General features: G+C 56.7%; 96 protein-coding genes and 1 rRNA gene (1 of these 97 only partly in view). 39 read left to right on the forward strand and 58 right to left on the reverse strand.

The window, feature by feature from the left end:
* The 18 genes from nifV to nifH form a co-directional block, all read right to left on the reverse strand.
* Nucleotides 1-762 carry the 5' portion of a homocitrate synthase gene (gene nifV / locus FDK21_RS15715; RefSeq protein WP_138149702.1) on the reverse strand. 381 nt of this gene lie to the left of the window's left edge, so the window shows 762 of its 1,143 coding nt (coding positions 1-762); the start codon lies at nt 760-762; its stop codon lies off the left edge, out of view.
* Nucleotides 763-777: 15 nt separating this feature from the next.
* Nucleotides 778-1,986, reverse strand: a complete 1,209-nt coding sequence (nifS, locus tag FDK21_RS15720) for a cysteine desulfurase NifS (RefSeq protein ID WP_138149704.1) — start codon at nt 1,984-1,986, stop codon at nt 778-780.
* Nucleotides 1,987-1,997: 11 nt separating this feature from the next.
* Nucleotides 1,998-2,315, reverse strand: a complete 318-nt coding sequence (locus tag FDK21_RS15725) for a NifU family protein (protein ID WP_210238809.1) — start codon at nt 2,313-2,315, stop codon at nt 1,998-2,000.
* Nucleotides 2,316-2,355: 40 nt separating this feature from the next.
* The gene (locus tag FDK21_RS15730) at nt 2,356-2,679 is read right to left on the reverse strand and encodes an iron-sulfur cluster assembly accessory protein (RefSeq protein ID WP_138149708.1); all 324 of its coding nucleotides are present in this window, start codon (nt 2,677-2,679) and stop codon (nt 2,356-2,358) included.
* A 239-nt stretch (nt 2,680-2,918) separates the two neighbouring features.
* The gene (fdxB, locus tag FDK21_RS15735) at nt 2,919-3,257 is read right to left on the reverse strand and encodes a ferredoxin III, nif-specific (RefSeq protein ID WP_138149710.1); all 339 of its coding nucleotides are present in this window, start codon (nt 3,255-3,257) and stop codon (nt 2,919-2,921) included.
* Nucleotide 3,258: 1 nt separating this feature from the next.
* Complete coding sequence (locus tag FDK21_RS15740; protein ID WP_138149712.1) at nt 3,259-3,480, reverse strand: CCE_0567 family metalloprotein; 222 nt, start codon at nt 3,478-3,480, stop codon at nt 3,259-3,261.
* A gap of 12 nt (nt 3,481-3,492) precedes the next feature.
* Nucleotides 3,493-3,975: a NifX-associated nitrogen fixation protein gene (locus FDK21_RS15745; RefSeq protein WP_246657599.1), complete on the reverse strand. Its 483-nt coding sequence runs from the start codon at nt 3,973-3,975 to the stop codon at nt 3,493-3,495.
* A 2-nt stretch (nt 3,976-3,977) separates the two neighbouring features.
* Nucleotides 3,978-4,466 carry a NifB/NifX family molybdenum-iron cluster-binding protein gene (locus tag FDK21_RS15750; protein ID WP_198663024.1) on the reverse strand — a complete coding sequence of 163 codons (489 nt, stop codon included), beginning with the start codon at nt 4,464-4,466 and terminating at the stop codon, nt 3,978-3,980.
* A 5-nt stretch (nt 4,467-4,471) separates the two neighbouring features.
* Nucleotides 4,472-5,851 carry a nitrogenase iron-molybdenum cofactor biosynthesis protein NifN gene (gene nifN / locus FDK21_RS15755; protein WP_138149714.1) on the reverse strand — a complete coding sequence of 460 codons (1,380 nt, stop codon included), beginning with the start codon at nt 5,849-5,851 and terminating at the stop codon, nt 4,472-4,474.
* A 4-nt stretch (nt 5,852-5,855) separates the two neighbouring features.
* Nucleotides 5,856-7,259 carry a nitrogenase iron-molybdenum cofactor biosynthesis protein NifE gene (nifE, locus tag FDK21_RS15760; protein ID WP_138149716.1) on the reverse strand — a complete coding sequence of 468 codons (1,404 nt, stop codon included), beginning with the start codon at nt 7,257-7,259 and terminating at the stop codon, nt 5,856-5,858.
* Nucleotides 7,260-7,392: 133 nt separating this feature from the next.
* Entirely contained in the window at nt 7,393-8,343 is a 951-nt protein-coding gene (locus FDK21_RS15765; RefSeq protein ID WP_138149718.1) for a hypothetical protein, read from the reverse strand.
* Nucleotides 8,340-8,627 carry a DUF6129 family protein gene (locus FDK21_RS15770; RefSeq protein WP_114011040.1) on the reverse strand — a complete coding sequence of 96 codons (288 nt, stop codon included), beginning with the start codon at nt 8,625-8,627 and terminating at the stop codon, nt 8,340-8,342. The genes FDK21_RS15765 and FDK21_RS15770 overlap by 4 nt, the downstream gene beginning before the upstream one ends.
* The gene (locus FDK21_RS15775; RefSeq protein WP_114011142.1) at nt 8,624-9,322 is read right to left on the reverse strand and encodes a dinitrogenase iron-molybdenum cofactor biosynthesis protein; all 699 of its coding nucleotides are present in this window, start codon (nt 9,320-9,322) and stop codon (nt 8,624-8,626) included. Before FDK21_RS15775 ends, FDK21_RS15770 begins: the two co-directional genes overlap by 4 nt.
* Nucleotides 9,323-9,422: 100 nt before the next feature.
* Nucleotides 9,423-9,653 carry a 4Fe-4S binding protein gene (locus FDK21_RS15780; protein ID WP_342635057.1) on the reverse strand — a complete coding sequence of 77 codons (231 nt, stop codon included), beginning with the start codon at nt 9,651-9,653 and terminating at the stop codon, nt 9,423-9,425.
* On the reverse strand, nt 9,650-9,862 hold the full coding sequence (nifT, locus tag FDK21_RS15785; RefSeq protein ID WP_114011042.1) for a putative nitrogen fixation protein NifT: 213 nt from the start codon (nt 9,860-9,862) through the stop codon (nt 9,650-9,652). Before nifT ends, FDK21_RS15780 begins: the two co-directional genes overlap by 4 nt.
* An 80-nt stretch (nt 9,863-9,942) precedes the next feature.
* Entirely contained in the window at nt 9,943-11,514 is a 1,572-nt protein-coding gene (gene nifK, locus FDK21_RS15790; protein WP_138149720.1) for a nitrogenase molybdenum-iron protein subunit beta, read from the reverse strand.
* Between the two features lie 95 nt (nt 11,515-11,609).
* Nucleotides 11,610-13,082: a nitrogenase molybdenum-iron protein alpha chain gene (gene nifD / locus FDK21_RS15795; RefSeq protein WP_138149722.1), complete on the reverse strand. Its 1,473-nt coding sequence runs from the start codon at nt 13,080-13,082 to the stop codon at nt 11,610-11,612.
* Between the two features lie 88 nt (nt 13,083-13,170).
* Nucleotides 13,171-14,055: a nitrogenase iron protein gene (gene nifH / locus FDK21_RS15800; protein ID WP_138149724.1), complete on the reverse strand. Its 885-nt coding sequence runs from the start codon at nt 14,053-14,055 to the stop codon at nt 13,171-13,173.
* Nucleotides 14,056-14,480: 425 nt separating this feature from the next.
* Between nifH and FDK21_RS15805 the strand changes: the two genes are divergently transcribed.
* Together FDK21_RS15805 and FDK21_RS15810 are read left to right on the forward strand one after the other, a co-directional pair.
* Nucleotides 14,481-15,332, forward strand: coding sequence for an SIR2 family protein (locus tag FDK21_RS15805; RefSeq protein WP_138149726.1), 852 nt, complete (start codon nt 14,481-14,483; stop codon nt 15,330-15,332).
* 146 nt (nt 15,333-15,478) lie between these two features.
* Nucleotides 15,479-15,823 (forward strand): zinc ribbon domain-containing protein YjdM, encoded by a 345-nt coding sequence (locus FDK21_RS15810; protein ID WP_114011047.1) that lies wholly within the window; start codon nt 15,479-15,481, stop codon nt 15,821-15,823.
* 79 nt (nt 15,824-15,902) lie between these two features.
* Here FDK21_RS15810 and FDK21_RS15815 read toward each other — a convergent pair whose 3' ends face one another.
* The 8 genes from FDK21_RS15815 to FDK21_RS15850 all read right to left on the reverse strand — a co-directional run bounded on the left by FDK21_RS15815 (nt 15,903) and on the right by FDK21_RS15850 (nt 23,146).
* Complete coding sequence (locus FDK21_RS15815; RefSeq protein ID WP_138149728.1) at nt 15,903-16,496, reverse strand: nitrogen fixation protein NifQ; 594 nt, start codon at nt 16,494-16,496, stop codon at nt 15,903-15,905.
* The gene (locus FDK21_RS15820) at nt 16,496-16,855 is read right to left on the reverse strand and encodes a 2Fe-2S iron-sulfur cluster binding domain-containing protein (protein ID WP_114011049.1); all 360 of its coding nucleotides are present in this window, start codon (nt 16,853-16,855) and stop codon (nt 16,496-16,498) included. The genes FDK21_RS15815 and FDK21_RS15820 overlap by 1 nt, the downstream gene beginning before the upstream one ends.
* Nucleotides 16,856-16,883: 28 nt before the next feature.
* Complete coding sequence (locus FDK21_RS15825; RefSeq protein ID WP_138149730.1) at nt 16,884-17,174, reverse strand: 2Fe-2S iron-sulfur cluster-binding protein; 291 nt, start codon at nt 17,172-17,174, stop codon at nt 16,884-16,886.
* Nucleotides 17,175-17,278: 104 nt separating this feature from the next.
* A complete protein-coding gene (locus FDK21_RS15830; RefSeq protein ID WP_138149732.1) occupies nt 17,279-18,538 on the reverse strand; it encodes an FprA family A-type flavoprotein in 1,260 nt (419 codons plus the stop codon).
* Between the two features lie 11 nt (nt 18,539-18,549).
* Nucleotides 18,550-18,825, reverse strand: coding sequence for a 4Fe-4S binding protein (locus FDK21_RS15835; RefSeq protein ID WP_138149734.1), 276 nt, complete (start codon nt 18,823-18,825; stop codon nt 18,550-18,552).
* A 23-nt stretch (nt 18,826-18,848) separates the two neighbouring features.
* On the reverse strand, nt 18,849-20,405 hold the full coding sequence (gene nifB / locus FDK21_RS15840; protein ID WP_138149736.1) for a nitrogenase cofactor biosynthesis protein NifB: 1,557 nt from the start codon (nt 20,403-20,405) through the stop codon (nt 18,849-18,851).
* A gap of 198 nt (nt 20,406-20,603) precedes the next feature.
* Entirely contained in the window at nt 20,604-22,244 is a 1,641-nt protein-coding gene (gene nifA / locus FDK21_RS15845; protein WP_138149738.1) for a nif-specific transcriptional activator NifA, read from the reverse strand.
* Between the two features lie 23 nt (nt 22,245-22,267).
* Entirely contained in the window at nt 22,268-23,146 is an 879-nt protein-coding gene (locus tag FDK21_RS15850; protein ID WP_138149740.1) for an ATP-binding protein, read from the reverse strand.
* Nucleotides 23,147-23,445: 299 nt separating this feature from the next.
* Here FDK21_RS15850 and rsxA point away from each other — a divergent pair, with 299 nt between their 5' ends.
* Genes rsxA through FDK21_RS15885 form a run of 7 tightly spaced genes read left to right on the forward strand, consistent with a single transcriptional unit; the run spans nt 23,446 to nt 28,895 of the window.
* Nucleotides 23,446-24,027, forward strand: coding sequence for an electron transport complex subunit RsxA (rsxA, locus tag FDK21_RS15855; RefSeq protein ID WP_114011055.1), 582 nt, complete (start codon nt 23,446-23,448; stop codon nt 24,025-24,027).
* A 25-nt stretch (nt 24,028-24,052) separates the two neighbouring features.
* Entirely contained in the window at nt 24,053-24,589 is a 537-nt protein-coding gene (locus tag FDK21_RS15860; RefSeq protein WP_138149742.1) for an RnfABCDGE type electron transport complex subunit B, read from the forward strand.
* A gap of 12 nt (nt 24,590-24,601) precedes the next feature.
* On the forward strand, nt 24,602-26,128 hold the full coding sequence (gene rsxC / locus FDK21_RS15865) for an electron transport complex subunit RsxC (protein WP_138149744.1): 1,527 nt from the start codon (nt 24,602-24,604) through the stop codon (nt 26,126-26,128).
* Nucleotides 26,129-26,130: 2 nt separating this feature from the next.
* Complete coding sequence (locus FDK21_RS15870; RefSeq protein WP_138149746.1) at nt 26,131-27,219, forward strand: RnfABCDGE type electron transport complex subunit D; 1,089 nt, start codon at nt 26,131-26,133, stop codon at nt 27,217-27,219.
* Entirely contained in the window at nt 27,216-27,929 is a 714-nt protein-coding gene (gene rsxG, locus FDK21_RS15875) for an electron transport complex subunit RsxG (RefSeq protein WP_138149748.1), read from the forward strand. The genes FDK21_RS15870 and rsxG overlap by 4 nt, the downstream gene beginning before the upstream one ends.
* A gap of 6 nt (nt 27,930-27,935) precedes the next feature.
* A complete protein-coding gene (locus FDK21_RS15880) occupies nt 27,936-28,625 on the forward strand; it encodes an electron transport complex subunit E (protein WP_138149750.1) in 690 nt (229 codons plus the stop codon).
* Nucleotides 28,626-28,634: 9 nt separating this feature from the next.
* Nucleotides 28,635-28,895: an RnfH family protein gene (locus tag FDK21_RS15885; RefSeq protein ID WP_138149752.1), complete on the forward strand. Its 261-nt coding sequence runs from the start codon at nt 28,635-28,637 to the stop codon at nt 28,893-28,895.
* A 9-nt stretch (nt 28,896-28,904) separates the two neighbouring features.
* Here FDK21_RS15885 and FDK21_RS15890 read toward each other — a convergent pair whose 3' ends face one another.
* From FDK21_RS15890 to FDK21_RS15915, 6 genes are all read right to left on the reverse strand, one after another.
* The gene (locus tag FDK21_RS15890) at nt 28,905-30,662 is read right to left on the reverse strand and encodes a flavodoxin domain-containing protein (RefSeq protein WP_138149754.1); all 1,758 of its coding nucleotides are present in this window, start codon (nt 30,660-30,662) and stop codon (nt 28,905-28,907) included.
* Nucleotides 30,663-30,672: 10 nt separating this feature from the next.
* Complete coding sequence (locus tag FDK21_RS15895) at nt 30,673-32,424, reverse strand: NirA family protein (RefSeq protein WP_138149756.1); 1,752 nt, start codon at nt 32,422-32,424, stop codon at nt 30,673-30,675.
* A gap of 105 nt (nt 32,425-32,529) precedes the next feature.
* Complete coding sequence (cynS, locus tag FDK21_RS15900; protein ID WP_138149758.1) at nt 32,530-32,973, reverse strand: cyanase; 444 nt, start codon at nt 32,971-32,973, stop codon at nt 32,530-32,532.
* Between the two features lie 29 nt (nt 32,974-33,002).
* Nucleotides 33,003-34,829 (reverse strand): bifunctional protein-serine/threonine kinase/phosphatase, encoded by a 1,827-nt coding sequence (locus tag FDK21_RS15905; protein ID WP_138149760.1) that lies wholly within the window; start codon nt 34,827-34,829, stop codon nt 33,003-33,005.
* 23 nt (nt 34,830-34,852) lie between these two features.
* Nucleotides 34,853-35,689: a formate/nitrite transporter family protein gene (locus tag FDK21_RS15910; protein ID WP_138149762.1), complete on the reverse strand. Its 837-nt coding sequence runs from the start codon at nt 35,687-35,689 to the stop codon at nt 34,853-34,855.
* 491 nt (nt 35,690-36,180) lie between these two features.
* Nucleotides 36,181-36,882, reverse strand: coding sequence for a winged helix-turn-helix domain-containing protein (locus FDK21_RS15915; RefSeq protein ID WP_138149764.1), 702 nt, complete (start codon nt 36,880-36,882; stop codon nt 36,181-36,183).
* 73 nt (nt 36,883-36,955) lie between these two features.
* Between FDK21_RS15915 and FDK21_RS15920 the strand changes: the two genes are divergently transcribed.
* From FDK21_RS15920 to FDK21_RS15935, 4 genes are all read left to right on the forward strand, one after another.
* Nucleotides 36,956-37,285, forward strand: a complete 330-nt coding sequence (locus FDK21_RS15920) for an NIPSNAP family protein (protein ID WP_138149766.1) — start codon at nt 36,956-36,958, stop codon at nt 37,283-37,285.
* Nucleotides 37,282-37,635: an antibiotic biosynthesis monooxygenase gene (locus tag FDK21_RS15925; RefSeq protein WP_138149768.1), complete on the forward strand. Its 354-nt coding sequence runs from the start codon at nt 37,282-37,284 to the stop codon at nt 37,633-37,635. Before FDK21_RS15920 ends, FDK21_RS15925 begins: the two co-directional genes overlap by 4 nt.
* 443 nt (nt 37,636-38,078) lie before the next feature.
* Nucleotides 38,079-39,956, forward strand: coding sequence for a PAS domain-containing sensor histidine kinase (locus tag FDK21_RS15930; protein WP_138149770.1), 1,878 nt, complete (start codon nt 38,079-38,081; stop codon nt 39,954-39,956).
* Nucleotides 39,925-40,314, forward strand: a complete 390-nt coding sequence (locus FDK21_RS15935) for a response regulator (protein WP_138149772.1) — start codon at nt 39,925-39,927, stop codon at nt 40,312-40,314. Before FDK21_RS15930 ends, FDK21_RS15935 begins: the two co-directional genes overlap by 32 nt.
* Nucleotides 40,315-40,376: 62 nt before the next feature.
* Here the strand turns inward: FDK21_RS15935 and FDK21_RS15940 are convergent, their stop codons facing one another.
* From FDK21_RS15940 to FDK21_RS15960, 5 genes are all read right to left on the reverse strand, one after another.
* Nucleotides 40,377-41,288: a hypothetical protein gene (locus FDK21_RS15940; protein ID WP_138149774.1), complete on the reverse strand. Its 912-nt coding sequence runs from the start codon at nt 41,286-41,288 to the stop codon at nt 40,377-40,379.
* An 18-nt stretch (nt 41,289-41,306) separates the two neighbouring features.
* Nucleotides 41,307-42,419, reverse strand: a complete 1,113-nt coding sequence (locus FDK21_RS15945) for an ABC transporter ATP-binding protein (protein WP_138149776.1) — start codon at nt 42,417-42,419, stop codon at nt 41,307-41,309.
* Nucleotides 42,420-42,423: 4 nt separating this feature from the next.
* Entirely contained in the window at nt 42,424-43,305 is an 882-nt protein-coding gene (locus FDK21_RS15950) for a carbohydrate ABC transporter permease (protein WP_114011073.1), read from the reverse strand.
* A complete protein-coding gene (locus FDK21_RS15955; RefSeq protein WP_114011074.1) occupies nt 43,302-44,177 on the reverse strand; it encodes a sugar ABC transporter permease in 876 nt (291 codons plus the stop codon). The genes FDK21_RS15950 and FDK21_RS15955 overlap by 4 nt, the downstream gene beginning before the upstream one ends.
* 112 nt (nt 44,178-44,289) lie before the next feature.
* Nucleotides 44,290-45,543, reverse strand: coding sequence for an ABC transporter substrate-binding protein (locus tag FDK21_RS15960; protein WP_171022124.1), 1,254 nt, complete (start codon nt 45,541-45,543; stop codon nt 44,290-44,292).
* A gap of 181 nt (nt 45,544-45,724) precedes the next feature.
* Between FDK21_RS15960 and FDK21_RS15965 the strand changes: the two genes are divergently transcribed.
* Nucleotides 45,725-46,759, forward strand: a complete 1,035-nt coding sequence (locus FDK21_RS15965) for a LacI family transcriptional regulator (protein WP_246657597.1) — start codon at nt 45,725-45,727, stop codon at nt 46,757-46,759.
* 95 nt (nt 46,760-46,854) lie between these two features.
* On the opposite strand, the gene FDK21_RS15970 is transcribed toward FDK21_RS15965, so the two are convergent.
* The gene (locus tag FDK21_RS15970) at nt 46,855-48,489 is read right to left on the reverse strand and encodes a ribulokinase (protein ID WP_114011076.1); all 1,635 of its coding nucleotides are present in this window, start codon (nt 48,487-48,489) and stop codon (nt 46,855-46,857) included.
* A 162-nt stretch (nt 48,490-48,651) separates the two neighbouring features.
* Here FDK21_RS15970 and araC point away from each other — a divergent pair, with 162 nt between their 5' ends.
* On the forward strand, nt 48,652-49,665 hold the full coding sequence (gene araC / locus FDK21_RS15975; RefSeq protein WP_114011077.1) for an arabinose operon transcriptional regulator AraC: 1,014 nt from the start codon (nt 48,652-48,654) through the stop codon (nt 49,663-49,665).
* 156 nt (nt 49,666-49,821) lie between these two features.
* Here araC and araA read toward each other — a convergent pair whose 3' ends face one another.
* The 13 genes from araA to FDK21_RS16040 all read right to left on the reverse strand — a co-directional run bounded on the left by araA (nt 49,822) and on the right by FDK21_RS16040 (nt 67,845).
* On the reverse strand, nt 49,822-51,330 hold the full coding sequence (gene araA, locus FDK21_RS15980) for an L-arabinose isomerase (protein WP_138149780.1): 1,509 nt from the start codon (nt 51,328-51,330) through the stop codon (nt 49,822-49,824).
* An 85-nt stretch (nt 51,331-51,415) separates the two neighbouring features.
* On the reverse strand, nt 51,416-52,105 hold the full coding sequence (locus FDK21_RS15985; protein WP_138149782.1) for an L-ribulose-5-phosphate 4-epimerase: 690 nt from the start codon (nt 52,103-52,105) through the stop codon (nt 51,416-51,418).
* Nucleotides 52,106-52,479: 374 nt separating this feature from the next.
* Nucleotides 52,480-53,712, reverse strand: coding sequence for a multiple monosaccharide ABC transporter permease (mmsB, locus tag FDK21_RS15990; RefSeq protein ID WP_245418531.1), 1,233 nt, complete (start codon nt 53,710-53,712; stop codon nt 52,480-52,482).
* Nucleotides 53,709-55,235 (reverse strand): multiple monosaccharide ABC transporter ATP-binding protein, encoded by a 1,527-nt coding sequence (mmsA, locus tag FDK21_RS15995; protein ID WP_114011081.1) that lies wholly within the window; start codon nt 55,233-55,235, stop codon nt 53,709-53,711. Before mmsA ends, mmsB begins: the two co-directional genes overlap by 4 nt.
* A 97-nt stretch (nt 55,236-55,332) precedes the next feature.
* Nucleotides 55,333-56,370, reverse strand: coding sequence for a multiple monosaccharide ABC transporter substrate-binding protein (gene chvE / locus FDK21_RS16000; RefSeq protein WP_198663035.1), 1,038 nt, complete (start codon nt 56,368-56,370; stop codon nt 55,333-55,335).
* Nucleotides 56,371-56,918: 548 nt separating this feature from the next.
* Complete coding sequence (locus FDK21_RS16005; RefSeq protein WP_114011083.1) at nt 56,919-57,650, reverse strand: FadR/GntR family transcriptional regulator; 732 nt, start codon at nt 57,648-57,650, stop codon at nt 56,919-56,921.
* Nucleotides 57,651-57,652: 2 nt separating this feature from the next.
* Complete coding sequence (gene yjfF, locus FDK21_RS16010; RefSeq protein ID WP_114011084.1) at nt 57,653-58,639, reverse strand: galactofuranose ABC transporter, permease protein YjfF; 987 nt, start codon at nt 58,637-58,639, stop codon at nt 57,653-57,655.
* Nucleotides 58,636-59,682 carry an ABC transporter permease gene (locus FDK21_RS16015; RefSeq protein WP_114011085.1) on the reverse strand — a complete coding sequence of 349 codons (1,047 nt, stop codon included), beginning with the start codon at nt 59,680-59,682 and terminating at the stop codon, nt 58,636-58,638. The genes yjfF and FDK21_RS16015 overlap by 4 nt, the downstream gene beginning before the upstream one ends.
* Complete coding sequence (locus FDK21_RS16020; RefSeq protein ID WP_114011086.1) at nt 59,679-61,187, reverse strand: sugar ABC transporter ATP-binding protein; 1,509 nt, start codon at nt 61,185-61,187, stop codon at nt 59,679-59,681. Before FDK21_RS16020 ends, FDK21_RS16015 begins: the two co-directional genes overlap by 4 nt.
* Before the next feature lie 81 nt (nt 61,188-61,268).
* Entirely contained in the window at nt 61,269-62,222 is a 954-nt protein-coding gene (ytfQ, locus tag FDK21_RS16025; protein WP_114011087.1) for a galactofuranose ABC transporter, galactofuranose-binding protein YtfQ, read from the reverse strand.
* A gap of 370 nt (nt 62,223-62,592) precedes the next feature.
* Nucleotides 62,593-65,151 (reverse strand): nickel ABC transporter ATP-binding protein NikE, encoded by a 2,559-nt coding sequence (gene nikE / locus FDK21_RS16030; protein ID WP_138149784.1) that lies wholly within the window; start codon nt 65,149-65,151, stop codon nt 62,593-62,595.
* Between the two features lie 6 nt (nt 65,152-65,157).
* Nucleotides 65,158-66,129 (reverse strand): ABC transporter permease, encoded by a 972-nt coding sequence (locus FDK21_RS16035; protein ID WP_138149786.1) that lies wholly within the window; start codon nt 66,127-66,129, stop codon nt 65,158-65,160.
* Nucleotides 66,130-66,159: 30 nt separating this feature from the next.
* On the reverse strand, nt 66,160-67,845 hold the full coding sequence (locus tag FDK21_RS16040) for an ABC transporter substrate-binding protein (RefSeq protein ID WP_171022120.1): 1,686 nt from the start codon (nt 67,843-67,845) through the stop codon (nt 66,160-66,162).
* A gap of 343 nt (nt 67,846-68,188) precedes the next feature.
* On the opposite strand from FDK21_RS16040, the gene FDK21_RS16045 reads away from it, so the two are divergent.
* From FDK21_RS16045 to FDK21_RS16070, 6 genes are all read left to right on the forward strand, one after another.
* Complete coding sequence (locus FDK21_RS16045; protein WP_114011091.1) at nt 68,189-68,803, forward strand: AAA family ATPase; 615 nt, start codon at nt 68,189-68,191, stop codon at nt 68,801-68,803.
* A gap of 551 nt (nt 68,804-69,354) precedes the next feature.
* Nucleotides 69,355-70,824 carry a circularly permuted type 2 ATP-grasp protein gene (locus FDK21_RS16050; protein WP_246657598.1) on the forward strand — a complete coding sequence of 490 codons (1,470 nt, stop codon included), beginning with the start codon at nt 69,355-69,357 and terminating at the stop codon, nt 70,822-70,824.
* A complete protein-coding gene (locus tag FDK21_RS16055) occupies nt 70,821-71,825 on the forward strand; it encodes an alpha-E domain-containing protein (protein WP_171022121.1) in 1,005 nt (334 codons plus the stop codon). The genes FDK21_RS16050 and FDK21_RS16055 overlap by 4 nt, the downstream gene beginning before the upstream one ends.
* Nucleotides 71,826-71,895: 70 nt before the next feature.
* Nucleotides 71,896-75,273 (forward strand): transglutaminase family protein, encoded by a 3,378-nt coding sequence (locus tag FDK21_RS16060; RefSeq protein WP_138149792.1) that lies wholly within the window; start codon nt 71,896-71,898, stop codon nt 75,271-75,273.
* A 360-nt stretch (nt 75,274-75,633) separates the two neighbouring features.
* A complete protein-coding gene (locus FDK21_RS16065) occupies nt 75,634-78,258 on the forward strand; it encodes a circularly permuted type 2 ATP-grasp protein (RefSeq protein ID WP_171022122.1) in 2,625 nt (874 codons plus the stop codon).
* A 24-nt stretch (nt 78,259-78,282) separates the two neighbouring features.
* A complete protein-coding gene (locus FDK21_RS16070) occupies nt 78,283-79,428 on the forward strand; it encodes a transglutaminase family protein (RefSeq protein ID WP_114011095.1) in 1,146 nt (381 codons plus the stop codon).
* Between the two features lie 85 nt (nt 79,429-79,513).
* On the opposite strand, the gene FDK21_RS16075 is transcribed toward FDK21_RS16070, so the two are convergent.
* Nucleotides 79,514-80,146 carry a TetR family transcriptional regulator C-terminal domain-containing protein gene (locus FDK21_RS16075; RefSeq protein WP_138149796.1) on the reverse strand — a complete coding sequence of 211 codons (633 nt, stop codon included), beginning with the start codon at nt 80,144-80,146 and terminating at the stop codon, nt 79,514-79,516.
* Nucleotides 80,147-80,431: 285 nt separating this feature from the next.
* Between FDK21_RS16075 and FDK21_RS16080 the strand changes: the two genes are divergently transcribed.
* From FDK21_RS16080 to FDK21_RS16165, 18 genes are all read left to right on the forward strand, one after another.
* A complete protein-coding gene (locus FDK21_RS16080; RefSeq protein ID WP_138149798.1) occupies nt 80,432-81,739 on the forward strand; it encodes an aspartate aminotransferase family protein in 1,308 nt (435 codons plus the stop codon).
* Nucleotides 81,740-81,742: 3 nt separating this feature from the next.
* On the forward strand, nt 81,743-83,233 hold the full coding sequence (locus FDK21_RS16085) for a CoA-acylating methylmalonate-semialdehyde dehydrogenase (RefSeq protein WP_138149800.1): 1,491 nt from the start codon (nt 81,743-81,745) through the stop codon (nt 83,231-83,233).
* A 156-nt stretch (nt 83,234-83,389) separates the two neighbouring features.
* Nucleotides 83,390-84,631 (forward strand): Zn-dependent hydrolase, encoded by a 1,242-nt coding sequence (locus tag FDK21_RS16090; protein ID WP_138149802.1) that lies wholly within the window; start codon nt 83,390-83,392, stop codon nt 84,629-84,631.
* An 82-nt stretch (nt 84,632-84,713) separates the two neighbouring features.
* Entirely contained in the window at nt 84,714-86,171 is a 1,458-nt protein-coding gene (gene hydA / locus FDK21_RS16095) for a dihydropyrimidinase (RefSeq protein ID WP_138149804.1), read from the forward strand.
* A gap of 102 nt (nt 86,172-86,273) precedes the next feature.
* Complete coding sequence (locus tag FDK21_RS16100) at nt 86,274-87,071, forward strand: ABC transporter ATP-binding protein (RefSeq protein ID WP_114011147.1); 798 nt, start codon at nt 86,274-86,276, stop codon at nt 87,069-87,071.
* Nucleotides 87,068-87,931 carry an ABC transporter permease gene (locus tag FDK21_RS16105; protein ID WP_114011101.1) on the forward strand — a complete coding sequence of 288 codons (864 nt, stop codon included), beginning with the start codon at nt 87,068-87,070 and terminating at the stop codon, nt 87,929-87,931. Before FDK21_RS16100 ends, FDK21_RS16105 begins: the two co-directional genes overlap by 4 nt.
* A complete protein-coding gene (locus FDK21_RS16110; RefSeq protein WP_138149806.1) occupies nt 87,928-88,773 on the forward strand; it encodes an ABC transporter permease in 846 nt (281 codons plus the stop codon). Before FDK21_RS16105 ends, FDK21_RS16110 begins: the two co-directional genes overlap by 4 nt.
* A 73-nt stretch (nt 88,774-88,846) precedes the next feature.
* Nucleotides 88,847-89,845, forward strand: coding sequence for an ABC transporter substrate-binding protein (locus FDK21_RS16115; RefSeq protein ID WP_138149808.1), 999 nt, complete (start codon nt 88,847-88,849; stop codon nt 89,843-89,845).
* Nucleotides 89,846-90,075: 230 nt separating this feature from the next.
* Nucleotides 90,076-91,317, forward strand: a complete 1,242-nt coding sequence (gene cofG, locus FDK21_RS16120) for a 7,8-didemethyl-8-hydroxy-5-deazariboflavin synthase CofG (protein ID WP_210238811.1) — start codon at nt 90,076-90,078, stop codon at nt 91,315-91,317.
* The gene (gene cofH, locus FDK21_RS16125) at nt 91,314-92,561 is read left to right on the forward strand and encodes a 5-amino-6-(D-ribitylamino)uracil--L-tyrosine 4-hydroxyphenyl transferase CofH (protein ID WP_138149810.1); all 1,248 of its coding nucleotides are present in this window, start codon (nt 91,314-91,316) and stop codon (nt 92,559-92,561) included. The genes cofG and cofH overlap by 4 nt, the downstream gene beginning before the upstream one ends.
* Nucleotides 92,558-93,526: a 2-phospho-L-lactate transferase gene (locus FDK21_RS16130; protein ID WP_138149812.1), complete on the forward strand. Its 969-nt coding sequence runs from the start codon at nt 92,558-92,560 to the stop codon at nt 93,524-93,526. The genes cofH and FDK21_RS16130 overlap by 4 nt, the downstream gene beginning before the upstream one ends.
* On the forward strand, nt 93,523-94,191 hold the full coding sequence (gene cofC, locus FDK21_RS16135) for a 2-phospho-L-lactate guanylyltransferase (RefSeq protein ID WP_138149814.1): 669 nt from the start codon (nt 93,523-93,525) through the stop codon (nt 94,189-94,191). The genes FDK21_RS16130 and cofC overlap by 4 nt, the downstream gene beginning before the upstream one ends.
* On the forward strand, nt 94,188-94,958 hold the full coding sequence (gene cofE / locus FDK21_RS16140) for a coenzyme F420-0:L-glutamate ligase (protein ID WP_138149816.1): 771 nt from the start codon (nt 94,188-94,190) through the stop codon (nt 94,956-94,958). Before cofC ends, cofE begins: the two co-directional genes overlap by 4 nt.
* The gene (npdG, locus tag FDK21_RS16145) at nt 94,955-95,623 is read left to right on the forward strand and encodes an NADPH-dependent F420 reductase (protein WP_138149819.1); all 669 of its coding nucleotides are present in this window, start codon (nt 94,955-94,957) and stop codon (nt 95,621-95,623) included. Before cofE ends, npdG begins: the two co-directional genes overlap by 4 nt.
* Nucleotides 95,624-95,687: 64 nt before the next feature.
* Nucleotides 95,688-96,689, forward strand: a complete 1,002-nt coding sequence (locus FDK21_RS16150) for a TIGR03842 family LLM class F420-dependent oxidoreductase (protein WP_138149821.1) — start codon at nt 95,688-95,690, stop codon at nt 96,687-96,689.
* Nucleotides 96,690-96,925: 236 nt separating this feature from the next.
* A complete protein-coding gene (locus tag FDK21_RS16155; protein ID WP_138149823.1) occupies nt 96,926-98,614 on the forward strand; it encodes an adenylate/guanylate cyclase domain-containing protein in 1,689 nt (562 codons plus the stop codon).
* Nucleotides 98,615-98,647: 33 nt separating this feature from the next.
* Nucleotides 98,648-98,971 carry an antibiotic biosynthesis monooxygenase gene (locus tag FDK21_RS16160; protein ID WP_114011111.1) on the forward strand — a complete coding sequence of 108 codons (324 nt, stop codon included), beginning with the start codon at nt 98,648-98,650 and terminating at the stop codon, nt 98,969-98,971.
* A 246-nt stretch (nt 98,972-99,217) separates the two neighbouring features.
* Nucleotides 99,218-102,010 carry a bifunctional aconitate hydratase 2/2-methylisocitrate dehydratase gene (locus tag FDK21_RS16165; protein ID WP_138149825.1) on the forward strand — a complete coding sequence of 931 codons (2,793 nt, stop codon included), beginning with the start codon at nt 99,218-99,220 and terminating at the stop codon, nt 102,008-102,010.
* A gap of 83 nt (nt 102,011-102,093) precedes the next feature.
* Here the strand turns inward: FDK21_RS16165 and FDK21_RS16170 are convergent, their stop codons facing one another.
* The 6 genes from FDK21_RS16170 to rrf form a co-directional block, all read right to left on the reverse strand.
* Complete coding sequence (locus tag FDK21_RS16170) at nt 102,094-104,745, reverse strand: AAA family ATPase (RefSeq protein WP_138149827.1); 2,652 nt, start codon at nt 104,743-104,745, stop codon at nt 102,094-102,096.
* On the reverse strand, nt 104,742-105,857 hold the full coding sequence (locus FDK21_RS16175) for a DNA repair exonuclease (RefSeq protein ID WP_138149829.1): 1,116 nt from the start codon (nt 105,855-105,857) through the stop codon (nt 104,742-104,744). The genes FDK21_RS16170 and FDK21_RS16175 overlap by 4 nt, the downstream gene beginning before the upstream one ends.
* A gap of 140 nt (nt 105,858-105,997) precedes the next feature.
* Nucleotides 105,998-106,924 (reverse strand): HAD family hydrolase, encoded by a 927-nt coding sequence (locus tag FDK21_RS16180; protein WP_210238812.1) that lies wholly within the window; start codon nt 106,922-106,924, stop codon nt 105,998-106,000.
* A 106-nt stretch (nt 106,925-107,030) separates the two neighbouring features.
* A complete protein-coding gene (gene choV / locus FDK21_RS16185; RefSeq protein ID WP_138149831.1) occupies nt 107,031-108,068 on the reverse strand; it encodes a choline ABC transporter ATP-binding protein in 1,038 nt (345 codons plus the stop codon).
* Entirely contained in the window at nt 108,065-108,901 is an 837-nt protein-coding gene (gene choW, locus FDK21_RS16190; RefSeq protein WP_138149833.1) for a choline ABC transporter permease subunit, read from the reverse strand. Before choW ends, choV begins: the two co-directional genes overlap by 4 nt.
* A 349-nt stretch (nt 108,902-109,250) precedes the next feature.
* A 5S ribosomal RNA gene (gene rrf / locus FDK21_RS16195) occupies nt 109,251-109,349 on the reverse strand; the annotation flags it as partial.

Raw genomic sequence — 109,349 nt, forward strand, 5'->3', positions numbered from 1 at the left:
TTGATCGACGCCTGTCTCAAAGCCGTAAAGGCTGGCTGCTGAGGCGACAAACTCTTCCAGCGATGCATTGCCCGCCCGCTCCCCAAGGCCGTTCACCGTGGTGTTGACATGGGTCGCACCACCGAGCGCGGCAGCCAGACTGTTGGCCGTTGCCAGCCCGTAATCATCATGGGCATGCATTTCCAGCTCCAGATCACTATTCTGCCGCAGCGTACGAAAAATCTCCGCGGTGCCAAAGGGTTCGAGAATCCCGACCGTATCGGCGAAGCGGAATCGCTGAGCGCCTGCGGCTTGAGCCACATCCAGCACCGACAACACAAAATCAAGATCAGCACGGGAGGAATCCTCACCCCCCACCAGCACTTCAAAGCCTGCATCGAGCGCCATCGGCACCATCCGGGCAATCTGGGTCAATACATGGTCGCGGTCCCGTTGCAGCTTGTGCTTGATCTGCTGATCGGACATCGGGATAGACAGATCGATCATTTGCACCCCGAGCCCCTTGGCGGCCTGCAGATCCGCTTCGCACATCCTGCACCAGACAATGGTGCGGATATCCAAATTGAGTGATGTGATCGCGCGAATGGTCTCTTGCTCTTCTAGCCCCATCGCCGGAATGCCGATCTCCAATTCCGGCACCCCGGCGGCGGCCAGATTGCGGGCAATGTCGCATTTTTCCCGCTGAGTGAAAGCAACGCCTGCCGACTGTTCCCCGTCGCGCAGGGTGGTGTCATCAATGACGATTGTCCGTTTCTTGCCCATGGCAAACACTCCTTGTCAGGCATAAGCCGGGTTGAAGGCCTGATCTGGGCTCTCGACCGGTCCGTTGGTGCCCCAATAGGGCGAAAGCGAGCGCAACTGGGCAACGATCGGCGGCATGATATTGATCACCCGGTCAATCTCTGCTTGGTTCGTGTTGCGCGAGAGGGAAAAGCGGATCGCTCCATTCATTGCCGTGTCGGGAATGCCCATTGCCCGCATCACATGCGACGGCTCCTGTGATCCCGAGCTGCAGGCAGAGCCGGATGAAGCCGCCACACCCATTTTGTTGAGCAGCAGCAACAGATCGTCCCCTTCGACAGCGTCAAAAGCGATCATGCTGGTGTTGGGCAAGCGATTGTCTGGATCACCGGTCACGAAGCAATTGGGAATAGCGGACAGAATGCCGTCCTCCAAGCGGTCCCGCAAAATCCTCACGCGGTGCATCTCGTCCCTCATGACGCCAAGCGCCATATCGCAGGCTTTGCCAAGCCCGATGATGGATGGAACATTTTCCGTACCAGCCCGGTGCCCACGCTCCTGATGCCCGCCACGCAACAATGGCCGGAACCGGGTGCCACGCTTGAGATACAGAACCCCAATGCCCTTTGGGGCATGTAGCTTATGCCCCGACAGGGACAGCATATCGACGGGCAACCTTTTCAGATCGATTGGCACCTTGCCGACCGCCTGCACTGCGTCGGTGTGAAACAACACGCCCGCATCGGAAGCCAGCGCCGCCATCGCGGCGATGGGGAACAGGGTGCCAGTCTCATTGTTGGCCCACATCACGGTCACCAGCGCCACCTTGTCGCTCAACAAGGCTTTGTAGGCATCAAGATCAAGCCGCCCGCGCATATCCACCTTGAGATAATGAACGCGATAGCCGTCTTGCTCGAGACTCTGACACAGAGACAAAACCGCCGGATGCTCCACATTCGTGGTGATGATTTCGCGCCGCGATGGCTGCGCTTTCAAGGCGGATAGGATGGCGCAATTGTCCGCTTCGGTGCCGCAAGAGGTGAAGATGATTTCACTCTCATGAGCCGCCCCCAGCAAGGCCTGAACCTGCTGGCGAGCTGCCTTGACCGCACGTGCCACCCCATTGCCGAACTGATGCAGGCTGGACGGATTGCCAAACTGCTCGGTGAAATAAGGCAACATCGCCGCAACGACCGCCTCATCAACCTGCGTGGTGGCGTTGTTATCAAGATAGATGCTGCCCATGACCACTTGCTTCACTCCTTCGCCAGAGCGTCGACAGAAAGCATCACAGGCGGTTTCCTTTTCAACTGACTGGCAGGCAGCACCTGAACAAAGTCCCCCAGCGCCTCGACTATTTTGTCCTGCACCCGCGACAGGGTGACGGACGCCAACTGGCAACCGACACAAGCGCCCTTCATGGAGACAAACACCTTCTTGCCATCCACTTCCACCAGCTCCATGTCCCCCCTGTCAGCCTGCAGCATCGGCCGAAATGTTTCGATGACCGCTTCAATGGTCGCAACGCGCCCTTGCGGATCTGGGCCCTTGACGGCCTCCAAGTGCTTTGTCATGACGGTCTCCTCGACAGGCCAACCAGCCGATCCATCCGGATCAGGCGGCAAAACTCTTGCCGCAAGAACACATCGATGCGGCATTGGGATTGGTGAAGGTGAAACCGGAGCCTTCAAGGCTCTCTGCAAAGTCGATCTCGGTACCGATCAGCATCTCGGCATTATCCGGCACGACATAGAGGGTGATGGCCCCCGTCTCGACCACATGGTCTCCCTCTTCGGGGCCCGCAACCAAGGCGAGTTTGTATTGAAGGCCTGCACAGCCGCCAGAAATCGCGGCGATCCGGAGACCGGTGAGCGGGTTCTTGGCATCGGCCATCAGCCGTTGCAAGACGTCCTGAGCTTTGTCGGTAAGTGTGAGCATTCTGTCATCCTTGCAATCTGTCAATCAAACTGATCAGAGCATTGCAAGGGCTATGCCAAGGCAGGCAATATAGATTAAATATATGAAATAATTAACAAAAGCCATTGATCGACCCAATCATTCCTTTGTCGGATTTGCGACAAACAAGCTGCATTCTCGACAGAAGCCTTTGGCACTCTGATACAAAAATGGGGCCAGCACAGGCCGCCCCTTTTTGTCTTTCTTATGCCCTGTCCGGCTCAGGCGGCTTCCGCCGTCATATGGGTGAAGCAGCTCTTGGGGCAAATTTTTGAACAAGCCTCACAACCAATGCAGTCATCCCGGTTTTTCAGCGCCATGACCATGCTGGTATCATCCGAAAAACCATCATCATCATCGTCATCGCCGAACGGATCGTCATCATCCAGATCGTCATCCTCATCAAGCCCGAGGCTTTCCCGCTCGACCAACTCGAACACATCGCGCGAACAGACGCGGAAACAGCGGCCACAACCAATGCATTTCTTGGCGTCGAGCGCCTCGACAAATTGCGGCACCCATTCCTCGCCGCCCAAGGTCAATCCAACAATCACGCTCATCTCACGCCCCTTCCATCTTGGTTTCAGCCTGTTGGAGCACGGCTTCCGCCTCACTCCAGAGCTTGCAGGCCTGATAGGTTTCCTCAGCCAGCGTCGGCAGTTCTTCAAAGGCAGCGGGCAAGCGATCTTCAACCAGATCATGCAGTTCCATTGCCTTTTCCGATGCGACCCTCTTGGCTTTTCTGACAAGCTTGATCAGGGCCTTCCTATCCGCTTCATCCATCTTTTTTGGTCCTCACAATTTGGCGACGTCGCGATGGGCCTCGACGAGGGCTGCAGCCTTGTCGATGATCTTGTTCGCCTCGCTCTCCATGGCCTCAAGGGACTTGAAGCCAAAGCGATGGACATCGCGCAGCGTTTTGTCCGAGACAATCAGCTTGCCGACCGCGATCAGGGCACGGCCAAAGCCTTCATGGGTGATGTTGACAATCGGCACCGCCATCAGCCCGGTCCGCGCTTCGATGCTGGCCGACAGCGCGTTGTACCAGGCCTTGATCCGCGCCATCAGCTCCTCATCCGGGTCGCCAATGATCGGCACCGCCCGCTTGCGTTCCTTGGTCATGATGAAAGGATCAATGATTTCATGCGCCCCGACTTGATCCCATATGCCGTAGGAGTCGATGGCCCGCATCTGACGCAAAATCTCGACTATAAAGGGCGATTTCAACGCGGGATCATCCTTGTCGACCACCAGTTCGTCATCCATATCAATCAACATTGTCACTCACTCCAACCTTCCTCTTCCATCGCGTCAAACCGCTTGGCATCCGGCCCGTTGGCAGCGTTCAGCGCCCGCAAAATCCAAAGCGCCGGATCATGGCTGAGCTCATCCTGCAGCAAGGCCAATTGCGCCTTGATCGGGGTGCCATCCGCCACCTTGATCGGCTGCACACCAACCTGTTTCAACTGTCCGATGGCCGACGCTCCCACGGCCCGGCAATAGAGCGCAGCACAATCCTCCAGCGCCTTTACCCGCACCGCCAGCTTGTCCTCATTGCCATCCATCGCCGCTTCACCAAAGCTGATGCTCTGATGGAAATGCGCCTCGTCGCGCGTCACCAGAAAGACCGCCAGATTGGCACAGGTGCCAAAATGCTGATCCACATGCTTCTGATCCGAGGTGGCAAAGGCCACCCGCAAGGCACAGTCGGCAAAACCGTCTTCCATATCCTGATCCAGCAGGGTCAGCCTTCGCATGAACTGTGCCATGGCCCTCACACTCCCTTGGTCGGTTTGGCGCTTGGTGCCTGCGCATAGATCGAGCGATAGGGCGCGACCGCGCCGGGATCGGCGGTCACCAACAGATTGGCGACATCAAACAGGGTCTGGCGGCTGCCGCGATAACCGACCCAGCATTTGGCTGGCGCACCGAATGTGTCGAACTGCGGGAATCCGGCTCGCAACAGCGGAAGCCCAAGGCGCTCGGCGCTGGCAACACAATGACTATTGCCGATCACCAGCTCTGCAGCATCCTCTGCGGCAAAGGCTTCCAGCTCTTCCAGATCGCCAATCTTCACCCGCTCGGTCATCATCCGCTTGAGGATCGGGGCGTTCGAGGGCGCAATGGCCGCGACCACTTGCGCCCCCATGCCCACCAGCAAATCACTCAATGCCTTCAACAAATCCGGCTCAGCGGCCAGGGCCGCCCGGCAGCCCCCCAGGTGAAAATGGCTGTCCAGCATCGCATCCTGCAATTGCTGGCGCTGCCGCTCCAGCCGCGCAGGCACCGGCTGGCCCGACAGCGCATGCAGACTGCTGATCAGACGATCCGTCGCTTCCAGCCCCATCAGATGGTCAAACCGGATGTCGGGTACGCCCGTTCGCTCATGCAACAGATCGGCAGCCTGTGTCAGGCTGTCGCCAATCACCAAAGTCGCCCGCGCCTTATGCAATATGTCGAAATCCCCGACGCAGGTGCCCCCGGTCGTCAGCGGATTGAAATCCCGCTCATTGAGGTGCCCATCAAGGCTGGTGGAAATATCCGGCAGGACCAGCGGAATGAGACCGAAGGCTTCCACCAGTTCCTTAACTTCATCAATATCCGCAGGCGTCATCGAACCATTGACCAAAATATTGACCTGCCGATTGCTGGCGATGCCGCCTTTGGTTTCCGCCTCTGGCACCAGCCGGTTGATCATTTGATAGACCGCCTTGGCAAAGCCGCTTTCCATCGAGCCGACATAATCGGGTGTTTCCACCGGTACCACGGCAGTCGATCCGCATTCTGGGTGGGTCTTGCGAAAGACCGAAACGAGCCGCTGAACATCTGCCCCTTGTGTCTCCGACAGACCGGTGGTAGGCAGACCGATCAGCGCCGGGGCAAATTTCTCATGCAACACCTTCAGCCCCTCGACCACATTGTCATCGCCCCCCATCACGCTGCTGACCTGATCCATCGCGGTGGTTTGCAGCGGCACAGGCTCGCGGAAATGGCCAATAAGGAATATTTTCCCATATGCCGTACATCCTTGCGCCCCATGCAGCATGGCGATGGCATTGCGGATACCCAGAAAGGCCAGCGCCGCCCCCAGCGTGCTGCTGGCTTTCAGCGGGCTGACAGACAGCGCCTTGTTGCGTTTGACTATCTTGGTCATGACCTTACTCCGCTGCCTCGATCGCTGTTGCATCCTTCCATGGGGCAGGCGAGCGCACCGCCTGCCAGACAGGACTGTCCATGGCCTGAGCAATCTGTTCGGCAAAGGTGATCATCCCGTCATAGCCCGCATAGGCATGCTCGCGCTCCTGATTGATATGCAGGAACGGGATCCGGGCTTTGAGTGCCGTATACATATTCCGCCCGCCCGCAATCAGAATATCCGTATCCGTCTCATAGACCATGTCGATCAGCGCCCGCGGGCCCTGACTTTCATCCAGCATCCGGGTCTTCTCGCCCATCAGGTCACGGATTTTCTGCTTGTCGGCTTCGGTTGATTTGCGGGTCGAGGTGGCCACCACCTCCATGCCCAGATCCTGCAGCGCCGAAACAATCGACCAAGCTTTCACCCCGCCGGTATAAAGCAGCGCCTTTTTACCTTTGAGCTTCTCGCGCCAAGGGGCAAGTGCGGTCGCAATCCGCGCTTCTTCGCGCGCAATCAGCTTTTCGGTCCGCTCGCTCAGGCTCGGATCATCAATCAGCCGGGCAAAGTCCCGCAAGGCAAGGCTCATGTCGCGGACGCCATAAAAGCTGCCCTCAAACCATGGGGTGCCATAGCGATCGTTGAGTTTGCGGGCGACATTGATCATCGCTTTGGAGCAGACCATCATATTGACCTCGGCCCGATGCATGCATTGGATATCGCGGAACCGCGCATCCCCGGACAAAGTCCCCAAAATCCTCAGGCCCAGCTCATCAAATAACGGCAGCACATGCCACAGCTCGCCAGCGATGTTATATTCGCCAATCAGGCTGATATCATGGACCTCAATGCCTTCCCGCTGGAGATGATCGGGCACCGGGTCAGGCTCGCGGGTGCCGATCACATGGCGCACCATCGCATCGCCCGCGATCCGGTTGCCAAGATTTTTGGTGCCATAAAAACCCGCTGCATCGACGGGAACCACCGGCACACCCCAGCGTTTTTCCGCCGCCTTGCAAACCGCGGCAATGTCATCGCCAATCAGCGCCGGAACGCAGGTATTATAAACAAACACCGCTTCGGGATCGTGGCTGTCGATGGCCTGTTTGATGGAATGAAACAGGCGCTTTTCGCCCCGGCCCATAATCACATCCTGCTCGGTCATGTCAGTGGTGAAACCGAGTTTATACAGCTGCTCGCCGGAAGATTTGCTGCCTCGATTGTCCCATGCACTGCCAGCGCAGGCGATCGAGCCATGAACGATATGAGCCACATCCGCAATTGGCAGAAGGGCAATCTGAGCGCCGTCAAAACAACAGCCCCCCGCCGCCGCTCCGGGCTTGGGCCGGGCACAGCCGGATTTGGACTGGTGATTATGCTCACAGGCTGGCTCATCAAGGAGCGCTGCAATCTCGCTTTGTTTCATCTGCCACAAACCCCGCTTGTCAAATGCATGTCGCAAACACTTTGCAAAGGCTATGCCAAAAGGTAACCCATTGATTTATTGATATTTCAACAGTTGGAATTTGTCGCAAACCCGACAGGAATGCCCCAATCTGTCAGAAGCTGTAGGGATAGCGGATCCAATGCTCCAGCACCGCAAGATCCTTCTCCGGCAGATAGCGGAAGTCATCGCGATGGTCGGCATAAACCGTCATGGCGATCTGCGGCCAGACCTTCTTCTCAGTCAGCATCGCGAAGTACCAAGCCATCGGAAAGCCAGCCTTGCGATCATAGTCATGCAGATAATGGCCCAATTCCGGCCCGGACAAGGCCAACACCACCGGCCCCGGCACAGGCAGCGACTTGATCGGCAGCGGTGTCGCCTCGATCTTGCGCTCGCCGAAACGATCCATGAAGGACAAGAGCTTCAAGACGAAATGGTCGCAAAAGCGCCCCTTCGACGCCGCGCTCGATTTGTCCCATTCTTCCAGAAACCGGATATAGCGCAAATCCGACCCTTCTGATGCCACCTGTTTGGCGACCAGCTCACCAATATCGGTGATCGAGCGGAAATCATATTTTGCTGCCCCCAAAGGCCGCGCCTCGACGCGCGCAGCAAAGGCCCCGGCAGGGTCAAGCAGATCCTCGATATCATCGGGCACCTGATCGTCAATGAACAAAGGATGGTCGACCACTTCGGTCAGTTCCTCGACTTCCAACTGCACAAAGCCCGCCGCCCCGTCTCCATTCGGGGCGACGAAATAATGGGTCTGACCATCAAACCGGGTTGTGAAATAGCCTTCCGCGCCAAACTTCTCATAAAGGGCAAAGACATCATGATCACATGCATCCTCCGCCCATTGGCGCAGATTCATCGCCACCCGGTTAAAACCCGCATCCACGACACCACCAATCCGGTGCCAGTCCGAGCGTGTGGTGCGATAGCGAAAGGTGTAATCAGGCAAGATGGTGCTGACGGCCTCGACCAGAGACACATGATGCACGCCGGGAGGCACCATCCGGCAAATCCTCTCCAGTGACTTGGTGCGTGGCTGCATGTCTATCATGATGGATTGTCTTCCACCTCCCCTTGTTCTAATTCGGCAATCACGATCCCCGTCGCCTGCTCCACTTGGCTGGTAAAGGCAATGCACCCCCCGCCGCTGGTGACCAGATAGAGATTGAAAGCGGCCGCTTCACGCACCGGCTTTGCAGCGACAATGTCGTCATCCTGACAATAGGTGAAATGAATGTCTGGCCAGTGCGATCTGAGGCCAGCGGAAATATCCGGCCCCAGCACTTGGCCAGCCACCCGCGCGCACACCCCATCCAGAACAGCGTCATCAATCACGCGTCTTCCTCCAGAAAGCCCGTCAGGGTCTGGGCTTCCTGCCCCATCACCCGCGCCAACCAAGGCGGTGGGGATCCAGCCAGAACGCTTTGCAATTTGGCCAACAGGTCGCGCGCTTGCCCGCCTTGGGGCTGCTTGATCGGATGAATGTTGGCCCGCACGACCTTGGCCGCAGCAGGCCCACCAATCGACATAACGGCCAGCACCTGACAATCTGCAATCAGCGACGCCCGCCACTTATTCTTGTCCTCGACATCTTCTGGCTCCTCGTTGCGCCGCACATCGATCAATCGCTGTTCCGTTCCCGACAATTGATAAATGAGGAAACGGCGACAGGACCCGAAATGCCCATCCAGCTCCTCGGCCCCATTGGAGGCACAAGCCACCCGGATCGAGCCGGGCATGTCCCCTTCCTGATAGGGATCGAGAGTGAAGTCATCGACATCCGCATCCACCCCTTCCCCTTTAAGCAGACGCAAGACGGCTTTGAGTTGATCGGACGGAATGGGGATCAAGGTCTCCCCGCCTGCCTTGCGAAAGGCCTTCATGCCGAGCTGCGCAACTTTTGCTTCCGTCATCGGCACCCCGACAGCTTGCACAAGGATATCGATCAGCGACCCTGCATCCACGTCCGGCAAGTCTTGCGCCGCCAGTCCGATTCGCAGAGCCATTTCTCTGGACAAGGCTTCAGTCATTGGATCTTCCCCATAGTGAACCAACCAAAAGGGTTTGAAGAGTGAAGGAGTGCGCTTGCCAACCAGGAAGCAATCGCCAAGACGCACCCCCTCGTCGCATTCATTCAGCCGGAATGATGCAACCATCTTCAAAGCACAATTCAAGGCATTTCGGCGCGTCAAAGCTGCCCTCACACTCGGTGCATTTGGATGCATCGATGGCATAGACACCCTTGGACGGGGAAATTGCCCCGGTCGGGCATTCCGGCTCGCAGTCGCCACAGGCGGTACAAAGATCGGCGTTAATCATCATGGCCATGGTCTGGCTCCTTTCATTGAGAGGAAGGACTATCCGCGCTTGAAGCGCAGGGTCGTTGGAAAAGCGGGTGGCGGGGAAATCGGATCGATATAATATTTGGTCCCGTCCGAGAGCTCGATCACCCCGCCCCAGGCGTCCCCATTGTCGGTCTCAACGGAGGCAATGACCTCTTCAAGATCCTTTTTGGCGACATAAAAGAGCAGCTCGCCCTTGTCGTTGTGTCGAAGCATGACATTTGGCATCAAAACCTCCTTCGCCGCGCCCGCATCCCCCGCTGCCAAGGACGGCAACGAGGGACAAAAACGCAGCTTGTGTCGGCGCCTTAGCGCACCAGATCATAGTTAAAGTCGGTCGAACCCATGATCATGGTTTCCCTGTCGAGCTGTTCCAGCACCGCGTTGGTCAGGGTGGTCAGAATGGTCATCGCCCCCTCATAGCCAAGGGTGGTGGCCCGATGCAGATGATGGCGATCAAAGATCGGGAAGCCGATCCGGATCAAAGGCACACGGAAGTCTTCGCCCTTGCGCAGGGTGTCACGCTCGATGAACTTGCCGTAGCTGTTGCCGATCATGAAATCGGGACGATCGGTGAAGATCAGCGACCGCATATGCCACAAATCCTTGCCGACATGGACCTCGCAATTGGCCCCGTAAGGGCTGTCTGCGAGCATTTTATCCATCGCCTTCTTCCAGCGCTTGTTGGCATGGTGGCAGAGAATATGCCGCGGCTCGGCCCCCAATTCCAGCAAGAAGGCGGTCATGCCCATGACAAAATCGGCATCGCCCCAGAGCGCATATTTCTTGCCATGCAGCCAAGCGTGACTGTCGGTCATCATGTCGACCAACCGACCGCGCTCCAGCTCCAGCGACGCCGGGATTTCCTTGCCAGTGATCTCGGCAATAGTCATCAGGAAATCATCGGTCGATTTCAGCCCCATTGGGATATTGATGGCTGGCGTGTCATGCTTCCAGGTATTCTTGGTGAATTTGCGCGTCTTGACCGACTGCCAAGGCTGCAACAAAAGGGTGTCCTTGGCATTGGGCGCGTCTTTCACTTCATCCTGCGTGGTGCCACCCGAATACATCCGGTACTTGCCATCCGCTGGCGTATCGAGCACCTCGGATGGATCGCAGAGCAGCGAATAATCGACGCCCATTTCTTCCATATAGCGGCGCATGACACGGTAATTGCCCAGATAGGTCTCAAAGCCCGGCACGATATTGATCTTGCCATTCGAGCCGACTTCCTTGTCGTCCATACTATTGAGCGTGAAATAACGGATCGTGCCTTCGAACATATTGTCCCAGCCGGTCGTGTGCGAGCCGACAAAGCTTGGCGTATGAGCAAAAGGCGTCGGGAAATCGGCCTCGATATGGCCTTCCTTCTTGGCGTTGCCGATGAAGGCATTGAGGTCATCGCCGATAACCTCGGCCATGCAGGTGGTCGACACCATGATCATGTCCGGCTTATACAGCGCCTTGGCATTTTCCAGCCCGTCAAACATGTTTTTCTGGCCGCCAAACACCGCTGCATCCTCGATCATCGAATCCGAGACACAGGCGATAGGTTCTTTGAAATGGCGGTTGAAATAGGTACGGAAATAGGCAACGCAGCCTTGCGATCCATGCACATAAGGCAAGGTCTTCTCAAAGCCGAGCGAACAGAGCACCGACCCCAGCGGCTGGCAGGCTTTGGCCGGGTTGATGGTCAATGCCTCGCGCGAAAAATTGAGGTCTTTATATTCCTCGGTCGTCGTCCATTCGAACACTTCATCAATCTTGGCCTGATCGACCCGATTTTCAAACAAGGCCTGCTTGTCGCCAAGGGACTTGGTATATTCCTCTTCCCGAAAGAGAGGATAGCTGGGTTTGATATTCTCTACAGTCTGACTCATTTGGTCCTCCTTCGCGCCACCAATGCGTGAACAGGCGAAGTGTTTGAGAAATTGCGCTCGGCCAGACCCCACTTCGGCTCTGGCCGCTATGGGGCTTATTCAGCGGCAATCGCCGCCGGCTCACCCGCCCGCTTCCAAGGCGGTGTCAGGCTGTCCCAGCATGGATTATTCAGGGTCATATCCATGTCGCGTGCAAAGATGGCAAAGCCGTCATAGCCGTGATACGGGCCGGAATAATCCCAGCTATGCATCTGGCGGAACGGGATGCCCATTTTCTGAAAAATGTATTTTTCCTTGATGCCCGAGCCGATCAGGTCCGGCTTGATGCGATTGACGAAGGCTTCGAATTCATAGCCGGTGACATCATCATAGATGAGGGTGGCATTGCCCATTTCAGGGATCGTCCGGTCGTAATCGTCATTATGGGCAAACTCATAGCCGGTGCCGACCACTTCCATGCCCAGATCTTCATAGGCCCCGATAATGTGGCGTGAGCGCAGACCGCCCACATAGAGCATGACTTTCTTGCCTTCCAGACGCGGCCGATATTTGTCGACCACGGCCTGCCATTCGGGACGATATTTCTCGATGACCCGTTCGGCACCTTCCTTGATCTTGTCGTCAAAATGCGAGGCAATGTCGCGCAAGGCTTCTTCGATCTTGGTCGGGCCAAAGAAGTTATATTCCATCCATGGCACGCCAAACTTCTCTTCCATATAGCGCGAGATATAGTTCATCGAGCGATAGCAATGCAGAAGGTTCAGCTTGGCTTTCGGCGTCTGTTCCATTTCGGCCAAGGTGCCATCACCGGACCATTGGGCAATCACCCGCAAGCCCATTTCCTCAAGCATGATGCGCGAGGCCCAGGCGTCACCACCGATGTTATAGTCGCCAATGATGGTGACATCATAATCGGTCGCCTCGAACTCCTTGCCCGTTGCCGGATCAATGATCCAGTCGCGAATGGCATCATTGGCAATATGGTGCCCCAGCGACTGGGACACGCCGCGAAAACCTTCGCAGCGCACAGGCACGACCGGCTTGTTCAACTGATCGGCCTTCTGTTTGGAAATGGCCTCGATATCGTCACCAATCAGACCAATCGGACATTCGGATTGGACCGAAATCCCCTTGGCCAGCGGGAACAGCATTTCGATCTCGTCGATCAACTTGTCGAGCTTTTTGTCGCCACCAAACACGATATCCTTTTCCTGAAAATCGGAAGTGAAATTCATCGTGCCGAAGGTATTCACCCCCGTATCACCGACATAATAGTTGCGGCGACCGGCGCGGGAATATTGGCCACAGCCGACCGGGCCGTGGGAGATATGGATCATATCCTTGACTGGACCCCAGACCACGCCCTTCGAACCGGCATAGGAACAGCCACGAATGGTCATAACGCCGGGCAGGGATTTGCGGTTGGAAGTGATACACTTGCTCGATTTTTCGAGATCAGGATCGTTGACGGCCAGATGCTTGGCGCGGTCGGTCTGCGCTTTCTCCGGATAGACCTCAAGCACTTCCTGGATGAGCGCTTCGGTTTCTTCTTTTGTCAGATGTGACATAGGGGTTCCCCATTGTGAAGGCGGGGACCAATCCGTCCCACACCTTGTGCAACATTTCAGGGTGTCTGATAGAGACAGGTTGGCGCGGTCAGGCAGCGGCCCCTGCATTGTCAGCGGTCTGCCCGACAATGCTCTCGTCTTCCGGTTCCATGATGCCGAATTCCATCAACAATTCTTCCAGATCGTCCATGGAGATCGGATCGGGAATGACGAACTTGTCGTTGTCGATGATTTTCTGCGCCAGATCGCGATATTCTTGCGCCTGCTTGGCTTCCGGATCGAATTCGATGACAGTCATGCGGCGAATTTCGGCATGCTGCACCACATTGTCACGCGGGACGAAGTGGATCATCTGGGTGCCAAGCTTGGCGGCCAGTGCCTCAATCAGCTCGTCTTCGCGGTCGGTGTTGCGCGAGTTGCAGATCAGGCCAGCCAGACGAACGCTACCGGAATTGGCATATTTCACGATGCCTTTGGAAATATTGTTGGCCGCATACATGGCCATCATTTCGCCGGAGCAAACGATATAGATTTCTTGCGCCTTATTCTCGCGGATCGGCATGGCAAAGCCACCGCAAACAACGTCACCAAGAACATCGTAGAAGACGAAATCAAGATCTTCCTCGTAGGCACCCTCTTCTTCAAGGAAGTTGATGGCTGTGATCACACCGCGACCAGCACAACCAACCCCAGGCTCTGGACCACCGGACTCGACGCATTTGATGTCGCCGTAACCGACTTTGAGCACATCTTCGAGTTCCAGATCTTCAACAGACCCGGCTTCAGCCGCCAGATGCATAATGGTGGTCTGGGCTTTTGCATGCAGGATAAGGCGGGTGGAATCCGCTTTCGGATCACAGCCGACAATCATCACTTTCTTGCCGAGCTCTGCAAGTCCGGCAACGAGATTTTGCGTGGTGGTGGACTTACCAATGCCACCCTTCCCGTAAATTGCGCATTGACGAAGTGCCATAGGTCTTCTCCTTGGTGACTCGTTTGGTTCGTGTGTTCCACGAACAAACAGGTTCGCGAAACGGCGTCTGCCAATCGAATTTGCAAGGGGTGTGCCAACTTTGTTGACGGCACCTATCCACATGAATTTAAACGATAAATTTATCAATATACGGATTTATACGGCAAGGCAGAGATACGACAATTTCCAAAATTCTTTGTCGCAGATTTTACAGAATGTCTGCCCATTGTCGGGCATCACGCAAAATGCCCGCAAATGCGACAATGTCACATCCATTCGCCTGACCAGACCCTGATTGTCAGCTTTGTGACAATCTCTGATCATCCAAATTTCTCATTGCTTTCAAACTCTTAATCGGAACGCGCCCATTGGTCCAAAACTTGCTCCTGTAAAGACAAAGGTGACAAACATACAAAGAGGGCGATATGAACCGGTCAGACATCGAAACCATCATTGAAAAAATCGCAAGCGGCTCGGTCGTTCCCTATCTCGGCCCCGGTGTGCTCTATGACGTCCGCCATGACCCATCCGGGGAATCCATGCCCGCCGACAGTGACAGCCTGATCCTTGCCATGAACAGAGGACGCCCGATGGCCCCCAAGCTGATGTATGAGTTCCCGCGCGCGGCAATGAATATTGAGCTCAAGCGCGGCAGGCGTTTCATCGAGCAATTTCTAACCAAACTCTATGGTGCGGAAAAATGGAGCCGCGCCGCCCTGCATGACTGGCTCGCCAGCCTCAAGCCCGCCTATGTCATCGACATCAACCGCGATTTGCAATTGCAGCAAAGCTATCAGCAGGTGCCGCATCTGCTGGTCCGGGGCATCGCCCGGATTGGCGGCACCGATTATCGCTTCATGCTGCATCAACATGACGGCGAGACCTATCGCGGCGTAACAATCGAGGAGGCCGACACCAGCCTGCCGATCCTCTTCAAGCCGTTGGGCTCGCCCCTGCCGCACTCGACCTATATTGCCTCGGACGCCGACTTTGTCGATTATCTCACCGAATTGATGGGCGGCTTTGGTGTGCCTGCTTTCCTCAAAAGCCAACGCAAAGGCAAGCAATATCTGTTTCTCGGCATGCGCTTCACCCGCGACACCGAGCGGATGGTGATGTCGGACATCATTCATGACGCAGCCGAGGAAGCTGGCTGGGCACTGATCCCCAATCCCACCGACAAGGAGCGTCGTTATTGTGCCAAGAAGGGCATCACCATCATCGAAATGGACCTGCCCCGCTTCCTTGACCTTGCCCAAACGGCTGCCTTTGCCTGACAGAGCCGACGAAAAACCAGTTGCGCGCCTGATGGGAACATGCAAGGGAACAGGCAAGGAAGGGCTGACAGGGTGCGCCACAATCCAAAAAGGCAGGCACCAGACCGATTTCAGCCACCAAGGACCAGACCCAAAAGGACGATATAATGAGCGAATTGCCACCCTGCCCCAAATGCGGCTCGGCCTATTGCTATGAAGATGGCCCCCTGATCATCTGCCCCGAATGCGCCCATGAATGGTCGCCTGCGGCAGCCGCCGCCGAAGCAGAAGCCAGCGTCATTCGCGATGCCAACGGCACCCCGCTGGCCGATGGCGACACCGTCACCGTTATCAAGGATCTGAAAATCCGCGGCACCAATGACGTGGTCAAGGTTGGCACCAAGGTGAAGAATATCCGTGTTGTCGGCGGCGACCACGATATCGACTGCAAAATTCCGGGCATCGGCCCAATGGGGCTGAAGTCGGAATTCGTCAAGAAAGTCGCCGACTGAGCTCAGTCAGCCGAAAAGACAAAAGGGCATGACCGCTTTTCCGATCCTGCCCTTTTTGTTGCAACCACCGAAGCAGCAGTCACTCGAACATGCCATCCTCGGCAAAGCAGACTTTATATTCTGAGCAGGTCTCACACGAAGGCGAACGGCACAGAATGAAGCCCTCTTTGGCACAGAGCTGGCGGTAGAAGAATTTCTTCCAGCGCATATTCTTGTCATTCTGCGCGGCCAGCGGGCGGAAATTGTGCAACAACATCTGCCCCAAAAATGGACGAGAAAAAAGCCCCAGATCCGACCAGAGATGGTCTGACCCCATGCAGCCCGTCGCGATGATCTGGGCCATCCAGACCTCGCTGTCCGACAGCCCACTGCGATGCTCCAGCAGCAGGCTGCGCACGTCATCAAGTTCCGGTGCCCGCTCCGGTTCGATCTCCAGCCGCACCTCACAGTCCATGCGATCAAGCGATGGAAAATGATAGGCCAGCAAGGCCTCAAACGCGGCCTTATCCAAACCCAGAAATCGCGGCATCGCGCCTTGGCCAACCATCCAACTGGCCAAGATTTGCGACAGAAAATCAGCATTGGGATCCGGACGCGCAGCAGCCCTCAGATGCGCATAGGGCGCCTGAGGGCTTAGAGACTGATCCAGCATCACAGCAGACCTGCTACCCATCAGGCACGCTCATAGGTGACGCGGATATCTTCATCACGCACGATCATCTGACAGGCCAGCCGCCAGTCGCTGGGCATATCATTGACGATGATCTGCTCCAGATCGTCCTTGCTGATCTTGCCGATCTCGCGCAGGACGGTCTTTTCCTTGTCGGTCATATGCACGCCCATATGGGTCGGCCCGCCGTCAATATCAGTCACCTTGATGACACAAGATCCGCATTCGCCATCGCCACAGTCAAAGGCAATCGGCACTTTAAATTCCTTGGCCAGCGACAGCACGGTTTTCTTGTGGCTGCCCGCAGGCGCATAAATTTCCATCTCGTCAAATTCGGGATGCTGGAAGATGATTTTCGGCATCTTGTTTCTCCTACATGGTTGGAGCAAATCAGGCAGGCTTGACGATTGTCTCGCCTTCGCCAATCACCTGTGCCTGACAGGCAAGACGCATATCCTTGCCCGCCATATTTTCCTTCAGCACCTTGTCCTCGAGCACCGACGGCTCGGACAGATTGTCCATGCCCTCATCGACACTCATCAGACAGGTGCCGCAATCCCCTTCGCGGCAGCCATAAATGATCCCGGCCCCCACTTTCTCGGACACTTCGATCACCCGCGTCCCTGCAGGCACATTGACCGATACGTCGATATCTCCAAATGTCAGCTTTCCTTTTGCCATGGTCTTCTCCTTGGTCACTATGGTCCAAACCCATCGGCAACCAAGCGGTCCGTTCCGCTTGCTGATGGGCGTCAAATTCGATATGTCAGCACCCGCTTCGGTGCCTAAAGATCGGCAAAGTCGACAACTTTCGGCTTTGCCTTGCCGCACAAGGTCTCTGCGATTGACCGGCCAAAGGCCGAGCAATCTTCCAGCTCTTGTTCGGTTGGATGAAACTTGATGCGGACACCCTTTTCCGGCACCCGTATTTTGAGACCGCGCAGCCGGTCTTCAATCATCGGCACCGCTTCCCCGGACCAGCCATAGGATCCAAAAGCAGCACCAAATTTACCTTTGGTTTCAATCGAAATCAGGGATGCCAAAACGTCCCAGACCGGCTTGACCGCATCGCCATTGATGGTCGGCGAACCAAAAACCAGACAATCCGCCTCTTCAATCAGATCAACAAAGGGATCTGTCTCGCCCCCTTGCAAATCATAAAGCGACACCCGCACCCCATCGACATCACTCGCCCCCTCATAAACCGAGCGGGCCATATCGGCTGTCGCGCCATAGGCGCTCATATAAAAGATCAGAAGGCTTTTTTCCTTGCCCTCCATCTCGTTGGGCAACCGCGAGGCCGACAGCGAGCGATAGCTCCGCACATACTCCATCGGATGATCCCGCAGGATCGGCCCGTGCGACGGGGCAATCAGGGCAGGTTCCAGCGGCTCGATCTTGTCCATCGCCTCCAAGACAAAACGCTTGAAGGGCCGCATGATGTGTTTGAAATAATATTCAAACGAAAAGCGGAAATCCCCAACCAGATCATTGTAAAGCCGCTCATCGCAAAAGTGACTGCCAAACACATCGCAGGAAAACAGGATCTTCTCATCCTCGATCCAGGTGCATTTGGTTTCTGGCCAATGCAGATAGGGCGTATGGACAAAGGTCAGCGTCCGGTCACCGAGCGACACCTGATCCCCATCATTGGTCAGTGTGTAGGCATACATCTCCAACTCGTCCTTCAGCGTCGCATTGAGCAGCTTCAGACCCCGGTTGGAGACATAGATTCGGGCCTGTGGCGCCCGCCGCATCAATTCCGGCGCAGCCCCCACATGGTCCGGTTCCAGATGGTTGAGAATGACCGCTGTGATGTCCTCATAGGCAACCACCTGCTCGAGGCGCTCGAAAAAGGCGTCGGAGAATTCCTCCTTCACCGTGTCGATCACCGCCACCCCTTCGCTGCCGCGCACCACATAGGCATTGTAGGTCGTGCCGTTGGCGGTCTTCAAAATCAGATCGAACACCCGCAAATCAGGGTCAAAGGCCCCGACCCAATGGATATCCTTGGCAATCTCGACCGCTTTTGCGTTTTTATTCATGGTCACGTTCCTTAAAGGATCCCTTCGGCCACCAAGGCGGCGATACGCTCAGGCGGAATGCCGGTCAGCGAGCCGGGCGGATTGACCACCTCACCGAATGGATCAAGGATCGCCCCTTCCACCGGGCAAATACTGGCGCATTGGGACACCGCATAATCCCCGTCGCAATGACTGCAGGCCCGGCTGTCTATGACAAACCGACTCTCCCCTTGCGCAATCGCCTTGGTTGGGCAGGCATCCATGCAGGCATGGCAGGACACACAAAGATCACTGATCTGATAGCTCATGCTCGTCTCCTCACACTTCCATCTCAGGCACTGATTGGCCGGGTTGTGGCAGCAGCGTCCAGAGCACCGCTCTCATACAATTCGCGATAAACCGCCATCACGGCACCAGCGATCGGCTCCATGGCATGCTCGCCATTGGGCGCGATGCCCGCCGCCTCCAATTGATCCCACGGCTCAAAGCCGATCTTCGAGCAAAGCACCGCTTCACAATCTGAAAGCATCCGTATGGTCTTTTGCAGTGTGGTTTCCCCATCGCCGCAACTGGTGTCGCCGCTGCAATATTGCGCGGTCTTGCGATGGCCAACCAGCCGCGCCCCAGCAGGCGAGGCTTCATAGATCATGAATTCCTTGGCATGGCCGAAATGCTGGTTGATCAGCCCCTGCCCTTTGCTGGCCACGGCCATCTGGACCGGGCGCAAATCGGCAGGAAGACCAGAAAGGGTCTTGCCTGTCTGGCCAACCGACAGGCCATTATAGGTGAAGAGGGTTCGGGTGCTGCCAGATTCCAACTGCAACTGCGCTTTGAGGTCGGCGGCACGTTCTTTCTTCCGCGCCCGGTCCGCCTCGATCTGCGCATGGACCTCGGCCCGCTCTTTCATCGCCGCCTGATAGTCGATCTCCAACCCGTCAATCTTGGCGAGCGTGAAGTCCTCGCCCCTGTCTTCCCCCAACAGGCCCACCGCGTCGGCGCGGCATTGGCGGCAATGGCGCATCATATTCATATCGCCACAGGCATCTTGCAGCGTGGTCAACTCGGCCTGCGTTGGCCCACGCTGGCCCATCACCCCATAATAGGTGCCATGCTCGGCTTCAGCGATCAGCGGCATAACATTATGCAGAAACGCCCCCTTGGCGCGGATCACCTTGCTGACCTCTTCCAAATGGGCATCATTGACGCCGGGGATCATCACCGAATTGACTTTGACCAGAATGCCCTTCTCGATCAGCATCTCAAGGCCGAGCAATTGCCGCTCAAGCAGAATTTTCGCCGCTTTCACCCCGCGCATGCGGCGGTTCTTCCAAAAGATCCAAGGATAGATCTGCGCCCCGATTTCCGGGTGCACCGCATTGATGGTGATGGTCACATGATCGACATTATACTGGGCCAATTCCTCAACACAGTCCGGCAAGGCCAGCCCGTTGGTCGAGACGCAGAGCTTGATATCCGGGGCTTTTTGCGACAATTGACGAAAGGTCTCGAAGGTGCGCGCCGGATTGGCCAGTGGATCGCCGGGACCAGCCACCCCCAAAACCGTCATTTGCGGGATCGAAGCGGCCACCGCCAACGTTTTGCGGATGGCCTGCTCCGGGGTCAACACTTCAGAGACAACACCGGGACGGCTCTCATTGGCGCAATCATATTTGCGATTGCAATAATTGCACTGGATGTTGCAGGCCGGTGCCACCGCCACATGCATACGGGCATAATGGTGGTGCGCCTCTTCGGAATAGCAGGGATGGTCTTTGATCCGGTCGCGAATGCTGTCGGGCAGCGCGTCAACATGGTCCTTGGAACTGCCACAGGACACCTGCGTGCATCCGTCTGCATCTTTCTGCTGGTCTGGCCCGAACACATCCATGCTCCGCGTCCCCTTATTGCGAAAAGTCAAAGTCGATTGAGACTTTGCAAGGGGCGTGCCAGCAGCTTAATTTCAAACCAAAACATTGAATTAAAAAGGAAAATTCAAACACTCATACAGATCATGATTGTCGACTATCTGACAATCGGAGGGAAGGATGTGTGCACGTTTCACAACAATCCTCTTCCCCTTCATGTGTCATATCTTGCGCACCGAAATGCCGAGGATCTTGATCCGATAGGCGATCTGGCGTGGTGTCATGTCGAGCAAGCGTGCGGCCTTGGCCTGCACCCAGCCAGCCTCTTCCAAAGCGGCAATCACCCGCTCACGTTCATCGAGTTCTTCGTCATGCCAGGCCTTGGCTGGTGTGGTGGAGGGTTCGGCGGCATGCGAGGCACTTTTAAGGATCGGCGGCAGGGGTTGAGACGGCACCCCGACCAGAGCTTTTTCCGGCAATCCGGTCAACGACACGGTCTCCCGGTCAATGATACCGGTTGGGCTCATCACGCTGGCCCGCTCAAGACAATTTTCCAGCTCCCGCACATTGCCCGGCCATGTATGCCGCATCAGCAGACGGATAGCACTATCCTTCAGCGTCAGCGGACGGCCTTGCTGGCTTCCGATCTTGGCGATCAGAAAACGCGCCAGGTCGGGAATGTCATCCATTCGATCCTGCAGCGAGGGCATATTGATCGCCATCACATTCAGCCGGTAATAGAGATCTTCGCGGAAGTCGCCATTTTCAATTGAGGCTTCGAGATCCTTGTTGGTTGCCGCGATGATCCGCACATCGACCTTGATGGTCTTGTTGCCGCCCACCCGTTCAAACTCACCTTCCTGCAACACCCGCAGCAGCTTCGATTGAAAGGCCGGCGTGATCTCGCCAATTTCATCAAGAAACAGGGTGCCCCCATCCGCCTCCTCAAACCGTCCCTTGCGCATCGAGGTCGCACCGGTAAAGGCCCCTTTCTCGTGGCCAAACAATTCGGATTCGAGCAGATTGTCTGGTAAGGCTGCACAATTGAGCTTGAGGATTGGCTCATGCGCCCGCGGCGAATTATAGTGGATGGCATTGGCAATCAGCTCCTTGCCCGTGCCGCTTTCCCCGCGGATCAGCACCGTGGTGTTCCATTTGGCCACCAGCCGAACCTGATCAAACACCATCCGCATGGCTTCGGTCTCGCCGACAACATTCTCAAAACCATGCTGCCGTTTGACCCGGCGACGCAGACTGTCCCGCTCGGCCCGCAATTCATTCTGTTCCGCCTGCACAGCGCTAGACAGCTGCAACACGCGCCCGATGAGGGAAGCGATCATCTGCACCAGTTTGGCATTGTCCTCCAGAAAGCGATCACCATTGTTTGGTTGCACCGCGAGCACGCCCACGGCCACATCGCCACCAGTGAAAATCGGTGCACCAATGAAGGGGAGATCCGGGTCATACATGCCCAGACGATCGAGAAAGCGCGGCTCGTCCGCAATCCGGCGCACAAGGATCAGTTTTTTCTCGCTCAGAATCGATCCGACAATGCCTTCGCCGGGTTGGTAACGCACATTCTTGGTATAGATCGAATGGTCCTGATGCATGTCGGTGATCTTGAGATCTCCGCTTGTCTCATCGACCAAACAGATCATGCCATAGTGAAGGCGTCCTTCCTCATGCAACAGCTTCAAAACCTCTTGCGAGGTTTCCTCAAGATTGAGGGATTGGCCAAGCAACTGGCTGACCTGATACAGGGTGTCCAGCTCCTGACGATAAAAGGAGCAATAAACAGGATGAGGGCAAACGCCCTCTGTCCTGTTGGGCGGGCTTGGTCTAGAAGATGGATCGGCTCTCATATCACTCGCAATCTCCGTGCTGATCAACAAGCAGGCATTGTGATGCAGAGGAAGCAGCCGGAGCTGCCGTTGCTTCTGATCTCCATCTCCCCATGGAGTTCGGTTAAAATCTGATGGGCAATGGCCAACCCCATGCCCGAGCGATGCTTGGTCCCACGCCAAGCGGTAAAGAAGGGTTCGAACACTTTCGCACGCAGAGATTTTTCTATGCCAGGGCCACTGTCATGAATGCTAATCTCGATCATTCCATCTTGCGCGGTTGTCGAGCGAATGCTGACATCCCGCCCCTTTGCCCCCTCCTGTCCCACGGCGATAATTGCATTGGACAGCACGATGCGAAGCAGGATCCTGAGGCCGATTTCGTCGCCAAAGGTCATCGGCAAATCGGATTTGGCCCGCCAGTCGACAACAATCCCGTTATAGGCAAGATCATCGGCCAAGATGACCAGACAATCGCGAATGGCTTCATTCACATTGACCGGCCCATGCACCACATGCTTCTTGTCCGGCTCCGAGAGCCTGAGGGTCTCAATCGCTGCGTGGCCGGACTCCAGCGCTTCATCCAGCGCATATTCCATCGGCGTGCAATGATGCTCCCGATTCTGGTCCTGGTCCTGCAAATGACAGCGATTGAGATTGTTCGACATCGCCTGCACAACATTCAGCGGTTTTTGCAACAGATAGAGCGCCCCATCGATCATCTCGCGGGTGCGATACTCCATTTCCGTCTCCGCCATGCGGGCCCGGATGGCATGCAGCCGAGCCTTCTCATATTGCTGCTTCTGAAAGTCGATCAACTGACAGTGGCTCGCGCATTCCATCGAAGGCCCCAAAGCAGGGCCAGAGGAAGGAATCGCGGAATGGACGGGCCCCGACATTGGCTTGATAGATAGGTCTGACATGGCTATGCAGCTTCTCTTTGATCATTCACCAGAAAAGCAATGCAAAATACGTGCCGAAGAAGATTCCTTGAATTTCTTAGATATTTTTACGTCCAAATGTCATCTTTGCTACAAAAAAAAGCCGATCAAAGTCAAAATTGTAGCAATCTTCTCACAAATACGTAATTGCACTACGTATATCTTCCTTCAAGATTTCCGCCACCTTTGCGCCTTCTATCCAGATAAAAAGTAACTTGGCACGGTTAATGCAGATTGCCAGTTGACGACTTGAAATCAACAAGCAATTGGCTAGGCGTATCATGGAAAATTTGTTGCTCATTCTGCTGGAAACCGCACTGGTCAACAATGTTGTACTGGTCAAGTTCCTTGGGCTTTGTCCCTTCCTCGGGGTGTCGAACAAATTGTCTTCGGCCATCGGCATGGGCTTTGCCACCACCTTCGTGCTGACCATTGCCGCGACCGCCAGCTGGACAATCGAACGCATGGTTCTCCAGCCCTTCGATCTTGGCTATCTGCGCATCCTGACGCTCATTCTGGTGATTGCCTCTGTGGTGCAGTTTACCGAACTGGCGATCAAGAAGCTGTCGCCCTTTCTGCATCAGGGACTGGGCATCTTCCTACCGCTGATCACCACCAACTGTGCGGTGCTCGGCGTCGCCCTGCTTACCATCCAGGAAGACCATTCCTTTCTCGAAAGCCTTCTGTTCGGCTTTGGCGCGGCGATGGGCTTCACCTTGGTGCTTGTCCTGTTTGCGGGTCTGCGCGAGCGCCTGAAATTCGCCGACGTGCCGACCATTTTCGCCGGCACGCCAATTGCCTTTCTGACCGCCGGTTTCCTCAGCCTGTCCTTCATGGGCTTTGCCGGGCTTGTCTCTCACTAATGACCGGATGGATGGAGCAACGCATATGATGGAAGCAACGATCACTCTTCTGACGCTGGGCGTCGTACTAGGAGGATGCCTCGGCCTTGCCGCACTCTATTTACGCGTCGAAGGCAACCCCATCGCAAGCGAGCTGGAAACCATGATGCCCGGCACCAATTGTGGCCAATGCGGCTTTCTGGGCTGCGCGGCCGCAGCCAACGCGCTGGCAAGCCGCGAAGCTGGCGTCACCCTCTGCCCGCCCGGCGGCAAGACGCTGGCAGCCGGGCTCGCAGACAAACTGGGCATCGAGGCCGACCTGACCGAGGTTGGCGACAGTGGCCCGATGATCGCTTTTGTTTTTGAAGACCTTTGCATTGGCTGCACCAAATGCCTCAAGCGCTGCCCGACCGACGCGATCATTGGCGCTTCGAAACAGCTGCACGGGGTGGTCGATGATGCCTGCACCGGCTGTGAGAAATGCGCTGATGTCTGCCCAACCGGAGCCATCACCATGCGCAGAGAAAATGCCACCCTGCAGACATGGCACTGGCCAAAACCCGAATTGCCCTTGGCAAGCTGACAGGAGCTGGTAATGAAACTGTTCAAGATCAAAGGCGGCATTCACCCCAAAGGGCGCAAGGAAGCAACGTCGAACAAAGCGATCCAATCGATCCCGCTGCCCACCATGCTGCGGATTCCCCTGCAACAGCATATCGGGGCGCCCGCCACCGCTCTGGTTGAAAAGGGTGATCTGGTCAAAAAGGGCCAATTGCTGGCCAAGGCCCGCGGGGCCGTGTCGGCCAATATCCACGCCCCCACCTCAGGCCGGATCATTGCCATTGGCCGTTTCATCGCGCCCCATGCCTCCGGCCTACCCGGCACCACCATCACCCTGCGCCCCGATGGGGAAGAGGCTTGGGCAGACCGACCACCCCCTCTTGACCCAGACACCGCCCCTGTCGATGAGTTGGCGAAGCGGGTCGCTGAGTGCGGCATTGTCGGGCTGGGCGGCGCGACCTTCCCTTCCGGCGTCAAGCTCAATCTGCGCAACCGGTATGATCTGAAGCTACTGGTCATCAATGCCGCAGAATGCGAGCCTTATCTCACCTGCGACGACCGCCTGATGCGCGAACGGGCCGAAGATGTGCTGACCGGGGTGCGCATCATGGCCCGGACGTTGGGGGTTGAACGCACCAACATCGCCATTGAATCCAACAAGCCCGAGGCGACCGCAGCCTTGAGAAAAGCTGCCAAGGCATCGGGGACTTCGGCAATCGAGATTGTCGAAGTCCCCGCCCGCTACCCGATGGGCTCGGAAAAGCATCTCGTTCAGACCCTGACCGGCAAGGAAACCCCGGCCCGTGCCCTGACCGCCGATATCGGCGTGGTGGTGCATAATGTCGCCACCGCCTATGCCATCCAGCAGGCTGTGTGCCATGGCCGCCCGCTCATTTCGCGCATCGTCACGCTCAGCGGCGAAGCAATGGCTGAGGGCGGCAACTTTGAGGTCTTGCTCGGCACGCCGGTCTCCCATCTGGTTGAGCAAGCAGGTGGCTTGAAACATGACCCGGACCGCCTGATCATTGGCGGCCCGATGATGGGCCAGCCCCTCTCCAGCCTGCGCGCGCCAATCATCAAGGGCATCAATGGCATTTTGGCCTTGGGCCAAAAGCAAAAACAAGCCCCAGCGCAAATGCCCTGCATTCGCTGCACCTCTTGCGCGGCGGCCTGCCCCTGTGGCCTCACCCCCTTTGACATGGCCCAGCGCATCCGCAGTGACGAACTCGACAGCGCCGTTGATATTGGCCTGCTCGATTGCATCGGCTGCGGCTCCTGCGCCTATGTTTGCCCGTCGAATATCCCACTGGTGCAATATTTCAACTATGCCAAGGGCAGCCTGACCGCCAAGCAGCGGGCCGACCACAAACAGGAAGAGACCAAGCGTCTGGTCCAGACCCGCGACGCGCGGATGGAAAAGATGCGGCGTGAAAAGCAAGAAGCCATGGCCCGCATGAAGGCGGAGCGCGCAGCCAAGAAAGCGAAAGAAGAACAACAAAAGCAAGCCGCCGCTGCGGCCCAAAATGCCGACACAGAAACCAAAATCAAGGTGGAAGCATGAGCATGACCGACGTCACAAGCGGCCCGTTCCTCCATTCTGGAGCCAGCGTTTCCCGCACAATGGGGCTCGTTATCCTCGCGCTGGTCCCCTCAACAGCCTTCGGGCTTTATCTCTATGGCTGGCCTGCCATCACGCTGTTTGTGGTGACCATCAGCTCAGCCCTTTTGTTCGAGGCCATTGCCCTGAAACTGGCCGGAAAGCCGATCCTGCCTTTCTTAACCGATGGCTCAGGCCTGTTGACCGGCTGGTTGCTGGCCATGACCCTGCCCCCTTGGGCCCCTTGGTGGATTGGCCTGATCGGATCAATGATCGCCATCCTGCTGGCCAAACATGCCTTTGGCGGCCTTGGCCAGAACATTTTCAACCCGGCCATGATCGCCCGCACGGTGCTGTTGATTTCCTTTCCAGTGCAAATGACCCAATTCCTGCCGCCCCTGCCACTCAGCAGCGCCAATGCCCCCGGCTTTCGTGAAGGGATCGGGGTCGTGCTCACCGGCCATGCGGGACTGGATGCCCTTTCGGGCGCCTCTCTGCTCGGCTCGATCAAGACGCAACTGGGTCAGGGCGAAACACTGCCCAGCATTCTCGCCAGCCTATTTGACATGCGCGATGCAGCCATCGGGTCGATTGCGGGGTCCATGGGCGAGACCTCTGCCTTGCTTGCCCTGCTCGGCGGCCTTTTCCTGCTGATCACGCGGGTCATCAGCTGGCACATCCCGGTCTCGATGATTGCCGCGATGGTGGCTCTTTCCACCCTCTGCCACAGCCTCAACCCCGATCTCTATCTTGGCCCGGATGTGCATCTGCTCTCAGGAGCCTTTCTCTTCTCGGCCTTTTTCATCGCCACCGATTATGTCACCGCACCGGGCACCGACAGGGGCAAGATCATTTTCGGCGCAGGCATCGGCATGCTCACCTTTGTCATCCGCACATGGGCTGCCTACCCGGAAGGGGTCGCCTTTGCGGTCCTCTTGATGAATGCCACCGCACCGCTGATTGATGCCTATGTCCGGCCCCGGATCTATGGCCGCACCCGCAAGGGCACCCCGCTCAGTTACCCTGATGACCACACCAAAGGACCAACGTCATGAGCGGCGAGGCAGACATCAATAGGGCTCCGGCAACAAGCCTTGCTGAACGGACCCACAAATTGGGCATCTGGATCGGCACCCGCTTTGAGGCCATCCGCAGCAACCCGCTCTATCTGGCCCTGTTGCTTGGTTTCTTCTCGGTCGTCAGCGCCCTCACCCTGTCCTCGGCCTTTCTTGCCACCGAAGAGGCCATTGACCTGCGCCACAAGGAAGATTTGCAAAAGTCTCTTGCGCTGGTGATCCCGGACGATCGCCATGACAATGATCTGGTCACCTCTGCCTTCACCCTCAAATCAGAGGATGGCATCGAAAAGCTGGTCTATCCGGCTCGGCTGGGCGGTCAGCTGGAGGCGGTTGCCTATCAGACCACAGCACTCGGCTATGGCGGCCCAATCCTCGTCTTGCTCGGCGTTGACAAGGATGGCCAATTGCTTGGTGTCCGGGTCTTGCAGCATGCAGAGACTCCGGGACTGGGCGACAAGATCGAAGCCGACCGCAGCGACTGGATCACACGCTTTGCCGGTCTGTCTCTTGGCAATCTGCTGCCGGAAAAATGGGCGGTGAAAAAGGATGGCGGGGCCTTTGACCAATTTTCTGGCGCCACCATCACGCCACGCGCCGTGGTTCGCTCGGTCAAGCAAGGCCTTCAATTTTTCGAGCAGAACAAAGCCAAGCTGCTGGCCCAGCCGTCAGACAAGTCGAAAGGATAGAGGATCATGCGCTACCGTGACATCACACTGGAAGGCCTCTGGACCAACACGATCGTCTTCTCCCAGACCTTGGCCCTTTGCCCGCTTTTGGCGGTCACCAGCACCGCCACCAACGGCCTTGGTCTTGGACTGGCAACAACGGCGGTTCTGGTGGCCTCCGCCTTTGTCATTGCCTTGCTGCGCACCATGATCGAGCCGGAAATCCGCATCCCGGCCTTTGTGCTGATCATTGCGGCGCTCGTCACCATCGTCGACCTCTATATGAATGCTTATCTGCACGATCTTTACAAGATTCTGGGCCTCTTCATTCCGCTGATCGTCACCAACTGCGCCATCCTTGGCCGGGCCGAAAGCTTTGCCTCCAAAGCCAAAATTCTGCCCGCCATGGTGGATGGCCTGATGATGGGCGTTGGCTTTACCATCGCGCTGGTGCTGCTCGGCTCGGTGCGCGAGATCCTCGGCTCCGGCACCTTGTTCGCGGGGGCTTCTCTGCTCTTGGGGCCGTCTCTGGCTTTTCTCGAGCTTGAAATCCTCCCGAATTATGACGGTTTTCTGCTGTTTGTCCTGCCCCCCGGAGGCTTCATCCTGCTTGGTCTGATCCTCGTCGGCAAACGGCTGATTGACCGGGCCATTGAGGAAAGGGCCAAACCTCAGGTGACCCCTGAAAAGCCGGTTGGCAAGCAGATCACTCTATAGGAGCCTCCCATGAATATCGGCGTTGCTTATGTCACCCCCATTCACAAGGTCTGGATCCGAATGGAAATGCCAGATGATTGCTCGGCAGAAGAAGCGATCACCCGATCAGGCATCCTGACCCAGTTCCCCGAGATCGATCTCAGCGCACAAAAGGTCGGCATCTTTGGCCGCATCGTCAAGCTCACCCAGCGGCTGGAAGACGGGGACCGGGTTGAAATCTATCGCCCCATCACGGTCGATCCCGATCAGGTGGAACGCCGGGACATGTAATCACGCGCCCTAATAAACATCCCGCTGATAGCGATGGTCCTTCGTCAGCTGATCCATATAGGCATCGACCCCCGCGGCATCCAGCTTGCCATGGGTCGCGATAACCCGCCGGATGGCTTTATCGACATCGGACGCCATGCGGCTGGCATCGCCACAAATATAGATCGCGGCCCCAGCCTCAAGCCAGTCAAAGAAAGTCGCTCCGTCCTTCTCGATCAAATGCTGGACATATACTTTCTCTGTGCTGTCCCGTGACCATGCAAGGCTCAACCGGGTCAGAAGACCACTCGCCGCCCAACCTTCGATCTCGCCCCGATAGAGATAATCCGTCGCCTGATGTTGGTCGCCGAAGAAGAGCCAATTGTCGCCGGTTGCCTGCCGCATTTCACGTTCTTCCAAAAAGGCATGGAACGGCGCGATGCCTGTGCCCGGGCCGATCATGATCACCGGCTTGCTGTCGTCTTCGGGCAGATGGAAATGTCCCGATCGCTGGACATAAACCCCGACGCTGCCGCCAAGCGCCAGCCTTTTGCCCAGAAAGGTAGAGGCCACCCCCTGCCGTTTGTGACCCTCCAGATCATAATGGACCTCTCCGACTGTCAGATGCACTTCACCGGGATGCTTTTTCGGGCTGGAGGCAATCGAGTAAAGGCGCGGCTGCAGCGGTCGCAGCCCATCGACAAAGGCCTGCGCATCAAGATCTGGAACACCAGCTCTGAGCAGATCAATCACATGAGCATCTTCAAACGGACGCTCGACGCCCCATGCCTCAAGGGTCGCGGGCGTCACCGTCACGATATCAAGCTTGGTCAGCACCGCCGAACGCAGCTTGCAGGCACCGGATTTGAGATTGACCACCTCCCGACCTGTGAGCCCAAGCAAGGCAAGGATCTCATTGGCCAGCTCCGGCGCATTAACCGGCCAAACCCCAAGAGAGTCGCCGACTGAATAATCAAGATCCTCGCCACCACCGGCGAGTGAAATCTCCACATGATTGACCCTCTTGGCCGATCCATCGCCACTCAGGCAATCCGCACCCATCAGGGAGGCAAGGAAAGGATGGTTTTTGTCAAAGGCAGGCCCGGCTTCTTCTGCGTCTGCCACGCCCGCTGCCCCTGCGGCAGAAGCAAAAGGCTCAGACAGGAAAACCGCCTCTTTCCAAGCGGCATAATCCTCATCATAGGCCACATCGCAGCTCACCAGCGCTGCGGCCCGCGTTGCGCCCAACTCGGCCAGACGCGCATCCAGATCGGTGCCCACCTTGTTGAAATGCGGATAGGAACTGTCTCCGAGACCACAAACACTGAAATTAAGGCTGGCAGGCAGTGAGGGCGCATCGACCGCCATCAAAGCCTCATAGAATTTCTTTGCATTGTCCGTTGGTTCCCCCTCGCCGAACGTCGCCGCAAGGATCACCACATGATTGAGGCTGACCAGATCCTCTGGCGTCACGGAATCCAACTCTCCAATCTCCGCCTCAAAGCCCTTGGTCTTGGCATATTTGCGCAAATCCTTGGCCAAGGATTCCGCCGTGCCGGACTGGGAGCCAAACAGGATTTTCAGTGCCGTGCCCGCCTCATTTTCAGCACCGTCCCCCTTTGCCGCTGCGGCAATGGCAAAGAGGCCAGTCATCAAACCATTCAACCAATTGCGTTGCTCGCTGTCGAAAGGCGCGTCCTCCGGGATAAAGTGCGGTGCATTCTGGGCATTGGCCTGACCAATCGCCGTAGCGAGCCGGGCAAGCATCTCTGGATCTTGTTTGGTCATCTCACATCCCTCAACTTGCTCGCTCAAGCAGGCTCGGCAATTGCTCGTCCGTCAGGCTGCGGGCATAGCTCAAAAAGCTCTGGCCGGGTGCCCGCTGGTTCAGATAATTGCTGATCACGGTGCCCACGATGGCCTCCAGTTCATCGGACCCGATCGGACCACACAGGGGCCGCCCAATCCCACGATCTGTGTCACTGCCCCCGCCCAGCACCACGAAATAGCCCTCGCTGCCATCGGGCATGGTCGCCCCCACCAATCCAATATCGCCGATATAATGCTGTGCGCAGCTATTTGGGCAGCCGGTGAGGTGAATATTGAGGGGCTGATCGAGACGGAAGGTCTGCTCCAGATGCCGGATCAGCCGCGTGCCATCGGCCTTGGTATGGGCAAGACCAAACTTGCAGCCCCATTTTCCTGTACAAGCCACGCCACCTGCCGCGAAGGCCGTCGCCTTGGTCGCGATGCCAGCGGCATTCAGCTCGGCCTCGGCAAGGGAAAGCTGATCATCTGGCACATGCGGAATGAGAATATTCTGCCAGACAGTCAGCCGCAGATCATTGCCGCCATAGTGCATCGCCACCTTGCCAATGGTCCGCATCTGCTCCGGCGACAAGCGCCCCATTTCCAGCGCGACGCCGATATAATTGATCCCCACCTCACGCTGGGGATGGACACCAATATGGCCAGACCGGTTCACCGGCGCGCGCGGCGCGTCATGGGCGTCATCAAGCCGGATCAGCTGGAAATCAGCGTCCATTTCCAGCAATTTCTCATCGGTCCGCTTGAGGAACCATTCCACGCCCTTGGCGTCGAGCAGATATTTGAGCCGCGCCTTCTTGCGATTGGTCCGATCGGCATGTTCAACAAAAACATGCAGCATGGCGGCCCCGACCATCACCGTCTGGGCCGGAGTGCAAAGGGCTCCGGTCGCACGGGCCAGATCCTTGTGACCGGAAATGCCACCGAGCGAAATCCGGCAATAAAGTCCAGGCTCGACGCCTGCCTCATTCATCCCGACCCTGACCGCCTGAAAGCAAATATCGTTGCTGTCGCTCACCGACGAAATGGCGCCGCCGCCATCAAAGGAAATGTTGAATTTGCGCGGCAAGCCCTGCAAGGCGCGGCTGTTGAGCACCAGATTGGACAGCCGGATCGTGTAGGGCGACAGGTCAATCAGCTCTTGCGAGTCAAAGCCAGAAGTCGGAGCAGCGGTCATATTGCGCGCACTATCGGCCCCCGATCCATGACAGGACAGGCCTGCCTGATGGATCCTGTCGAGGATCTCGAGCACATTTTTGGGTTCAATTTCGCGCAGCTGCAAATTGCCGCGCGTCGTCACATGGGCATAACCGCCCGCAAGCTCATCAGCAATCTCGGCCATAACCAGCATCTGGTCGCCGCGCATCTTGCAGGCCGGTATGCGCATCCGCATCATGTAACCGGGGCTGTTGGGCGCCACATTGAAAAAGCCCCAATGGCGAAGCAGGAAATTGTCCAGCCCCTCAGCCATTTCATTGCGGTCCGTCCAGCGCTCCAACCGCAAACGCAGATCAAGCGGATGCTGCTGATATTTCGCCAGTTCTTCCTTGCACAAATCCTCAATCGGCGTGCCATGCACCATCTCTGGTTCTGAGCCACCCTGAGCCGTCGACCCATTGCTCGGTGCAAAAGCCTCATGCAGATTGAGCTGCGCAATGGCATCAACGAGATAGGCGATCTGGTCCGGGCTGAAACCCTTCTTTTTCTCAAGCGGTGCATGCATGGCGTGACGATCCTTGCGTCCAGAGGGCTATTGGTCGAAGCGGCATATAACCCAGTGGGAACATCGATATTTTGGTCCCCACTGGGCTCCTTGCAGGTAGGCCTCCTACCAGGCGTTATATTGCAGATACTTGCCGCACATCTCGACCTTGACCCTGTCCCCTTTGGGGCTTGGCACGCGGGTCACACTCATGTCGAAATCGATGGCAGACATGATACCGTCACCAAATTCTTCATGAATCAGCGCCTTCAATGTTGGCCCATAGACGCCGACAATCTCATAGAAGCGATAGATACAGGGATCCGTCGGGACCGCTTGTTCCCAAACCTTGTTCGGGCTTTCCGCCAGCACCTCGGCCGCCTCGTCCGGCAGCCTTAGAACGGACACCAAGGCCTTGGCTTTCTCAAGCGGAAAGGCATTCATTCCAACGCAGGCAGAATGGGTAAAAACTGGCGACATTTCGATCTTCGCGGCAATATCACTCCAGCCCATACCAGCCTTTTTCTTGGCTTCCAGAATAAGAATTGTCACATCATCTTTGGTCAACATCTTGTCTCTCTCCTGTTATTGAATACGGTTTATTGACTGGCAATATAAATGGTCTGGATCAGGCAGATCAGCAGCAGCAAAGCCGAGATGGCTTTCCAAGCCTGCTCCGGCAGCCTGTCAAACAGAGGCCTCTTTGATTGGGATTGATAGCGAAGGCTGGGGGTCCGCATGGCTGCCTCAAACTCAGACAAGGCGTCAAACCGATGCGCCGAAGACGGAGCGACCGCACGCCGCAATGCATCATCGAGCCAATCGGCGATGGCTCGCTTGTCACTGTGGGCGCGTTTGTATCTCAGACGCTTGAGGTCGGAGGCCTTGCGCATCTGCGAAACCTGAATGCCGTAAGGCAACGCGCCAGTCAGAAGTTCATAGGCGATGACTCCTAGGGAAAACTGATCCGATTGCCAGCTGATCGCGTCATGAATGTAATATTCCGGTGCGGTATATTGCACCGTACCCATGATCTCGGCTTCGCTGGCATCAGGGCCTGCTTCCTGCACACCAGCCACATAGACCGATCCGAAATCAATGATGGTCACCCCGAGATCCGGCGTGATGATGATATTTTCTGGCCGCAGATCCTGATGCAGCATTTCCCGCCGATGCAAGGCACGCAACCCCTTGATGATCTGCTCAAGGATTTCCCGGCACATCTCAATGCTGCGATCGGGATTGTCATGCATCCATTGGCGAAGGGTCTGTCCGGCCACATAATCGGTCAGAATATACAGGTGCGAGCGTTGTCCATGGGCCTTGGGTGCGGACATCAAATAGTCACTATCCAGTCGCCTTGCGACCCATTCCTCGATCATGAAACGGCGCATGGCCCGCTCGTCGGCAAGAACTTCGCTGGCCGGTATCTTGAAAGCCGCTTTCTGCCCATCCGGCAGAGCAGCCAGAAAAATGTGTGAGCGGTGATTGGCATGCAGCTCCCGAAGGAGCGTGATGCCGTCAATCACATCTCCTGCCTTTGGGGTAACCGGGAAGGGCTTGAGATCCCCGTCAGGCGAAAAAACCAACGCGTCATCATCAGGCACGCGATCAATCCGCAAGATTTGCAGAGTGGCATTGTCATCACAGCCCCGCGCCATCGCCGCCTCGATGATCTGCCCGGCAGCACGGTCAAGATCGTCAGACGTCGCGATGGCGTCAATAACCAGATCCTTGTCCCAGAATTCGTGCGCCCCATCGGTGCTCAGAATAAAGACGTCGCCTTGCGATAGCCGCTCCTGCCGATAATCGATCTCGACCGCACTGTCGACGCCAAGGGCACGGGACAAGACCGTCTGGCCATCAGCCGTTACGCTGCGATGCGCCCGCGTCAGGGGTTCCAGCGCACTGCCGCAGAGACGCCAGATTCGACTGTCACCAACCGTGAACAAGTGGGCCGACGGCCCTTTGAAGACAACCGCGGCCAGAGTGCAGACATAGCCATGGTCCGGATCGCTGATACCCTTGAAGCAACTTTGCGCATGCAGCCAGCTGTTGGTCGCGCTGATAACACGAGAAATGGAGTTTTTGACCGACCAGGCCTCCGGCGTCGCATAATAATCGCTCATCAGGGATTTGATGGCCGTGTGCGCCGCGGTCCGGCCATGATCCGAGCTGGAGATTCCGTCGGCAATCGCAATCAGAATACCCTTCGAGACCAAGGCCGAACCTTCGGGCAAGCTGGCGCCGTAAAAATCGTCATTGCGTGCCTTGGGACCAGTCGCACTCGCCTGACCAAGGGAGACCATGGCCTTTGCCTTATCAAACAGGTTTGGTGCACTGGATTTCAACAAAGCAAACATCTCTGACTGGGCGTGGAAAGAGCAGGCTGGATGGCAAGACACCACCCAGCCCTTTGGTTTCATCTCACCTCAAGGGTGACTGCGCATCACTCAGCCGGTTCAGCAACCGTGCCGACTGGACGGCGCGATGGCGAGGTGCGGAAATGAGTCGCGTAGATCATGCCGCCCACGAAGGTCAGACCACCAACGAGGTTGCCGACAATCACCGGAATTTCGTTGTAGGCGAGATACTCGAACCAACCGAAATTACCGCCCAGCATGATGCCTGATGGGAACAGGAACATGTTGACGATGGAATGCTCGAAGCCGAGATAGAAGAAGACAAGGATCGGCATCCACATGGCCATGATCTTGCCCGACACAGTGTTGGACATCATCGCAGCAACCACGCCGGTGGACACCATCCAGTTGCACATCACCGCCCGAATGAAGACCGTCAGGAAGCCAGCAGCACCCGCTGCCGCATATCCCACCGTACGGGTCTCACCAATCACTCCGATTTTTTGCCCAACCGCATTCGGCTCTTGCGAGAAACCCATGGTGAAGATGATCGCCATGAAGATGGCGGTGGTCATCGCACCGGCAAAGTTGCCGATAAAGACCAGTCCCCAGTTGCGCAAGACGCCGCCCCATGTCACGCCAGACCGTTTGGCAAGAAGCGCCAGAGGGGCAAGCGTGAAGACACCGGTCAGAAGGTCAAAGCCCAGCAGATAGAGCATGCAGAAGCCGACCGGGAACAACAAAGACGCAACAAGGAAGTTGCCGGTATTCACCGCAATGGTCACTGCAAAAGCCGCAGCCAGCGCCAGAATGGCACCCGCCATATAGGCCCTGATCAGCGTATCCTTGGTGGACATGAAGATTTTTGCTTCCCCAGCTTCAATCATCTGGGCCGCAAATTCAGAGGGTTTCACATATGCCATAGAACAACTCCTAAAAGGCTCATTCGCTCCCGCAGGAGCAGTTGGGATCTAGGCAAAATGGGGCTAGCCAGCCTGAGCGGGTGAATTGTCTGAAAAGGGAGCAACGAAGGGAATCCGTGTGCGGTCACGCCGCAAGAAAGACCGCGTGTTTGTCAGGGCTGGATAGCAACATTGCCTATGGATGTCCGCCGTTGGACAATCAATAAAAGGTTCAATAAACCTGATCTCACTTATGCATGGAGCGTGCCAGTTCCCGGAGTTATTCGGTAAACTACTTAGTATCAAACACTTAATAAGAAGACTGAAAAAGAAGGCTCGCATCGGTCTGGGCGACCGGCCTCAAGCATGAACAAAAATTAATCTATTTTTCCATGATGGCTAAAATTTAACCAACCAGTCATGGTGGGGCTGCCTTCTACCAACCACCATATGCAAGCCCAACCTACACGAGGACAGATCGTTCGGCTTGCCCGCTTCATGACACCCGGACATCACCTGTCAGCAGAGATGGCCTCAAGGGGAAACAACGCCTCAAAGGCCTTCGTCCCTTTTGGCGAGAAGGCGATGACCCGTGTTGCCTGATCGCGCCTGAGCCACGCCAACGCTTCAAAACGCGCCAGAAAGGCGCGCCCGAGACTACCCGCCAAATGCGAGCGCCGCTCGCTCCAGTCAAGACACTCCCGGCACAAAGACGCCCGCCCTTTGCTGAGCGACGCGAGGTCGATACCAAGCTCGGCGATAAAAGCTGCACCGGATGCAGTGAGAACCAGCGCGTCATCCTCAAACACCAGATGACCTTGTGCAACCAGACTGTCGAACATCTGCGTGCCCATGTCACCGGCCAGATGATTGTAGCAAACCCGCGCCTTTCTGAGCGCATCATCCTTCGGCCCGGTGCGTCGGCGCAAATGGCCCGCTCCAGCCGCAAGCCCCATCAACCCTTCGAGCACATGAGCAACCTCATCGCTTGCCAGCGAGAAATATTTGTGTCGCCCCTGCTTGCGCTGCCGCAACAGGCCTCCGCGATCAAGCTTGGCAAGATGGGCACTGGCAGTCTGCAAGGTAACACCGGCTTCTGCCGCCAGTTCACTAGCCGTCAAGGCCTTGCCCGACATCAGCGCGGTCAACATGTTGGCACGCGCTGGGTCGCCAATGAGGGCTGCAATCTGGGCTATGTTTGGTCCTTCTTTCATAGTTCGACCATAACCGAAGCATCAACGTCAGGCAATGGGCTATCCTCGCACCAATCAACCAAAGGAGATCACCATGCTGACCTGCATCATCCGTTATCACATCGACCCGACGAAAAAGCAGCAATTTATCGACTATTCTCAAAATTGGGGTCAGGCCATCCCTCGCTGTGGTGCCGACCTCATTGGCTATTATGCCCCGCACGAGGGATCCTCGACGCTGGCCTATGGTATCTACAACATCCCCAGTCTTGCCGCCTATGAAGCCTATCGCGAACGCCTGAGGGCTGACCCGCTGGGGCAGGACAACTATGCCTTTGCGCAGAAAGAGAAATTCCTGCTGCGGGAGGACAGAACTTTCCTGAAATGCGTCTCGTCTCCCACGCCATCGGAGCCGCACTCATGATTGCGGTGATTTTCGAGGTTTATGTCACCGAGGGGCGCAAGGCCGATTATCTCACCATCGCGGCGGCCATTCGCCCGATGCTCGAACAGATTGATGGCTTCCTCTCGGTTGAACGCTTCCAGAGCCTGACCGAGCCGAACAAGATGCTCTCCCTGTCTTTTTTCGAGCATGAAGACGCCATAACCCAATGGCGCAATTTTGCAACCCACCGGCAAGCACAAGACAAGGGACGAGCTGAGGGGCATGACGCAGTGTTTGACGACTATCGCCTGCGTGTCGCCAATGTGTTGCGGGACTATGGCAAATTCGACCGACAGCAAGCCCCAAAAGACAGCGAGGAAAAAGATTAGTCGCGAAAAATCCGCCAAGCAACATGTGCTCTCCCACCCATCCAACAGAGCAGTCACCTCTGGTGGATGGGTGGGGAGCGACCACACGCCAACGCCCTCATACAACCGCTTGAGCAAAGATCCAATAAGTCAGAGCAATAAATTGGACGAATATTTACAAAACAAACCAAGAAAAGCACAAATAATCTTTCAAAAAGATCCGGTCATTCGATCATTGATTTAAATCCATTGAAGAACAGCCCCATTTACATATAAGTTAAAAGAAATATTGAATCTTCAAACGAATAACCAACAATGTTTTTGCAAAGACGGTGCATGCCTTGAGGAGCGCCCCAAACAATGGGAAGGCAAATCGCGTGAAGACTTCAAGACAATTGGAACCATCAAAAATCCCGGTCCTGCTTCTGGTTGGCATAACAACCGCACTGGGGGGGCTAACAGTCATGGGAATCTGGCTGTTACAACTCGAGTTTTTTGTCACCACCTTCCCAATCATCTTTGCGATGCAGTTCAACACCGCTTTGTGCTTTGTGTTGACAGGCGGGGCCTTCATTGTCACTGCCATCTATCAGCCGGTTACGCCCCACTTCCTGAGCGCCCCGGCGGGACTTCTCGCGGGTCTCTCGCTCCTTCAATATTGGTTCGGCACGTCAATCGGCATCGACACCTTGCTGCTTGATCCCTTCGTGAGTATCGGCGCGTCAGAGCCCGGACGAATGTCTCCCACCACAGCGATTTGTTTTTTGCTTGTGGCTATCGGCCTTTCCCTGTCCCGCGCGGACAGTTTCAGAAAGGCCCGCATGGGGTTGGGGCTAGCGACTATCTGCATTGCCACCTTCACCGTGATCGGTTATGCCATTCATCTGGAATCCAGCCTCGACTGGATCGGCGTGCCGCGCATGTCTCCTCATACAGGCATCGGTTTCATTGCCTTGGGATTTGGGTTGGTCCATACCGGTTCGAACAATGGGCGCATCTATGTGATCCTGTTGGTCGCACCTTTGCTGCTGATCCTGTTTGCCTTTTTTGTGCTTGTCACCCAATCATCCTCGGATCTCTCGCAGTTGATCATGACGTATCTTCTGCTTGAAGACAAACAGTCCGAGACAATGAACAAGCTTTCCATTGTCATTGTTGCTGCCGTCCTGCTCTATTTGGGCTTGACCCTTTATGCGTTGTGGCACGCCCGACGCAGTATCCAGAACATGAGGGCCGTCGAAAGAAGCAAGGCGCAGATGGCTGCAATCATCGATCAGGTAACGGACGGCATCATCCTGATTGACGAACGAGGCAGCATTCTGTCTGCCAATGAGGCAAGCGTCGATATGTTCGGCTTTGAGAGAAGCGAGATGATCGGACAAAATGTCTCCATCCTGATGCCTCAGGATATTGCCAAACACCACCAGAGCTATATCGAAAACTCCGATCAAAACAGCATAGCCAAGATCATCTCCAACTATCGGAAGCTGGAAGCCAGGCATAAATGTGGCCGCACCTTTCCGATCGAATTGTCCGTATCCCGGATCGACGCGCAGGAACAGGTCATGTTTAGCGGCATGATCCGTGATATTTCCCATCGCAGGCAAACCGAAGCCGCCTTGCTGGCAGCCAATGCGGAACTGGAGGACTTTGCCTACCGCACATCCCATGATCTGCGCTCGCCCGTCGCGTCAGCGATCGGATTGGTTCGCATTTGCGAAACACAATTGCAGGACAGAGAGCTGGCCCTCCTTGAGGAAAATCTGACGCGTCTGCACAAGAACTTTCTGCGCCTCGACAGCCTGATTGAAAACATCATCGAGGTCACACGCGCCCGCCTGATGGTGGAAGGTCCGACTGAGTTTCCGGTTCGCGAAACGATCGAGGAACTGTTGACCGAGTTGAGCCATCTGGATGGCTATGCCGACATGACCTTGCACATCGACATTGATCCGGAGCTTGCCATCGAAACCAGTCTGACCAAGTTTCAGATGATCATCAGAAACCTGCTTTCCAATGCCGTGAAATACCGCGACAGGAACGAAGCCAAGTCCAAAATGCATATCTCCGCTCAGCAATCGGACCAAACTCTGGTGCTGACATTCACCGACAACGGTATTGGGATCCCGCCAGAGGCTCAACCGAAATTGTTCGAAATGTTCAGACGCTTTCATCCCAAAGTAGCGGTCGGGAGCGGTCTGGGAATGTATATCATGAAGAAATGCTCGGAAGCGTTAGGCGGATCGATCCGGTTTGAACCACAGCCCAAAGGCAGCCGTTTCATCCTCGAACTGCCAAATGGAGGATATGATGTCCCTGAGGAAAATCCTGATCGTCGATGACGAAGAAGTCGATCAATATATCTGCAAATATGTCATCGAAAAATTCGACCCGACCATTGCGACCCTGTCTGCCTTTAATGGCAGGGAAGCGCTCGACATTCTGCGCCAAGACGACCCTGATGCGATCATTCTCGACATCAACATGCCAATCATGAATGGGTTCGAGTTTCTCGAACGCTATGCCGCGGAGTTCGACAACCATGTGCCCGTTGTTGCGATGTTGACCAGTTCGATCCATGACCACGACAGGGACGTTGCCTTGCGCTACATCTTCGTCGATGTCTGCTTCCAAAAACCACTCACCGAGGACCATCTGGCACAGCTGGCAAACACCAGGAAGCAATCCACACAAAGCTGATGCCACGCGCCTCTCGCAAGCCCGTCAGGAACAAACCGGGCGCAAGCACAGCATCCGCTGCGCTACATCAGCATCAGCCTGTAGTCGATGGACCAAATCTCGCCCTGCGCCAATGACACCCCTGTCGAGCGATCGATTTGCAGATCATTGCTGTCAAAATAGGATGCAATCGGCTCAACACCCAGACCCACAAAAGGTGCGGATTGATGAGCATCGAACTGGGCCGGATGGGCAATCCACAACAGGCAATGAGGGAGTTTGTCGGCCTCCCATTGCAGCCGAATGGTCTGCCCAACGTCTCCAAAAAACAGATCCGCTCGCCCCTCAGTCTGCCACAGCTGCACCAGATCCTGCTGATCAGACAGAGGCAGATCATCAAGATCAACAAAGCAATCGGCGGCCAAAGCCGCTGTGGCAGGTCGCAAACAATCAGGGGCTGCCTGAGCCGGACCGGAAGCCGGGATCGACAGGGCCAGCTTCCCATCCTTCATCGGCATCCGAAAAATCGGATGCAGACCAATGGGCAGATGACAGGCTTGACGCGCTTCCACCACCAGACGGAAATCCACCGCCGCCTCCCCCGGCACAAGCCGGATATACCGTTCGAGCCGCCGGATCACATGAGCAGGCGGATAGTCGATCTCCAGCGTGATTGCCGTTTGGTCGCGCTCGATCATGCGCCAGGGACGGTTTGAACCAAATCCGTGATGCTCCCCATCAGCAGCAACCGATCCAAACGGCACGCACGGCCATTCTCCACCCAGCGTTTTCAGATGCGCCGCTCCACTGGCCGGTGGCGTTGCGCTGCCATGCAGCCAGTCCGCCTCGGCCAGCGGATGAAACGGACGCCCCTCGGGGGTCTGAAAGGCAAGATGATGCAATGCCGCACCGAATGACCAGACCTGAGCACTGGCATGACTGGAAGCAAGCGTCCAGATTTCGGTTTGAGGTCCGGCGCGACGTGGGTTCAGCATAATTGGATCTATCCGTCTTTAGCGAATGCGTTCAGTGGTCGCAGGGTCGAAGAACACGACCTTTGCCATATCGAAGGCAACGGTGGCGCTTTCCCCGGCATTGACCGCCGCATTGGCCCGCATGCGGGCAATGGCCTGCTTGCCGCCCAGATGCAGAATGGCGAAGGTGTCCGAGCCCGCAGGTTCGACCACATCGACCATACATTGCCGCTCGACCACCTTGTCGGAGGTGCGGTCCGCCCCATGCGGGTCGGTCAGGGCTTCGGGGCGAATGCCCAGAACCACCGGTTTGCCAACAAAGTCGCCCAGCGAGCCGGGATCACTGACCGGCAGATCAAAGTCCGCCCCGCTGGCATCCTGCAAGGTCACCGCAATAGCCTCGCCCTCTTTCTTGACGCTGGCAGGCACCAAGTTCATCGAGGGCGAGCCCATGAAATCGGCCACAAACATATTGACCGGATTGTCATAGATCTCGGCAGGGGTGCCGAATTGCTGCAAATAGCCATCCTTCAACACGGCGATCTTGCTGGCCAGCGTCAGCGCTTCGATCTGGTCGTGGGTCACATACACGATGGTGGTGCCCATCCGTTTATGCAGCCGCTTGATCTCGGTGCGCATGTCGACACGCAGTTTGGCGTCAAGGTTGGACAAAGGCTCATCGAAGAAGAAAACCTGCGGATCGCGCACAAGCGCCCGGCCCATGGCCACACGCTGACGCTGACCACCGGACAATTGTCCCGGCTTACGGTTCAGCAGCTCGCCGATCTGCAACATGTCGGCCACCCGCTTGATCGCAGCTTCCCGCTGTTCCTTGGGCACCTTGCGCACTTCCATACCGAAGCTGATATTCTGCGCTACGGTCATGTTGGGATAAAGCGCATAGGACTGGAAGACCATCGCGATATCGCGCTTGGAAGGCGGAAGCCCCGCAACAGACTTGTCACCGATGCGGATTTCGCCCGAAGTGACTTCCTCCAGCCCGGCAATGGTATTGAGCAAGGTCGATTTGCCACAGCCGGACGGGCCGACCAGCACCAGAAATCCACCATCCTCGATTTCCAGATTGATGCCCTTGAGCACATCGACATTGCCATAGGACTTGTAGAGATTTTCAATGGAGAGAGATGCCATAGTCCTATCCTTTGACAGAGCCGGCCATCAGGCCACGCACGAAATAGCGGCCAGAGACGATGTAAACGACAAGGGTGGGGAGTGCAGCCAGAATGGCCCCGGCAAAATGCACGTTATATTCTTTGACGCCGGTCGAACTGTTGACCAGATTGTTGAGCGCAACCGTGATCGGGATCGAGTCAAAGTCGGCAAAGGATACGCCAAACAGGAAGTCATTCCAGACGTTGGTAAACTGCCAGATGACGGTCACCACGAAGATCGGGGCCGAGTTAGGCAGCATGATCCGCCGGAATATCTGGAAGAAGCTCGCACCATCAATCTGTGCCGAGCGCACCAACTCTGTCGGAAACGCCTCATAATAGTTGCGGAAAAACAGCGTCGTGAAACCAAGACCATAGATCGTGTGGACCAGCACCAGCCCCGGCGTGGTACCGGCCAGACCGAGCAAGCCCAGAATACGGGCCATCGGCACCAAGACAATCTGGAACGGGATGAAGCAGGCGAGAAGCAAAGCCCCAAAGATGATGCTGTCGCCCTTGAAGCTCCATTTGGTCAGGACATAACCATTCAATGCCCCAAGTATGGTCGAAATCAGCACCGCTGGTACGACCATGAGGATGGAGTTGATAAAGAAGGGCTTGAGGCCGGACGGATCGACACCGATCTGGGCCGTCGACCAAGCCGACAGCCAAGGAGCGATTGTCCAGTCTTGCGGCAAATTCATCATGCCACCGCCACGGATTTCATCCAGCGGCTTAAAGCTGTTCACCACCATCACATAGAGCGGCAGCAGATAATAAATGGCAAACAGGATCAGGGCGACATAGATCACAGCACGGATCAGGCGATCCGACATGGATGATGGGTTGGAGACGGATTGGGTCATCTCTTGTCTCCACTTCTCATTTCGCTATAGAGATAGGGCACGATGATCGAGAAAATCATGATCATCATGATGATGGCAGACGACGCGCCAACCCCCATCTGGTTGCGGGTGAAGGTGTAGCTATACATGAAGGTCGCGGGCATCTCCGTTGCCCGGCCCGGACCACCGCCGGTCAAGGCGACGACAAGGTCATAGGCCTTGATCGCCAGATGAGCGAGAACCACAAAGCTCGACAGGAAGACCGGACGCATCATCGGAATGATGATCTTGCGATAGATGGTGCCTTGCGATGCGCCATCCATTTCAGCGGCCCGGATGATCTCGGTATCCACCCCACGCAACCCGGCAAGGAACATCGCCATGACGAACCCGGATGACTGCCAGACAGCAGCCATGACAACGGTATAGATCGCCATATTGCGGTCTTTGATCCAATTGAAGTGGAAGCTCTCCCAGCCCCAGCTATGCAGGGTTGCCTCAAGACCGATGCCCGGATCGAGAAACCACTTCCAGGCAATCCCGGTGACGATGAAGGACAGGGCCATCGGATAGAGATAGATCGGTCGCAAAACCCCTTCGCCGCGGATTTTCTGATCCAGAAAGATCGCCAGCAACAAACCAAGCAGCGTGCATATGGCGATATACAAGAAGCTAAAGACTCCCAGATTGGTGAGCGCCGTGCCCCAATGTCTGAGCTTGAAAAGTTTTACATAATTGGAAAGTCCGATCCATTCGTCAGACGGCAGCATCCGCGAATTGGTCATCGAGAGATAACCGGTATAGACGATGAAGCCATAGACGAAGATCAGGACGAGAAGGAAGCTCGGCGCAAGCACGATGCGCGGCACCCAGTCACGAATGCGGTCCAGCATGGGTCTCTTTCACGTAGGGGGCTGGTGAATTTGACGTCCTTGGAGGCCGGAGACGAAACGCCTCCGGCCAATGTCTGACCAATTTGCGAACTGTCAGACGTCCTTAAGAGGACTATTTGGCTGCTTCAACAGCATCGACCATTTCTTCAGCAGCGGTGGCCGAGTCAAATTCGCCGTTGAAATGCGCGGTGATGACATCGAACATGGCGCTCTTGATGCCATCCGGCACAGCATGGCCATGGGCCATGGAGCCGAACAGACGACCATTTTTGGCAGCGTCACCAAGATCGGCCATGCCTTTTTTGCCGCAATCATCAAAGGCATCATTCGGCACGTCGGTGCGTGCTGGAACGGAACCCTTGACGGTGTTGAAGGCGATCTGGAAGCCAGGATCCATCACGGCAGACGCCATTTTCTTCTGAGCGGTGCCACCTTCTTTCATGTCGAACATGGCAAACTGGTCAGAGTTGAAGGTCACCGCACCTTGCGTGCCCGGGAAGCGAATGCAGACAAAGTCTTCGCCCGGCGTCAGCTTGGACTGCAGGAACTCGCCCTTTGCCCAGTCACCCATGACCTGCATGCCAGCTTCACCCTTGATGACCATGGCGGTCGCAAGGTTCCAGTCACGACCGGAGAAGTTGTCATCAACATAGCTGCGCAGTTTGGCCATACGATCAAAGGCTTCAACCATCTTGGCACCGCCAAGGGCTTCTGGATCCAGATCGATCATCGCAGCCTTGTAGAAGTCGTCACCCAGTGACAGAACGACGGAATCGAAGATCGTGCCGTCCTGCCAGGCCTGACCACCATGGGCCAGAGGGGTCACACCCTTGGCTTTCAGGGCATCGAGCATGGCAATCAGCTCGTCCCAGCTGGTTGGCGCCTTGCCCCCCACTTCATCAAGCAATTTCTTGTTGATCCAGACCCAGTTGGTCGAGTGGACATTCACCGGAGCGGCAATCCAGTTGCCTTCATATTTGGAGAATTCCTGCAAGGCGGGTGGTACCACGTTGTCCCAACCTTCAGCTTTCGCGATGTCATTCAGATTGCCAAGCACGCCCTGCTTGGACCAATCCTTGATGTTGAAGCCCATCATCTGAACGGCGGTTGGTGGGTTACCGGCCGTCACACGCGCACGAAGTGCGGTCATGGCAGACACACCGGAGCCACCGGCCACTGGCATATCAGCCCATTTAACACCTTGTTTCTCAAGATTTTCTTTCAAAACATTGAGAGCAGCAGCCTCGCCACCAGCAGTCCACCAATGGAGAACTTCAACATTCTCATCAGCAAAAACCGGAGTAACGGCGAGGGGAATAGCAACGAGGGCAGCACCAACAGCGGTGCCGGTCAGGATCGATTTCAGTTTCATTCTGTTTCCTCCCAGTGTGAAGTTTGAATCTGGGCGCATTATAACGTTGTAATAATAAATGGTGTCAATTGATTTTTTTACGGACCTTGGGCTAGGCTACGACAACAGGCAAAGGAATAATCGGGAGATCCGGCCGAACCGGACTCAAAAAAACCACGCAATGGACCCCAACTCGATGGCCAAAAAAGCCCCAATCTCGGACCTCATCCCGTCAGGCACGCGCCCGACCCAACAGACCATTGCCGACATGACGGGGCTGGCGGTGACGACTGTTTCCAAGGCCTTGCGCAGCGATCCGAAAATTTCTGAAAAAACCCGTCAGCTGGTTGAAAAGGTCGCCAAGGAAGTGGGCTATGTGCCTGACCGTGCGGCCCAGCGCTTGCGCACGGGAAAAACCCATGTCATCAGCCTGATCCTTGATCCCCACAATGAGATTTTGGGCTTTGGCAATTCGATGATCACAGGCATTGTCGAAGCCCTCCAAGGTACCAACTATCACCTTAATATCACACCGCATTTCACGCCCGGCCACATCATGGAACCGGTGGTCAACATCGTCCGTAACGGCTTGGCCGATGGGTTGATTTTCTCTCGCACCCGGGCACTCGATGAACGGGTGCGGTTTCTCTCAGAACGGGACTTTCCCTTTGTCACCCATGGGCGGACCGAATTCAGCAAACAGCATAATTTCGTCGATTATGACAATGAGGCCTTCGCCTATCAGGCCGTCATGCGCCTGGTGGCAAAAGGCTGCAACAAGGTCTGTATCTTGTTGCCCTTGAGCAAATTCACCTTCTACCAACATATGCGCTATGGCTTCATGCGCGCAGTGCGGGAAACCGGTGTCGATCACCTGCTGCCCGAGGATGTATCCCTTGATTCGCCATCTGACCAACTTGTGGCATGGGCAAAGGGGCTGGCCGGGACCGACGCCATGCCCGACGGCATCATATGCCCCGGCGAGACCTCCTATTTTGCGGTGGAAAACGGCTTTGCCGCAGGCGGAAAAAGGCAGGAGCAAGACTATTGCGTCGTCGCCAAAAGTGTATCCGCCGTACTGCCCCTGAACAATCCAAACCTCGATCTGATTGCCGAGGACGTCAAGGAAGCAGGCTTTCTGATGGGGCAATCCCTGCTTGAAGTGCTGTCCTCACCGGAAAAGGCGCCTCGCCAGATTCTGCAAGAGCCAACCTTGAAATTTCCAATCTAGGTCACCGATAAAAAAGCAACGGGCTTCCCTGATGAAGATCAGGAAAACCCGCTGCCACCTTGACCCTGGGAAGAGATCATAGGCTTGGGAGAGACTTAATCGCGTTTCGACAGCTCTTCAGAGAAGGCGCCCAACCGCTTGTAATCCGCATAAATGGCTTCATAGGCCTTGTGGGCTTCCGGATCGGGTTTGAAGACTTTTTCAACCGGGCTGTGCATCGCTGCTTTTGCCGCTTCAATATCCTCATAGGCCCCGGCAGCCGTCGCCGCAAAGATCGCCGCACCCCGGGCACAGCATTCATCAGACGCCACAACGCTGATTTCACGGTTGAGCACATCGGCGCAAATCTGCGAAACCAGATCGGACTTGCGGGCAATGCCGCCGATGCCAACGATACTCTTGACCGGAATGCCTTCGGATTCAAACCGTTCGACAATGGCCCTTGAGCCAAAGGCCGTCGCTTCAATCAGGGCCCGATAGATAGATGGAGCCGTCGAGCCCAGATGCAACCCGGACAGGATCGCCTTGATCGTCTGATCCGCATCCGGCGTCCGCCGTCCATTCAGCCAGTCCAGCGCCCGCTCGCCATAGGCTCCCGGCGGCAACTGGGCAGCAGCCTCTTCAAGCTGCGGCAGCAAGGACCCCGCCTTGGTATTGCTGCGCCGGTTCCACATCAAGACGCGTTCAAACCAGGCAAAGACATCGCCAAAAGAGGACTGCCCTGCTTCAAAACCGATATAACCCGGCATCGCACTGCCCGGCACCTGACCACAAATGCCATGCACCAAAGTGTCCTTCACCTCTTCCGGTGGGGCGATCAGAATATCGCAGGTCGATGTGCCCATCACCCGCACCAGCGAGTAAGGCTCAATGCCCGCGCCAACCGCACCCATATGGCAATCAAACGCGCCGACCGCGACCGGGATATCTGCATCCAGCCCCAATCGTCCAGCCCATTCATTCGACAAGGTGCCCGCAGGTTGATCACTGGTCACGGTGTCTTGATAAAGCGGACTTGGCAGATTGCCGAGGCACGGATCAAGCGCCGTCAGCCATTCGCGGCTCGGCAGGCCGCCAAATTCCGGATGCCACAAGGCCTTATGCCCGGCAGAGCAGCGGCTGCGAACAATCTTCGCCGCATCATCAACACCCGTCAGCACCGATGGTACCCAATCGCACAATTCAACCCAGCTGGCCGCGGCCTGAAACACTGCAGGATTGCGCCGACCGACATTGAGGATCTTGGCCCAGTACCATTCAGAGGAATAAATGCCGCCAACATACTTGGTATAGTCGGGAAACTGGCCGGAGTGACACAGTGCATTGATCTCTTCGGCCTCGGCCACCGAGGTATGGTCCTTCCACAGAATGCACATCGCATCCGGGTCAGTTGCAAAGCCATCCTTGAGCGCCAGGGCGGTCGCATCCGCCGTCACAGGCAGGGGTGACGAGCCGGTCGTGTCCACCCCGATACCGATGATTTTCGGCTTGCCCGGCGCCATTGACTGAACGGCGTCCCGCACGGCGGCGGTCATCGCTTCAAGATAATCTGCCGGGTGCTGACGAAATTGTTGTCGCGTCGGCTCGCAAAAGCGCCCTTCTGCCCATCGCGGATAGGCCGCAACGGCGGCGGCGAGCTCATCACCCCCCGCAACACTGACAATCACCGCCCGGACACTATCCGAGCCAAAATCCAACCCCAAGACACAAATCTGCTGATCAGCGGCCATGCCGATATCCTCCCATCGGTCGGTCGAAAGCCTCGCACCAGCATCCAAATCTTATGGATTATTCTACTCAAAAACTTTCGACACTCTTCTTTCCAAAGCGCACGTTTCAGATTAGAATATGGACTATTCTGATGCCTTCCAATACAGCAAAGCGCTAGAGATATGGACGATCATTCTAAATTTGATCCCAGCGCAGACCCACAAGTTCAAGGTCTGTTCAAGAAACTGGCCTATGACACAGCCCCCAAGGGAGCCGACGATGAGGTTGCGCCGCTTTTTCCCGGCTTTCAGTTCGACGTCAAATTGGTCGCCGGCATCACTCCCATTGAGAGCGGCGGCCCACTGGATTTCTATATCGACCGCCCCAACGGCATGCGCGGCTGGATCATAAACCTGACGGTCGACGGCATTGGCCGGGTGTTTGACGGCCCCAATTCCTTCACCGTCGAACCGGGCGATCTATTGCTTTTCCCGCCGGAAGCACGCCATTTCTATGGCCGCGATTTCGACGCCGACAAATGGTGGCATCGCTGGATCTATTTCCAGCCGCGCGCATTCTGGAAACCATGGCTGGACTGGCATCAGGTGGTCGATGGCGTCCATATCTTGCGCAAACGCGACGAGGCCAAGACCAGCGAGCTGTTCCGCCTGTTTGTCGAAGTCGAGAAATGGGCCAAGTCTCCCGACAATCTGTCCGTTGATCTTGCCTTCAACCGACTGGAACATATCCTGCTGCAATGCGCCCGGATGACCCGTTCCTCAAGCATGAACACACCAACCCTTGACGACCGCGTGCTGGCGGCTTGCTCCCTGATTTCCGCCAATCTCGACAAGCCGCTATCGGTCAAAGACATTGCCAGCCATGTCTGCCTGTCGCCTTCTCGCCTGTCACACCTGTTCCGCAAGAATATCGGCACCGGCGTGGTCCAGTGGCGCGACGGCCAGCGGGTGCAATATGCAATGCAGATCCTGCGGGTCACCAATGTGCCAATCAAGTCCCTCTCCCAAATGGTCGGCTATGAGGATCCACTTTATTTCAGCCGCGTTTTCCGTCGCCATACCGGCATGAGCCCGCGCACCTTCCGCGACAAGAGCCTGCACAACATCACCAGCAACGGCACCATTTCGCCGCTCCCCGGGGACGCAATCGTGCAATTGCCGCTGCGCCCGGACTGATTGCCCTGATGGGCGCTCACGACGACGTGCCAAACCAGCCTCACAAACAAACACCCCCGAAAGATCGTGTCTTTCGGGGGTGTTCTGTTTCACTGCCCTCGCGAGGCGCGGGTCTGCGGGGACTCTTGTCTGACGCGAGGGCAGTCGGCCTGAAAATCAGGCCCTGAATCCCTTGGCAAAGTGCCAATAGACTTCATTCATGCGCAAATCCTGCTTGAAGCGCATGGTTTCAGTTTGCTCATCGATCAAGGCCAGTTCCATCCCGGCGATGGTAGCAAAATCATCAAGCATCTCCGAGGTCACATCGTAGCTATAGGCCGTGTGATGCGCCCCACCCGCCAAGATCCATGCGGAGCATGCGGTCTTGAAGTCTGGTGCACATTCCCAAACCGCACGCGCCACCGGCAGGTTCGGCAGGTCAGGATGATCCACGGCCTTGACCTTATTGACGATCAGGCGGAAGCGATTGCCCAGATCAACGAAGCAGGCATTCAGCGCATCACCCTTCTGGGCATTGAAGACCAGACGCACCGGATCGGCCTTGCCGCCAATACCAAGCGGATGAATTTCCATTTGCGGTTTGTCGACGGCAATCGACGGGCAGACTTCAAGCATATGCGCACCAAGCACCCTCTCGGCACCGGGCTTGATGTCATAGGTATAGTCTTCCATGAAGGACGTTGCCCCGGTCAGCCCATGACCCATCACTTTCATGGCGCGCACGAGCGCCGGGGTTTTCCAGTCCCCTTCCCCGGCAAAGCCAAAGCCCTTGGCCATCAGCCGCTGCGGCGCAAGACCGGGCAACTGGTTAAGCCCATGCAGATCCTGGAAGGTATGCGTGAAGCCAGTATAGCCCCCTTCAGTAAGGAAGGCCTCAAGCCCCAGCTCCTGACGCGCAGCATCCAGCAGCGAGGCACGCTTTTCGCCCCCGGCTTTCAAGGCTGGCACCAGATCGTAAAGCGCTTCATACTCGGCGACCAATGCCTCGACATCAGCCTCGGCAATACTGGCCATCCGATCCACCAGATCGCCAATGCCCCAGCCATCGACAGCAAAGCCAAAGGCCATTTCCGCGCCAACCTTGTCCCCTTCGGTGACGGCCACATCGCGCATATTGTCGCCAAAACGGCAGAAACGTGCGCCCTGCCAGTCGTGCCAAGCCCGCGCGGCCCGCATCCAGCTATCAATCCGTTCTTGCACATCCGGCTCGGACCAATGGCCCACCACCACCTTGCGACCAAGACGCAAGCGTGAATGCATGAAGCCCGCTTCCCGGTCCCCATGAGCAGCCTGATGCAGGTTCATATAGTCCATGTCGATGCTGTCCCAAGGCAGGTCGGCATTGAGCTGGGTATGAAGATGCAGCACCGGTTTGGTCAGCTGGATAAGGCCACGGATCCACATTTTGGCCGGCGAGAAGGTATGCATCCAGAGAATGACGCCGCCACAGGTCGGGTCAGCAGACGCCCGGCGGCACATATCGGCAATCTCATCAGTTGTGGTGCCAACACCGGCAAACTCAATCGGCAGAACCAACCGCCCATCCTTGCTGAGCCCATCAACGACCGTGCGGGCATTCTCGGCAACCTTGCCCAGAGCCTCCGCCCCATACAGATGCTGCGAACCACAGATAAACCAGAATTTCAACTCTTTGAGTGCAATCATTTTCCTGCCTCTTCATATCCCGTTTGTTGTTGTCCCCATGGATGAAAGGCAGTGCCCGGTTGCCCCCATCTGCTAAGGAAGTCTGCTATTTTTGGCCATACCAGGCATTTTTGCCGTGTTTGCGCTGATAGTGATAATCAAGCACATAATCTTCCAACGGCTGCAAAGGGTTGGAGATGGTGGCCGAAATGGTGGCCATATGGGCAATCTCCTCAAGGATCACAGCATTGCGCACCGATTCATCCGCATCCGCGCCCCATGCAAACGGTCCATGACCTGCCAGCAGAACCATCGGCACCGCCACCGGATCGAGGCCTTCAAAGCGCCTTACGATCGCTTCACCCGTCGCTCCTTCATAATCCCGCTCCACCTCTTCAGGGCTGAGCGGCGCCGTGCAAGGAACAGAGCCCGCGCAATAATCTGCCTGTGTCGTGCCAAGACAAGGGATCGACCGCCGGGCTTGTGCCCACGCGACAGCATGGCGCGAATGGGTGTGACTGACGCCACCAATTGTCGGGAAAGCCTTGTAAAGCACTGTGTGGGTGCGGGTATCCGAGGACGGTTTCTTGTCACCCCAGACGACCTTGTTGTCGAGATCAACCACCACCATGTCATCGGCGGTCATCACTTCATAAGGCACGCCGGATGGCTTGATAACCACCAACCCTGCCTCACGGTCAATGCCTGAGACATTGCCCCATGTATAGAGCACAACCCCGCGTCGATTAAGCTCGATATTGGCTTCAAAAACCTGCTGTCGCAGTTCAAGCAACATGGGCAACCTCCCTCACCATCAACGCCCGAACGACAGGCCAGCTCTGCCCCGTTCCGGCGGATTTCTCAATAGCCCCCTAAGGACAAGCCGAGCGGCTTGCCTCCGGACGCACTCCTCTGGTGAGAGTCTGAGCCGAAGCAATCGTCACCGCTAGAGGCTATACCGCCAATTATATGGATGATCCTGCCGTTCAAATTTGTGCCAATACTGGATGAAATCCAACTGCCGCCAGCATCGGCGAACCACATCATTACATGGCCTTTTCGCCTGCGCTTACAACAAAGAAAAGGGCAGACCAAAGGTCCACCCTTTCCAGTGTCAGTTCCCGCTCGATGTAAAACCAAGTTCAAGAAGGACCTGCATTCAACGGCGCATCACTGAGCCTTGTTCTTGTTGTAGACATCGAAGATCACGGCGGCGAGCAGCACCAGCCCCTTGATGACCTGCTGGTAGTCGATCCCGATCGACATAATCGACATGCCATTGTTCATCACGCCCATCAGGAACGCGCCGATGATCGCCCCGGTCACCGTACCGACACCACCCGAAAGTGAGGCCCCACCGACAACCACGGCAGCGATCACATCAAGCTCGAAGGTGAAGCCGGCCTTAGGCGTCGCGGTATTGAGGCGAGCCGCAAAGACCAGCCCGGCAAAGGCCGACAACAGCCCCATATTGGCAAAGGCCAAGAAGGTCAGTCGCTCGGTTTTGACCCCGGACAGTTTGGCTGCTTTTTCGTTGCCGCCAAGTGCATAGATCCGACGACCAATGGTGGTCCGCGACGTCACAAAGGTATAAATTCCCATCAGCAGTGCCATGACGATCAGCACGTTGGGATAGCCCTTATAGCCCGCCATCAGGTAGGACAGATAGGAAATGGCAAAGACGATCAGACCATTTTTGACCACGAAGAAGGAGAATGGTTCCTCCACCGTACCATGCTTCTGCTGTTGCTTGCGTGCCTTGATATTGACATAGAGCAGCGCCGCACTGACGGCCAGACCAAGCGCAATAGTCAGGATATGCGGACGACCCGAACCAAACAGATCGGGAATGAATCCCGAGCTGAGTTTCTGGAACGCCACCGGAAATGGCCCGATGGACTGCCCTTCAAGCAGAGCCAGCGTCAGTCCGCGGAAAACCAACATACCCGCCAAGGTCACAATGAAGGCCGGGATCTTATAATAAGCCACCCAGAAGCCCTGCAAGCAACCAATGACCACTCCGACCGCCAGACAGACCACAATGGTAACAGCAGCATTGATCTCGTAATTGACGATCATCACCGCCGCCAGCGCGCCGATGAAACCAACCACCGAGCCGACAGACAGGTCAATATGACCGGCCACAATGATCAGCAACATGCCGACAGCCATAATGACCACATAGGAGTTCTGCAAAATCAGGTTGGTCAGATTGAGCGGCCGCATGAGAATGCCGCCAGTCATGACCTGAAAGAAGATCATCACGACGACCAGCGCCAACAACAGACCGTATTCGCGCATGTTGGCCTTGAAATATTTAGCGATTCCAGTGGTTTCGCCTTCGGAAGGCTCTTGCGAACCAACGGCGGGTTTTGCCATTTTACTCATTGTCTCACCCACTATTCCTGTGTCTTGATGATCATTCGCATGATCTTTTCTTGGCTCGCTTCGGCGGCAGGCAGCTCACCCACCATGCGGCCTTCATTCATGACGTAAATCCGGTCACACATACCCAGCAACTCCGGCATTTCCGACGAGATGAAAATGATCCCTTTCCCCTCTTCGGCCAGTTGATTGATGATGGTGTAGATTTCGAACTTGGCGTTGACGTCGATGCCGCGAGTTGGCTCATCAAGGATCAGCACATCCGGTTGGGAAAACAGCCATTTGCTGAGCACCACCTTCTGCTGATTGCCACCCGACAGATTAACGACATTCTGCTGCAGATCCTTGCAGCGAATGTTGAGTTTCTCGCGATAGTCCGCACCGACCAGCGTCTCTTTGTTTTCATCCAGCACCATGCTGCTCGACACGTCATCGAGATTGGCCAGGGTAATGTTGGTACGAATGGAGTTTTCCAGCACCAGACCATATTGCTTGCGGTCTTCGGTCACATAGGCAACCCCCTGATCCACCGCCTTGTCGATGGTGCTCAGGTCAACCGCCTGACCGCGCAAGCTGACGTCGCCGCGGATATTCTTGCCATAGGAGCGGCCAAACAGGCTCATCGCCAGCTCGGTTCGCCCGGCCCCCATCAATCCGGCAATACCGACAATCTCGCCCGCCTTCACATGCAGCGAGACATCCTTGATGAAGTGATAGTCGGCACGGATCTGGTGATCGACATTCCAGTTATTCACTTCGAGCAGGGTTTCACCGATCATCGCATCACGCTGCGGGAAACGATTGGTCAGCGATCGACCAACCATGTCACGAATGATGGCATTTTCCATTTCTTCCGACTTGTCACAATCAAGCGTACTGACCGTCTGGCCATCGCGCAAAACGGTGATTTTGTCGGCGACCTTCACCACTTCATTCAGTTTGTGCGAAATCAGAATCGAGGAAATACCCTGGCGTTTGAACTCCAACAGCAGTTCCAGCAAGGCATCCGAGTCGCTTTCATTCAGCGACGAGGTCGGCTCATCCAGGATGAGCAGCTTGACCTGTTTTGACAGGGCCTTGGCGATCTCCACCAATTGCTGTTTGCCCACGCCCAGATTGGTAATCAGGGATCCGGTTGGCTCATCCAGCCCGACCTTTTTGAGCAACTCTGCAGAGCGCGTATGCGCCGTCGGCCAGTCGATGATGCCATATTTGGAAGGCTCATTGCCCAGAAAGATGTTTTCGGCAATTGACAGCAGCGGCACCAGTGCCAGCTCCTGATGAATGATGATGATGCCTTTTTCTTCACTGTCGACAATGCCATTGAATTGCTGCACGTCGCCGCGATAGATGATATCGCCCTCATAGGATCCGTAAGGATAGACGCCGCTCAGCACCTTCATCAGCGTGGATTTTCCCGCGCCGTTTTCACCAACGAGGGCATGAATTTCCGCTTCAGAGACGGTGAGATTGACATCGCTTAGCGCCTTCACACCAGGGAAGGTCTTTGTGATGTCACGCATTTCCAGAATGGTAGTCATATCAGCCTCTGGGAGACAGTACTGGTTTGAGAAAAGCCGCTTTTCACGGCGCAGGTGAGCGGTGGCGGTCAAGCCGCCACCGACCCCTTGGGAGGACCTATTTGATCTGGTCCATTTTGTAGTAGCCGGAGCCAATCAGGATTTCTTCCCAATTGCTGCGGTTCACGTCGACTGGTTTCAGCAGGTAGGACGGAACAACTTTCACACCATTGTCATAGGTTTTGGTGTCGTTGATTTCCGGCTCGCCACCCTTCAACAGAGCTTCAACCATGCCCACGGTCACACGGGCCAACTCACGGGTATCCTTGAAGACGGTGGAATATTGCTCATTCGCCAGCATGGACTTTATGGATGGAACTTCTGCATCCTGACCGGTAACGATCGGCATTTTCATGTCGCCGGAGCCATAGCCAACGCCTTTGAGCGAAGACAGAATGCCGATGGACAGGCCGTCATATGGAGACAGCACGCCGTCAATGCGCTTGTCGGTGTAGAAAGCCGACAGCAGGTTGTCCATGCGGGCCTGAGCCACCGAGCCGTCCCAACGCAGGGTGCCGACTTTATCCATGCCAAACTGACCGGACTGCACAACAAGTTTGCCTTCATCGATCAGCGGCTGCAGAACCGACATGGCACCATTATAGAAGAAATAGGCGTTGTTGTCGTCTGGGGACCCACCAAACAGCTCGATATTCAGCGGCCCTTTGGCATTGGCAACATCCAGACCCTCGACAAGTGAGCTGGCCTGAATAACACCAACCTGGAAGTTGTCGAAGGTGGCATAATAGTCGACATTGCCGGAATCGCGGATCAGGCGATCATAGGCAATAACCTTGATGCCGGATTCAGCGGCCAGATCAAGCGCGGCCGACAGGGTGGTGCCGTCGATTGCAGCAATCACAAGCGCGTCGACCCCCTTCAGGATCATGGTTTCAACCTGACGCAGCTGGTTAGCAATATCATCTTCTGCATATTGCAGATCGGTTTTGTAACCGGCCTTTTCAAACTGCTCGACCATCGAATGGCCGTCAGAAATCCAACGCGCTGAAGATTGGGTCGGCATGGCGATACCGACAAAGCCGTCGGCGGCGATGGTCGGCGCACCGGACAGAGACAATCCTGCTGCCAAAGCCATGGCACCGACACTCAAGCTTTTAAGAAACTTTGCAAATCCCATTATGAGATCCTCCCAAGGAAACGCACCCAAAGGGCTGTCATGATTTTGCTCCACCGGCTGATCCGGCAAAGCGAAGAGAATTGACAAAGGGAAAAGCTGCACGATTAGCGCGACAAAGATCGTTCGGAGGATGCGTCCACTGCATCATCCGTAAAGCCGCATGACGCAATGTCATTCGGACACAACCATCTAATAAATCGCTTAAAACTCCCGTTTTGAGCTTTCAGTGCTGTCGAAAGCTCAACTTCTCCCTATATCCTCCGCCTGCCATTGTGGGGCAATGGCGATAGGAAGGAAGAAATCATACGGTCAAAAACATGGATGATTTTGCTTTTCTCACACTTTCTACACCGAAAGATCCATCTTGAACTTATGGCATAAGTTGAGCAAGCCAGCCGGAAAAGCGGCAGCTTCTCAGCCAACCAAACGGCACAGACCTAACCAAAAACGCGTAAAAAACATGGATGAAAGAGGGATCCAGTCGGGATCGACGGCCTTGTTAGACCCTATTGCATAGCGTCTTTAGCCTGCAAAATGATCCGCTGCATCGCCTCTTCAGCCCTGTGTGGCTGGCCCGAACAGATGGCATTGAGCAAAGATGCATAGTCCGCACGCCCTTGATGCAGTTGATCGGAGGGATGGGAGATGGCCAACGGATCACGAGGTTCGTTGCGCAAATAAACCGAAAAAAGGGCAGTCTGGACCATATCACCCAGCGACGACAAAAACCGGTTGCCCGACAGATGCAGGATAGCTGTGTGGAACGCCACGTTGGCCTTGGCGAAAGCCAATGGCTCCTGCGCCAGAAACATTGCCTCGGCAAGGCGGGTCAAGTGCAATTTCTGGATATCATCGGACCGCTCCGCCACGTGGCTAGCGGCGGCCGGCTCGAAGATCAATCTGATTTCGAACAATTCTTCAAGAAACGGTCCGGGTTTACGCAGGGAGGCGTGCCATCGCAACACATCAGGATCAAACATCGACCAGTCGGCCGCGGGTCGCACCCGCGTTCCCACTTTGGCTTTCGATTGTAACAATCCCTTGCCAACAAGGGTTTTTTTAGCCTCCCGAATGACCGTTCGGGAGACACCAAACATTTCTTCCAGATCCGGATCCAGCGGGATCATTGTCCCCTCGGCGTAATCGCCGCAGACAATTGCAATTCCTAGCTGGTCAACAACCTTGCTGGTGTTGCTGAAGGCCTGTTGGGGGGTCCCGGCAGCTGTTGCAAAACTCATGATCAGGTCGCGAATTTTGTTGCCGGTCTTTTTCGAACTGTCGTTGCCCAACCCAAGCCTTTCTGCAACATAATAAAGGTGAAGAGCAGAATGCCTATCACAATCTTGGTCCACCAGCTCGACAGGGTTCCGTCGAAGACGATGTAGGTCTGAATCAGGCCCATGATGAGAATACCAAAGAATGTCCCGGCAACAAATCCGGTTCCACCGCTCAAGAGTGTCCCACCAATCACCACGGCAGCGATCGCATCAAGCTCAACCCCAACCGTTGCCAGAGAATATCCCGCAGACGTATAGAGCGAGTAAACGATCCCCGCCAGCCCGGCCAAACCACCAGACACAGCATAGATCTGAATCGTCGTTCGGGCAATCGGTACGCCCATCAATTGAGCAGCCTGTTGACCCCCACCCAAGGCATAGACATTTTTGCCAAAACGGGTCCGGTGCAACACCATCATCGCACCAATGAAGACCAGCAGCATCAGACCTCCAATCAGGCGGAACCGCCCACCACCGGGTGCCTTCCAGTAAACCGACTGCAGCACGTCATAAAATTCGTGCGTGATAGGAACAGAATCCGTCGACAGCACATAAGCCATACCGCGCATCAGGAACATCCCCGCCAATGTGACGATAAAGGGCGGCATCTCCAGAAAGTGAACAATTGCCCCGATCGCCGCTCCAAAGGCAATGGTGATGGAGAGAACCAGCGCAAAGGCGGCCAGAGGATGAATCGCCGTTTCGCGCAGGATCACCGCCAGAAACACGCCGGTGAAGGCAATAACCGACCCGACCGAGAGATCAATCCCGCCAGACAGGATGACGAAGGTCATACCAACCGCGGTAATGCCAAGAAAGGCATTGTCTGTCAGCAGATTGGCAACCACCCGCGTCGACAGCATGTTGGGGAACTGCCAGATACAAAGGAGATAGGCGAGAAAGAAGGTCGCAATCGTCATATAAAGCGGAAAACGGGGTGACTTGATCATGACGCACTTTCCTTTGCACTGGAATTAACATGCCGGTTTGCATCCTCCGGCGCATTGTGATCGTCCGACGCGCGGAACAGATAGATGGCGTGGCGTACGGCGGGCGACTGAATGAAGAGGATAGAAATGATCAGGAAAGCCTTGATCACCAGGTTGAATTCTGGCGGCATGCCCGACAACAGGATCACCGAATTGACCGACTGGATGATCAGGGCTCCAAGCAACGAAGCGACAATCGAAAAGCGTCCGCCAAGCAGTGAATTTCCGCCGATGACGACAGCAAGAATGGCATCGAGCTCCATCCAGAGACCAGCATTGTTGGCATCCGCGCCCTTGATATCGGCAGCCACCACGACCCCGGCCAATGCGGCACAGAAGCCGGAGACCAGATAGACCGCCATCAGCAGCACCCGGCTGTTGATCCCGGCAAGCCGTGAAGAGGTCTCGTTGATGCCGATCGCCTCGATCAGCATGCCAAGCGCCGTCTTGCGCACCGCGAAGGTGACCACAAAGCCGATAAACAGCCAGATCAGGATCGGCGTCGGCACCCCAAGCACGGTGCCCGACCCAAGATGAATGAGCCCGGGATCATTGAAGGTGAGGATCGTGCCTTCGGTAATCAGCTGGGCGATACCTCGCCCGGCCACCATCAGGACAAGCGTCGCGACAATCGGCTGGATCTTGAAGAACGAAACCAACACGCCGTTCCACAATCCACACAGCATCCCGGCAACCAGAGCTGCCAGCAAGGCCACCGACCAGGCAGCTCCACCGGCGACCACCGAAGCGGCCACTGCTCCGGCGATTGCCATAACAGCCCCGACAGACAGATCAATCCCCCGCGTTGCGATGACAAGGGTCATGCCGACCGCCAGCATGGCAACCGGCGCACCCCTATTCATCACATCCACCAGATTGCCAAACAGGCGACCATTTTGGAATTCGATGGTGAAGAAGCCGGGAAAAACGATGAAATTGAGCAACAGGACAGCGCCCAAAATGACCAATTGCGGAGCAATCCGCTTCAGGCTCTCGGTGATCATTCCGCCGCCTCCTCTGCTGCAATGGAACTCACGATGGAACCGATGGAAATGTCATCACCGCTCAATTCTTTGACCTGATGGCGGTCTCTGAGCACCATGATGCGTGTTGAATAGGCGATCAGCTCTTCCAGCTCGGACGAGGCCACAATCAACGCCATGCCCTGTTCCTGCAAGGACTGGATCAATTCGATAATCTCCGCATGCGCCCCGACATCGATACCACGGGTCGGCTCATCAAGAATGAGAATATCCGGCTCGGTTGCCAGCCAGCGGGCCAGCAGCGCCTTTTGCTGATTGCCACCGGACAACAGCCGGATCGGCATATCAAGGCTGGCAAGGCGAATATCGAGTTTCTTGACATAATCCTGCGCGATTTCTTCGGCCTTGGCCCGTGTGATCGGCCGCGTCCAGCCTCTGCGAGCCTGCAGCGATAGGATGATATTCTCCCGCACCGATAAGTCCCCAACCACACCGTCGGTTTTCCGGTCTTCCGGGCAAAGGCCAAACCCGAGCGAAATGCTCGCCCGTGGGCTGTCAAGCCGCACCTTCTCGCCCCGCAAACGGGCCTGTCCCTGATCGGCAGCCACAACACCAAATATCACATGGGCGGTTTCACTCCGCCCCGAACCGAGCAACCCGGCAAGCCCGATCACTTCCCCTTGATGAAGGGTCAGATCAAACGGCTCGATCGTGCCACGGCGACCATATTGTTCCAGCTCCAGCAGAGGCTCCCCGATCTTTGAAACGGAACGCTCGCGCTTGACGCTTTCCAGCTGGCGCCCCAACATCAGCGTGACGATTTCGGTCCGCGTGACGTCTTTTAAAATCCGGGTCCCCACCACCCGTCCGTTGCGCAGCACCGTCGCCCTGTCTGAAATTTCGAACACCTGATCGAGGAAGTGGGTAATGAAAACAACGGCCAGCCCGCGCGCGGTCAATTTGCGGATGACGGAGAAGAGAAGGTCAATTTCTTCGCGATCAAGGCTGGCTGTCGGTTCATCCAAAATAAGCACTTTGCCCGCCAGCTCCACGGCCCGGGCAATTGCCACCACCTGCTGGATGGCAATCGAATAGCTTGAGAGAAGTTGTGAAGGATCAATATCGAGACCAAATTCCGACAAGATCTCGTGCGACCGGCGGATCATGGCCTTCTGGTCAAGCATGCCGAAACGCATTGGTTGCCAACCAAGAAACAGATTTTCCGCCACCGTCAGATTGGGCAGCAGGTTGACCTCTTGATAGACCGTGCCGATACCCAGTATCAGACTTGCCTGCGGATCGCGTGGATTGATTTCCTGCCCGTCGAGCAAAATCAGACCAGCATCCTTTTTATAGGCACCGGTCAGGCATTTGATGAGCGTGGATTTCCCGGCACCATTTTCCCCCAGAAGGGCATGCACTTCGCCCGGATAAAGAGAAAGGGACACATCATCCAGCGCCACCGCGCCAGGGAAATATTTGCAAATGCCGGTTGCTTTAAGAACCGGCTCGATATCGTTGGGCATGACTTGATCCTGACAAGAGACATCTGCTGATAAAAAGCGGGCGGCAGATGGAATCCATCCGCCGCCGCAGTCCGTCAAACATCAGTAGCCAAGGCTCTTTTTCGACTCGTAGATGGCTTTGTTGTCATCTTTCAGCGTGTAGAGCTTGGATTCGGTCTGGATCCATTTTGGTGGCGTCGTGCCATCTTTCCAATAGGCTTCCAGCGCATCAAAGGCAGGACCTGCCATATTCGGGGTCAACTCGACCGTTGCGTTGGCTTCCCCTGCATCCATGGCCAGATGAATATCCGGCACAGAGTCGATCGACACAACAAGGATGTCTTTGCCAGGCTTCGCGCCGGCTTCCTTGATGGCCTGAATGGCACCAACTGCCATGTCATCATTGTGAGCATAAAGCGCACAAATATTGTCTGCACCTTCAGCCTTCAGGAAGCTTTCCATAACGACCTTGCCCTGTGCACGGGTAAAGTCACCGGTCTGGCTGCGGACAATTTTCAGATTGTCAGCACCAGCAATGCCCTGCTCGAAGCCTTTTTTGCGATCGATGGCAGGGGACGAACCGGTGGTGCCCTGAAGTTCAACAATGTTGCAGTCTTTGCCAGCAACTTCATCTTTCAGCCACTTGCCTGCGACCTCGCCCTCATGGACAAGATCCGAGGTGACGGCAGTCATGTAAAGGTCTTTGTCGGCATCAACGGTACGGTCAAGCAACAGAACCGGAATTTCGGCATCCTTGGCTTCTTCAAGCACTTCGTCCCAGCCGGTTGCAACCACAGGCGCAACGAGGATCGCATCCACCCCTTGGGCGATGAAGCCGCGAATGGCCTTGATCTGGTTTTCCTGCTTCTGCTGAGCGTCGGCAAATTTCAAGGTGATACCGCGCTCTTCAGCCTGCTGTTTCGTGACGGTGGTTTCCGCAGCACGCCAGCCGGATTCAGACCCGATCTGGGAAAAGCCGACGGTTTTGCCCGCTGCCATAGCAGTGAGCGGCACCAGAGTGAGGGCACTGGCGAGTAGGATTGAGCTGAGTTTCATGATTACCTCCCTATGAAACATGTCTCCCACCATCCATCAAGTATTACTTATTAAGGATCGTAAATGGACGATACTGCTGCATATATATCAAAACCACCTATCCCGAGTCAGAACGACACTCAGTCTAGGACTTTTTTCCCATTCCACACTAAAACGGGCTTCCCAACGCAAGAGGAAAGGACTTACGGCAAGAAAGAGTGCAAAAACGGTGCAAAAGTCATCAACCCAATTGTCAATGCACGCGAAGCATGATCGCCCGATCCTTCCAGTTCTGATTGTACCACATCGCTTCTCCATCGGCACCTGGCAAGAATAAACATGGATGAACAGCCAGTGGTGCAACAAAAAATGGAAGCAAAGTTCTGATCGATCAGACAGCGGCAATCAGCGCCTTCGTATAAGCATGCTGCGGATCGGCAATGAGAGCATCGGACGGCGCCTCTTCAACAAGGCGCCCCCTGTTCAACACCATCAAGCGGTCACAAAAATGGCGCGCCAACGCGATATCATGTGAGATGAACAAAAAGGCGGTCCCCAGCTCCACACGCAAGCTTGCCAACACATCCATCACCTCCATGCGGATCGCCTGATCGATCATCGACGTGGGTTCATCGGCAATGATCAGCGAGGGACATGTGACAATCGCCCGCGCCAAGGCAACCCGCTGTCTCTGCCCTCCGGACAAGGAGACCGGAAGTCGGTTCAAAAAGGCGCGATCCGTTGGCAGTCGAACCCGGTCCAGCGCCTCGCAAATCTGCAACTGACGATCCGCCCAGCCCCCACCCTTGACAATCCGCATTGGCTCGGCCACCAGATCGCCAACCTGCATCCGATTGTTAAGGCTCTGATAGGGGTCCTGAAACACCATCTGCACCTTCTGCCGCATCCGGCGCGCATCAGCACGGGACAGGGAGTTCCAGTCCATACCCTTGATTAAGATCGACCCGGCATCGGGCCGGCAAAGCCCAAGCAGCAACCGCGCAAGGGTCGTCTTGCCTGCCCCCGACCCGCCAACCAGCCCGACACTCTCCCCTGCTTGAAGGGTGAAGGAGAGATCATCAAGAACGGTGACCCGTTCCTTTCGTCTCAGGCCATAGACGGAGGCGCCTGCGACCGGAAACTGCTTGGTCAGATGCAGACATTCCAGCAAAGGAGGCTCATCCACTTCACCGACCGGATTGCCAATCGGTAAAGCTGGCGCAGCCCAGCGACGGGGTTCTTTCAGGGTGGGGAGCGTCTCCAACAAGGCGCGAAGGGGGCAAGGCCCTGCGTCAGATCCGACCTCGGTGAGCACGCCGTGCTCCATCCTTGCAACCCGATCACAATGACGAGCAATCAGAGGCAGATTGTGGCTGACCAACAGCATGGTCAGTCCCATCTCTTTGCGCAAATGCAACAGCAAGTCCATCAGGCTTTGCTGGACCAGCACATCAAGGCCGGAGGTCGGCTCATCGGCGATCAGCAAATCGGGCCTGCAACAAAGAGCAACGGCGATCACCGCCCGCTGGCGCATCCCACCGGAGAGGTGGTGGGGATAGCAGGAAAGATGCTTCGGCGTCAGCCCCACCTTGGTCATCCAGTCCTTGGCGATGGCAAGTCGCCTCGCAGGCGGCACCCCGGCCCCGACCAGCCGTTCCATCACCTGTTCGCCGATGGTCAGCACAGGATTGAGCGCATTCATCGCATTCTGCGGGATCAACCCAATTCGTGTCCTGCGCAAGATCCGTATGTCCTCGTCTGATAAAGACAGCAAGTCAGTGCCGTCCAATCGGATTGCACCAGCGGTTAATCCTGCAGCCGGATCTGACAGACGAAGAACAGCCAGTGCCAGAGAACTTTTGCCCGAGCCGGACTCCCCAACCAGTCCAACCACCTCGCCGTGTTGAACCGACAGGGTCGCATCCTTGACCGCAACCAGTGGACTGCCATCCATCCTCTGATAGACCACCTGAAGCCCATCAATCTGGAGAAAGCCCCCTTCACCTTGCGGCGGCTTCGAGCGGATTGCCGCGCCGCCAGTCTTCCGTCCCTTCACCGACATACGCCTCATGAGCGTCCCGTCAAAGCCATAGCCGATGAAGGCAAGCGCCATGATGGTCACCGCAATGGCCAGTCCGGGCGGCAGGATCCAATGCACCCAAGCCCCGGTCAAGAAGGCTGCCCGCCCATTGGCATGAAACAGAATTGTCCCCCAACTGGTCGTGAGCGGATCGCCAAGGCCGAGAAAATTCAGGGATGCCTCAATCAAAATGGCATTGTGCGCAACACGGACAAATTGTGGCACGATCAGCGGAGCCAGTGCGGGCAGAATATGGCGCATACTGACAAACCAGCCAGAGGCCCCCATCGCACGCGAAGCCTCGACAAAAGTCGCCGCCCGGATCGACAGGATCTGCGAGCGCAATTCCCGCAAGGGCTGTGCCCACATGACAAGCGTAATCACCACGATCTGTGTCCAGATCGACGCACCAAAATAAACCCCGAGCACAATCACCAGCGGCAGCAAAGGCAGCGCCAGCGCAACATCCACCAGCCGCATCAGCAGCCGATCAAGCCACCCGCTTCGATCCTGGGCGCGGCCGCCAGCATCAAGTCCGGCAATCAAAGCCAAGGTGGTTGCAAGCCCTGTCGCCAACAGTGCCACCACAAGGCCGACAAACAGGGAGACCTGCGCCCCATACAAGAGCTGGGAATAGAGATCTTGCCCGAAATCATCACATCCGAGCCAATGGTGGTGACTGGGCGATGCAAAGGCCGCGCAGACCTCCGCTCTCGGCCCATAGGGCGCAAGCAGCGGCGCAAAAAGGGCGCACACCACCACCACCAGAAGCAAGCCAAGGCCAACCAGCTGTACCTTGCCCGTCAGGCTCGAAAAAGGCGCGAGCCCCGCAAAGCGTTTCAAGTCAAAGGCAGTAGAAGTCTTGGCCATGCACGCCTATCCCTCAATCCGGGTGCGGGGATCGATCAGCGGATAGAGCAGATCTGCCAACAAGTTGGCCAAAATCACACTGCCGGTCGCAAGGACGAAAATGCCCTGCAGCAGGGGATAGTCCCGCGCCATGACACTGCCAACCACCAGACTGCCAAGCCCCGGATAGGCGAAAACCGTCTCGATGACCAAGGCACCGCCAACCAGCCCGCCAATCCCGACCATCGCATGGGTGACAAGCGGCAATAGTGCATTGCGAAAGGCATGTCGGACCATGATCCACCGCTCCGACAGTCCCTTGGCGCGCGCAAATAGAATATAATCCTGCTCCAGCACGCCCAGCATCGAGGAACGGGCAATCAGCAACACCGACGCCATTTGCACCAGCCCCAGCGCCAGCACTGGCAGAATCAGTCTTTTGCCAACCCCCAGCAGCCAATCCAGCGTCCCCGGCACGGCACCCAGCTCATAGGCGCCGAAGGACGGCAGCCAGTGCAGAATGGTTGAAAAGAGGATGATCAGCAGCATGGCGAGCCAGAAGGGTGGCAGCGAGCCGACAAACAGCACCCCCGCCATGGTCGCAACATCACAAAAGCCCCCCCGTCGCCAGGCTGCCAGCACCCCCAGCAGAGACCCAAGCGTCAGCGCAAGGACCAATGCGCTGCCCGTCAGCAAAAGGGTCCATGGCAGTCGGCTGATCACGATGTCCCAGACCGGCTGCCCCAGATGGGTCGACAGGCCGAAATCACCCTGCAGGATGCCCACCAGATAGAGCCAGAATTGCTCTGGCAACGAGCGATCCAGCCCGAACTCAGCCATCAGACGCAACCTGTCCTCCCCGGACAGGGCCACAAGGGTCTCCTCCCCCAACAGATAGTCAAGCGGATCTCCCGGCGCGATCCGCGGCAACAGAAAGTTGATGCCCAACGCCACCAACAACGTCGCCGCATAATGGAAGACCAGCCGCAGATATCGCATCACCGCCTCCTCCTCTGCCCGACCATTCTGCTAGTCCACTCTCTTGGTCAGCTCATCCACCACCTGCGCCCGCTGAGGCCGCGGCAGGAAGGAATATTTGTGGAAGATGCCATAGCCCGCCGAAGAGGCATAATTGTCGTAAGACTGCCACCGATAGGCAAAATAGCCATCGGGATACCAGAGCATCACCCGGCTCGGATAGGCATTCTGATAGGCTTGCAGTTCGTGGGAGATTTTAAGCCGTTCGGCCCGACTGTCTGCCTTCAGCCAACGATTAAGGATTGCCTCCTTTTCCGCTTCCGGCGCCAGCGCACGCTTGTTGTCCCCTTTTGACAGCAAGGCCAACATGTCCTGATCCGCCAGCCCGTGGGGGGTGATGTCCATGACGCGAAAATCATAGCGCCCGGTCTTCCAGGCAGCTGCCAGCGAAGCCGGATCCACCGCCTGAACATGCGCTCGCAAGCCCACCGCCGCCAGTTGGGACATCACCATCTGAGCAGCCCTGAGCAACAACGGACGGTTCGAGGCGACCTTGATCTGCCAGTCAATCGGGCGCCCTCCGGGCAGATCGCGCCAGCCATCCCCGTCTCTGTCCACCAGACCGTGCGCCTTCAATAGGCGTTTCGCCCTGACCGGATCATAGCCGACGCGCAAGTCAGGACGGGTCCAGAAGCTGTCCACGTGGGGCCAGCCGCGACTGCCAGATGTTCCCATCCCGAGCAGGATCCGTCGCACCATGGCATCGGGGTTGATTGCCAGCGCGATGGCTTGCCGCAAGTCTCGATCATCAAAGGGTGCGCGCCCCAGATTGATGTCGAGCCAGACACCCCAAAGGCTCGGAGCCTTGGCAATCTCGATATCCGGGTCATCCCGCCATTGATTGACCAGTTCCGGCGGCAGCGAACGAGCGGCCCCATCCAACTCGCCGCTTTTGAGCGCAGTGAACAGGGTCTGTGGATCCTTGATCATCACAAGGATCAGCTCATCGACCAGCGGCTTTCCCTTCCAATAATCGGGATTGGCCTGATAGCGGTAAAATTCATCTGCCTTATATTCGACCAGCCTGTATGGCCCGGTGCCGATGGCGAGGCCTGTGAAGGCGCGTGGATTGTCCACCTCTTGCCATTGCTTCTTTTGCAGGATCGGCAAGTCGGCAGCGGTGATCAGGTCAAAATTCGGCATCGGCATCTTTGCGCGCACCCGGAGCCTCAGCCGCCCCAGCACCTTGATCTCTTCAAAGCGCGGCAACGCGGAGGTGTGGTGGGTCCAGCGATTGATCGGACCTTTGCGGTAATAGTCAAAGGTAAAGGCCACATCCTCTGCGGAAAATGCGCTGCCATCATGCCATTTGACCCCGTCCCGAAGGGTGATCTCCCATGTCCGGGCATCATCACTCACCCGCCGGATATCGGTCGCCAGCCAATTGCCCGCCTTGCCGGCATAAGGAGACGGTTCGCGCAGCTTGTCGAAGGCCAGCCACAACAGCCAGTCATTCCAACTGTTGCCAATGGTATAGGTGGTGATGTTGCCAGCGCTGTTCCAAATGCCGATCTTCAACCGTTTGGCCTGTCTGGGCCCTTGATGATCCATCGCCGACACCTTGCCCGCCAAAGGCGGCTGAGCGGATGAGCGATCACCGGCATGAGCAGCAGACCCGAGGGCCAGCATCGACAAATTCAAGAGGAAAGCAAAGACTTTGAGAGCAACCTGTGCCATGGCGGGCTTTCGATAATCAGACGAAAAGGAGAGCCTGTCCAGGCTCAAACACAACCAAAAGGATAGGCTCGCGCAATCGCCCTTGCGTTGACAAGGATCAGCCAAACCAAAACTAGTCACAGAAGGCAGTGACAAGTTCAAACCGGTATTCTGAAGACAGAGACCCGCCAAAAGCGTGTGCATTCCTGTGATTTGTGTGATGTTTATCAAACCTTATGCAGCTTCCTCTCTATAAGATCTGCACCCAAGACTGAACCACCCGACATCAAGCCAGCCCGCAGCCGCGCAGATCTGTGCACAGGCCGCACCCAAGGCCCGGCAAGCGCGCAACGAGGACGGAAAAATGAAGATTATTTCGATTGCAGGAGGCTCCGCATCCGGCAAAAGTTCCTTTGCCCGCAGACTGCAGAACCGGATCGGCAAGGACAGAGCCAATCTCATTTGCGAGGATGACTATTATCTGGGCGCGGTCGAGGGCAACTTTGACCATATCGACACCAAGGATCACGACCTGCTGCTCGCTCATATCAATGATCTGAAAGCCCACAAGACCATTGAGATTCCCAGATATGACATGAAAATTCATGATCGCTCTGAAGAGACCGAGAAAATGACCTACAAGGATGTCCTGATCCTGGAAGGCACACAGATCCTCTATCGCAACAAACTCTCGCGACTGGCTGACTGCAAGGTTTATATCGATGCTCCGGACGATATCCGGCTGGCCCGCCGAATGGCCCGCGACATCATCGAGCGCAAACGCGACCCCGAAGACATCATCAATCAGTATCTCGAACAGGTGAAACCGATGCATTATCGCTACACCTATCCGGCCAAATATGTTGCTGACGTGATCATCAACAACGAGTTCAGCATGTATAAAAACCCTTCGCGGCTGGATCGCTATATTGAACTCATCATCCATCGGGTTTTGGGATCAGAAGACCTGGCTCAGTAATAAATCGGTCACACTCAAATAAAAGAAGACTCAAAGATCCGGTCTCGCTCAAAGAGAAAGCAGACACCGGATCGGCAATTTAAAAAATCTGCCTATACATCACCCACCCCACTTGTGATAAGATTAATAATTAATCACAGGTGGTGATTTCAAAGTCAAAACAATGCTCAAAATTTAGGCGGGAAAGCAACAAAGTCTATTGGCCCTCCGGTCATGCAAAGCTTAACATTTTGAAAAATAGACACTTTAACAAAATGAATAGTATGGCCCAGAATTTGCTCTATTGAGATGACAGGGTCATGAGATAACTAGGCCTTCAAGCTCGAATGAGGCTCACATAAGCGATTTTCAGCGTCGCAATCGCCAATATGCAAACGCGCCAAGCGATGAAGACGCCATTGCAGCAACGACGCGCCATTCGAATCCTTGATGCTCAAAACCCGACGATGCAAGGAGACGACCTCGACTTGGTCGGCCCCGGACATCAAATTGCAAGGCGAGAGATTGCGCGGCCGGTGACCCGACGCAGTTCAAGAGGGAAGGTGTATTGCGTGAGCAACTATGACTCTGAGGCGTTTTTCTGCGAAATGTCGAGCAACATGGCAGAACGCAGTCCCCAACTGGAGGACATCTGGAACCGATTTGATCAAGCCGATTTTGACGATCTGAAAAGCCGCGCCAAGGATGCGGATCTGGAATTGTTCAATCTTGGCGTCACCTTCACCGTCTATAGCGACAAGGATGTCATTGACCGGGTGTTGCCCTTCGACATCATCCCCCGCATTCTGACGGCCAGCGAATGGAACACCATCGATCGCGGTGTCATCCAAAGGGTATCGGCAATCAACGCCTTCCTGCATGACATCTATCACGAACAGCATATCCTCAACGATGGCACCGTGCCGCGCGATCTGGTGATGGGCAACGCCAATTTCCGCGACATCATGGTCGGCTTTGAACCTGCAGCGGGGGTTTATACTCACATTGCCGGCACGGACATTATCCGCGACGACGATGGCAGGTTTCTGGTTCTTGAGGACAATGTCCGCTCACCGTCTGGCGTTTCCTATGTGGTGGAAAACCGCCACCTGATGGAACGGTCCTTCCCGGATCTGCTGGCAAACCTGAGATTGCGCAGGGTCTCGGACTATGGCCGCACCCTGTTTGAAAAACTGTCCGAGACAGTACCGTCAGGGGCAGCAGACAAGGACAATCCGCAAGTGGTCGTGATGTCCCCGGGCATGTTCAACTCGGCCTATTTCGAGCATATATTCCTCGCCCGTGAAATGGGCGTGCCGGTGGTCGAAGGCAGCGATCTGTTCTGCGATGACGACCGGGTCTTCATGAAGACCATTGCCGGCCCCAAGCGGGTGGATGTCATCTATCGCCGCATTGATGACGCCTTCCTTGATCCCGAAGCCTTCCGGCCGGATTCCATGCTCGGCGTGAAGGGACTGATCAACGCCATGCTCAAAGGCAATGTCACCATCGCCAATGCCATTGGCACCGGAGTTGCCGACGACAAGGCGGTCTATGCCTATATGCCGCGCATCATCAAATATTATCTCGACGAAGACCCGATCCTCGACAATGTCGAGACACATATCTGCCGCGAAGAAGATGCTCTGCAATATACCCTCGATCACATGGAAGAACTGGTGGTCAAGCCCGTCGGCGAGAGCGGCGGCTATGGCATCACCATCGGCCCCAAGGCATCAAGGGAAGAGCTGGAGAAGGCGCGCGAGAGCCTGCTCGCCGATCCGGCCAATTTCATCTCCCAGCCGATGATTTCCCTTTCGGTCTGCCCGACCCTTGGCGAAAGCGATCTGGTGCCACGCCATGTCGATCTGCGCCCCTTTGCGGTTACCGGCAAGGGCACATGGGTTCTGCCCGGTGGCCTCACCCGCGTGGCCTTGCGAGAAGGCTCGATCGTCGTCAATTCCTCGCAAGGCGGCGGCACCAAGGATACGTGGGTCCTGTGTGGTCCCAAGGAAACCCGCACCGGAGGAAACCGTTCATGACCATGCTGCTCAGCCGCTATGCCGAAGCCCTCTTCTGGTTCGCTCGCTATGTTGAACGCTCCGCCAGCCTTGCCCGCATTCTCAATGTTCAGGCCGGCTTCTGGCAGGATGACGCCAATCAGGAAAACTGGTCGGCGATTCTCTCCCTTTATGCCGACAAGGACCGGTTCGAGGAAAAATACGACACGATCAATGCCCGCAATGTGGCCAACTTTTACGTCACCGACCGGGACAATCCCGGCTCCATCCTGTCATGCCTGTGGGCCGCGCGCGAAAATGCCCGCCTGCTGCGCCCCCTGATATCGGTGTCGATGTGGTCCTACATCAACATGTCCTTCAACGAGTTCAGCAAACTCTCCAACTGGGATCTGCACTCAACCCGGCTGGCCCGGACCTGCGAGATGATTGCCCGGCGCTGCGACGCCATTATGGGCGTTACCGAGAGCACCTATTATCGCGACGCTGGCTGGCGGTTCTACCAGTTGGGCCTATGGATCGAACGGGCGGACCAGACCAGCCGATTGCTTGATGTGAAGGTTGCCCAGATTGCCTCCACCCACTGGCTGGATGACGGCGAAGATGCGGTCGCCGACGCCGAGTTCTGGAAGCTTCTGCTGCATTCCTTTGAAGCCTATCATGCCTTCCAGCGCGCCGAATCCGGCCTGCTGGATCCCAAGAAGGTCGCCAATTTCCTGATGTTCAACGAAAGCTTCCCGCGCTCGCTGACCCATTGCATCGGCGAAGTGCAGAACATGCTCAAGGACCTCTATCTGGGCTACAAGCTTTATCATGTCGAATATAGCTACGAGGAAGTCGAGAAATTGCTCTACGAGCTGGAATCGGCGGCCAACGATCCGCATCTTCATTTGCGGTTCCACGGCTTCAACGACAAGGTCCAGCATCGGCTGATGGAAATAACCCAAAGCCTCGGCACGTCTTTCTTCGGGCATGTGGATGTCCCTCCTGAAGACGTTTCATCCCAAACCCAGAGTCAGGCCTGAGAAGCGCCTGACTCCGCTTCATCATTCCGTTTGACGATCCGATTTTGGGCAACCCGAAAGGCGCCTGTACATGTCTATCCACGCTGCTCTGACACACAGAACCAAATATTGCTACGACCGCCAGACCGGCATGGGACCGCAAGTCATCCGCCTGCGCCCTGCCCCCCACACGCGCAACCAGATCCTGTCCTACTCGCTCAAGGTAGAACCCGCCGAGCATTTCATCAATTGGCAGCAGGATCCCTTCGGCAATTTCCTGGCCCGCGTCATTTTCCCCGAAAAGGTTGAGTCCTTTGAGGTGACCGTCGATCTGGTCACCGAAATGGCGATCATCAATCCGTTTGACTTCTTCATCGAGGAAGCAGCCGAGCATTACCCCTTTGCCTATGGCAAGGAGGACAAGAAGGATCTCGCGCCCTATTTGGAGAAGGAAGAGCCGACCAAATTGCTGGCCGCTTTGCTCAAGGAAGTCGAGCCGATCATCAAACAGAAGGACCTCAAGACCATCGATTTGCTGGTTCAGGTCAACTATCTGATCGAAAGCAAGATCGACTATTTGATCCGCATGGAACCGGGCGTTCAGGCCCCCGAAGAAACCCTGACAAAAGGCTCAGGCTCCTGCCGCGACAGTGCATGGCTGATGGTCCATGTGATGCGCCATCTGGGGCTCGCGGCCCGCTTCACCTCGGGATACCTGATCCAGCTGAAACCGGACGTCAAGCCGCTCGATGGCCCTGCAGGCACCGATCATGACTTCACCGATCTGCATGCATGGACAGAAGTTTACGTGCCCGGAGCCGGCTGGATCGGCCTCGACCCGACCTCGGGCCTCTTGACCGGAGAAAGCCACATTCCGCTCGCCTGCACCCCGAGCCCCATTTCAGCCGCACCCATCACGGGTGCCCATGACAAGGCGGAAGTCGAATTCGAGTTCGAAATGGACGTGCAGCGCATTTACGAGCGGCCCCGCGTCACCAAGCCCTATACCGACGAACAGTGGAAGGCGATCAATGCCTTGGGTGAGACGGTCGATGAACGCCTCGAAGAGGGCGATGTGCGCCTGACCATGGGTGGCGAGCCAACCTTCATTTCGATTGATGATTATGAAGCCGATGAATGGAACACCGCCGCCGTAGGTCCGACCAAACGCGCCTATGCAGAAAACCTCATTCGCCGCCTGCGCGACCGTTTTGCACCCGGTGGGCTACTGCATTTTGGTCAGGGCAAATGGTATCCCGGCGAGCAATTGCCCCGCTGGGCCTTTGCCCTTTACTGGCGTGCCGACGAGGAGCCGCTCTGGGAAGATCCAGCCCTGATCGATTCCGAAAAGCCGAAAGCCACAGCCGATCACAAGGTGGCCCAGCGCTTTATCTATAAGCTCAGCGAAAAGCTACGCATCGACCCCAAATGCGTCATCCCGGCCTATGAGGATCCGGCCCATTTCGCGCTGGTCGAGCAAAAACTCCCCGTTGATGTCGATCACAAAAACAACAAGATAGACGACCCGGCCGAACGGGCCCGCATCGTCAAGGTCTTTGAGCAGGGCCTGTCCAATCCGGCAGGCTTTGTGCTGCCGGTGCAGGCCTGGAATTCCGAAGTCTATGGCCGATCCTGGATGTCAGAGGTCTGGAAACTGCGCCGCGAGAAGCTTTATATCCTGCCCGGCGACAGCCCGGTTGGCTTCCGCTTGCCGCTTGGCTCCCTACCCTATCTGACCGAAGTGCAATATCCCCATGTCTTGCCGATGGACCCGCATGCGGCCCACGCTGCCTTGCCCGCCAAGGAAGCCTTGCTGCGCGATCGCCGCAAACCTTTCAAGCAGCGCGACCATTTGAAAAAAATGGATCCGGCCAAGCTGCTTGAAGCCCCGGACATCCAGTGGCACGAATCCCTGCATAAGACCTTCATTCCAATGAATGAAATTTCAGGCTCGGTCCGCACTGCCCTAACCATTGAGCCACGCAATGGCCATCTCTGCATCTTCATGCCACCGCTCAACAATGCCGAAGATTACGCAGCCATGGTCGCCGCCATCGAGGAAGCAGCCAAGGAGGTCAAGCAGCCGGTCCATATCGAGGGCTATGAACCCCCGTTTGATCCGCGCCTCAATGTGATCAAGGTCACCCCGGATCCGGGCGTCATCGAGGTCAATATCCAGCCAGCCACAAACTGGAAGGAAGCCAGCAAGATCACCCAGATCGTCTATGAAGAGGCGCGTCTGGCCCGCCTTGGCACCGAGAAATTCATGCTCGATGGTCGTCACACCGGCACCGGTGGCGGCAACCATATCGTCATGGGCGGCTTGACCCCGTCCGACAGCCCATTCCTGCGCCGTCCGGACCTGCTGGGCAGCCTGATCACCTATTGGCAAAACCACCCAAGCCTCAGTTACCTCTTCTCGGGCACCTTTATCGGCCCAACCTCGCAGGCTCCAAGGGTAGATGAGGGCCGCCACGAAAATCTCTATGAGCTGGAAATTGCCCTCAAGCAACTGCCGCTCCCCGGAGAAGGTTACATCCCCAACTGGCAGGTTGATCGCCTGTTCCGCAACCTGTTGATTGACGTGACCGGCAACACCCACCGCGCCGAAATCTGCATCGACAAGCTCTTCTCGCCGGACGGGCCGACCGGTCGACTCGGTCTGGTGGAATTCCGATCCTTCGAAATGCCGCCACATGCCCAAATGTCCCTTGCCCAGCAGTTGCTGCTGCGTGCCATCATCGTGCGCCTGTGGGAACAGCCTTACCGCCAGCGGCTGGTGCGCTTCGGCACCCAGCTGCATGACAAATTCATGCTGCCCCATTATGTCCGCGACGACTTCCGCGACGTGTTGCGCGATTTGGCCAACCATGACATCAAGCTGGACGAGGACTGGTTCGCCCCGCATTTCGAGTTCCGCTTCCCACGCTATGGCGAAGTCAATTATGACGGCGTACAGATTGAGTTGCGTCAGGCGCTCGAACCCTGGAACGTACTGGGTGAAGAAGGCGCCGTTGGCGGCACCGCCCGCTATGTCGACAGTTCGCTCGAACGTGTGCAGGTCAAGGCCAAGGGCCTTAATCCCGACCGCCATATCCTGACGGTCAATCAGGTCGCGGTGCCCTTGCATCCAACAGGCCGACAGGACGAAGCGGTCGCCGGTGTGCGCTATCGGGCATGGCAGCCGCCATCCTGCCTGCACCCGATGATCGGCGTCCACACCCCGCTGACCTTCGACCTGTTTGACAAGTGGAACATGCGCTCCCTTGGTGGCTGCCGCTATCATGTTGCCCATCCGGGGGGACGCGGCTATGAGATCTTCCCGGTCAATGCCTATGAAGCAGAAAGCCGCCGCCTGTCGCGTTTTGAGACCATCGGCCATTCGGCGGGCTATGTCGATCCGGTAATTCTGGAAGACAATCCGGACTTCCCATACACGCTCGATCTGCGCCTGGCCTCGGTGCGCTGACCCCACACCACGACCAACCACGAAGACAAGAGACCCAATTCGGGCCTCTTGTCTTCGTTCACGCTTCATCACGCCATTGTTAAAAATACCGATGCGTTTTGAGGATATAAACATCCTCCGCAATGTATATTCTTTGTTTCCAAGCAAAGCAGTGTTACAAGCATCCCTCCCGGAACTTCAGGGAAATCCCTGAAGTTTGCGGACGGAACATGAAGCGCCGACCAAAATCAGACACAAAGGCATGGTGAAGCAACTTTGCAGCATTCCAGTTCGCAAAAATGCACATTATGCTGGTATCGAGCGGCCTGATCCTTCTCGTGGTGAGGATCAGGGAACAATGCGCCAATGCGCGGAGACTGTATGCAGTTGAACCAAGCCGGAAGCCCGACGAATGTGAAATCATCAGGCGGCGAAGCGAACCAACAAGGGGAAGCGGTGGGACAAGACCTGTCTTCCTTCTATCAGCCTCTTCCGGGTGTCCATGATGAAATGATGGACGCCAGCGGCACCGTCATGCCGCATTGGGCTGCGTGGTTCCACGCTTTCTCGCACTGGACGACACAGGAACAATCGGACAATTCGGAGCAACTCAACAGCAAGGTCCGCGAGACCGGCATCGCCTACGACTTGTTTGCAGACCCCAATGCGGACGAGCAGCCCTGGTCGATTGATCTGACCCCGCTGATCATCGCACCCGAAGAATGGCAATGGTTGCAAACGGCCATTTCCCAGCGGGCGCGACTGATGAATGCGATCAATTCCGATCTCTATGGCCCGCGCAAGCTGATCGAAGGCGGCTTCATACCCGCCAGCCTGATCTTCAGCGACCCCACTTATCTACGGCCAATGCAGGGCAACCGCGGCGCGATGGACGGCATCCAGTTCTTTGCCACCGACCTCGCCAAAGCGCCGGATGGCAACTGGCGCGTTCTGGATAATCACGCAGAGACCCCGGCTGGCATCGGCTTTGCCGTGGCCAACCGCATCGCTGTAACCCATTGTGCAGGCAATCTGTTCCGTGAAACCAATGCCATGCGGCTTGCCCCCCACTTCCAGCGGATGCAGTCGACACTGGTCAACCGGTCCGGTATGGAAGACCCGCAAATCGCCATCCTGACGCCCGGACCGGAGCATCCTGACTATTTCTCCCATGCCTATCTGGCGCGGTATCTGGGCTATCTTCTGGTCGAAGGCGGCGATCTGGTCTGTCAAAACAATCAGGTTTGCCTCAAAACCCTTGCAGGCCTCAAGCCCATCGACATGATCATCCGCTCGATCGAAGGAGCCCGGGCCGATCCGCTCGAGCTTCGCCCCGACGGCTTTGACGGTGCCACCTCGCTGGTCCGTACCGTGCGCAACAAGGGCGCCAAGGTGATCAACCAGCTGGGCACGGCCATCGTGGAAAATCGGGGCCTTGGCCCCTACCTGCCGCGCATCTGCCAGTATTTGCTGGGCGAGGAGCTTATGCTCAAGGAAGCCCCGCGCTGGTGGCTGGGTGATCCGGCGTCGCAGGCCCATGTGCTGGCCCATCTCGATCAGATGCTTATATCCGACGCCCATGAAGGGTCCGGCAGACCAGGCGAAGCCCGCCCTGCGATCGATGGAGCCTCCCTGGACGATCAGGCCCGCAAGGCCTTGATTGACAAGATCCAGCTGCATGGCCGCACCATGGTCGCAGAGCAAAAGATGGCCTTTGCCACCACCCCCAGCTGGACCGGCAGCCGCCTTGAGCCCAAACCCTTTGCCGTGCGTTTCTTTGCGTCGCGCAAGACCCAGAGCTTTGAAGTCATGCCCGGCGGCCTGTCCATGTCCGTTGGCGACACGCAAGCCATCGGCCTGCATTCACCACGCGGCCTGACACGTGATGTCTGGATTCAATCCGAAACCAAGGTCGCTCCGGTCGACAGCATCTGGGCCAGTCTTGAAGCCTCCACCGCCTATTCCCGCGCCGGGCGTTCCCTGCCCAGCCGGATCGCTGACAATCTCTTCTGGCTCGGCCGCAATGTGGAGCGGACGGAGTGGCAGTTCCGCCTCTGCCGTCAGGCTTTGGCGCGGCTGGAAGAGGATAGCGGCCCGGAAGAAGATCAGCGCACCGTACGCGCTGCTCTGAACAGCCTTATCCTGCGCGCACCCAAGGCCCAGATTTTCGATGCGGGCTTTGGTGGCATGAATGACCTTGAGAGACTGGTGCGCACCATTCTGTATGGCAAGGACCGGGCCCATGGTTTTCAGGAAAGCCTTTATCATATGCACCGGCTGGCGGGATTGACCCGCGACCGCATGTCATCGGATGCCTGGCATATCCTGAACGACTTCTTCACCGACCGCCGCTGGCACAAGGAGCCGGGCTTCGTTCATGCTGGTCAGGTTGTCGACATGCTCGACAGAGGACTGGTCAGCCTTGCCGCCTTTTCCGGTGTGGCGATGGAAAACATGACTCGCAATTTCGGCTGGCGTTTTCTGGACATTGGCCGCCGCATCGAACGGGCGGAAAATCTGGCCACCCTGTTCAGCCGTCTGGTCTTTGCCCCCGGCATGACCACCGACGCCGCACGGCGCATGATGTTCATTCTCGAGGTCGCAGACAGCTTCATCACCTATCGCTCGCGCTATCGTATCATGCCGGCACTGCCAGCGGTGATCGACCTTTTGCTGCTGGACGAAACCAACCCACGCTCGATCGCCTTCCAGATCGCCGCCCTGTCCGACCACATCGATTCCCTGCCGATGGAACCGGAGCAAGGCCTGCGCAGTGAAGAGAATCGCCTGATCCTCGAACTCAGGTCCGAGCTTCAATTGGCCGAAGGCCATGTTCTGGCACATATCCCCAATATGGAAGAGGCCAAACCGCTGGAAGACATCATCGCCGAGCAAAGCGATCTGGAAAAACTGCTCAGCAACCAGACCACGAAACTGCCGCAACTGACCGATATCCTGACCAAGCGCTACTTCACCCATACCGAAGAAAAGCCACACCGTATCTGACCCCGCGAGGAGCACGAACCGAGCATGCGCTACCGGATTACCCACAAAACGGATTATCGCTATGTCAATGCGGTGGCCCAGTCCAACCATCTGGTGCATCTGGGGCCACGCCAAACCATGGGGCAGACCATTGAGCGGCATGAACTGCTGATTAATCCAAAACCAGCCTTGCGGCGGGACTATCACGACTATTTCGGCAATCCGGCCCAGCATCTGGTGATCGAAGAGAACCACAATCTGTTCTCGGTCGAAGCCCAAAGCATCATCAATGTCGAGCGCGACCATACCGCGACCCTAGCCCTGTCGGTCGCCGGGTGGGAGACCGTGCGTGATTTGATGTTCGATCCCAAATACACAGCCGAGGCCGAATTTACCTGCTACACGGGCTTTACCACCCCCACCGCCGAGATCGCAGCCTATGGCGAGATTTCCTTCCCGCCGGGGCGCCCCATGCTGCAAGCTGTTCTGGACCTGACCAGCCGCATTTATCATGACTTTGACTATGACAGCACGATCACCGATGCCACCACACCAGTGGAGCAGATGTTTGAAATCAAGGGCGGCGTCTGTCAGGATTTTGCTCATCTGCAATTGGCTTGCCTGCGCGCTCTGGGTCTGCCTGCCCGTTATGTTTCAGGCTATTTGCGCACCTATCCACCGGAAGGTCAGCCGCGCCTTGTCGGTGCAGACGCTTCGCATGCCTGGATATCCGTCTGGTGCCCGGAAGCGGGTTGGGTCGATTTTGACCCGACCAACAACAAGATGATCGCCGACGAGCATATCACTCTGACGATTGGTCGGGATTTTGTCGATGTCAGCCCCTTGTCAGGCGTCATTCTGGGAGGTGGTCAGCATTTCATCGATGTTTCCGTCGACGTGATGCCGATCGACAATAGCGGCAAGGAAATCGGCCAGTCGATCACCAATGCAGACCAACAGGCCAAACCGGCCGCGTCGGCCCCGGCTGCGCCTGCGCTGGCCCCTTCAGCCCCACAGTCACCGCCCCCTGAGCAAGCCACCCAGGAACAATCCCAGGCGCCGGGGCTGGCCCGTACCCAAGAGCAATCCCAGTCGCAGGCCCAGCAATCCCAGCCCGCATCGGGCGATCAAGCATCCCAGACAGCCTCGACCCCACCGATTCCACCGATCTCCGCAGATCGGACCTACTGATCAAAATGCACGAAGGGCAGCGCAGACCCAATTGGTTTGCCTGCCCTCATAAAGCTGTTTGAGATGTCGCCGCACAGGGGAGTGATCAGTCGCCTTTGCAAATCCCGAACAACAGGATCGACTTGACCGCCTGCTTCGTTTCTTCCCACTGCTCGTTACTCAACTCACGGCCATCATTCAGCGTCGAAATCTGGTGCTTGAAATCCGCATAATGCTGGGTCGTCGCCCAGATGGCAAAAAGCAGATGCTTGCCGTCAATCGGACGGATCTTGCCCATCTCGATCCATTGATTGATTACCGCCACCCTCTGGTCGGTCCAGCTTTGCAACTCGCTCTCAAGATAGTCCTGCACGATCGGCGCGCCCTGAATAATCTCGTTGGCCCAGACCTTCGAGCCATAGGGCCGCGTGCGCGCCAACTCCAGCTTGGTGTCAATATAGGCCCCAAGGGCGGCAACAGGATCCGAATCCACGTCGATCTCGTCGGCTGCGGCCCGCCAGACATTGAAGATATCTTCCACTACCGTGCGATAGAGCAGTTCCTTGGACGAGAAATAATAGACCACATTGGATTTCGGCAAGCCCGCCATGTCCGCAATCCGGCTGATTGACGCCCCATTATAGCCAAATTCAGCGAAGATCATCTCGGCAGCGACCAAGATCTTTTCAATATTGTTTTCCCGGTTTTGTTTTTGCGTCGTGTATTGCGTGTCTGCCATTCAAGAACCCGTATGTCTTTCTTTCGCATTGCACCATATTCCAGAGCGATCGACTCCGGGCTTTTTAGTAATCAGGCGTGACCAAATTTCTTTAACAAAAAGTGGCGCAATTTTTTACTTTTCGCAGCCCAATTTGTGAATAATTGAACAAATAATAGGCAAAAAGCATTTTTCTGACCGATCGTGCGGGAAAAATATTGACCGATCGTGCAGACGATGCAAGCGTTCATAACATGAAAGACGGATTTAGCAAAAGTTTATGCTGTTCGTGTGGGGGAATGAGCGATGCAAAATGATCTATCGGCCTTCTGGATGCCATTCACGGCAAACCGGCAATTCAAGCAAGCACCGCGCATGTTCGTTGGTGCCGAAAACATGCACTATCGCACGGCAGACAACCGCCAGGTGCTCGATGGCACCGCAGGCCTGTGGTGCTGCAACGCCGGACACAAACGTCCCAAAATCGTTGAGGCCATCAAGGCACAGGTTGATGAGCTGGATTATGCACCCGCTTTCCAGATGGGGCATCCCAAGGCGTTTGAGCTGGCAACCCGCGTCCGCGATCTGGCTCCTGATCCATTCGAACATGTCTTCTTCACCAATTCCGGCTCTGAGTCGGTCGAGACTGCGCTGAAACTGGCACTTGCCTATCACCGCGCCAAGGGCCATGGCGAACGCACCCGCCTGATCGGCCGTGAGCGCGGCTATCACGGGGTCAATTTCGGCGGCATCTCGGTTGGCGGCATCGTCACCAACCGCAAAATGTTCGGCTCGCTCCTCACGGGTGTGGATCACCTGCCCGCCACCCACCTGCCTGAGCAAAATGCCTTCACCCGTGGCCAGCCCGAGCATGGCGCCAATCTGGCCGACGAGCTGGAACGGATCATCGCCCTGCATGGGGCCGAAACCATCGCCGCCGTGATTGTCGAGCCGGTTGCAGGCTCAACCGGCGTACTAATCCCACCGAAAGGCTATCTCGAGCGTCTGCGCGCCATCACCGCCAAACATGGCATCCTCTTGATCTTTGATGAAGTGATCACCGGCTTTGGCCGCCTTGGCGCGCCCTTTGCTGCGGATTATTTCGGCGTCATGCCAGACATGATCACCACCGCCAAGGGCCTGACCAACGGGGTCGTCCCAATGGGGGCTGTGCTCACCACCGCCGAAATCCATGATGCCTTCATGACCGGCCCAGAACATATGATCGAACTGTTCCACGGCTACACCTATTCGGGCAACCCGATTGCCTCGGCAGCTGGCATCGCCACGCTGGAAACCTATCAAGAAGAAGGCCTGTTCGAGCATGCCAATGCGCTCGCGCCTTACTGGGAAGACGCTCTGCACAGTCTCAAAGGCCTGCCCCATGTCAAGGATCTGCGCAATCTGGGCCTGATCGGCGCGATTGAGCTCGAATCGATTGAGGGCGAGCCAACCAAGCGCGCTTTTTCGGCCTTCCTCAAGGCCTATGACAAGGGTCTTCTGATCCGCACCACCGGCGACATCATCGCCCTCTCCCCACCGCTTATCATCTCCAAGGCTCAGATCGACGAGATCTTCGACACCCTTGCCGGGATCCTCAAGGAGCTTGACTGATCCATGTATTCTGTGACCAACCTCATTGACGGTGAAGCCGTCGCCTCCCAGTCTGGCCGGGAAAGCGCCATTTTCAACCCTGCCACCGGTGAGCAGATCGGCACGCTCGGCCTGTCCTCGGACGCCGAGATCAATCAGGCGGTTGCCTGCGCCAAGGCGGCTTTTCCCGCTTGGGCGGCCACCCCACCAGCCAAACGCGCCCGCATCATGTTCGCCTATGCGGCGCTGGTGCGCGAACGGGCCGACGACATTGCCCGCGAGATCAGCCGAGAACATGGCAAGACCCATGACGATGCGCTGGGCGAAGTGGCCCGCGCCATGGAAGTGATCGAATATGCCTGCGCCGCACCGGAATTGCTCAAGGGCGAATTTTCCCGCAATGTCGGCCCCGGCATCGACACCCAGTCTGAACGCCAGCCTTTGGGCGTTGTGGCGGGCATCACGCCCTTCAACTTCCCCGCCATGGTGCCGATGTGGATGTTCCCAATGGCGATTGTCTGCGGCAACACCTTCATCCTCAAGCCATCCGAGCGGGACCCGTCCGCGGCCACATTCGTTTGTCAGCTTTTGATGGAAGCAGGCCTGCCAAAAGGCGTGTTGAATGTCGTCCATGGCGACAAATCCGCCGTCGATTGCCTGCTCGATCACCCGGATGTCAAAGCCGTCAGCTTTGTCGGCTCAACCCCAATCGCCAAGTATGTCTATCGCCGTGGCACCGACAGCGCCAAGCGGGTGCAGGCTCTGGGCGGGGCAAAAAATCACATGATCGTCATGCCCGACGCCGACATGGATCAGGCCGCCGACGCCTTGATGGGCGCTGGCTATGGTTCAGCCGGGGAACGCTGCATGGCTGTTTCTGTCGCCGTACCAATTGGCGAAGACACCGCCGACAAGCTGGTCAACGCGCTGAAACCAAAAGTCGAAGCCCTCAAGATCGGCCCCTCCACCGACGAAACAGCCGAAATGGGTCCGGTCATCACCGCCGAGGCCAAAGATCGGATCTCCGGCTTGATTGACAGTGGTGTTGCGCAAGGGGCAGATCTGGTGGTCGATGGCCGCGGATTCTCGCTGCAGGGCTACGAGCAGGGTTATTTCCTTGGTGGCAGCCTGTTCGACAAGGTCTCCCCTGAGATGGACATCTACAAGACCGAGATATTCGGCCCGGTCCTCTCGATCCTTGAACCGCAGAGCTTTGAGAGTGCGGTCAAACTGATCAACGAGCATGAATATGGCAATGGCACCGCAATCTTCACCCGCAACGGCGACGCGGCGCGCAAATTTTCCTCGGCCATCGAGGTCGGCATGGTGGGCGTCAATGTCCCCATTCCAGTGCCGGTGGCCTTCCATTCCTTTGGCGGTTGGAAACGCTCCTCCTTCGGCTCCCACGGCATTTATGGCCCCGAAGCGGTGCATTTCTACACCCGCCTGAAAACGACAACAACACGCTGGCCTGAGGGCATCCCTCAGGGCGCCGTCTTTACCTTCCCGAGCTAGCGGCCCGCATATTGGGGCCAAACCGGCTGGGAAGACCAAAAGGTCAAAGCGCTCTTTAGAAAGCGCGACCTTCCAGAGATTGAAATAATGGCAGGCGTTCGAGGCTACTCGTCCGTCAACGGGTGGTGCTTGCCGAACGACAGGGAACATTTGGCTATGAAAAAGAATTTACGCATTGATTCCGATCGCCTCTGGCAGTCGCTGATGGATATGGCAAAAATCGGCCCCGGCATTGCTGGCGGCAACAACCGCCAGACCCTCACCGACGAAGACGCCGAAGGCCGCGCTCTGTTCAAAAGCTGGTGTGATGCCGAAGGCCTGACCATGGGCGTCGACAAGATGGGCACCATGTTCATGACCCGCCCCGGCACCGACCCGGATGCCTTGCCAGTCTATGTCGGCTCCCACCTCGACACCCAGCCAACAGGCGGCAAATATGATGGTGTGCTGGGTGTGCTTTCGGCGCTTGAGTTGGTCCGCACGCTGAACAATGCCGACATCAAGACCAAGCATCCAATCGTCGTGACCAACTGGGCCAACGAGGAAGGTGCGCGCTTCTCGCCGCCAATGCTGGCCTCCGGTGTCTTTGCCGGGGTGCATTCCCTTGACTATGCCTATGGCCGTCAGGATCTGGAAGGCAAAACCTACGGCGAAGAGATCAAGCGCATCGGTTGGGTTGGCGACGAAGAAGTCGGCGCCCGCAAGATGCACGCCTATTTCGAATATCACATCGAGCAGGGCCCGATTCTGGAAGCCGAGAATAAGGAAATCGGTGTTGTCACCCATTGTCAGGGTCTGTGGTGGCTAGAATTCACCCTAACCGGCAAGGAAGCCCATACCGGCTCGACCCCGATGTCGATGCGCAAGAATGCCGGTCTCGCCATGGGCCGCATCTTTGAAATGGTTCAGGACGTGACCATGGCAGCTCAGCCCAATGCGGTGGGCGGCGTCGGGCAGGTCACCTTCTCGCCGAACTCCCGCAATGTGTTGCCCGGCACTGTCGTCTTCACCGTCGACATCCGTACCGTCGATCAGGAAAAACTCGACGGCATGCGCGACGCGATCCGCGAAAAGGCAGCCATCATTTGCGAAGAGCTGGAAGTCGGCTGCTCGGTCGAGATTGTCGGCCACTTCGATCCGGTCACCTTCGATCCCGGTCTGGTCGACAAGGTCCGCAACGCAGCCATCGAACTTGGTTACAGCCATATGGACCTCGTCTCCGGCGCTGGCCATGATGCCTGCTGGGCCGCCAAAGTCGCCCCGGCAACGATGATCATGTGTCCTTGCGTCGATGGCCTCAGCCACAATGAGGCAGAAGACATCAGCCAGGAATGGGCGACGGCAGGCGCAGATGTCATGCTTCATGCCGTGCTCGAAGCCGCAGAAATCGTCGAATAAGGCCGCCAAACATCCATTCACCTGATGCGCTGACCCGACCGCAGCAAACGAGATGTCGGCGCAATGACCAAGGAGAGTAGCTATGACCAGCAAAGTGATTAAGGGCGGCACCATTGTCACCGCCGACCTTACCTACCCATCGGACATCAAGATCGAAGACGGCGTCATTGTCGCCATCGGCCCAGACCTTACCGGCGATGAAGTGCTTGATGCCAGCGGCTGTTACGTCATGCCCGGCGGCATCGACCCCCATGTCCATCTCGAAATGCCTTTCATGGGCACCTATTCAAGCGATGATTTCTATTCCGGCACCCGCGCGGCGGTCTCGGGCGGCACCACCATGGTGGTTGATTTCTGCCTGCCCGATCCGGGCCAGAGCCTGCTTGATGCATTGAAGCGCTGGGACAACAAATCCACCCGCGCCGTCTGTGACTATAGCTTCCACATGGCCATCACCTGGTGGGGCGAGCAGGTCTTTGACGACATGAAGACCATCGTTGAGGAAAAAGGCATCAACAGCTTCAAGCATTTCCTTGCCTATAAAGGCGCGTTGATGGTCAATGACGACGAACTGTTCGCCTCCTTCCAGCGCTGCTCCGAGTTGGGCGCTTTGCCGATGGTGCATGCGGAAAATGGCGATGTGGTCGCCTCGATGCAGGCCAAACTGATGGCAGAAGGCAATACCGGCCCTGAAGGCCATGCCTATTCCCGCCCGCCAGAGGTGGAAGGCGAAGCCACCAACCGCGCCATCATGATTGCCGATATCGCCGAAGTGCCACTTTATGTCGTCCATACCTCTTGCGAGCAGTCGCACGAAGCCATCCGCCGCGCCAAGCAGGCCGGTATGCGGGTCTATGGTGAGCCTTTGATCCAGCACCTCACTCTGGATGAGAGCGAATATTTCGACAAGGACTGGGATCATTCCGCCCGCCGCGTGATGAGCCCGCCTTTCCGTAACAAGCAGCATCAGGACAGCCTGTGGGCTGGTCTTCAGTCTGGCACGCTCTCCTGCGTTGCCACCGACCATTGCGCTTTCACCACCGACCAGAAACGCTATGGTGTCGGCGACTTTACCAAGATCCCCAATGGCACCGGCGGTTTGGAAGATCGCATGCCAATGCTCTGGACCTATGGGGTGACCACCGGTCGCCTGACGATGAATGAATTTGTCGCGGTCACATCGACCAACATCGCCAAGATCCTCAATGTCTATCCGAAAAAAGGCGCGATCCTCGTCGGTTCTGACGCGGACATCGTCGTCTGGGATCCTGAGCTCTCCAAGACCATCACCGCCGACAAGCAGGTCTCTGCCATCGATTACAATGTCTTTGAAGGCAAAGAGGTCAAGGGCCTGCCGCGCTACACCCTGTCTCGCGGCAAGGTGGTGTTCGACAAGGGCGAGCTGAAGACCGAGGAAGGCCACGGCCAGTTTGTCCCGCGCCAGCCCTTCACTGCGGTCAACAAGGCGCTTTCCACCTGGAAAGAACTGGTCGCCCCGCGTCCGGTCGAGCGCACAGGCATTCCAGCCTCCGGCGTCTGACCCCAACTATGCCGCTGCGGGGATCCCGCCCCCGCAGCGGCCCGAAACTTGCATGAAGCTGTCAGTTGAGACTCTGCAGCAATGAACAAAGGAATAGTCAAAATGAGTCAGGCAGACTTTCATGTGGTCAAGGCCAAGGACCTGTGTCTGACCTTTCAGACCAATGACGGCCCGGTCCACGCGCTCAAGGATATCAATATTGAAATCAACAAAGGTGACTTTGTCAGCTTCATCGGCCCGTCCGGCTGTGGCAAGACCACCTTCCTGCGCACCATTGCCGCCCTCGAGCACCCAACCTCCGGTAGCCTGACCGTCAATGGAACCAGCCCGGAAAATGCCCGCATGGACCGCGCCTATGGCTATGTCTTTCAGGCTGCAGGCCTTTATCCATGGCGCACCATTGCCAAGAATATCAAGCTGCCGCTCGAAATTATGGGCTATTCCGCCCAGCAGCAGAACGAGCGCGTTGAAAGGGTTCTCAAACTCGTTGATCTCGAAGGCTTTGGCAACAAGTTCCCCTGGCAATTGTCCGGCGGCATGCAGCAACGGGCCTCCATTGCCCGCGCCCTGTCCTTTGATGCCGATATCCTGTTGATGGACGAACCGTTCGGAGCCCTTGATGAAATTGTCCGCGACCATCTCAACGAGCAACTCCTCCATCTTTGGGAGACAACCGGCAAGACCATCGGCTTTGTCACCCACTCCATTCCCGAGGCGGTCTATCTATCAACCAAGATCGTCGTCATGAGCCCCCGCCCGGGCCGCATCACCGACATAATCGAAAGCACCCTGCCGCGCGAGCGGCCACTGGAAATCCGCGACAGTCCGGAATTCATCGAAATTGCCCATCGGGTTCGCGAAGGCTTGCGCGCTGGCCATGGCGATGGAGCAGACGTATGAAGAAAGCCTTTGCCATCCTCACGGTCATCTGCACCATCGTCATCCTCTGGTATGGGGCAGCGGTGAAAATGAATGCCAAATGGTCGTTGGAAGCCGCCAGCCGCGCAGGCGTGACCTTGACGACTTCCGAGCTGATTTCCAAGACTCTCAATCAGGAGCGCCCGGTTCTGCCTGCCCCGCATCAGGTGGCAAGCGAATTCTGGAAAACGACAATCGAGAAGAAAATCACCTCCAAGCGATCGCTGATTTTCCATGGCTGGATCACCCTGCGTGCCACCATGCTCGGCTTTCTGATCGGTACCTTTGGGGGCATCATTCTCTCTGTCGGGATCCTGCATATCCGGGCGATGGATATGGGCTTCATGCCCTGGGCGATTGCATCGCAAACCATCCCTATTCTCGCCATTGCACCGATGATCATCGTGGTTTTGAATTCGGTCGGCATTCAGGGGCTGATCCCCAAGGCAATCATTTCCGCCTATCTGAGCTTCTTCCCGGTGCTGGTCGGCATGGTCAAGGGTCTGCGCTCACCCGACCAGATGCAGCTGGACCTGCTCAGTACCTATCATGCCAGCAAGCCTGAAACCTTCTTCAAGCTGCGCCTGCCCTCCTCGATGCCCTATCTCTTCACCTCGATGAAAGTTGGCATTGCCGCCTCACTCGTCGGCACCATCGTTGGCGAATTGCCGACCGGGGCCATTCGCGGGCTTGGTGCACGCCTTCTGACCGGCTCCTATTATGGCCAGACCATCCAGATGTGGGCAGCCCTCTTTGCCGCAGCCCTGCTGGCTGCCAGCCTGGTGGCCCTCGTTGGATTGGCCGAAAAAGCAGTCATGAAACGCATGGGGATGGACCGATGATCGAAGTTATAGTCTCCTTCTTCACATGGATTTTTGCCTGCTGGGTGAATGTCAAACTGTCCCACAGCGCCATAAGTGACACCCGCGCTGTCAAGCTCGCCGTGCCGATCCTGTTTGGTGTCACGGTGATCGTCGTCTGGGAATTGCTGGTGCGTGGCCTGCAAGTGCCGCAAGTCATCCTGCCGACCCCAAGCGCCATCGCAGTGAAATTTGCCGCCTCCACCGATCTGCTCTGGGCCGATTTCATCCAGACCTTTGTCAAAGGGGCCTTGTCAGGCTATCTGATGGGGTGCGGGTCGGCCTTTCTCATCGCCCTGTTGATTGACCGCATGCCCTTCTTGCAAATGGGTCTCCTGCCGGTTGGCAACTTCGTTGCAGCCCTGCCGATTGTCGGCACAGCCCCGATTCTTGTCATGTGGTTCGGCTTTGACTGGCATTCCAAGGCTGCCGTTGTCGTGGTGATGGTCTTCTTCCCGATGCTGGTCAACACCCTGCAGGGACTGACCACCAGCGATCACATGCAGCGCGATCTGATGAAGACCTATGCCGCCAATCACTTCCAGACCCTGCTCAAGCTGCGTCTGCCGATGGCCATGCCCTTCATTTTCAACGGCCTCAAAATCTCCACCACCTTGGCGTTGATCGGCGCGATCGTGGCGGAGTTTTTCGGCTCGCCCATCGTCGGCATGGGCTTTCGCATTTCCACCGAAGTTGGACGCCTTGGCCTTGATATGGTCTGGGCAGAAATCGTTGTCGCGGCAATTGCCGGGTCCGCCTTTTACGGACTGGTCGCGACACTGGAGAAAGGGGTGACCTTCTGGCATCCCTCACAAAGAGGCTAAAGCCTCACACTATAAAAACCAAAATAAAAAGACCAAAAGCATCACCATTAACCTCCTGACTAGGGAACGTAAAATGAAACAGACTTTAAAGACATTTGCTGTTGGCGCTCTGGCTGCAGCATCTTTCCTCGGGGCTGGCGCAGCCTACGCGGCAGATGCCATGACCCTGCAATTGAAATGGGTCACACAGGCCCAGTTTGCCGGATATTATGTTGCGTTGGAAAAGGGCTATTACACGGAAGAAGACCTTGATGTGACCATCAAGCCGGGCGGCCCGGACATTGCACCGACCCAGATTCTGGCTGGCGGCGGCGCTGACCTCGTCATTGACTGGATGCCATCCGCTCTGGCTGCCCGTGAAAAGGGGCTGCCGCTGGTCAACATTGCCCAGCCATACAAATCCTCTGGCATGATGCTGACCTGCCGCAAGGATAGCGGCATCAAAAGCCCTGAAGACTTTCCCGGCAAGACCCTTGGCGTCTGGTTCTTCGGCAACGAATATCCATTCCTGAGCTGGATGAGCATCCTTGGCCTGTCCACCGAAGGTGGGGACGGCGTCACCGTTCTCAAGCAGGGCTTCAATGTCGACCCACTCCTGCAAGGTCAGGCCCAGTGTGTCTCCACCATGACCTACAACGAATATTGGCAGATCATCGATGCAGGCCTGACACCGGACGACCTGATCACCTTCAAATATGAAGAACAGGGTGTCGCCACCCTTGAAGACGGTCTCTATGTGCTGGAAGAAAAACTGTCCGATCCGAAAGAAGTCGACAAGATGGTCCGCTTCGTTCGCGCATCTATGAAAGGCTGGAAATACGCCGAATCCAACCCGGATGAAGCCGCCGAAATCGTCCTTGAATATGACGAAACCGGTGCCCAGACCGAAAAGCACCAGAAACGCATGATGGGTGAAGTCGCCAAGCTGACCGCCGGTTCCAATGGCGCGCTTGACCCTGCTGACTATGAGCGCACCGTCAAGACCCTGATGAGCGGCGGTTCTTCTCCGGTCATCACCAAGATGCCTGAAGGTGCATGGACCCATGTCATCACCGATGCAGCCCTGAAATAGGCCTTCGCTGACAGCCAATTGACAAAGCCCGTCCGGCAGACCCGCCGGACGGGGCCTTGATCGGGAGCGGATCCGCCCCTTCCCGATTGTGCCAATCTCGTTCGATCAAGTCCAACAGAGAAGCCTACCGCAACGCAGCATTTGCCGCGATCGGGAGATCTGTCTCTGAAATCCGGCCGCCGGCCTTGCGCGCCTTGTGCCTTCAAAGCCTTGTGATGAGGAACCACACCATGCAGGTCTACCAGAAGATTCTGTCCGCCCCCCGCTTCGCCAATGAGATGACAGGCAATCGCTTGTCGGCGGAGAAGATGGCCGACGCCGACCTGAGCGCCCTGATGGCGATGGCCCAGACCATCCGCAATCAGCATTGGGGCCGCACGGTCACCTATTCCCGCAAGGCCTTTGTTCCGCTGACCAATATGTGTCGCGACACCTGCAGCTATTGCACCTTTGTCAAACATCCCGATGACCCTGCGGCCAATATCATGACGCCGGAACAAGTGCTGGCCACGGCGAAGCGCGGCGAGGCGCAGGGCTGCAAGGAATTGCTCTTCAGCCTCGGCGAGAAGCCCGAGCTGCGCTATGAAAAAGCCAAAGGCGCCTTGGCCAAGCTCGGCTACCAGCGGATGACCGATTATCTCGCCGACATATGCCGCTTGGTGCTGACCGAGACCAGCCTGCTGCCCCATGTCAATGCGGGTACCCTGAGCGATGAGGAAATCGACATCCTGCGCCCGGTCGCAGCCTCCATGGGCATGATGCTCGAAACGGTCTCCAAACGTCTGGCGCAAAAAGGCGGCCCGCACCATGCCTGCCCGGACAAGATGCCCCTGCAGCGCCTGCGCACGCTGGAGCGCACCGGCCAGCGCAAAGTACCCTTCACCACCGGCCTGCTGATCGGCATTGGCGAAACATGGCAAGATCGCATCGAGGCGCTTGTGGCCATCAACGAGGCCCATACCCGCCACGGCCATATTCAAGAGGTCATCATCCAGAATTTCCAGCGCAAGCCGGATATTGCCATGGCCAACCATCCCGAACCCGCACTCGAAGACATGCTGCGCACCATTGCCGCTGCGCGTCTTATCCTCAGCCCGGAGATCAGCCTGCAAGCGCCCCCGAACCTGTCCGACCGCCACATCGCCTATCTCGATGCGGGCATCAATGATTGGGGCGGCATTTCACCGGTCACCATTGATTTCATCAACCCTCAGCATGACTGGCCGGAAATCCGCCAACTGAATGAAGCCTGCCGACAGGCCGGATACGAGCTGACCGAGCGGCTGACCATCTATCCCACCTTCCTTGGCAAGCCAGACCAATTTGTTGATGCCGAGTTGCAGCCCCATATCGCAGCGCTTGCCAACCCGCGCGGCCTTGCCGCCCACCAGCATCACCTTGAAGATGACACCAGATTTCAAGACAGAATTCAAGCCAGAATCCAAGACAGACAGAAAGGCCGCCCCGCATGACTTTCTCGACCGATCCAATGCACCAAGCCAGCCCCGAGATCCGCGCCATTCTGGAAAAGGCCCTGTCTGGCCATGAGGTCAGCCAAGCCGAAGGCACCAGCCTGTTTGCCGCGACCGGGGCCGACCTGCCTGCCATCTATCAAACGGCGGATCAATTGCGCCAGCGCGTCAATGGCGATCTCGTCACTTTCGTGGTCAACCGCAACATCAATTTCACCAACATCTGCTATATGGGCTGCCGCTTTTGTGGCTTTGCCAAACGCGCCGATGAGGCCGGTGCCGAATGGCTGGAGCCAGAACAGATCGTTGCCCGCGCCCGCGAAGCATGGGACCGTGGCGGCACAGAAGTCTGCATCCAAGGTGGCCTCCACCCCAAAATGGAAGGCAGCTATTATCTCGACATCGTCCGGGCGCTGAAGACCGAGTTGCCCGGCATGCATATCCATGCCTTCTCGCCGTTTGAAATCTGGTATGGCGCGGCCAAATCGAAAAAGAGCTATCGGGATTTTCTCAGCGAGCTGAAAGAAGCAGGCCTTGACACCATGCCCGGCACGGCGGCTGAAATTCTCGACACCGAGATCCGTCAGCAGCTGACCAAGAACAAGCTCTCGACCGAGCGCTGGGTTGAGATCATCCGCGCCGCCCATGAGGTCGGCATCCCGACCACCGCCACCATCATGTATGGCCATCTCGACGGTCCGACCCATTGGGCCGCCCACATGGCTTTGCTACGTGACATCCAGAAAGACACGGGCGGTTTCACCGAACTGGTGCCGCTTTCCTTCGTTCATACCGAAAGCCCGCTTTACAGCCAAAATCCCGACAAGGTACGCCCCGGCCCGACCGTCGATGAGGTCGATAAAATGCATGCAGTCTCACGCATCATGCTGCATGGCCATATCGACAATATTCAGGTCTCTTGGACCAAGTTGGGCGCGGAACGGGCCACCCAACTGCTCGCCCGCGGGGTCAATGATCTGGGCGGTACCTTGATGAATGAGAGCATTTCCCGCTCTGCAGGCGCCAGCTTTGGGCAGGAAATCACCGCCCATGAAATGGTTCAGATCATTCGGGCTGCAGGCCGCGTTCCGGCCCAGCGCCGCACCGACTATTCGATCCTTGAAATGTTCGACAATCATGATCCGGAAGTCCAAGACCCGCTGGTCAAGCGCACGGGTGCCAATCCGCTCGACTTCCTCGACATGTTCCCCCTCGCTCAGCCCCCATTGGAGGCGGCGCAATGAGCCAAGCCCCCCACCATAAAGTCGCTTTGCTGGCAGGTGGCGTTGGCGGTGCCAAGATGGCTGAAGGTTTGGCCGGTCTTGACGGAATCGATCTGTCGATCATCGGCAATGTCGCCGATGATGAGGTCTTTCATGGCCTCTGGGTCTCCCCCGACATCGACACCCTGACCTACAGCCTTGCAGGCATGATCGACCGCAAGCAGGGCTGGGGCGTCGCCGATGAGGGCAAGCGAGCGCTTGGTATCCTGTCGCAATTGGGCGAAGAGACCTGGATGACCCTTGGTGACAAGGATCTGGGGCTGCATATCTATCGCACCATGCGGCGCAAAAATGGCGACCGCCCGCAAGACATTGCTCGCCATATCGCCCGCTCCTTCGGGATCAAACCCGACATCCTGCTGCCGACCGATGATGTCATCCAGACCCGGCTGGAAACAGACATGGGCTGGCTCAGCTTCCAGCAATATTTCGTCCGCGAACAATGCAAGCCGACGGTCTCGACCCTGCGCTTTGACGGCCTTGATCTCGCGCGCCCGACACCAGAAGCACTCGCCGCCTTGGCCGAGGCCGACATCATCGTGTTTGCCCCCTCCAATCCACTGGTTAGCATAGCACCGATCCTTGCCATCCCTGACATCCGCGCAACAGTCCAAGAGGCAAAAGCCGTCAAGATCGCCGTCAGTCCTCTGATTGCGGGCAAGGTCGTCAAAGGCCCGGCTGATCGGATGATGACAGCTTTGGGCATGCGTGCGGACAGTGTCGGCATAGCGGAGCATTATGCAGGCCTTATCGACATGCTGGTCATCGACCATGCGGACGCAGCGCTCGGCCCCGACATCTGGGCGCTCGGCATCGAACCAATTGTTGAGGCCATCCTGATGAAATCGCAAAAGGACAAATGTCGCCTTGCAGACCAGGTCATCCAGCATGCAGTAGCATCCAGCAGATCGGGAGCGCGCGCATGACGACAGACATCGCCAGAACCCTGCTGGTCATTCCGATGAAGGATCCCAAGGACGCCAAGACCCGGTTGGGCAGTGGCCTTGACCAAAGAGAACGCGGTGACCTTGCCCTGTCTCTGTTCGGGATTCTTGTCCAGCGGATCCAGACCGTACTGGCTGCCCGTGCCAAAGCGCAAGGCATTGCGAACGCCATTGATCTTGCGGTCGTCTCGGCCAGCCCAACCCTCAAAGCGGCTGCGGAACGGCTGGCAATCCGCCACATTCCCGAAGGCCCGACCAGAGGACTTTCGGCGGCTCTGCAACACGCAGCCGATGAGGCCCATGCCCTTGGTTACGGGTCCCTTTGCATTCTACCCGGCGACCTTGCCGATCCCAAGCCCGCAGATCTGTCCCGGCTGATCGACCATGCGGTTGCCGGACAGACAGCCGTGATCTGCCCCTCCAGCGACTGGGGCACCAATGCGCTTCTCTTACCCTTGCCAAACCCGATCCACTTCCAGTTCGGTGAAAAGAGCTTTCACAATCACTATCGCGCCATGGCAGATGCTGGCCTGACACCGATCCTGCTGCCCCTGACCAGCCTCCGGTTTGATGTCGATCGACTGGATGATTTGCGCCATTTGAGCCGCGACCATTGGCATCTGTTGGCCAAGGGGGACGGCCGATGAGCAGCATCGCAATCACCGCCATTCCCGGCATCCCCGACATAGGTCAAGGCGACGATCTGGCGAGCATCGTCGGCGACGCGCTGGTCGCCTCCGGCAATCAGCCAGAAGCAGGCGACATTCTTTGCGTCGCGCAAAAGGTCTTTTCGAAGGCCGAAGGCTGCATCATTCCGCTATCCAGCGTCACACCGGGGGCCGAGGCCATCCGCTATGGCGAGGAGCTGGGCAAAGACCCGCGCAAAGTCGAAGTGGTGCTGTCGGAAAGCAGCGAAGTGGTCAAAGCCTTCCGCCATCCCGGCAAGGAGACCGGCACCCTGATTTGCCGCCATCGCCTCGGCTTCATTTCCGCCAATGCAGCGGTGGATGAAAGCAATTTCGAGCAACAAGAAGCGGTGATGACCCTGCCGCAAGACCCCGACCGCTCGGTGCGGCTGATGCAGGAGGCGCTGCTGGCCCGCTTTGATTGCCGCATCGGCGTGGTGATGACCGACACATTCGGCAGGCCTTGGCGGATCGGGCAAGTCAATGTCGCCATCGGCCTGTCCGGCGTGCCCGCCACGCTCCGCGAACAGGGCAATCTTGACGCATGGGGCCGCCCGCTCACCGTCACCGAGGCTGCCTTTGGTGATGAATTGGCAGCCGCATCGGGCCTCGTTGTTAAAAAGGCGGGCAAGACCCCCGTCGTTCTTTTCCGGGGCCTTGATTGGTCCCCCACCCCAAGCTCCCACAAGGACCTGCTCAGAGTGAAACAGGAGGATATGTTCAGATGACCATTGCAATCATCGGCGGCACAGGGCCGCAAGGCCAAGGGCTGGCACTGCGCTTTGCCCGCGCAGGCACCCCGGTGGCGCTCGGCTCGCGCGATGCCACCCGCGCCGCAGAAATCGGCACCGAACTGATGGCCCAGCTTGGGCCAGAGGCTGCCCCAATCACCGGTCTGGCCAATGAGGAAGCGGTCAAGGCCGCAGACGAAATGGTCATTCTCGCCGTGCCCTTTGCTGGCCACAATGCCACCCTTGAGGCCCTAAAGCCGCATCTTGAGGGCAAGATCCTCGTCGATATCGTTGTGCCACTGGCCGAGGATGACCCGAAAAAGGTCACCATGCCACCCGAAGGCTCGGCCACCGAAGCCGCTCAGGCGCTGCTTGGTCCGGACATTCCGGTCATCGGCGCCTTGCACAATGTCTCGGCGACGACGCTCAAAAATCTCGATTGGGACATCAATTGCGACATTCTCGTCTGCGGCAATTCCCTGGCTGCCCGCAAGAAGGTGATGGCTTTGGTCGAGACCCTCGGCGTCACGGCTTACAATGCGGGCGGGGCCGATGCGGCGCGCTGCATTGAGGCCATCACCCCGATCCTCATTCGCATCAATATCTCCAAACAAGTGCCCTTCACCCATGCTGGCGTGAAGATTTGGGCACCTGACCACTGATCACAAGACGCAGACCATCAACCAACCACAAAAAACACAATCATCGACCGAACGGAGAGACATCATGGATTTTGCAATTTGCTTCAAAGGCTTCGTTGAGCCGGAACGCGCGAGGGCACTGGTTCGGCAGGCCGAGAATGCCGGTTTCACCCATTGCTGGTTCTATGACAGCCACATCCTCTGGCGTGAAAGCTATGTCGCCATGGCCATGTGCATGGAACATACGACAAAAATGCGCTTTGGCCCTTGCGTGACCAACCCCAACACCCGTGACTGGTCCCATGCTGCCAGCCTGTTCGGCTCACTGGCCAAACAATCCGGCGGCCGCTTTGACATTGGCCTTGGACGCGGCGACAGTGCCGTGCGCGTGATGGGCAAAAAGCCGGCCCCACTCAAGCGACTGGAAGAATTCACCCATGTGGTCAAGGCGCTCGTGCGCGGCGAAGAAGCCCAGTATGGCGAATGCCCCGAGCCGGTGAAGTTCCCATGGGCAACTGGCTATGAACTGCCGGTCTGGGTCGCAGCCTATGGCCCCAAAGCCCTTAGCTCAGCTGGCCGCGTCGGCGATGGCCTCATCCTGCAGATCGCCGAGCCGAAAATCATCAAGTGGCTGGCCGATCAGGCCATCGAGGAAGGCAAGAAGGCCGGTCGCGACATGTCCGACTATAAGGTCATGGCTGCCGCTCCTGCCTATTTCGGCTCCAAGGAAGAGTGCATCGAAGCCACCCGCTGGTTCCCGGCCATGGTGGGCAACCATGTCGCCGACATTGTTGAGAAATATGGCACCGAGCGTGAGGATATCCCTGCATCCCTGACCGCTTACGTCAAGGACCGCAAGGGCTATGACTATTCCAAGCATGGCCAGAGCGACAATCCCTATCTCGATTTCATCACCGACGATATTATCGAAAGCTTCTCGGTGCTGGGCAACGAAGACGCCCACATTGCCAAGCTGCATGAGCTGAAAGAGGCTGGCGTCACCCAGTTCAACATCTATCTCGATAATGGCAATGAAGAAGAAATCATTGCCAAATATGGCAAGACCATCATCCCGGCCTTCGCCTGATCGTATTGGCCCACCCCATCGTCGAGGCCTCGCCGCAAGAAATGCGGCGGGGCTTTTTGATGCCAACCGCTCTCTGGCCTCAGGTAGCGCGACAGCATGTCGCACAAGTCTATTGAATCGAACCCACACCGCGCCTATCCTGTCGGAAGCACCTGCAAACCCAGCCGTCTGATGATGAAACCAATCCGCCCAGCCTTGTCAGGCAAAGAGTGGACACCAAACAGGAAGTGGCAGCCATGATCGGAACATTGCGCCTGACCAGCGGGTTGATCCTCTTTCTTTTTGTCTCTGGCCATTTCATCAATCACGCGGTTGGCATCACCACCATTGAGGCGATGAATGCGGTCTCCGCCTTCACCATCACCCCTTGGCGCACCCTGCCGGGCACCATCCTTCTGTCGGCCGCCCTTGTCACCCACGGCACCCTTGCCGTCTGGTCGGTGATCCGCCGCCGCACCCTGCGCACCAGCCTCAAAGACTGGATCCAGCTGACCCTTGGTTTTCTCATCCCGTTGCTGATTGCCAGCCATGTCTTTGCCACCCGCGTCACCTATGAAGTCTATGGCTATAGCGAGCGCTATTCCTATGAGCTCTGGTCCCTCTGGGTTGCCTCACCGCAAAAGGCCATCACCCTCTGTGTCGCCCTGTTGGTGGTCTGGACCCATGGCTGCATCGGCTGGCACAATTGGCTGTCGACAAAAAGCTGGTATCTACGCAACCGCAACCCCGCCCTGTTCATCGCCATTCTGGTGCCTGCCTTGGCCTTGGCCGGGTTGATTTCGGGCCGCTACCGGATAATCGAGCAGGTGCAAGAGCCTGGCTGGCTTGATGCGGTGCTGGCCCCCATTCGCCCCCATTTTCCCGGCATGGCACAAATGGTGTTTGGCGGCGAATTCCGGGTGCGTCTGGTCACCGTCGCCATCATCGTCACCATCATTCTCTATCACCTCATCCGCTGGGTCCTGAACGCCCAGAAGGCCAAGACCCGTCTGCATTATCGCAATCCCCAGACCGGGCTTTCCGCCGATCTCAATATGCGCCCGGACATGTCCCTGCTGGACACGATCCGTTCGGCTGGCATCGCTCATGCGTCGGTTTGTGGTGGCCGCGGTCGATGTTCGACCTGCCGAGTGCGGATTGATCATAGCCTGACAGACATGCCACCCCCGGACGCCACCGAACAGAAAGTGCTCGAGCGGATATCCGCCCCGCCCAATGTACGGCTGGCTTGCCAGTTGTTCCCGCCATCGCCACTCAGCGTGACGGCGCTGCTCGGCCCCAATCCCAGTGCCAAGGATGCCGGACCGCAACCCCGCCATCATGCGGGCATGGAGCAGGATCTGGTCATTTTGTTTGCTGACTTGCGCGGCTTCACCAAATTGTCCGAAAGCCGCCTGCCCTATGATGTCGCCTATCTACTGAACCGTTATTTCGCGGCCATGGGCACAGCGATTGAGGCCTCTGGCGGGCATCTTGACAAATTCATCGGTGACGGGGTGATGGCCCTTTTCGGCATTGATGGTAACATCGAGAGCGCCAGCCGTCAGGCGATCGCTGCGACCATGCGTATGGCCCGCAATCTAGACAAACTCAATGAGGATCTGGCGACAGAGATGAATGCACCGCTGAAAATCGGCATCGGCCTACATTCCGGCCTGTCGATTGTCGGCAATATGGGCTTTCGCAATGCCACCAGCATCACGGCCATCGGTGATGTGGTCAACACCGCCAGCCGCCTTGAAAGCCTGTCCAAGGATCATGACGCCCAATTGATCATCTCGGAACGAACGGCACGATATTGCGGCCACGATCTGTCCGGATTTCCGCTGCAATCGGTGACGCTGCGCGGGCGACAGGATGCGCTAGAAGTCCGCGTCATTGGCTCCGCCCTCAAGATCCCACCGGCTCCGGAGCCAGACAAGTGACCACCAGACGGTCACAGAAGAGGAAACAGCCATATGTATATCGCAATGAACCGCTTTCTGGTTAAAAAGGGCTTTGAAGACGCCTTTGAGAGCATCTGGGCCAATCGCGACAGCAAGCTGCTCGATATGGAGGGCTTTGTGCATTTCGATCTTCTCAAAGGCAGCGAAACCGCAGAAGGCTTCATTCTCTATGCCTCCCATGCCATCTGGCAGGATGAGGCGGCCTTCATCAACTGGACCCACTCGGCGCAATTCCGCCAATCCCATGCCAAGGTCAAGCCTCTGGTGGAGTATCAGGGACCTCCCAAGCTTGAATGCTTCACCACCATCGAAGGGCTCAGCATCACCAAGGCGTGACCATCCTTTCTCCGCCTCTGGTTCGCCATTGCGCGGGTACATCGAGCCAACATCTTTAATTTGCTGGTTTTTTGGCCATCAAATACCCTGCAAAGCAGCCATGCAAAAAACCGCATGCTACTGTAGAATATATTGAAATTCGCCTTCGATTAATTTACCTAGACATTAATCGGGCTTGCCTCCCCTTGCCAGATCTGCATTTGGCACGGCGCAAGCGTCTTCCAACGCTACATTGTCGGGACCACCATGAGCTTGTATACAAATTATCTAGACGAGATCGAAACGCGCAAAATTCAGGGCCTGAACCCCAAGCCCATCGATGATGGCGCCCTGCTTGCCGAGATCATCACGCAGATCAAGGACGCCCAGAATGACCATCGGGAAGACTCCCTGAATTTCTTCATCTACAACACCCTGCCGGGCACCACCAGCGCCGCTGACGTCAAGGCCAAGTTTCTCAAGGAAATCATCCTTGGTGAAGTGGTAGTCGAAGAAATCTCCCCGACCTTTGCGTTTGAGCTTCTGTCTCACATGAAGGGTGGACCATCGGTAGAGGTTCTTCTCGATCTGGCCTTCGGTGACGACGCTGCCATCGCCAAGCAGGCCGGCGACGTGCTGAAAACTCAGGTCTATCTGTATGAAGCCGACACCGACCGCATCGAGGCTGCCTACAAGGATGGCAATCCGATCGCCAAGGAACTGCTCGACAGCTATGTGAAGGCCGAATTCTTCACCAAGCTGCCTGACGTCGAAGAAGAGATCAAGGTTGTCACCTTTATTGCAGGCGAAGGCGACATTTCCACCGACTTGCTCTCTCCGGGCAATCAGGCCCACTCCCGCGCCGACCGCGAGCTGCATGGCAAATGCATGATCTCGGAAGCGGCTCAGCAGGAAATCGAGGCCCTCAAGCTTCAGCATCCTGACAAGCGTGTTATGCTGATCGCCGAAAAAGGCACCATGGGCGTAGGGTCTTCGCGCATGTCCGGCGTCAACAACGTCGCTCTGTGGACCGGCAAGCAGGCCAGCCCTTATGTGCCATTCGTCAACTATGCACCGGTCGTGGCGGGCACCAACGGCATCTCGCCGATCTTCCTGACCACCGTATCCGTGACCGGTGGCATCGGCCTTGATCTGAAAAACTGGGTCAAGAAGCTCGATGACGAAGGCAAGCCGATTCTCAACAATGATGGCAATCCGGTTCTGGAACAGAAATATTCTGTCGAGACCGGTACGGTACTGACCATCAATTCCAAAACCAAGAAGCTTTACAACGAAGCTGGCGACGAAGAGCTGGCTGATGTGTCCAATGCCTTCTCCCCACAGAAGGTCGAGTTCATGAAGGCTGGCGGTTCCTACGCCATTGTCTTCGGCAAGAAGCTGCAGACATTTGCGGCTGAAACCCTCGGCGTGGAAGCGCCATTGGTCTTTGCCCCATCGAAAGAAATTTCCCACGAAGGTCAGGGCCTGACCGCCGTTGAGAAAATTTTCAACCGCAACGCGGTTGGCGTGAATTCCGACAAGCCGCTGCATGCGGGTTCGGACGTCCGCGTCAAGGTCAACATTGTCGGCTCGCAGGACACCACCGGCCTGATGACCATGCAGGAGCTGGAAGCCATGGCGGCGACCGTTGTCTCCCCAAGTGTCGACGGAGCCTATCAGTCCGGCTGTCACACCGCCTCGGTTTGGGATTTGAAGGCACAGGCCAACACCCCGCGCTTGATGAAATTCATGAACGAGTTTGGTCTGGTCACCGGTCGTGACCCGAAAGACGTCTATCATCCGATGACCGACGTGATCCACAAGGTCCTCAATGATCTGACCGTGGATGACCGCGCCATCATCATCGGCGGTGACAGCCACACCCGCATGTCCAAGGGCGTGGCCTTTGGTGCCGACTCCGGCACCGTGGCGCTGGCTCTGGCCACCGGCGAAGCCAGCATGCCAATTCCGGAATCCGTCAAAGTCACCTTCAAGGGCAAAATGGCTGACCACATGGACTTCCGCGATGTCGTTCATGCCACTCAGGCCCAGATGCTCCAACAGCATGGCGACAACGTCTTCCAGGGCCGCGTGATCGAAGTGCATATCGGCACCCTGCTTGCCGATCAGGCCTTCACCTTCACCGACTGGACCGCAGAAATGAAGGCAAAAGCCTCCGTCTGTATCTCCAACGATGAAACCCTGATTGGCTCTCTCGAGCTGGCCAAGTCGCGCATCCAGATCATGATCGACAAAGGCATGGAGCATGAAAATGGCACGCTCGCGCGCCTGATCTCAATCGCCGACAAGCGCATCGCCGAAATCAAGTCCGGTGACGTGCCTGCGCTGACTCCGGACGACAATGCGAAATATTTCGCCGAAGTGGTTGTCGATCTTGAAGCCATCAATGAGCCGATGATCGCCGATCCGGACGTCAACAATGCCGACGTCTCCAAGCGCTACACCCACGACACCATTCGCCCGATCTCTTACTATAATGCAGAGAAAAAGGTCGATCTGGGCTTTGTCGGCTCCTGCATGGTGCATAAGGGAGACGTGAAGATCGTCGCCCAAATGCTGCGCAACCTTGAAGCCGAAAAGGGCAAGGTGGAATTCAAGGCCCCTCTGGTCCTCGCAGCCCCGACCTACAACATCATTGATGAGTTGAAGGAAGAAGGCGACTGGGAAGTCCTGCAGAAATATTCTGGCTTCGAGTTTGACGACACCGCGCCAAAAACCGAAGCGCGGACGGAATATGAAAATATTCTCTATCTGGAGCGTCCGGGCTGTAACCTCTGCATGGGCAACCAAGAGAAAGCCGAAAAGGGTGACACCGTTCTGGCCACCTCGACCCGCCTGTTCCAGGGCCGTGTTGTGGCGGATGCGCCAGAGAAAAAAGGCGAGTCCCTGCTTGGCTCGACCCCAGTGGTGGTGCTGTCCGCCATTCTGGGTCGCACGCCAACCCTTGAAGAATACAAGGCGGCAGTGGAAGGCATCAACCTGACCAAATTTGCTCCGCCACTCGAAGTGCCGGGCACCTCTCGTTCGGTGCACTTCTGATCCGACGATTTGGATGAAGAATGAACCAAAGAAAAGGCCCCAATCGGGGCCTTTTCTCGTTTCCGACGGTCAAAATCTAATTTTCAGACAGCCCCGACCTGCTGAATGAAGGCCCGTTCGCCCCCCAGATCGGAAAAAGCCCGAGTGCGACAGGACAGGACGATGATCTGCTGATCTTTGGCGGTCTGGGCCAGCATGTTGAACATCGCGGCAATCCGCTCATCATCCGTATGAACCAGAGCATCATCGAGAATGATCGGCACATGGCTTCCCTGTCGGGCAATCAATCGCGCGAAGGCCAGTCGCGTCAGAATGGCAATCTGCTCATAGGCCCCACCGGACAGGGCCTCGACCGCATCCGTCACCCCATTGCGGGTGATGGTCTCAACCAGCAACTTATCCGCATCCAGTTGAAAATCGATCCCTCCATGCAGTTGCTGCAACAGGGGCAAAAGCTCCTTGCGGATCGGTTCGAAATAGGTTTCCTGTGCCTCGGCGCGGGCAGCCTCCAGATGCTCGACCAGCAGGCGAAGGGCTCTGGCATGATGCTCGAACTGTTGCGCCCGCTGGGTCGCCCGTTCCAGCTTGCCAACCACCTCCGCCAGTTTCTCCTCAACCGCCCCATCGGATTGAATCTGGATCGCACCATTGAGCCGCGCCAATTCTCGCTCCAGCAACGCGATTTCCTTTTGGTCCTCTTCTTCCGCCTTTTGCGCCCGCAGGCATGCAGCTTCTGCGGCCGCCAGATCCGGCGCGTCCCTTTGCAGAGCCTTCAGCGCCCCTTGTGCCTCGGACACCTTGTCGGTTTTGGCTTGCAGCAAGCGGTCCAAAGCTTCAAGTCTGGTCGCCTCATCCTCAGGGGCTGCCAGTTCACCCAGCTCAGCAGACATCCGTGACAAGGAACCTTGTTCCGCTGCCAAGGCCCCCACAGCCTTGGTATAGGCATCCCGCGCCCGGCTTTCCTCGGCCCTTAGTCCATCAAGCAAGCGATTGGCCTCTGCCAAAGACGCCTCAATCGCATCAACCTTTGGCGCGCCATCTGCCCCACCACTTGGCAAAGGCGGGAGAGGAGCATCAACGGCAATGCCCAGATCCTGACAAATCTGGTGTTTTTCCGCTTCCAGAGCCTCGATGCCAGCCGGAGCCAGCGCCTTCAACTGGACCAGCAGGCTTTGTTGATCTTGCAAGGCTGTTTGCCGCTCTTCATAAAGATGCCGCGCTGCCTTGACGCTCTCGACCGACAGAGCGGCAAGCTGCTGTTTGAGATCCCTGAGCAGCTGTTCGGGATCTTCGATGCCCTGCCCCGCACCTTCAGCCGGTTGCAAATGCATCGTGCCAAAGCCCGGCAGGTTCAGTTCCATCCCGCGATCGATCAGGTGTGGTACGCCACTGGCAATGGCTTCACCATTGCATAGAGCAGATTGCCCCTCTGCCGACAGGGTGAAACTGGAAAAATGCACTTTGCGCTTTTCAACCGCCATATCATGACGGCGCTCAAGATCCACCAGACGCTCAAGGTCGCCGCGGCTGACCTCCGCGCCGCGCAAGACCGCTTCCAGCGCCCCAAAGCGCTGCTTGATTGGCCGGATCATCGATAGCAGATCATCCAACGCCACCAAGCGTTCCTGACGGAGGCGCGCACGGTCTGCCTGTCTGGCCTGAGTGAGTCCTTCGGTCAGAGTGCGCCGTCTGGCATCGGCCTCCGCAATCTGCGCCTGAAGGCCATCGCATGCAGCCTTGGCCTTGGCCTTGCTTTCAAGCGCCCCGGCAACAACCGCTTGCTTTTCGCTCACAGCACGCGCCAATGCCTCGCGCTTGGCCTGACTTGCCTTGATCTCATGGATCTGCCGAGCCACTGCGTCGACCTCATTGACCAGCAATTGCCGGTCTTTGTCAGCTGCGATGACCTTTTGTGCATGATCGCGAGCATGGGTGACTTGTGCCTGACTGCGAACGATGGCGGTTTGCCGTTCGTCTCGCAACCTATCGTCCTGCAGCTCTCGCAAACGGGCCATGACTTTTTTCTTCATCGCCAGATCATGGGAAAGGGCCTCAACAGCGGTCTCCAACTCGCCGCGTTTCTCATCCAACATCTGAACACGATCTTCGGCTTCTTTCCATGCACTACCCGCCTTGGCCTTGCCCTGCTTGGTACTGATGGCATCCAGTTCCTGTTTGCATTGCTGGACGATCTGATCCATCCGCCGCCCACCGGTCACAGCATCGATCTGTCCGCGCACGCTCGACATCACATCCCGGCGTGCTTCAATTCCCTCACCTTCCCCTTTGCCTTCTGGATCAACCCCGACCATTCCCTGCCGCACCCACAACAGGCCAACCGGCCCCTTGCGACTCTGCAGCAGATTGGTCTGGATCCAGACTTCCGCATCATCGGCCTGTTTGAGAATGATGCCTGATGCAACAGCCGTGACGCTGGCAGAGGAACCGGGTTTTCTGAGATTGAACGTCTTTTCGATCCGGTATCCCTCACCCTCAACCTCAATCTCGGCGCCAATCGTCATTGCCCCACCAGAATAGGGCTGCAAGCTTCGCAACTCCTTTTTGTTGGCCCCATGATCAAAGAAGAACAAAGCATGCAGCGCATCAAAGAAGGTGCTCTTGCCGCTTTCATTTTCTGCCGTGATGGTGGTCAAACCATCCCCGATTGGTCCGAGCGTCACCGTCTGGCTGGCGAAGCGGCGTACATTGGTCAATGTCAGGCTGCGCAGCTTCATTGCCCCACCTCCTGCGCCAAATGAAACAGATGCGACAGGGCTGTTTGGGCAATGCGGGCATCCTCCTCAGTCCGCCCTTCAAGGCTCGTTTCGGTCAACAGATTTTCAGCAGCGACCCGCAAGGCACCACTTTCAGCAATCAGGTCGAGATCCTCAATCGACTGCTCGATACCGATCCGGGTCAGATCGAAATCAAAGAAATGAAAGTCGTCGGCCACCGCTTCGCAGGCCTTGCGAAGAGCCGCATGCTCGGACAAACCCAACCGCCCGGACCCGACAAAGCGCACCAAGGCCTGCTGACGAGCATCCTCTGGCAACGCCTCTTCCAAAATGCTCACAGGGTCGCAACCGGGAAAGAAAGTTTGATCCGCCCGCAGCCATTGATAGTGCCCAAGCGGGATCGACTGGACAGAGGGTAAGACGCCCCGCGCTGACACCTCGACCAATAGCACACCTGACGCCTTGTGGCCTTTAAAGCCATCAGCTTCCGGAGCGCCCGCATACCATGACCGGGACGCGATTGCCATTTGGCCGTGCCAATCCCCCAACGCAAGATAGTCAAGCCCCGACCGCTCAGCGCGATCTGGCGGGATCGTTGCCAAGCCCCCCTCTTCCGAGCCAAAGTCCGTCACCCCTCCATGGGCAAGGCCAATACGGATCCGCTCACCGGTCTCTGCAAGGCTCATCCATTCCGTCAAATCAAAGCCGGGGCTTCTGACCGTGGGTGGCGCAGGCAGGATTGCGGTATCCTCACCCAGCAGAATGGGGGTTGCTTCCGTCGCCAAAATCACATTGTCGGGCTTGTCTCGAGCGATCCGCTCCCATAGATCCACTGCCGTGAGAGAATCGTGATTGCCCGGCATCCAGACCCATTTGACGGATGGATCCGCCGCCATGACATCCAGCGCCCGCTTGACCAGCTTGGAGGGCGGCGATTCCGCATCAAATGTGTCGCCAGCGATCAGGATGAGGGGAGAATTATGCGTGCGGGCCGCGTCGCCCACTGCCCGCAGCGCCTCCAATCGGGCCTGCCGGAGAGCAACCCGTGTCTCTTCGTCAAATTGTCCAAAAGGTTTGCCGAGATGAAAATCGGCGGCGTGAATGAAACGCATGACAAATCCCCCGTACCCCAGTGATATCGCTCTGCGCCGGGAACCGCAACGTCATCAGCCTGGCTGATCAACAATACAACCAAAAGAAGAAGCAAAAAAACGGCAGCTTTGAATGCCCATCTGCCCGAGCGGCCGATGCCTTAGATTTGCGGCACGATGCAAGAAGGATAGAGCTTGCTTTCAAGGATCGCCGCCATTGGATCCTGTCCTTTTAAGAAGCCATGGTCAGTCACCAGCACCGATCCCCACCCGCGCACCATGGCACCCCAGATGTCCGTATGCAAACTGTCGCCAACCATCGCGATGCGCGACACCGGATAAGAGGGGCCAACCAGCGCTTCAACATGATCATAGACACTCGGAAATGGCTTGCCATGAAAGGCAACTTGAAGCCCCGTTACCCGGTCCATCAGGTCATGAGCATAATAACCCGGCTCCACCGTCAGGCCGATTTCTCGCGGTGCCACCAAATCCGGATTGGCCACCACCACTGGCCGCGGGGCTTTTGCAAGACTGCCAGCCAAAAGCTCCTGTCGGGCCTCAGTCCAGCATTCAGAAGAGAGGAAAAGAAACCCATCCACCGCATCATACAGGGCCGGTTCATCCGCCAGCGCCACCACGGACTGATCAAGCTCCTGAGCGGAGAAACCGGTCGGCGCAATCACACCCCATTGAAAATCGGGGCCCCAATGGCTCAAATGCAGCTCACAGACAGCGCGTGAGGACACCAGCTCTTCCGCACGGAAGTCAAAGCCCAACCGGATAAACTTCTCGACGACTTGCTCAAACGCATAGGATGCCGCATTGGTCAACACAAACAGCCTTTTACCTTGGGCTCGGAGCTCTGCGATGCGCTCCACCGCCCCTTCGATCGGCACTTCTCCGACATTCAGGACACCAAAGGCATCAAAAACGAAGGCATCATACTGGTCAGCCACCGCCCCCAGATGCGGAACCTGCGGCACTGGTGTAGACGTTGGCAGATCGGCAAAAGGCAAGGAAGGGAAACGCCCCCGAACGGCTTCATAGCGTTCGAAGGCCTGTCGCGACGTCAGTGTCTTTTTCAATGGAGCCTCACGAACGGATACGAGCGGGACGAAGTTAATGTTGACCTGTTGATCAGGCCGTGGCTCCGTGCATATCGGCTAATCGGAGGCCCGTCCAGACCAAATGTCACCCAGCCTCGCGCACATGACCAGACAGGAAAGACAGCACACCTTCGGATGTCAGCTGCCCCACGAGCTGGTCACCATGCAAGACACCCACGGGTGTCTTTGCTCGCGCAACCACCTCGAGTATGTCCGACAGCAGCTGCCCAGCGGCCACCGTCCGATCAAAATGCACGCCCACGAGCGGTACCATCGCATCTTCTGCTCGCAACACCCCCAGTGGATTCATATGAGCAACAAAGTCGGAAACATAGGCATTTGCAGGCCGGGCAAAAATATCCTGAGGTCGACCGCTCTGAACGATCCGCCCCCCTTCCATAATGGCAATCCGGTTGCCAAGCTTGAAAGCTTCATCAAGATCATGGCTAACGAACAGGATTGTGCGTTTTAACCGGTTCTGCAGTGCCAACAAGTCGTCCTGCAGCTTTGCCCGGATCAAAGGATCAAGGGCGGAGAAGGGCTCGTCCATCAACAGGATTGGCGCTTGGGTGGCAAAGGCACGAGCAAGCCCGACCCGCTGCTGCATACCGCCAGACAATTCGCAGACCGCCCTGTCAGCCCAGTCTTCGAGACCAACCAGCGCTAATTGTTCAATCGCCGCTTCCCTGCGATGTTTCTTCGGCACACCGCAGAGCTCCAGCCCCAACCCGACATTCTGAACCACGGTCCGCCATGGCAACAACCCGAATTGCTGAAACACCATCGCCACACGCCGTCCGCGAATATGCCTCAGGGTCTGCCTTGACGCTCCGGTGACATTCACCAAAGCGCCACCGTGATTGACGTGAACAGCACCGCGCACCACCGGATTAAGCCCATTCACCGCCCGCAACAATGTAGATTTGCCTGAACCAGACAAACCCATAAGGACATAGATTTCTCCCTCCTCTATATCCAGCGAGCAATTGTGCACACCCAGAATTTGACCAGTTTCGTCCTGTATGGCCGCCCGGTCGAAGCCTTGATCCATCAACGGAAGGGCCGCCTCAGGATCCTCGCCGAAAACGATAGAGACAGTGTCAATCTTTACCGCCAGTGTCATGACCGACCTCTCCGACTGAGCATCCGGTCAAGGATAATCGCGACCACAACAATGACAAAGCCGCTCTCAAATCCGAGACTGGTATTGACTTGGTTGAGGGCTCTCACAACCGGCACTCCGAGACCATCAGCGCCAACCAGAGCAGCAATGACCACCATCGACAAAGCAAGCATGATGGTCTGGTTCAAACCAGCCATGATCTGCGGCATGGCGTGAGGCAATTCTGCTTTCAGCAACACATCCCGATCCGTTCCTCCAAAGGCACGAACAGCCTCAATCAATGGCGCAGGGGTTGAGGCAATTCCCAGCTGTGTCAGCCTGATCGGAGCAGGCAGCACAAACACCACGGTGGCTATCAAACCCGGTACCATGCCAATGCCAAAAAAGACGATCGCCGGAATGAGGTAAACAAAGGTCGGCAATGTTTGCATCAGGTCTAGGACGGGTCTCAGGAAGGCATAAAGTCTTGGGTGATGGGCACAGACAATGCCCATTGGCACACCAAAGGTCATGCAGACCAGACAACTGGACAACACCAGGGTGAGACTTTCCGTTGTCTCTTCCCAATAGCCCTGATTAAGAATGAAAAGAAACCCGCCTCCAACCAGCAGGCAGGTCTTGACGCTGCGTTGAAGGACCCAAGTCAGGGAAACGAAGACTGCAATTACGAGCAATGGATCGACAGACTGTAGAAGCCACAAGATGGCAGCGACCTTCTCTTCCAGTAGCCAGCTAATCGTATCAAGCGGCGTTTCCGCAGACACTCTGATCCACTCAAACGCCGAACGTGCGAAATCACCGATTGGAATTTTGTAAGCAGTTAAAAGGTCCACGCGAAATGTTCCTCACGCAAAATTAGCAAGACCTATTGCAGGACGCGGGGTCTTACTTTGGACTCACGGGGTCCTGAGCATCTTGTACAGCGCACAAAACCACATGGCCATCACTGAGGGGGCGATTATCAAACCATTTGTCGAAAAAAGGCGAACAATTTAATGCTCATAGCCACGTATTTTGCTTAGCCATTCAGCAAGGAACCACCCGCTCGTACATGTTGGCGGTTTCCCATTGCGGAGTTTGATCTCTATCTGGTTACTATGATTTATGTATTATATATTAAGAATCAAAAAACCCCGGTTTCATATGAACACCGGGGTTTTTTTTATGATTTGCTTTTAACAGGCCTGGCGGCGACCTACTCTCCCGCGTCTTAAGACGAAGTACCATTGGCGCGGAGGCGTTTGACTTCCGAGTTCGGGATGGGATCGGGTCTGGGAGCCT

The sequence above is a fragment of the Cohaesibacter sp. CAU 1516 genome, from assembly GCF_005771485.1.
Taxonomy (GTDB): Bacteria; Pseudomonadota; Alphaproteobacteria; order Rhizobiales; family Cohaesibacteraceae; genus Cohaesibacter; species Cohaesibacter intestini.

Bases quoted from the DNA above. Each gene is read 5' to 3' on its own strand.
- nifS (WP_138149704.1), bottom strand. From the start codon at position 1,986: ATGGGCAGCATCTATCTTGATAACAACGCCACCACGCAGGTTGATGAG.
- FDK21_RS15725 (WP_210238809.1), bottom strand. From the start codon at position 2,315: ATGACAAAGCACTTGGAGGCCGTCAAGGGCCCAGATCCGCAAGGGCGC.
- FDK21_RS15730 (WP_138149708.1), bottom strand. From the start codon at position 2,679: ATGCTCACACTTACCGACAAAGCTCAGGACGTCTTGCAACGGCTGATG.
- fdxB (WP_138149710.1), bottom strand. From the start codon at position 3,257: ATGAGCGTGATTGTTGGATTGACCTTGGGCGGCGAGGAATGGGTGCCG.
- FDK21_RS15740 (WP_138149712.1), bottom strand. From the start codon at position 3,480: ATGGATGAAGCGGATAGGAAGGCCCTGATCAAGCTTGTCAGAAAAGCC.
- FDK21_RS15745 (WP_246657599.1), bottom strand. From the start codon at position 3,975: ATGTTGATTGATATGGATGACGAACTGGTGGTCGACAAGGATGATCCC.
- FDK21_RS15750 (WP_198663024.1), bottom strand. From the start codon at position 4,466: ATGGCACAGTTCATGCGAAGGCTGACCCTGCTGGATCAGGATATGGAA.
- nifN (WP_138149714.1), bottom strand. From the start codon at position 5,851: ATGACCAAGATAGTCAAACGCAACAAGGCGCTGTCTGTCAGCCCGCTG.
- nifE (WP_138149716.1), bottom strand. From the start codon at position 7,259: ATGAAACAAAGCGAGATTGCAGCGCTCCTTGATGAGCCAGCCTGTGAG.
- FDK21_RS15765 (WP_138149718.1), bottom strand. From the start codon at position 8,343: ATGATAGACATGCAGCCACGCACCAAGTCACTGGAGAGGATTTGCCGG.
- FDK21_RS15775 (WP_114011142.1), bottom strand. From the start codon at position 9,322: ATGACTGAAGCCTTGTCCAGAGAAATGGCTCTGCGAATCGGACTGGCG.
- nifT (WP_114011042.1), bottom strand. From the start codon at position 9,862: ATGCCAAATGTCATGCTTCGACACAACGACAAGGGCGAGCTGCTCTTT.
- nifK (WP_138149720.1), bottom strand. From the start codon at position 11,514: ATGAGTCAGACTGTAGAGAATATCAAACCCAGCTATCCTCTCTTTCGG.
- nifD (WP_138149722.1), bottom strand. From the start codon at position 13,082: ATGTCACATCTGACAAAAGAAGAAACCGAAGCGCTCATCCAGGAAGTG.
- nifH (WP_138149724.1), bottom strand. From the start codon at position 14,055: ATGGCACTTCGTCAATGCGCAATTTACGGGAAGGGTGGCATTGGTAAG.
- FDK21_RS15805 (WP_138149726.1), top strand. From the start codon at position 14,481: ATGAACCGGTCAGACATCGAAACCATCATTGAAAAAATCGCAAGCGGC.
- FDK21_RS15810 (WP_114011047.1), top strand. From the start codon at position 15,479: ATGAGCGAATTGCCACCCTGCCCCAAATGCGGCTCGGCCTATTGCTAT.
- FDK21_RS15815 (WP_138149728.1), bottom strand. From the start codon at position 16,496: ATGGGTAGCAGGTCTGCTGTGATGCTGGATCAGTCTCTAAGCCCTCAG.
- FDK21_RS15820 (WP_114011049.1), bottom strand. From the start codon at position 16,855: ATGCCGAAAATCATCTTCCAGCATCCCGAATTTGACGAGATGGAAATT.
- FDK21_RS15825 (WP_138149730.1), bottom strand. From the start codon at position 17,174: ATGGCAAAAGGAAAGCTGACATTTGGAGATATCGACGTATCGGTCAAT.
- FDK21_RS15830 (WP_138149732.1), bottom strand. From the start codon at position 18,538: ATGAATAAAAACGCAAAAGCGGTCGAGATTGCCAAGGATATCCATTGG.
- FDK21_RS15835 (WP_138149734.1), bottom strand. From the start codon at position 18,825: ATGAGCTATCAGATCAGTGATCTTTGTGTGTCCTGCCATGCCTGCATG.
- nifB (WP_138149736.1), bottom strand. From the start codon at position 20,405: ATGGATGTGTTCGGGCCAGACCAGCAGAAAGATGCAGACGGATGCACG.
- nifA (WP_138149738.1), bottom strand. From the start codon at position 22,244: ATGAGAGCCGATCCATCTTCTAGACCAAGCCCGCCCAACAGGACAGAG.
- FDK21_RS15850 (WP_138149740.1), bottom strand. From the start codon at position 23,146: ATGTCAGACCTATCTATCAAGCCAATGTCGGGGCCCGTCCATTCCGCG.
- rsxA (WP_114011055.1), top strand. From the start codon at position 23,446: ATGGAAAATTTGTTGCTCATTCTGCTGGAAACCGCACTGGTCAACAAT.
- FDK21_RS15860 (WP_138149742.1), top strand. From the start codon at position 24,053: ATGATGGAAGCAACGATCACTCTTCTGACGCTGGGCGTCGTACTAGGA.
- rsxC (WP_138149744.1), top strand. From the start codon at position 24,602: ATGAAACTGTTCAAGATCAAAGGCGGCATTCACCCCAAAGGGCGCAAG.
- FDK21_RS15870 (WP_138149746.1), top strand. From the start codon at position 26,131: ATGACCGACGTCACAAGCGGCCCGTTCCTCCATTCTGGAGCCAGCGTT.
- rsxG (WP_138149748.1), top strand. From the start codon at position 27,216: ATGAGCGGCGAGGCAGACATCAATAGGGCTCCGGCAACAAGCCTTGCT.
- FDK21_RS15880 (WP_138149750.1), top strand. From the start codon at position 27,936: ATGCGCTACCGTGACATCACACTGGAAGGCCTCTGGACCAACACGATC.
- FDK21_RS15885 (WP_138149752.1), top strand. From the start codon at position 28,635: ATGAATATCGGCGTTGCTTATGTCACCCCCATTCACAAGGTCTGGATC.
- FDK21_RS15890 (WP_138149754.1), bottom strand. From the start codon at position 30,662: ATGACCAAACAAGATCCAGAGATGCTTGCCCGGCTCGCTACGGCGATT.
- FDK21_RS15895 (WP_138149756.1), bottom strand. From the start codon at position 32,424: ATGCATGCACCGCTTGAGAAAAAGAAGGGTTTCAGCCCGGACCAGATC.
- cynS (WP_138149758.1), bottom strand. From the start codon at position 32,973: ATGTTGACCAAAGATGATGTGACAATTCTTATTCTGGAAGCCAAGAAA.
- FDK21_RS15905 (WP_138149760.1), bottom strand. From the start codon at position 34,829: ATGAAACCAAAGGGCTGGGTGGTGTCTTGCCATCCAGCCTGCTCTTTC.
- FDK21_RS15910 (WP_138149762.1), bottom strand. From the start codon at position 35,689: ATGGCATATGTGAAACCCTCTGAATTTGCGGCCCAGATGATTGAAGCT.
- FDK21_RS15915 (WP_138149764.1), bottom strand. From the start codon at position 36,882: ATGAAAGAAGGACCAAACATAGCCCAGATTGCAGCCCTCATTGGCGAC.
- FDK21_RS15920 (WP_138149766.1), top strand. From the start codon at position 36,956: ATGCTGACCTGCATCATCCGTTATCACATCGACCCGACGAAAAAGCAG.
- FDK21_RS15925 (WP_138149768.1), top strand. From the start codon at position 37,282: ATGATTGCGGTGATTTTCGAGGTTTATGTCACCGAGGGGCGCAAGGCC.
- FDK21_RS15930 (WP_138149770.1), top strand. From the start codon at position 38,079: ATGGGAATCTGGCTGTTACAACTCGAGTTTTTTGTCACCACCTTCCCA.
- FDK21_RS15935 (WP_138149772.1), top strand. From the start codon at position 39,925: ATGTCCCTGAGGAAAATCCTGATCGTCGATGACGAAGAAGTCGATCAA.
- FDK21_RS15940 (WP_138149774.1), bottom strand. From the start codon at position 41,288: ATGCTGAACCCACGTCGCGCCGGACCTCAAACCGAAATCTGGACGCTT.
- FDK21_RS15945 (WP_138149776.1), bottom strand. From the start codon at position 42,419: ATGGCATCTCTCTCCATTGAAAATCTCTACAAGTCCTATGGCAATGTC.
- FDK21_RS15950 (WP_114011073.1), bottom strand. From the start codon at position 43,305: ATGACCCAATCCGTCTCCAACCCATCATCCATGTCGGATCGCCTGATC.
- FDK21_RS15955 (WP_114011074.1), bottom strand. From the start codon at position 44,177: ATGCTGGACCGCATTCGTGACTGGGTGCCGCGCATCGTGCTTGCGCCG.
- FDK21_RS15965 (WP_246657597.1), top strand. From the start codon at position 45,725: ATGGCCAAAAAAGCCCCAATCTCGGACCTCATCCCGTCAGGCACGCGC.
- FDK21_RS15970 (WP_114011076.1), bottom strand. From the start codon at position 48,489: ATGGCCGCTGATCAGCAGATTTGTGTCTTGGGGTTGGATTTTGGCTCG.
- araC (WP_114011077.1), top strand. From the start codon at position 48,652: ATGGACGATCATTCTAAATTTGATCCCAGCGCAGACCCACAAGTTCAA.
- araA (WP_138149780.1), bottom strand. From the start codon at position 51,330: ATGATTGCACTCAAAGAGTTGAAATTCTGGTTTATCTGTGGTTCGCAG.
- FDK21_RS15985 (WP_138149782.1), bottom strand. From the start codon at position 52,105: ATGTTGCTTGAACTGCGACAGCAGGTTTTTGAAGCCAATATCGAGCTT.
- mmsA (WP_114011081.1), bottom strand. From the start codon at position 55,235: ATGACTACCATTCTGGAAATGCGTGACATCACAAAGACCTTCCCTGGT.
- chvE (WP_198663035.1), bottom strand. From the start codon at position 56,370: ATGGCTTTGGCAGCAGGATTGTCTCTGTCCGGTGCGCCGACCATCGCC.
- FDK21_RS16005 (WP_114011083.1), bottom strand. From the start codon at position 57,650: ATGAGTTTTGCAACAGCTGCCGGGACCCCCCAACAGGCCTTCAGCAAC.
- yjfF (WP_114011084.1), bottom strand. From the start codon at position 58,639: ATGATCAAGTCACCCCGTTTTCCGCTTTATATGACGATTGCGACCTTC.
- FDK21_RS16015 (WP_114011085.1), bottom strand. From the start codon at position 59,682: ATGATCACCGAGAGCCTGAAGCGGATTGCTCCGCAATTGGTCATTTTG.
- FDK21_RS16020 (WP_114011086.1), bottom strand. From the start codon at position 61,187: ATGCCCAACGATATCGAGCCGGTTCTTAAAGCAACCGGCATTTGCAAA.
- ytfQ (WP_114011087.1), bottom strand. From the start codon at position 62,222: ATGAAACTCAGCTCAATCCTACTCGCCAGTGCCCTCACTCTGGTGCCG.
- nikE (WP_138149784.1), bottom strand. From the start codon at position 65,151: ATGGCCAAGACTTCTACTGCCTTTGACTTGAAACGCTTTGCGGGGCTC.
- FDK21_RS16035 (WP_138149786.1), bottom strand. From the start codon at position 66,129: ATGCGATATCTGCGGCTGGTCTTCCATTATGCGGCGACGTTGTTGGTG.
- FDK21_RS16040 (WP_171022120.1), bottom strand. From the start codon at position 67,845: ATGGCACAGGTTGCTCTCAAAGTCTTTGCTTTCCTCTTGAATTTGTCG.
- FDK21_RS16045 (WP_114011091.1), top strand. From the start codon at position 68,189: ATGAAGATTATTTCGATTGCAGGAGGCTCCGCATCCGGCAAAAGTTCC.
- FDK21_RS16055 (WP_171022121.1), top strand. From the start codon at position 70,821: ATGACCATGCTGCTCAGCCGCTATGCCGAAGCCCTCTTCTGGTTCGCT.
- FDK21_RS16060 (WP_138149792.1), top strand. From the start codon at position 71,896: ATGTCTATCCACGCTGCTCTGACACACAGAACCAAATATTGCTACGAC.
- FDK21_RS16065 (WP_171022122.1), top strand. From the start codon at position 75,634: ATGCAGTTGAACCAAGCCGGAAGCCCGACGAATGTGAAATCATCAGGC.
- FDK21_RS16070 (WP_114011095.1), top strand. From the start codon at position 78,283: ATGCGCTACCGGATTACCCACAAAACGGATTATCGCTATGTCAATGCG.
- FDK21_RS16075 (WP_138149796.1), bottom strand. From the start codon at position 80,146: ATGGCAGACACGCAATACACGACGCAAAAACAAAACCGGGAAAACAAT.
- FDK21_RS16080 (WP_138149798.1), top strand. From the start codon at position 80,432: ATGCAAAATGATCTATCGGCCTTCTGGATGCCATTCACGGCAAACCGG.
- FDK21_RS16085 (WP_138149800.1), top strand. From the start codon at position 81,743: ATGTATTCTGTGACCAACCTCATTGACGGTGAAGCCGTCGCCTCCCAG.
- FDK21_RS16090 (WP_138149802.1), top strand. From the start codon at position 83,390: ATGAAAAAGAATTTACGCATTGATTCCGATCGCCTCTGGCAGTCGCTG.
- hydA (WP_138149804.1), top strand. From the start codon at position 84,714: ATGACCAGCAAAGTGATTAAGGGCGGCACCATTGTCACCGCCGACCTT.
- FDK21_RS16100 (WP_114011147.1), top strand. From the start codon at position 86,274: ATGAGTCAGGCAGACTTTCATGTGGTCAAGGCCAAGGACCTGTGTCTG.
- FDK21_RS16105 (WP_114011101.1), top strand. From the start codon at position 87,068: ATGAAGAAAGCCTTTGCCATCCTCACGGTCATCTGCACCATCGTCATC.
- FDK21_RS16110 (WP_138149806.1), top strand. From the start codon at position 87,928: ATGATCGAAGTTATAGTCTCCTTCTTCACATGGATTTTTGCCTGCTGG.
- FDK21_RS16115 (WP_138149808.1), top strand. From the start codon at position 88,847: ATGAAACAGACTTTAAAGACATTTGCTGTTGGCGCTCTGGCTGCAGCA.
- cofG (WP_210238811.1), top strand. From the start codon at position 90,076: ATGCAGGTCTACCAGAAGATTCTGTCCGCCCCCCGCTTCGCCAATGAG.
- cofH (WP_138149810.1), top strand. From the start codon at position 91,314: ATGACTTTCTCGACCGATCCAATGCACCAAGCCAGCCCCGAGATCCGC.
- FDK21_RS16130 (WP_138149812.1), top strand. From the start codon at position 92,558: ATGAGCCAAGCCCCCCACCATAAAGTCGCTTTGCTGGCAGGTGGCGTT.
- cofC (WP_138149814.1), top strand. From the start codon at position 93,523: ATGACGACAGACATCGCCAGAACCCTGCTGGTCATTCCGATGAAGGAT.
- cofE (WP_138149816.1), top strand. From the start codon at position 94,188: ATGAGCAGCATCGCAATCACCGCCATTCCCGGCATCCCCGACATAGGT.
- npdG (WP_138149819.1), top strand. From the start codon at position 94,955: ATGACCATTGCAATCATCGGCGGCACAGGGCCGCAAGGCCAAGGGCTG.
- FDK21_RS16150 (WP_138149821.1), top strand. From the start codon at position 95,688: ATGGATTTTGCAATTTGCTTCAAAGGCTTCGTTGAGCCGGAACGCGCG.
- FDK21_RS16155 (WP_138149823.1), top strand. From the start codon at position 96,926: ATGATCGGAACATTGCGCCTGACCAGCGGGTTGATCCTCTTTCTTTTT.
- FDK21_RS16160 (WP_114011111.1), top strand. From the start codon at position 98,648: ATGTATATCGCAATGAACCGCTTTCTGGTTAAAAAGGGCTTTGAAGAC.
- FDK21_RS16165 (WP_138149825.1), top strand. From the start codon at position 99,218: ATGAGCTTGTATACAAATTATCTAGACGAGATCGAAACGCGCAAAATT.
- FDK21_RS16170 (WP_138149827.1), bottom strand. From the start codon at position 104,745: ATGAAGCTGCGCAGCCTGACATTGACCAATGTACGCCGCTTCGCCAGC.
- FDK21_RS16175 (WP_138149829.1), bottom strand. From the start codon at position 105,857: ATGCGTTTCATTCACGCCGCCGATTTTCATCTCGGCAAACCTTTTGGA.
- choV (WP_138149831.1), bottom strand. From the start codon at position 108,068: ATGACACTGGCGGTAAAGATTGACACTGTCTCTATCGTTTTCGGCGAG.